The 115343-nt window shown below is 70.9% G+C and carries 104 protein-coding genes, 2 tRNA genes and 2 pseudogenes (1 of these 108 running past the window's edge); 41 read left to right on the forward strand and 67 right to left on the reverse strand.

All coding sequences use genetic code 11. The features are described from left to right. Positions 1–10 precede the first annotated feature (10 nt). From E4P42_RS11640 to E4P42_RS11650, 3 genes and pseudogenes are all read right to left on the reverse strand, one after another. Positions 11–589 (reverse strand): hypothetical protein, encoded by a 579-nt coding sequence (locus tag E4P42_RS11640; protein ID WP_135126224.1) that lies wholly within the window; start codon positions 587–589, stop codon positions 11–13. A gap of 177 nt (positions 590–766) precedes the next feature. Then, positions 767–1837: pseudogene (locus E4P42_RS11645) on the reverse strand (Hsp70 family protein); the annotation flags it as partial. Positions 1838–1903: 66 nt separating this feature from the next. Beyond that, positions 1904–2977 carry a dihydrodipicolinate reductase gene (locus E4P42_RS11650; protein WP_135126226.1) on the reverse strand — a complete coding sequence of 358 codons (1074 nt, stop codon included), beginning with the start codon at positions 2975–2977 and terminating at the stop codon, positions 1904–1906. 82 nt (positions 2978–3059) lie between these two features. Here E4P42_RS11650 and E4P42_RS11655 point away from each other — a divergent pair, with 82 nt between their 5' ends. Then, positions 3060–3815, forward strand: a complete 756-nt coding sequence (locus tag E4P42_RS11655; RefSeq protein ID WP_135126227.1) for a 3-oxoacyl-ACP reductase family protein — start codon at positions 3060–3062, stop codon at positions 3813–3815. 60 nt (positions 3816–3875) lie between these two features. Here E4P42_RS11655 and E4P42_RS11660 read toward each other — a convergent pair whose 3' ends face one another. Next, a complete protein-coding gene (locus E4P42_RS11660) occupies positions 3876–4412 on the reverse strand; it encodes a hypothetical protein (RefSeq protein WP_135126228.1) in 537 nt (178 codons plus the stop codon). 156 nt (positions 4413–4568) lie between these two features. Between E4P42_RS11660 and E4P42_RS11665 the strand changes: the two genes are divergently transcribed. The 5 genes from E4P42_RS11665 to E4P42_RS11685 are packed head-to-tail and all read left to right on the forward strand — an operon-like array spanning position 4569 to position 10302. Then, the gene (locus E4P42_RS11665) at positions 4569–6098 is read left to right on the forward strand and encodes an ABC transporter substrate-binding protein (protein ID WP_167759462.1); all 1530 of its coding nucleotides are present in this window, start codon (positions 4569–4571) and stop codon (positions 6096–6098) included. After that, a complete protein-coding gene (locus E4P42_RS11670; RefSeq protein WP_135126229.1) occupies positions 6095–7063 on the forward strand; it encodes an ABC transporter permease in 969 nt (322 codons plus the stop codon). The genes E4P42_RS11665 and E4P42_RS11670 overlap by 4 nt, the downstream gene beginning before the upstream one ends. Beyond that, positions 7060–7938, forward strand: a complete 879-nt coding sequence (locus tag E4P42_RS11675; RefSeq protein WP_135126230.1) for an ABC transporter permease — start codon at positions 7060–7062, stop codon at positions 7936–7938. Before E4P42_RS11670 ends, E4P42_RS11675 begins: the two co-directional genes overlap by 4 nt. Then, positions 7935–9548 carry an ABC transporter ATP-binding protein gene (locus E4P42_RS11680; RefSeq protein ID WP_135126231.1) on the forward strand — a complete coding sequence of 538 codons (1614 nt, stop codon included), beginning with the start codon at positions 7935–7937 and terminating at the stop codon, positions 9546–9548. Before E4P42_RS11675 ends, E4P42_RS11680 begins: the two co-directional genes overlap by 4 nt. Before the next feature lie 13 nt (positions 9549–9561). Continuing rightward, positions 9562–10302: an SDR family NAD(P)-dependent oxidoreductase gene (locus tag E4P42_RS11685; protein ID WP_135126232.1), complete on the forward strand. Its 741-nt coding sequence runs from the start codon at positions 9562–9564 to the stop codon at positions 10300–10302. 9 nt (positions 10303–10311) lie between these two features. Here E4P42_RS11685 and E4P42_RS11690 read toward each other — a convergent pair whose 3' ends face one another. After that, on the reverse strand, positions 10312–11622 hold the full coding sequence (locus E4P42_RS11690; protein ID WP_135126233.1) for a DUF4185 domain-containing protein: 1311 nt from the start codon (positions 11620–11622) through the stop codon (positions 10312–10314). 387 nt (positions 11623–12009) lie between these two features. On the opposite strand from E4P42_RS11690, the gene E4P42_RS11695 reads away from it, so the two are divergent. After that, on the forward strand, positions 12010–12258 hold the full coding sequence (locus tag E4P42_RS11695) for a hypothetical protein (RefSeq protein ID WP_135123772.1): 249 nt from the start codon (positions 12010–12012) through the stop codon (positions 12256–12258). 52 nt (positions 12259–12310) lie between these two features. Here the strand turns inward: E4P42_RS11695 and E4P42_RS11700 are convergent, their stop codons facing one another. Next, complete coding sequence (locus E4P42_RS11700; RefSeq protein WP_245233987.1) at positions 12311–12646, reverse strand: hypothetical protein; 336 nt, start codon at positions 12644–12646, stop codon at positions 12311–12313. A 156-nt stretch (positions 12647–12802) separates the two neighbouring features. Between E4P42_RS11700 and E4P42_RS11705 the strand changes: the two genes are divergently transcribed. Both E4P42_RS11705 and E4P42_RS11710 read left to right on the forward strand, forming a co-directional pair. Beyond that, a complete protein-coding gene (locus E4P42_RS11705; RefSeq protein ID WP_135126235.1) occupies positions 12803–13366 on the forward strand; it encodes a CsbD family protein in 564 nt (187 codons plus the stop codon). Positions 13367–13383: 17 nt separating this feature from the next. Next, entirely contained in the window at positions 13384–14064 is a 681-nt protein-coding gene (locus tag E4P42_RS11710) for an IF2 family translation initiation factor (RefSeq protein ID WP_135126236.1), read from the forward strand. A gap of 7 nt (positions 14065–14071) precedes the next feature. On the opposite strand, the gene E4P42_RS11715 is transcribed toward E4P42_RS11710, so the two are convergent. Beyond that, entirely contained in the window at positions 14072–15649 is a 1578-nt protein-coding gene (locus tag E4P42_RS11715) for a serine/threonine-protein kinase (protein ID WP_135126237.1), read from the reverse strand. A 274-nt stretch (positions 15650–15923) separates the two neighbouring features. Here E4P42_RS11715 and E4P42_RS11720 point away from each other — a divergent pair, with 274 nt between their 5' ends. Then, a complete protein-coding gene (locus tag E4P42_RS11720) occupies positions 15924–18710 on the forward strand; it encodes an MMPL family RND transporter (RefSeq protein ID WP_245233992.1) in 2787 nt (928 codons plus the stop codon). A gap of 6 nt (positions 18711–18716) precedes the next feature. Here E4P42_RS11720 and E4P42_RS11725 read toward each other — a convergent pair whose 3' ends face one another. From E4P42_RS11725 to E4P42_RS11765, 9 genes are all read right to left on the reverse strand, one after another. Next, positions 18717–21107: a Tex family protein gene (locus E4P42_RS11725; RefSeq protein ID WP_135126239.1), complete on the reverse strand. Its 2391-nt coding sequence runs from the start codon at positions 21105–21107 to the stop codon at positions 18717–18719. Positions 21108–21176: 69 nt separating this feature from the next. Next, a complete protein-coding gene (locus E4P42_RS11730; protein ID WP_135126240.1) occupies positions 21177–21644 on the reverse strand; it encodes a hypothetical protein in 468 nt (155 codons plus the stop codon). 222 nt (positions 21645–21866) lie between these two features. Next, a tRNA-Ile gene (locus E4P42_RS11735) sits at positions 21867–21940 on the reverse strand. A gap of 57 nt (positions 21941–21997) precedes the next feature. Beyond that, on the reverse strand, positions 21998–22705 hold the full coding sequence (locus E4P42_RS11740) for a TIGR02206 family membrane protein (protein WP_135126241.1): 708 nt from the start codon (positions 22703–22705) through the stop codon (positions 21998–22000). Continuing rightward, positions 22702–23508 (reverse strand): carboxymuconolactone decarboxylase family protein, encoded by an 807-nt coding sequence (locus E4P42_RS11745; protein WP_135126342.1) that lies wholly within the window; start codon positions 23506–23508, stop codon positions 22702–22704. Before E4P42_RS11745 ends, E4P42_RS11740 begins: the two co-directional genes overlap by 4 nt. Before the next feature lie 52 nt (positions 23509–23560). Then, positions 23561–24931 (reverse strand): TldD/PmbA family protein, encoded by a 1371-nt coding sequence (locus tag E4P42_RS11750; protein WP_135126242.1) that lies wholly within the window; start codon positions 24929–24931, stop codon positions 23561–23563. A gap of 31 nt (positions 24932–24962) precedes the next feature. Next, on the reverse strand, positions 24963–26480 hold the full coding sequence (locus E4P42_RS11755; protein WP_135126243.1) for a TldD/PmbA family protein: 1518 nt from the start codon (positions 26478–26480) through the stop codon (positions 24963–24965). Between the two features lie 28 nt (positions 26481–26508). Beyond that, entirely contained in the window at positions 26509–27351 is an 843-nt protein-coding gene (locus E4P42_RS11760) for an energy-coupling factor transporter transmembrane protein EcfT (RefSeq protein ID WP_135126244.1), read from the reverse strand. Next, a complete protein-coding gene (locus E4P42_RS11765; protein WP_135126245.1) occupies positions 27348–29396 on the reverse strand; it encodes a DUF2232 domain-containing protein in 2049 nt (682 codons plus the stop codon). Before E4P42_RS11765 ends, E4P42_RS11760 begins: the two co-directional genes overlap by 4 nt. Before the next feature lie 90 nt (positions 29397–29486). Between E4P42_RS11765 and E4P42_RS11770 the strand changes: the two genes are divergently transcribed. Both E4P42_RS11770 and E4P42_RS11775 read left to right on the forward strand, forming a co-directional pair. Beyond that, positions 29487–29957 carry a MarR family winged helix-turn-helix transcriptional regulator gene (locus E4P42_RS11770; RefSeq protein ID WP_135126343.1) on the forward strand — a complete coding sequence of 157 codons (471 nt, stop codon included), beginning with the start codon at positions 29487–29489 and terminating at the stop codon, positions 29955–29957. Between the two features lie 22 nt (positions 29958–29979). Next, entirely contained in the window at positions 29980–31254 is a 1275-nt protein-coding gene (locus E4P42_RS11775) for an MFS transporter (protein ID WP_135126246.1), read from the forward strand. Positions 31255–31271: 17 nt separating this feature from the next. Here E4P42_RS11775 and E4P42_RS11780 read toward each other — a convergent pair whose 3' ends face one another. Next, positions 31272–32009 carry a VIT1/CCC1 transporter family protein gene (locus E4P42_RS11780; protein WP_135126247.1) on the reverse strand — a complete coding sequence of 246 codons (738 nt, stop codon included), beginning with the start codon at positions 32007–32009 and terminating at the stop codon, positions 31272–31274. 101 nt (positions 32010–32110) lie between these two features. On the opposite strand from E4P42_RS11780, the gene E4P42_RS11785 reads away from it, so the two are divergent. Beyond that, on the forward strand, positions 32111–34048 hold the full coding sequence (locus tag E4P42_RS11785) for an acyl-CoA dehydrogenase (protein ID WP_135126248.1): 1938 nt from the start codon (positions 32111–32113) through the stop codon (positions 34046–34048). Here E4P42_RS11785 and E4P42_RS11790 read toward each other — a convergent pair. Further along, entirely contained in the window at positions 34045–34515 is a 471-nt protein-coding gene (locus E4P42_RS11790) for an LppP/LprE family lipoprotein (RefSeq protein WP_135126344.1), read from the reverse strand. The genes E4P42_RS11785 and E4P42_RS11790 overlap by 4 nt on opposite strands. Positions 34516–34619: 104 nt before the next feature. Here E4P42_RS11790 and E4P42_RS11795 point away from each other — a divergent pair, with 104 nt between their 5' ends. Beyond that, positions 34620–34958: an LPXTG cell wall anchor domain-containing protein gene (locus tag E4P42_RS11795; protein WP_135126249.1), complete on the forward strand. Its 339-nt coding sequence runs from the start codon at positions 34620–34622 to the stop codon at positions 34956–34958. 16 nt (positions 34959–34974) lie between these two features. Here E4P42_RS11795 and E4P42_RS11800 read toward each other — a convergent pair. Further along, positions 34975–35050 (reverse strand) — tRNA-Asn (locus tag E4P42_RS11800). A 182-nt stretch (positions 35051–35232) separates the two neighbouring features. Between E4P42_RS11800 and E4P42_RS11805 the strand changes: the two genes are divergently transcribed. After that, positions 35233–35475 (forward strand): hypothetical protein, encoded by a 243-nt coding sequence (locus E4P42_RS11805; protein ID WP_135126250.1) that lies wholly within the window; start codon positions 35233–35235, stop codon positions 35473–35475. 49 nt (positions 35476–35524) lie between these two features. Here E4P42_RS11805 and E4P42_RS11810 read toward each other — a convergent pair whose 3' ends face one another. The 3 genes from E4P42_RS11810 to E4P42_RS11820 form a co-directional block, all read right to left on the reverse strand. Then, positions 35525–35812, reverse strand: a complete 288-nt coding sequence (locus E4P42_RS11810; protein ID WP_209305757.1) for a hypothetical protein — start codon at positions 35810–35812, stop codon at positions 35525–35527. A 79-nt stretch (positions 35813–35891) separates the two neighbouring features. After that, entirely contained in the window at positions 35892–37835 is a 1944-nt protein-coding gene (gene dnaG, locus E4P42_RS11815) for a DNA primase (protein ID WP_135126252.1), read from the reverse strand. Between the two features lie 5 nt (positions 37836–37840). Next, positions 37841–39115 carry a deoxyguanosinetriphosphate triphosphohydrolase gene (locus E4P42_RS11820; RefSeq protein WP_135126253.1) on the reverse strand — a complete coding sequence of 425 codons (1275 nt, stop codon included), beginning with the start codon at positions 39113–39115 and terminating at the stop codon, positions 37841–37843. A 74-nt stretch (positions 39116–39189) separates the two neighbouring features. On the opposite strand from E4P42_RS11820, the gene E4P42_RS11825 reads away from it, so the two are divergent. Beyond that, complete coding sequence (locus tag E4P42_RS11825) at positions 39190–41175, forward strand: TPM domain-containing protein (protein ID WP_135126254.1); 1986 nt, start codon at positions 39190–39192, stop codon at positions 41173–41175. Between the two features lie 6 nt (positions 41176–41181). Here E4P42_RS11825 and E4P42_RS11830 read toward each other — a convergent pair whose 3' ends face one another. Continuing rightward, the gene (locus tag E4P42_RS11830; protein ID WP_135126255.1) at positions 41182–42567 is read right to left on the reverse strand and encodes a glycine--tRNA ligase; all 1386 of its coding nucleotides are present in this window, start codon (positions 42565–42567) and stop codon (positions 41182–41184) included. Between the two features lie 139 nt (positions 42568–42706). On the opposite strand from E4P42_RS11830, the gene E4P42_RS11835 reads away from it, so the two are divergent. The 4 genes from E4P42_RS11835 to E4P42_RS11850 are packed head-to-tail and all read left to right on the forward strand — an operon-like array spanning position 42707 to position 44580. Further along, complete coding sequence (locus E4P42_RS11835; RefSeq protein WP_135126256.1) at positions 42707–43156, forward strand: ester cyclase; 450 nt, start codon at positions 42707–42709, stop codon at positions 43154–43156. Next, complete coding sequence (locus E4P42_RS11840) at positions 43153–43764, forward strand: TetR/AcrR family transcriptional regulator (RefSeq protein WP_135126257.1); 612 nt, start codon at positions 43153–43155, stop codon at positions 43762–43764. Before E4P42_RS11835 ends, E4P42_RS11840 begins: the two co-directional genes overlap by 4 nt. Positions 43765–43819: 55 nt before the next feature. Beyond that, a complete protein-coding gene (locus E4P42_RS11845) occupies positions 43820–44173 on the forward strand; it encodes a helix-turn-helix transcriptional regulator (RefSeq protein ID WP_135126258.1) in 354 nt (117 codons plus the stop codon). Beyond that, the gene (locus E4P42_RS11850; protein WP_135126259.1) at positions 44170–44580 is read left to right on the forward strand and encodes a Fur family transcriptional regulator; all 411 of its coding nucleotides are present in this window, start codon (positions 44170–44172) and stop codon (positions 44578–44580) included. The genes E4P42_RS11845 and E4P42_RS11850 overlap by 4 nt, the downstream gene beginning before the upstream one ends. On the opposite strand, the gene E4P42_RS11855 is transcribed toward E4P42_RS11850, so the two are convergent. The 3 genes from E4P42_RS11855 to recO are packed head-to-tail and all read right to left on the reverse strand — an operon-like array spanning position 44569 to position 46698. Further along, positions 44569–44994, reverse strand: a complete 426-nt coding sequence (locus E4P42_RS11855) for a hypothetical protein (RefSeq protein WP_135126260.1) — start codon at positions 44992–44994, stop codon at positions 44569–44571. The two genes, E4P42_RS11850 and E4P42_RS11855, sit on opposite strands and share 12 nt — an antisense overlap. A gap of 2 nt (positions 44995–44996) precedes the next feature. Then, entirely contained in the window at positions 44997–45893 is an 897-nt protein-coding gene (locus E4P42_RS11860; protein ID WP_135126261.1) for a decaprenyl diphosphate synthase, read from the reverse strand. Further along, positions 45868–46698, reverse strand: a complete 831-nt coding sequence (gene recO, locus E4P42_RS11865) for a DNA repair protein RecO (protein WP_135126262.1) — start codon at positions 46696–46698, stop codon at positions 45868–45870. Before recO ends, E4P42_RS11860 begins: the two co-directional genes overlap by 26 nt. Positions 46699–46761: 63 nt before the next feature. Between recO and E4P42_RS11870 the strand changes: the two genes are divergently transcribed. Further along, the gene (locus E4P42_RS11870; RefSeq protein ID WP_135126263.1) at positions 46762–48273 is read left to right on the forward strand and encodes an amidase; all 1512 of its coding nucleotides are present in this window, start codon (positions 46762–46764) and stop codon (positions 48271–48273) included. Here E4P42_RS11870 and era read toward each other — a convergent pair. From era to E4P42_RS11895, 5 genes are read right to left on the reverse strand one after another with little or no spacing between them, the layout of a single operon-like run. Continuing rightward, on the reverse strand, positions 48270–49169 hold the full coding sequence (gene era / locus E4P42_RS11875; RefSeq protein WP_135126264.1) for a GTPase Era: 900 nt from the start codon (positions 49167–49169) through the stop codon (positions 48270–48272). The two genes, E4P42_RS11870 and era, sit on opposite strands and share 4 nt — an antisense overlap. After that, on the reverse strand, positions 49166–49429 hold the full coding sequence (locus tag E4P42_RS11880; protein ID WP_371287023.1) for a cytidine deaminase: 264 nt from the start codon (positions 49427–49429) through the stop codon (positions 49166–49168). The genes era and E4P42_RS11880 overlap by 4 nt, the downstream gene beginning before the upstream one ends. A gap of 46 nt (positions 49430–49475) precedes the next feature. After that, a complete protein-coding gene (locus E4P42_RS11885; protein ID WP_135126266.1) occupies positions 49476–50783 on the reverse strand; it encodes a hemolysin family protein in 1308 nt (435 codons plus the stop codon). Between the two features lie 16 nt (positions 50784–50799). Next, positions 50800–51333, reverse strand: coding sequence for an rRNA maturation RNase YbeY (gene ybeY / locus E4P42_RS11890; RefSeq protein WP_135126267.1), 534 nt, complete (start codon positions 51331–51333; stop codon positions 50800–50802). 5 nt (positions 51334–51338) lie between these two features. Continuing rightward, positions 51339–52415: a PhoH family protein gene (locus E4P42_RS11895; RefSeq protein WP_371287020.1), complete on the reverse strand. Its 1077-nt coding sequence runs from the start codon at positions 52413–52415 to the stop codon at positions 51339–51341. Positions 52416–52531: 116 nt separating this feature from the next. Between E4P42_RS11895 and E4P42_RS11900 the strand changes: the two genes are divergently transcribed. Next, positions 52532–53134, forward strand: coding sequence for a DUF998 domain-containing protein (locus E4P42_RS11900; RefSeq protein ID WP_135126268.1), 603 nt, complete (start codon positions 52532–52534; stop codon positions 53132–53134). On the opposite strand, the gene E4P42_RS11905 is transcribed toward E4P42_RS11900, so the two are convergent. From E4P42_RS11905 to hrcA, 3 genes are read right to left on the reverse strand one after another with little or no spacing between them, the layout of a single operon-like run. Next, the gene (locus tag E4P42_RS11905) at positions 53115–53858 is read right to left on the reverse strand and encodes a 16S rRNA (uracil(1498)-N(3))-methyltransferase (RefSeq protein WP_135126269.1); all 744 of its coding nucleotides are present in this window, start codon (positions 53856–53858) and stop codon (positions 53115–53117) included. The genes E4P42_RS11900 and E4P42_RS11905 overlap by 20 nt on opposite strands. Position 53859: 1 nt before the next feature. Further along, entirely contained in the window at positions 53860–55020 is a 1161-nt protein-coding gene (gene dnaJ, locus E4P42_RS11910) for a molecular chaperone DnaJ (RefSeq protein WP_135126270.1), read from the reverse strand. 37 nt (positions 55021–55057) lie between these two features. Next, positions 55058–56089: a heat-inducible transcriptional repressor HrcA gene (gene hrcA / locus E4P42_RS11915; protein ID WP_135126271.1), complete on the reverse strand. Its 1032-nt coding sequence runs from the start codon at positions 56087–56089 to the stop codon at positions 55058–55060. Between the two features lie 166 nt (positions 56090–56255). Here hrcA and E4P42_RS11920 point away from each other — a divergent pair, with 166 nt between their 5' ends. Next, positions 56256–56570: a type II toxin-antitoxin system VapB family antitoxin gene (locus tag E4P42_RS11920; RefSeq protein ID WP_135126272.1), complete on the forward strand. Its 315-nt coding sequence runs from the start codon at positions 56256–56258 to the stop codon at positions 56568–56570. Between the two features lie 24 nt (positions 56571–56594). On the opposite strand, the gene E4P42_RS11925 is transcribed toward E4P42_RS11920, so the two are convergent. Genes E4P42_RS11925 through E4P42_RS11960 form a run of 8 tightly spaced genes read right to left on the reverse strand, consistent with a single transcriptional unit; the run spans position 56595 to position 76231 of the window. Continuing rightward, a complete protein-coding gene (locus E4P42_RS11925) occupies positions 56595–56804 on the reverse strand; it encodes an MbtH family protein (RefSeq protein WP_135126273.1) in 210 nt (69 codons plus the stop codon). Next, positions 56782–58110, reverse strand: coding sequence for an NADPH-dependent L-lysine N(6)-monooxygenase MbtG (gene mbtG / locus E4P42_RS11930; protein ID WP_135126274.1), 1329 nt, complete (start codon positions 58108–58110; stop codon positions 56782–56784). Before mbtG ends, E4P42_RS11925 begins: the two co-directional genes overlap by 23 nt. Then, a complete protein-coding gene (locus E4P42_RS11935) occupies positions 58107–62597 on the reverse strand; it encodes an amino acid adenylation domain-containing protein (protein WP_305801107.1) in 4491 nt (1496 codons plus the stop codon). Before E4P42_RS11935 ends, mbtG begins: the two co-directional genes overlap by 4 nt. Further along, complete coding sequence (locus tag E4P42_RS11940) at positions 62594–67759, reverse strand: non-ribosomal peptide synthetase (protein ID WP_135126275.1); 5166 nt, start codon at positions 67757–67759, stop codon at positions 62594–62596. Before E4P42_RS11940 ends, E4P42_RS11935 begins: the two co-directional genes overlap by 4 nt. Beyond that, positions 67752–70688: a mycobactin polyketide synthase MbtD gene (gene mbtD / locus E4P42_RS11945; RefSeq protein WP_135126276.1), complete on the reverse strand. Its 2937-nt coding sequence runs from the start codon at positions 70686–70688 to the stop codon at positions 67752–67754. The genes E4P42_RS11940 and mbtD overlap by 8 nt, the downstream gene beginning before the upstream one ends. Beyond that, positions 70688–72019 carry a polyketide synthase gene (locus tag E4P42_RS11950; protein ID WP_135126277.1) on the reverse strand — a complete coding sequence of 444 codons (1332 nt, stop codon included), beginning with the start codon at positions 72017–72019 and terminating at the stop codon, positions 70688–70690. The genes mbtD and E4P42_RS11950 overlap by 1 nt, the downstream gene beginning before the upstream one ends. Continuing rightward, entirely contained in the window at positions 72009–72758 is a 750-nt protein-coding gene (locus tag E4P42_RS11955; RefSeq protein ID WP_245233990.1) for a thioesterase II family protein, read from the reverse strand. The genes E4P42_RS11950 and E4P42_RS11955 overlap by 11 nt, the downstream gene beginning before the upstream one ends. Continuing rightward, complete coding sequence (locus tag E4P42_RS11960; protein ID WP_135126278.1) at positions 72755–76231, reverse strand: non-ribosomal peptide synthetase; 3477 nt, start codon at positions 76229–76231, stop codon at positions 72755–72757. Before E4P42_RS11960 ends, E4P42_RS11955 begins: the two co-directional genes overlap by 4 nt. A gap of 114 nt (positions 76232–76345) precedes the next feature. On the opposite strand from E4P42_RS11960, the gene E4P42_RS11965 reads away from it, so the two are divergent. Continuing rightward, entirely contained in the window at positions 76346–77986 is a 1641-nt protein-coding gene (locus E4P42_RS11965; RefSeq protein ID WP_245233994.1) for an AMP-binding protein, read from the forward strand. On the opposite strand, the gene E4P42_RS11970 is transcribed toward E4P42_RS11965, so the two are convergent. From E4P42_RS11970 to E4P42_RS11985, 4 genes are all read right to left on the reverse strand, one after another. Continuing rightward, positions 77983–79371, reverse strand: a complete 1389-nt coding sequence (locus E4P42_RS11970) for a cytochrome P450 (protein WP_135126280.1) — start codon at positions 79369–79371, stop codon at positions 77983–77985. The genes E4P42_RS11965 and E4P42_RS11970 overlap by 4 nt on opposite strands. A 54-nt stretch (positions 79372–79425) precedes the next feature. Next, positions 79426–80730, reverse strand: coding sequence for a salicylate synthase (locus tag E4P42_RS11975; RefSeq protein WP_135126348.1), 1305 nt, complete (start codon positions 80728–80730; stop codon positions 79426–79428). A 171-nt stretch (positions 80731–80901) separates the two neighbouring features. Next, a complete protein-coding gene (gene hemW, locus E4P42_RS11980) occupies positions 80902–82080 on the reverse strand; it encodes a radical SAM family heme chaperone HemW (protein WP_135126281.1) in 1179 nt (392 codons plus the stop codon). 20 nt (positions 82081–82100) lie between these two features. Further along, positions 82101–82367, reverse strand: a complete 267-nt coding sequence (locus E4P42_RS11985) for a YdeI/OmpD-associated family protein (RefSeq protein ID WP_135126282.1) — start codon at positions 82365–82367, stop codon at positions 82101–82103. 168 nt (positions 82368–82535) lie between these two features. Between E4P42_RS11985 and E4P42_RS27680 the strand changes: the two genes are divergently transcribed. The 9 genes and pseudogenes from E4P42_RS27680 to E4P42_RS12025 all read left to right on the forward strand — a co-directional run bounded on the left by E4P42_RS27680 (position 82536) and on the right by E4P42_RS12025 (position 90024). Further along, a complete protein-coding gene (locus tag E4P42_RS27680) occupies positions 82536–82601 on the forward strand; it encodes an Ms4527A family Cys-rich leader peptide (protein WP_371287024.1) in 66 nt (21 codons plus the stop codon). Positions 82602–82727: 126 nt separating this feature from the next. Next, positions 82728–84419, forward strand: coding sequence for a nitrite/sulfite reductase (locus E4P42_RS11990; protein WP_135126283.1), 1692 nt, complete (start codon positions 82728–82730; stop codon positions 84417–84419). Positions 84420–84447: 28 nt separating this feature from the next. After that, complete coding sequence (locus tag E4P42_RS11995; RefSeq protein ID WP_209305760.1) at positions 84448–85152, forward strand: phosphoadenylyl-sulfate reductase; 705 nt, start codon at positions 84448–84450, stop codon at positions 85150–85152. 7 nt (positions 85153–85159) lie between these two features. Continuing rightward, on the forward strand, positions 85160–85864 hold the full coding sequence (locus E4P42_RS12000; RefSeq protein WP_167759461.1) for a sirohydrochlorin chelatase: 705 nt from the start codon (positions 85160–85162) through the stop codon (positions 85862–85864). 120 nt (positions 85865–85984) lie between these two features. Then, positions 85985–86461, forward strand: a complete 477-nt coding sequence (locus tag E4P42_RS12005) for a sterol desaturase family protein (protein ID WP_245233991.1) — start codon at positions 85985–85987, stop codon at positions 86459–86461. A 143-nt stretch (positions 86462–86604) separates the two neighbouring features. Next, complete coding sequence (locus E4P42_RS12010) at positions 86605–87468, forward strand: ABC transporter permease (RefSeq protein ID WP_135126285.1); 864 nt, start codon at positions 86605–86607, stop codon at positions 87466–87468. Then, positions 87465–88493, forward strand: a complete 1029-nt coding sequence (locus tag E4P42_RS12015; RefSeq protein WP_135126286.1) for a glycine betaine ABC transporter substrate-binding protein — start codon at positions 87465–87467, stop codon at positions 88491–88493. Before E4P42_RS12010 ends, E4P42_RS12015 begins: the two co-directional genes overlap by 4 nt. Then, positions 88477–89256: an ABC transporter ATP-binding protein gene (locus tag E4P42_RS12020; protein WP_135126287.1), complete on the forward strand. Its 780-nt coding sequence runs from the start codon at positions 88477–88479 to the stop codon at positions 89254–89256. Before E4P42_RS12015 ends, E4P42_RS12020 begins: the two co-directional genes overlap by 17 nt. Positions 89257–89430: 174 nt before the next feature. Beyond that, positions 89431–90024, forward strand: a pseudogene (locus E4P42_RS12025) (rhodanese-like domain-containing protein). Here the strand turns inward: E4P42_RS12025 and E4P42_RS12030 are convergent. The 5 genes from E4P42_RS12030 to E4P42_RS12050 all read right to left on the reverse strand — a co-directional run bounded on the left by E4P42_RS12030 (position 90021) and on the right by E4P42_RS12050 (position 94334). Then, a complete protein-coding gene (locus E4P42_RS12030) occupies positions 90021–91076 on the reverse strand; it encodes a sulfate/molybdate ABC transporter ATP-binding protein (RefSeq protein ID WP_135126288.1) in 1056 nt (351 codons plus the stop codon). The pseudogene E4P42_RS12025 and the gene E4P42_RS12030 sit on opposite strands and share 4 nt — an antisense overlap. A gap of 21 nt (positions 91077–91097) precedes the next feature. Beyond that, the gene (cysW, locus tag E4P42_RS12035; RefSeq protein WP_135126289.1) at positions 91098–91910 is read right to left on the reverse strand and encodes a sulfate ABC transporter permease subunit CysW; all 813 of its coding nucleotides are present in this window, start codon (positions 91908–91910) and stop codon (positions 91098–91100) included. Continuing rightward, positions 91907–92791, reverse strand: a complete 885-nt coding sequence (cysT, locus tag E4P42_RS12040) for a sulfate ABC transporter permease subunit CysT (RefSeq protein ID WP_135126290.1) — start codon at positions 92789–92791, stop codon at positions 91907–91909. Before cysT ends, cysW begins: the two co-directional genes overlap by 4 nt. After that, the gene (locus E4P42_RS12045) at positions 92788–93807 is read right to left on the reverse strand and encodes a sulfate ABC transporter substrate-binding protein (RefSeq protein ID WP_135126291.1); all 1020 of its coding nucleotides are present in this window, start codon (positions 93805–93807) and stop codon (positions 92788–92790) included. The genes cysT and E4P42_RS12045 overlap by 4 nt, the downstream gene beginning before the upstream one ends. Positions 93808–94142: 335 nt before the next feature. Continuing rightward, positions 94143–94334 (reverse strand): hypothetical protein, encoded by a 192-nt coding sequence (locus E4P42_RS12050; protein ID WP_135126292.1) that lies wholly within the window; start codon positions 94332–94334, stop codon positions 94143–94145. A 32-nt stretch (positions 94335–94366) separates the two neighbouring features. Between E4P42_RS12050 and E4P42_RS12055 the strand changes: the two genes are divergently transcribed. The 3 genes from E4P42_RS12055 (at position 94367) to E4P42_RS12065 (ending at position 98036) form a co-directional block, all read left to right on the forward strand. Then, complete coding sequence (locus E4P42_RS12055; protein WP_209305761.1) at positions 94367–95623, forward strand: FAD-dependent oxidoreductase; 1257 nt, start codon at positions 94367–94369, stop codon at positions 95621–95623. A 33-nt stretch (positions 95624–95656) separates the two neighbouring features. Continuing rightward, positions 95657–97681, forward strand: coding sequence for a glycoside hydrolase family 15 protein (locus tag E4P42_RS12060; RefSeq protein WP_135126294.1), 2025 nt, complete (start codon positions 95657–95659; stop codon positions 97679–97681). A 97-nt stretch (positions 97682–97778) separates the two neighbouring features. Next, positions 97779–98036: an ANTAR domain-containing protein gene (locus tag E4P42_RS12065; RefSeq protein WP_135126295.1), complete on the forward strand. Its 258-nt coding sequence runs from the start codon at positions 97779–97781 to the stop codon at positions 98034–98036. An 18-nt stretch (positions 98037–98054) separates the two neighbouring features. On the opposite strand, the gene E4P42_RS12070 is transcribed toward E4P42_RS12065, so the two are convergent. Genes E4P42_RS12070 through lepA form a run of 3 tightly spaced genes read right to left on the reverse strand, consistent with a single transcriptional unit; the run spans position 98055 to position 101516 of the window. Continuing rightward, positions 98055–98732: a sensor domain-containing protein gene (locus E4P42_RS12070; protein ID WP_135126350.1), complete on the reverse strand. Its 678-nt coding sequence runs from the start codon at positions 98730–98732 to the stop codon at positions 98055–98057. Positions 98733–98761: 29 nt separating this feature from the next. Then, complete coding sequence (locus E4P42_RS12075; protein ID WP_135126296.1) at positions 98762–99499, reverse strand: sensor domain-containing protein; 738 nt, start codon at positions 99497–99499, stop codon at positions 98762–98764. 43 nt (positions 99500–99542) lie between these two features. Next, a complete protein-coding gene (lepA, locus tag E4P42_RS12080; protein WP_371287021.1) occupies positions 99543–101516 on the reverse strand; it encodes a translation elongation factor 4 in 1974 nt (657 codons plus the stop codon). On the opposite strand from lepA, the gene E4P42_RS12085 reads away from it, so the two are divergent. Together E4P42_RS12085 and E4P42_RS12090 are read left to right on the forward strand one after the other, a co-directional pair. Further along, on the forward strand, positions 101503–102141 hold the full coding sequence (locus E4P42_RS12085) for a type II toxin-antitoxin system PemK/MazF family toxin (RefSeq protein WP_167759463.1): 639 nt from the start codon (positions 101503–101505) through the stop codon (positions 102139–102141). The two genes, lepA and E4P42_RS12085, sit on opposite strands and share 14 nt — an antisense overlap. A gap of 43 nt (positions 102142–102184) precedes the next feature. Next, a complete protein-coding gene (locus E4P42_RS12090; protein WP_135126299.1) occupies positions 102185–102604 on the forward strand; it encodes a lipoprotein LpqH in 420 nt (139 codons plus the stop codon). Between the two features lie 53 nt (positions 102605–102657). Here E4P42_RS12090 and E4P42_RS12095 read toward each other — a convergent pair whose 3' ends face one another. Next, positions 102658–103263 (reverse strand): GNAT family N-acetyltransferase, encoded by a 606-nt coding sequence (locus tag E4P42_RS12095; protein WP_135126300.1) that lies wholly within the window; start codon positions 103261–103263, stop codon positions 102658–102660. Positions 103264–103291: 28 nt separating this feature from the next. Then, positions 103292–103720, reverse strand: a complete 429-nt coding sequence (locus E4P42_RS12100) for a CBS domain-containing protein (RefSeq protein WP_135126301.1) — start codon at positions 103718–103720, stop codon at positions 103292–103294. A 127-nt stretch (positions 103721–103847) separates the two neighbouring features. On the opposite strand from E4P42_RS12100, the gene E4P42_RS12105 reads away from it, so the two are divergent. Then, complete coding sequence (locus tag E4P42_RS12105; protein WP_135126302.1) at positions 103848–104705, forward strand: ribonuclease Z; 858 nt, start codon at positions 103848–103850, stop codon at positions 104703–104705. On the opposite strand, the gene E4P42_RS12110 is transcribed toward E4P42_RS12105, so the two are convergent. From E4P42_RS12110 to E4P42_RS12120, 3 genes are read right to left on the reverse strand one after another with little or no spacing between them, the layout of a single operon-like run. Next, positions 104689–105528: a transglutaminase family protein gene (locus tag E4P42_RS12110; RefSeq protein WP_135126303.1), complete on the reverse strand. Its 840-nt coding sequence runs from the start codon at positions 105526–105528 to the stop codon at positions 104689–104691. The genes E4P42_RS12105 and E4P42_RS12110 overlap by 17 nt on opposite strands. Then, a complete protein-coding gene (locus E4P42_RS12115) occupies positions 105529–106503 on the reverse strand; it encodes an alpha-E domain-containing protein (RefSeq protein WP_135126304.1) in 975 nt (324 codons plus the stop codon). Between the two features lie 15 nt (positions 106504–106518). Continuing rightward, positions 106519–108147 (reverse strand): circularly permuted type 2 ATP-grasp protein, encoded by a 1629-nt coding sequence (locus tag E4P42_RS12120; RefSeq protein ID WP_135126351.1) that lies wholly within the window; start codon positions 108145–108147, stop codon positions 106519–106521. A 175-nt stretch (positions 108148–108322) separates the two neighbouring features. Here E4P42_RS12120 and rpsT point away from each other — a divergent pair, with 175 nt between their 5' ends. After that, positions 108323–108583, forward strand: coding sequence for a 30S ribosomal protein S20 (rpsT, locus tag E4P42_RS12125; protein WP_135126305.1), 261 nt, complete (start codon positions 108323–108325; stop codon positions 108581–108583). Positions 108584–108597: 14 nt separating this feature from the next. Here the strand turns inward: rpsT and holA are convergent, their stop codons facing one another. The 4 genes from holA to E4P42_RS12145 all read right to left on the reverse strand — a co-directional run bounded on the left by holA (position 108598) and on the right by E4P42_RS12145 (position 112425). Further along, positions 108598–109560, reverse strand: coding sequence for a DNA polymerase III subunit delta (holA, locus tag E4P42_RS12130; RefSeq protein WP_135126306.1), 963 nt, complete (start codon positions 109558–109560; stop codon positions 108598–108600). 12 nt (positions 109561–109572) lie between these two features. Then, the gene (locus E4P42_RS12135; protein ID WP_135126307.1) at positions 109573–111117 is read right to left on the reverse strand and encodes a ComEC/Rec2 family competence protein; all 1545 of its coding nucleotides are present in this window, start codon (positions 111115–111117) and stop codon (positions 109573–109575) included. Then, positions 111114–111926: a ComEA family DNA-binding protein gene (locus tag E4P42_RS12140; protein WP_135126308.1), complete on the reverse strand. Its 813-nt coding sequence runs from the start codon at positions 111924–111926 to the stop codon at positions 111114–111116. The genes E4P42_RS12135 and E4P42_RS12140 overlap by 4 nt, the downstream gene beginning before the upstream one ends. 94 nt (positions 111927–112020) lie before the next feature. Further along, entirely contained in the window at positions 112021–112425 is a 405-nt protein-coding gene (locus E4P42_RS12145) for a RidA family protein (protein ID WP_135126309.1), read from the reverse strand. Between the two features lie 81 nt (positions 112426–112506). Between E4P42_RS12145 and E4P42_RS12150 the strand changes: the two genes are divergently transcribed. Then, positions 112507–113559, forward strand: coding sequence for a dihydrodipicolinate reductase (locus E4P42_RS12150; protein WP_135126310.1), 1053 nt, complete (start codon positions 112507–112509; stop codon positions 113557–113559). A 71-nt stretch (positions 113560–113630) separates the two neighbouring features. On the opposite strand, the gene E4P42_RS12155 is transcribed toward E4P42_RS12150, so the two are convergent. The 4 genes from E4P42_RS12155 to E4P42_RS12170 all read right to left on the reverse strand — a co-directional run. After that, complete coding sequence (locus tag E4P42_RS12155; RefSeq protein ID WP_135126311.1) at positions 113631–114248, reverse strand: maleylpyruvate isomerase family mycothiol-dependent enzyme; 618 nt, start codon at positions 114246–114248, stop codon at positions 113631–113633. Further along, the gene (locus E4P42_RS12160) at positions 114245–114715 is read right to left on the reverse strand and encodes an SRPBCC family protein (protein ID WP_135126312.1); all 471 of its coding nucleotides are present in this window, start codon (positions 114713–114715) and stop codon (positions 114245–114247) included. The genes E4P42_RS12155 and E4P42_RS12160 overlap by 4 nt, the downstream gene beginning before the upstream one ends. Continuing rightward, on the reverse strand, positions 114712–115032 hold the full coding sequence (locus E4P42_RS12165) for a helix-turn-helix transcriptional regulator (protein WP_135126313.1): 321 nt from the start codon (positions 115030–115032) through the stop codon (positions 114712–114714). Before E4P42_RS12165 ends, E4P42_RS12160 begins: the two co-directional genes overlap by 4 nt. Before the next feature lie 95 nt (positions 115033–115127). Next, positions 115128–115343 carry the 3' portion of a DegV family protein gene (locus tag E4P42_RS12170; protein WP_135126314.1) on the reverse strand. It continues 621 nt past the right edge of the window, so the window shows 216 of its 837 coding nt (coding positions 622–837); its start codon lies beyond the right edge, outside the window; its stop codon occupies positions 115128–115130.

A 115343-nucleotide genomic window follows, 5' to 3' on the forward strand; every position in this document is an offset into this window, starting at 1 on the left:
TCAACCTCACCTACCAGGGCAAGGCTTCCTTCGTCGAGAAGGACGAGACCGCGCACAAGGCGGTCATCGACGCCCGCGGCAAGGACCAGCGCGGCAACGGCACGGCCGCCGCGGTCATCACGGCCAACCTCAAGGAGGAGGGGTCCGTCACGCGGGTCGACGTCCTGACCGACCTCAACATCACCGGCCGGCCGGCCCAGTTCGGCCGCGGCGTGATGACCGACGTCGGCAACAAGCTGCTCGGCCAGTTCGCCGACAAGCTGGCCGCCCAGCTCGGCGCCGGCGAGGCTGCTGCGGCCCCGGCCCCGGCCCCGGCCCCGGCCCCGGCCCCGGCCCCGGCCGAGAACACCGCCGAGACGCCGGTGAAGAAGGCGGCCGCGGTCGCCGCCGGCGCCGCCGAGGAGGTCGCCGCCTCCGCCGAGCAGGTGCCCGGGGACGGCGCTCCGGCCAAGACGACCCGCAAGGCGGCGACGGCGGCGAAGAAGACCGCCGCGGCCGCCACGGACAAGGCCTCCGCCACGGACAAGGCCTCCGCCACCGAGAAGGCGTCCGCCACCGAGAAGACGCCGACGCCGGCCGCGCCCGACACCGCCCCGGCTGCCTCGGCTCCCGCTGGTCAGCCCATGTCGGTCTCCGGCCAGCCCGCACCCAGCGCCCCCGCTGCCCCGGAGACCACGCCCTCGGGGCGGCACCAGGCGGCCGAGCCCGAGCCGATCGACCTGCTGGAGGTGGCCGGCGGAGCGGCGATGGCCCGCTACGCCGTGCCGGCGGCCGGTGCCGCGGCGGCCAGCGCCGTGTGGTCGTCGTCGGGCCCCCGGGCCGCGGTGAGCCCGCCGCCGATCGCGGCCGCCAGCTCGGGCTGCGGCAGCGTGACCACGGGCACCCGGAAGTGCTCCGACAGCGTGGTGGTGACGATGGGGATCCGCGCCCCGCCACCGACGGTCGCGACAGCCGCGAGGTCGCTGTGCCGGACACCGTTGCGCTGCAACATCTCTTGCAGCACAGCGACGGCACCGGCGAGCGGTTCGCGCACGATCTCGTCGAGTTCGGTGCGCGTGAGCCGCACCTCACCGCGGTGGCCGGGCAGGTCGGCGGTCAGCGTCGCCACCGTCGCCGTGGACAGCTGCTCCTTGGCGGCGCGGCACTGGGCGCGCAGCCGGGTCAGCGACCCGATCGCCGAGGTGCCGGTCAGATCCACCGCTCCCGCCGCGCCCAGCCCGCCGATCACGTGGGTGAGCAGCGCCTGGTCGATCGAGTCGCCGGACAGGTCGGTGTGCCGCACGGTCGGGGCGATCGGCCGGTAGCCGTCCGCCGCGTCGGCCAACGTGAGGCTGGTGCCGGTCCCGCCGACATCGCACAGCGCGACGACCCCGCGAGTAGGGAGACCGGGTTCGTCCTGCAGTGCGGTCAGGGCCGCCGACGCATCCGGAGTCAGCGGCGCGTCCTGCAGCTCGGGCACCTCGGCCAGCGCACCGCGCAGCGCCTCGACCGCAGCGGGTGGCCAGTGGGCCGGGTACGTGACACCGACCGGACCGGCCGGCGGGCGACCGCGGGTCACCGCGTGGAGCAGGGCTCGCAGCGCGTCGGCGGCCAGCGTCGCACCGCGGTGGCTGGAGCCGTCGGCGGCCAGGATGCCGATCGGGTCACCGACGCGGTCGACGAAGCCGGTGAGGATCAGCCCGGGTTCGTCGAGGCGCGGGTTCTCGGTGGGCACCCCCACCTCCGGCGGGCGATGGCCGAACAGTGTGAGCACCGGGGTCCGCCGCAGCGCGGTGCGCCCGACCACCACGGCCGCCAGGGCGCTGGCGCCGATCGACAACCCGATTACGTCCGACATCCGTTCCCGTCTTCGGCAGAGGACCACATCCAGTTATCCATCGTCCGACGGTGGGCGCGGCGTTACTCAGCGGATTGTGCCGGCGCCCGCGATCAGTGGTAAATCCAGCGCGGTCACCCAGCCCGGGCGCAGGTCGTTGACCGCGGGCACCGCGTTGAGCGCGCGCATCCCGGTGGCCAGGCAACCGGCCGCGGCGGCGTCGCGCCCCGACCCGTCGGTGAAGCGGAACGCCGTCTCCTGGAACACACTCGGAATGCCCTCGATGTCGACGCGGTAGACGTCGTTCTCGGTGCCCGACGGCCACTCCGGCGCGGCGTCGTTGCCGATGCGGTTGACATGTTCGAGTTGGATGCGGGTCTCGCCCTGATAGATGCCGTTGATCGTGAACCGCACCGCGGCGACATGCCCCGCCGCGATGACGCCCTTGGCACTGGGGCGGTCGGTCGGCGTGACCCATTTGTCGTAGGTGGTGGTGATCTCGTCGAGCATGATGCCTGCGGCGTGGGCGATCATCGGCACCGTGGCGCCCCAGGCGAACACCAGGATGTCGGGGGTCTCGAGCAGCGCCCGGTGCTCCGGGGGCCGTCCGATGCCCATCTCGTCCTCGTAGTCGCCGGTGTAGTTCGTGTAGTCGAGCAGCTCGGAGGCGCGGACGCGTTTCACCTCCGAACACACCCCCATCAGCGTCATCGGGAACAGGTCGTTGGCGAAGCCCGGGTCGATGCCGGTGGTCAGGCACGACGACTCGCCGAGTTCGCACGCCTCGGTGATCGGCTGGATCCAACCCGGCGGGTTGAGGTGCATGGTCGGCCAGACCCACGGCGTCATCGCCGTGGAGCAGACGTCGATACCGGCCCGCAGGAACCGGGCGATCAGCGCGATGTTGTCCTGCGCGTGCGCGGCGGTGGGCCCGTAGTGCACCAGCGCATCCGGCTTCAGCGCGATCAGCGCGTCGACGTCGTCGGTCGCGGTGACGCCCAGCGTGCGGCCGAGCCCGCAGATCTCCCCCGCGTCGCGGCCCACCTTGTCCGGGTTGGACACGCCGACGCCGACGAGCTCGAACAGCGGGTGCCGGTCGATCTCGGCGATCACCATCTTGCCGACGAAGCCGGTGCCCCACACCACGATCCGCTTGGACATGCATTGCCTTTCGTTGGCCCCCGGCGCTCACCCTATGTGTCGGCGCGACATTCCCGGGCGGCGTCGCTTAGGTTCTGCAGACATGACTTCTGCGGTGGACGGCCCGCTGGCCGGACGACGGGCGCTGGTGACGGGCGGATCGCGTGGGATCGGCGCGGAGATCGTGCGCAGGCTGGCCCGCGACGGGGCCGCGGTGGCGTTCACGTACGGATCCTCGGTGGACGAGGCCGACAAGGTGGTGGTCGACGTGTCCCGCGCCGGCGGCCGGGTGCTGCCGATCCGGGCGGACAGCGCCGATCCCGGGCAGATCGCCTCGGCGGTGCAGGAGACGGTGACGCGGCTGGGCGGCCTCGACATCCTGGTCAACAACGCCGGCGTCGCGCACCTCGGCCCCGTCGAGTCTTTTCCGCTCGAGCAGTTCGACCGCCTGGTGGCGGTCAATGTGCGCGGGGTGTTCGTGGCGATCCAGTGCGCGGTCCCCCACCTGGGCGAGGGCGGGCGCATCATCACCATCGGCAGTGTCAACGCCGACCGGGCGCCGGTGGCGGGTCTGTCGGTGTACGCGATGACCAAGGCCGCCGTCGCCGGTATGACGCGCGCGCTGGCGCGCGAACTCGGGCCGCGCGGGATCACCGTCAACACCGTGCAGCCCGGCCCGATCGCCACCGACATGAACTCGGCCGAGGGCGAATTCGCCGAAGCAGCAACGAAGCTGATCGCGGTCGGACACTACGGGCACACCGGCGACATCGCGGCCGCGGTCAGCTACCTGGCCGGTGCGGAGGCCGGGTACGTCACCGGCGCCACCCTCGACGTCGACGGCGGCTTCAAGGCCTGACGAAGGTCGGAAACAGCGCCCCCCTGACGGAGGTGGGAAACAGCGCCCCCCTGACGGAGGTCAGAAACAACGCCTGAGCCCGCCCGGCTCGCAGATCAACGGGTAGCGGTCGAGCGGGATGTCCAGCGGCTTGGCGAACGTGAGCGTGAACGGCGTCTTGATCATGCTGGCCGGTAGTTGGCCATCGCAGCCGGGCGGGTGGGTGGTGGTGCGGGTGCCGGTCATGGTCTCGGAGTTGAACTCGTAGCTTTCGTTGACCACCAGGTAGTCGCCGTCGGAGCACTTGATTCCTTCGCGCACCGTCGTGTTGGCCGCCCACACCCCGTTGGCCAGGCGGGCGTCGATGCTGGGCGCCGCCGATGGCGACACGGCGATCGACAAATGGCAACCGACCGGAAGGTACAGGTGTTCGCGCAGGTCGCCGACCACGGGAACGCAGATCGGGTACACCCGCCAGGTGGCGGTCGTGCCGTCGGGCTGGGCGTAGGTGTAGAAGCCCTCGAGCACCTTCTGCTCGGCCTGCGCCGGGTGCGCGAGCCCGACCGCGGCGCCGATCGCGAGGACGACGGCGGCGAGAATCCGAGAGACGGTCAACATCCGGCAGGTCTTCCCTTCCAGCGGCGAACACTCGTCGGCCAGCGGTGGCTCGAGTATGTCAGCCTCCTTTGCCCGACGTCCCGGGGTTCGGCGTTTGCGACCGCGTCCGCGGGGGGTAACAAGCCTCAGAAGTGCCCGTCTGATCTTGGAGTGGCCGTGACGCGACGCAGTGTGGTCCTCGCCGCGGTCGTCGCGCTGGTGCTGGGTCTGGCGGGCTGCTCCACCGGCGAGCGGGTCGACCTCGGCGACGCCGCGGCCGGCAACCTCATCGCGGCGATCGCCGGGGAGCCCGATCAGCTCGACCCCCACAAGACCAGCGCCTACTTCTCGTTCGAGGTGCTCGAGAACGTCTTCGACACGCTGGTCGAGCCCGACGCGAAACTCGAGATGCGGCCGGCGCTGGCCGAGCGGTGGGAGACGAGCCCCGACCAGCTGGTGTGGACGTTCCACCTGCGCCGCGGCGTCACCTTCCACGACGGCACCCCGTTCACCGCGGATGACGTCGTCTACTCCTACCGCCGCATCATCGACGAGCAGCTGACCAACGTGGACAAGTTCAGTCCGGTCACCGATGTGGTCGCCGTCGACCCGGCCACGGTGCGGATCACCGTGAAGCAGCCGACGCCGAACCTGCTCACCAATCTCGGCGGCTTCAAGGGCATGTCGATCGTGTCGCGGGCCAACGTCGAGAGCGGGCGCATCGGCACCCATCCCGTCGGCACCGGTCCGTTCTCGTTCGCCGGCGCTCGCAGCGGGGACTCGATCGTGCTGACGGCCAATCCGTCGTACTGGGGCGGCCCGCCGCAGGTCTCCGGCGTGACGTTCCGCTTCATCTCCGAACCGACCACCGCGCTGTCGGCGTTGCAGGCCGGGGAGATCGACTGGACCGACTCGATCCCGCCGCAGCGCGTCGCCCAGCTGCGCGACGACGAGTCGCTGCGGCTGGCCGTCACGCCGAGCAACGACTACTGGTACCTGGCGCTCAACGAGGCGCGCCGGCCGTGGAATGACGTGCGGGTGCGCCAGGCGATCGCGTATGCCATCGAGCGCGACGCCATCGTGACCGCGACCAGCTACGGCACCGCCGCGCGCAACCAGCTGGCGATTCCGGAGGGTAACCCGTGGTACACGCCGTACGACCGGTACTCCTACGACGTCGAGAAGGCGAAAAGCCTGCTGGCCGAGGCGAATGCGGCCCCGCAGCGCCTCGACATGCTGGTCACCAGCGAGTATCCGGAGACCGTGACCGCCGCGCAGATCATCGCCGACAACCTGGCCCCACTGGGCATCACCGTCGACATCCGCACCGTCGACTTCGCCACCTGGCTCGACGAGCAGAACAACGGCAACTTCGACATGCTGATGATGGGCTGGCTGGGCAACATCGACCCGGACGACTTCTACTACGCCCAGCACCACACTGACGGCACGAGCAACGCCCAGAAGTTCTCCGACCCGGAGGTGGACCGCCTGCTCGACGCCGGGCGGGTGGAGACCGACCGGCAGGCCCGCGAGGACATCTACGCCCGGGCAGCCACCCGTATCGCCGATCAGGTCAGCTACATCTACCTCTACAACCCGTCGGTGATCCAGGCCTGGACGCCGGCGCTGTCGGGGTACGAGGCCCGCCGCGACGGCGCGGTCCGGTTCCGCGGCGCGGTCCTCGGAGGTGACGAGTCGTCGTGAGCGCGTTCGTGAGCCACCCCGTGGTGCGCTTTTTGGCCCGCCGGGTGGCGTACTCGCTGGTCGTGCTGGTCGGGGTCCTGATCGTGGTGTTCGCGCTCATGCAGCTGGTGCCGGGCGATCCGGTGCGCATCGCGCTGGGCACCCGCTACACCCCCGAGGCCTACGAGGCGCTGCGGTCGGCGAGCGGCCTGGACCGCCCGGTCATCGTGCAGTTCTTCAGTTATCTGGGCAATGCGCTCACCGGCGACCTCGGCGTGAGTTTCCGCAACGGTGACCCGGTGACCACCACGCTGCTCGAACGGCTGCCCGCCACCGTGTCGCTCGGGCTGGTCGGCATCGTGATCGCGCTGCTGATCGCGGTGCCCGCCGGGGTGTGGGCGGCGCTGCGCGAAGGCCGGGTGAGCGACGGGATCGTCCGCATCACCAGCCAGTTCGGCGTCTCGGTGCCCGACTTCTGGCTGGGCATCCTGCTGATCGCGCTGTTCTCCACCACGCTGGGGTGGCTGCCGACGTCGGGGTACCGGCCACTGTTCGACGATCCGGGCGGCTGGTTGCGCCACATCATCCTGCCGGGGCTGACCGTCGGGCTGGTCGCGGCGGCGATCATGACCCGTTACATCCGGTCCGCGGTGCTGGAGGTCGCCTCGACGGGCTATGTGCGCACCGCCCGCTCGAAGGGCCTGTCACCGCGGGTGGTGACGCTGCGCCACACCGTGCGCAACGCGCTGATCCCGGTGCTGACCATCACCGGTATCCAGCTCGCCACCATCCTCGGCGGGGTCATCGTCGTCGAGGTGGTGTTCGCGTGGCCGGGTCTGGGCCGGCTCGTCTACAACGCCGTCGCCGCTCGCGACTACCCTCTGATCCAGGGGGCGGTGCTGCTGATGGCCGCGCTGTTCCTGCTCATCAACCTGATCGTGGACGTGCTGTACGCGGTCGTCGACCCGCGGATCCGGCTGTCATGACCGCGCCCGGGGAACAGACCCGCGTCGCGTCGTGGCGGCTGCTGCTGGGCAACCCGGTGACGCTGGTCAGTGCGGCGGTGCTGGCGGTCGTGCTGGTGGTGGCGCTGTTCGCCACGTGGCTGATCCCTTACGGGGTCAATGACATCGACGTTCCCAACGCGCTGCAGCCGCCGAGCGGAGCGCACTGGTTCGGCACCGACGAACTGGGCCGCGACGTGTTCTCCCGCGTGCTGGTCGCGGTGCAGGCGTCGCTGCGGGTGGCGGTGGTCAGCGTGGCGTTCGCGGTGGTGGTCGGCGTGACGGTCGGAGTGCTGGCGGGGTACCGCGGCGGTTGGCAGGACACCGTGCTGATGCGCATCGTCGACGTGATGTTCGCGTTCCCGGTGCTGCTGCTGGCGCTGGCGATCGTGGCGATCCTGGGGCCCGGGGTGACGACGACGATGCTGGCGATCGGCATCGTGTTCACCCCGATCTTCGCGCGGGTGGCGCGCGCCAGCACGCTGTCGGTGCGCGTCGAACCCTATGTGGCGGTGTCCCGCACGATGGGCACCGGACACGGCTACATCCTCATCCGCCATGTGCTGCCGAACATCTCGGGCCCACTGATCGTGCAGACGTCGCTGTCGCTGGCGTTCGCGATCCTGTCGGAGGCCGCGCTGTCGTTTCTGGGCCTGGGCATCCAGCCGCCGCAGCCGTCGCTGGGTCGGATGATCTTCGACTCGCAGGGTTTCGTGACGCTGGCGTGGTGGATGGCGGTGTTCCCCGGCGCGGCGATCTTCGTCATCGTGCTGGCGTTCAACCTGCTCGGCGACGGCCTGCGCGATGTGCTCGATCCCAAGCAGCGCACGCTGATCGAGGCGAGGAGGCGGCGGTGAGCGCGCCCGTGCTCGACGTGAATGATCTGCGGGTGCGCATCGGCCGCCGCGAGATCGTGCGGGGCATCTCGTTCGCCGTCGAGCGGGAGCAGACGATCGGCATCGTCGGCGAATCCGGGTCGGGCAAGTCGATGACGGTGCTGGCCGCGACCGGCCTGCTGGACGCCCCGGGCGCGACGGTCAGCGGGTCGAGCCGGCTGGGCGGCGATCCGCCGACCGAACTGATCGGGACGCCCGCCCGCACGTTGCGCGCGGTGCACGGCGGACGCATCGGCTTCGTGTTCCAGGATCCCGGCACGTCGCTCAACCCGCTCTTGACGCTGGAGCGGCAGATCACCGAATCCCTGGAAGCGCACCGCGGGATGACCCGCAGACAGGCGCGCGAGCGGGCCCTGGATCTGCTGACCGCGGTCGGGCTGCCCGATCCGCAGCGCCGCCTGGAGTCCTACCCGCATCAGCTCTCGGGCGGGCAGCGGCAGCGGGTGATGATCGCGATCGCGCTGGCGTGTGACCCCGAACTGCTCATCGCCGACGAACCGACCACCGCGCTGGACGTGACGACTCAAGCGCAGATCATCGAGCTGGTCCGCGATCTGCAGCGGGATTTCGGTGCGGCGGTGGTGTGGATCAGCCACGACCTCGGCGTGATCGGGCAGGTCGCCGACGCGGTCACGGTGCTGCGGCACGGCGAGGCGGTGGAGCAGGCGCCGATCCTCGACGTCTTCGACCGTCCCCGCCACGAGTACACCCGCGAACTGCTCGCGGCCCGCCCGCTGGTGGGCGGTGACGGTCCCCCGCCGGCCGCTCCCGACGCACCCGTACTGCTCGACGTCGCCGGGCTCGACGTGCGCTTCGACGTCTCGGGGCCCGCCGGGCGGTCGGAAGTTCATGCGGTGCGGGACCTTTCGTTCTCGATCCGGCGTGGCAGCACGCTGGGTCTGGTCGGGGAATCCGGTTCGGGCAAGTCGACGGTCGCGGCTGCGCTGACCGGCCTGGTCATCCCGCGCGCCGGGTCGGCGACGCTGGACGGCGCGGACGTGCTCGGCGTGCGCGGTGCCGAGGAGAAGGCGTTGCGCCGCCGGATCAGCCTGGTGTTCCAGGATCCGTTCTCGTCGTTGAACTCTCGCAATCGCGTGGGCACCACGGTCGCCGAACCGCTGCGGGTGCACAAGCTGGTCGACGGCCGGGCCGCGCGGGCGGCACGCGTCGCCGAACTGCTCGACCTGGTCGGGCTGCCCGCGGATTTCGCGTCGCGCTATCCGCACGAACTGTCGGGCGGGCAGCGCCAGCGGGTCAGCATCGCCCGTGCGCTGGCCACCGAACCGGATCTGCTGATCCTCGACGAATCGACGGCCTCACTGGATGTCTCGGTGCAGTCGAAGGTGCTCGACCTGTTGGCGCAGTTGCAGCGGGACCTCGGCCTGACGTACCTGTTCATCGGCCACGATCTGGCGGTCATTCAGCGGATGAGCCATGACGTGCTGGTGATGCGTGACGGCGCGGCCGTGGAGCACCGGCCGGCCACCGACCTGTTCGCCGCGCCGGAGCAGGACTACACGCGGACGCTGCTGGCAGCGGTGCCGCCGGCCCGGCCGCGCGCACGGGCATGAGACAGTCGGTGCCATGACACAGCTGAATGGCAAGGTGGCGTTGGTGACCGGCGCGTCGTCGGGGTTGGGTGCGGCCACGGCGAAGCTGTTCGCCGAGCGCGGCGCGACGGTGTTCGGCATCGCCCGTGACGCCGACCGGATGGCCGGGGTGTTCGCCGACGTCCCCGGTGGGCACTATGAGGCCGTCGACATCACCTCAGCGCAGGCCTGCCGCGACGCCGTGGCCGCCTGTGTCGAGCGGTTCGGCCGCATCGACGTCCTCGCCAATGTCGCGGGCTACCACCAGATGCGGCATACCCCGACCATGTCGGACGACGACTGGGACCGCGACCTGGCGGTGAATCTCAACGGGCCGTTCTATCTGTGCCGCGCCGCGTTGCCACACCTGCTCGAGACCGGCGGCAACATCGTCAACGTCGCCTCGGTCGCCGGCGTCGAAGGTGAGGTGTACTCGGCGGGCTACTGCGCGGCCAAACACGGCCTGGTCGGTCTCACCCGGGCGCTGGCCGTCGAGTTCACCGCGGATCGCCTGCGCGTCAACGTGATCTGCCCGGGTGGGATGGTGACCCCGCAGACCACGGAGTTCGCCGCCCCGGAGGGTGCGGACTGGAATCTCATCATGCGCATCGCCGCGCCCCGCGGGATGATGGACGTCGCCGACGTCGCGAAGACCATCGCGTTCCTGGCCAGTGACGATGCGGCGGCCGTGCACGGCGCGGTCTACCTGGTGGACAACGGGGCGACGGCGGGGTGAGCCGGCGCCTCAGCCGAGCGTGGTGTGCATGAGCATCGTGCTGTAGTCCGACCAGCGGGACAGCGTGAAGTAGAGGTCCTCACCGGTCGACCACGGGTGGATGTAGGGGGCGTAGATGCCGCCGGGGAACGCCGCCGACGTCACCACGGTCTTCGCCGAACTCCACGGCCCCTCCGGCTTGTCCGCGGTGCGCATCACGACGTTGCTCACCGTGTTGGTGTAGAGCATGACGAACTTGCCGAGGTGCTCGTTCCAGGCGACCGACATCTCGCTGCCCGGCGCCCACACCACCTGGATCGCCAGGAACGGGAACCCGCGCAGCCAACCGAACGGGGTGTAGTACTCGTAGGCGGATTTGTCGGCGACCGCGGTCTCGCTCACGCGCGACAGGAAGGGCATGCCGCCGCGTCCCGCGCCGGTGCCGTAGGCGTAGACGTACCCGTTGTGGCGGAGGTAGGCGCCCATCTGGAAGTTCTGGTCGCCCCAGACGAACGGCACCCCGGGCACGGTGTTGAACCAGCTCGGCCGGATGCTCGTCGTCGGTACCGTCCACGTCTCGCCGTTGTCGTCGGAGACCGCGACGGCGGAGAAGTTCGTCGACCACTGCCCGGGCGCACCCCACTGGCTGACCGACATGAAGTTGACGTACTGCCGGGTGCCGACCGAGATACCCGCGGTGGGGATGACGGTGACCTCGGTGGCCGCCAATTTGAGGCTGGCGATCACCTGCCGCGAGAAGTTGGGCCGTTCGGCGGTGACCGGGGAGCCGCCGTAGCGGTCGCCGGGGCGGGGGTTCGGGATCGCCATCCCGTCCGCGAGGTTCTGGTCGGCGGTGCGGAACAGCGTGTTCTTGCGCCACTCCTGGTCGGGCAGGCTGCAGTTGCCGAAGGTGTCGCCGAACGCGACGAGCACCTGGCGGTTGCTGCCCGATCCGCCGTTGTCCCACATGATGCCGAGGTCGGCGCCGGAGATGCCGAACCGCTGGTAGGAGTCGGATGCGGGGCCGGCGATGGTGTCGACGATGCGGGCGGTCTCGGCGGCCGGCGCGGCAGCGGCCCGCGCCTGGGTTTCCGGGGCGACGGCCGCGTCAGACTGGGCGGCCTGCTCGGGGGTGGTCTTCGGCGCCGGTTTGCGGCCGATCGGCAGGTGCAGGATCGGGAACTTCGGCATCGTGAGGCCGGGGTCGGCGCTGCGCGCGGACGGCGCGGCGGTGGTCACCGAACAGGGGTCGGCGGTGGCAGGCGCGCTGGTGAGCACCGGCACGGTCACCGACACCGCGACCGCCGACGCCACCGCGGTCAGTCGGCGAAGAGCCGGCATGGGTCACCTCTCGAACACACGGCACCTGGTACTCGAGTGACAGTAGTGACTGCCGTGGCGGAGAAGTCTTTCGCCAAGCGAACCGAAACGCCTTCGTGACCGGTCCGAGATCGTTGCCTCCAGCCGCTGACGGCCGCGTCAACGCAGCACCGCCGCGGGCGCGTCGTGGTGGTTGGTTTGCGAAGTCAACTACTTCAGGAATCACCGAGACTGCGGTGAGATCACCGATTCCGCGCTTTTCATGATCTGACAGCAGTCTCGGCGAGCAGTTCCTGCCACCCGCCGGTCAATCACTGCCAGCGGGATGAACGCCGTTGACCTGCGGGTTGTGCAGGTCAGACCGGCCAGGAACTCCTCCCGACCGAACGGATACGAAGAGGCAGTGACATGAACAAGTTCGGATTCGCCACCATCATCGCCGGCGCCGCCACCGCAGCCTTCCTGGGCCTGGCCGCCCCCGCGCAGGCCGCCCCCGCCGGGCCCGGCAACGCCGCCGACACCATCAGCTCGCTGGACGACCGCGGCTACGAGGTCCGCGTCACCCAGCAGGGCATGACCAAGCCGCTCGACGAGTCCAGCATCGTGTCGGTCCGCTACGACAACGACGACCGCGTCGTCTACGTCACCACCCGCTGACCCACGACATAACAAGGGCGCCCCACGTGGGGCGCCCTTTTCCGTTGCCGCGCTAGCTGGCGGCGCGGTGCACTTCGACGTGCGGGGTGTGGTGTGTGCGCTCGATCTGCCGGTCCACCTCGTCGCGGGCGGCGGCGATCGCGGCCTGCAGGCGGGCATCGCGGACAGCCGCGTCACCGATCGCGGCGACGGCATCGGCGACGGCGTCGATGGCCTGCCAGGTCTGCACGCTGAGCGGTGTGACGGGTTGCAGGTGGGAGCCGCGCTCGCCGGTACGAACGGCCTCGTCGAGCCAGTGCTCGAAGTTGTCGCGCACGATGTCGTCGGCGAAATCGTTCGTATACACGTTCGCTAAACCTTCCCAACGCAAGCTGTTGTGGCTGTTCACAGCTTCCGGGTTGATCTTACCCCGATTTGCAAGATCAAAAACGCGGGTATACGCAACTGTTGCCCTCCCCCGCGGAGTGGTCCAGGCCACAACAAGGTGTCGATGCCGGGCGATGGGGAATCACCTCCATCAAGGAACACCGACCGAGGGGAATTGATGACTGAGAACCAATCCGGCGAGGCCCGAAAAGGCCTCATCGACTCCGTGAAGGGCAAGGCCAAAGAGGTCGTCGGCGCCGTCACCGGCAACGACTCGCTGACCGCGGAGGGCCAGCTGGAGCAGACCCAGGCCAAGCAGCGCAAGGCCGCCAACGCCGCGGAGGCCGTCGCCGACGCCGAGGCCGAACAGGCCCGGCAGGAGGTCGCCGAGGCCCGACGCGAGGCCGCGCAGGAGCGCACGGCCGCCAACGCCGAGGCCGCCGCGAAGGAGAGCGCCGCCCGCGCCGATGCGGCCGCCCAGCAGCGGCAGGCCGAGCAGGCAGCCGCGCAGCGTGCCGCCCGCGACACCGCACAGGCCGAGCGTGAGGCGCAGCAGGAGATCGCGAAGGCCGAGGCCGAGGAACGCGCTGAGGTGCGCGCCGCCGCCGACGACGTCGCCGCGGCTGCCGAGGAGCGCAACGAGTCCGCGCAGATGGCGGCCGCCGCGCGGCGTGAGGCCGACCGCATCCGCGAAGAGGCCGATGAGTTGACCACCGACGCCGACGTCCCCGATCAGCGATAGATCACGAGGAGCCACCGATGAGAATCACCGATGTCCCATTCGCGCTTCTGCGCTTCCAGTACCAGATCGCCCGGATCCCGCTGCAGGTGATCGAAGACCGGGTGGTCGCCCGGCTCGACGCCGAGGCACCCGCCCGGTTGTTCTACGAGCGCTCGCTGGGGATGCTCGACGTGGCGGTCGGCGGCGCACTCGCCGCCCCCGACGTGGAGCAGCGCGGCGCGGCGCTGATCGAGCGCAGCGATGCGCTGCGCCGGGCGGCCCAGCTCGATGCCGTGGCCGCCGAGACCGCCGAGCAGGCCGACGCGGAGCTGAAGGCGACCCGCCAGGACGCCCAGCGTGAGCAGCAGCAGGCACGCGAGGACAAGAAGCGTGAGGTCGCGCAGGCCCGTAACGAGGCCGCCGACAAGAAGCAGGCCGCGGCCACCAACGCGCAGAAGCGCGCCGCCGCGGCCAAGGAGCAGGCCGACGAGGTGGCCGCCCGCCGGGTGAAGTCCGCCGAGGACGCGCGCCGCCAGGAGGAAATCAAGATCAAGGCCGACGAGCGCAGCGTGGAAGCGGTCGCGGAGAAGAAGCTGGACGACGCCGCCGAGCAGGCCGCCGACGCGGCCGCGACCCGGGCCACGGCCAACCGGGTCGAGGATCTCGCCGAGACCGAGAAGGAGAAGCGCCAGCAGGAGCGCGCCGCCGAGCGGAGCTGACCGCCGGCTAACCGCCGTAGTACTGCAGCACCCGCTCGTTGGTTTCGACCCGACCGTCGCTCACGATGCTGAGCCGGTCGGGTCGAACTTCGTATCGGGCCCCGCCGGACGGGTCGACGACGTCGAAACCCCCGCCGGACGGGGTGGCGCCGTCGAGCTGGATGGTGGCGCCGTCGCTGAGCCGTTCACCGCGGTAGTAGTAGTCGCCGTCACCGGCCTCGCACACGATCGCCAGCGACTGGGCCGTGCGCACCATGGCCGCAGGCGCATTCCCCTCGTCGCAGCGCGCGTAGTGCCCCACGAACCCCTGACCGTCGGCACCCGACACCCCCGTCGGCGTGGTCGTCGAGGTGGAGGTCGACGGTGTGGTGCTGGTCGAGGACGTCGTCGTCGGCGTGGTCGTGGTCGTCGTGGTGGTCTCCGACGACGTCGTCGGCAGGCTCTCGTCGTACGGGGTCGTGGTCGGGGTCAGCGGTGACCGGGCCGTCGACGAGGTGTCCTGACCGCCGAACGCCAGGATCGCGGCCAGCGCGGCCGCCACACCGAACAGCACGATGATCGCCGCGATCAACATCACCTGCGCACTGTTCTTCCGGGCCGGCGGCTTGCGTGCGGGCGGAGGCGGCGGCGCTGACGGCGGGTAGGGACTCAACCCCGTCGCCACCGGATCGGCATACATCGAGGTGAACTGGCGGGTACTCGGCGGCACGGGCGCAGGCGCGGCGATCGCGCCGGCCGGTGCGGCGGGCAGCGTCGCCGCGGCGGTGGCCGCCTTCGCCAGCTCACCGGCCGTCGGATACCGGTCGGCGGGTTGTTTGGCCATTCCCCGCGTGATGACGTCGTCGAACGCACGGCTGATACCGCGGCGCATGATGCTGGGCCGCGGCGGCGGCGCGAACATGTGCGCACTCATCAGCTGCTGCAGGTCGCGGGTCTCGAACGGCGGCCGGCCGGTCAGGCATTCGTAGAGCAGGCAGGTCAGCGAGTACACGTCGGCCGGCGGGCCGACGACGCCGTCGCCGAACCGTTCCGGCGCCATGTACGCCGACGAGCCGACGATCATGCCCGTCGAGGTGACGCCGGGGTCTCCCCCGGTGTGGGCGATGCCGAAGTCGACGAGGTAGGCGAAGTCGTCGGGATTGAGCAGGACGTTCTCGGGTTTGATGTCGCGGTGCACCAGGCCGTCGGCGTGCGCCGCATCGAGCGCGGCGGCCACCTGCCCGATGATCGACGCCGCGCGCCGGGCGTCGAGCGGGCCGTCGGTGCGCAGCACGTCCTTCAGGCTGGCGCCCTCCACCAGGCGCATGTCGATGTAGAGGACGCCGCCGATGTCGCCGAAGTCGTGCACGGGGATGACGTGCGGTTCCTGTAGCCGGGCCGCTACCCGCGACTCACGCCGGAAGCGCTCCTGGAACGTCGGATCGGCGGCCACCTCGGCGCGCAGCAGCTTGAGCGCCACCATTCGGCCCTTGGCCGTGTCGTAGGCGCGGTACACCTCGCCCATGCCCCCGACCCCGATCAACGACCGGAGTTCATAGGGGCCGAAGCGGGTGCCCAGACGCGAGCGACCGTGCGGCGTGGCCATGAGAACAGTTCCTTTCAGTCGGTCCCGACGGTACCGGCCGCCGCGTCCGACCCCGCAACGGCGAACTCTGTGTTCCCGGTAACGCCACACTGCAACGGTCGGGGACATCACACCGCGGACGTAGCCCCCTGCGCGAGGGCGCCATCTGCTATCACTACTGCGGAGACCACGCCGCAGGGAGGATTGCACCAGGGTGCCTGACGCGCGCGTTGTCGACGGCCGCCGCCCCGCTCCCTCGACCGGGCATTCGCGGCGCTCCGGGCCGGCGAAGTGGATCCGCCGGCTGGCCGTCCCGATCATCTTGGCGTGGATCCTGCTGGTCGCGGTGCTGTCGTTGACGGTGCCGCAGCTCGAGGTCGTCAGCCAACTGCGTTCGGTGTCGATGGCGCCCGAGGAAGCGCCGTCGGTGATCGCGATGACGCGCGCCGGGGAGGCGTTCGACGAGTTCGAGTCCGACAGCTCGGTGATGATCGTGCTGGAGGGTGAGCAGCCGCTCGGCGATGACGCGCACCTCTTCTACAACGACATGGTCGACCGGCTGGAAGCCGATACCACCCACGTCGAGCACATCCAGGACTTCTGGGGCGACCCGCTGACCGAGGCCGGCGCGCAGAGCAACGACGGCAAGGCCGCCTACGTGCAGGTCTATCTCGCCGGCAACCAGGGCGAGGCGCTGGCCAACGAATCGGTGAAGGCCGTCCAGGACATCGTGAACGGCCTGTCTCCCCCGCCGGGCGTCACGGCTTATGTGACCGGTGGGTCTGCGCTGGCCGCCGACCAGCAGATCGCCGGCGACCGCAGCGTCCGGGTGATCGAGATGGTGACGTTCGTCGTCATCATCGTCGTGCTGCTGATCGTGTACCGGTCGATCACCACGGTCCTGCTGGTGCTGGGCATGGTGCTGATCGGGCTGACCGCGGCGCGCGGCGTGGTGGCGTTCCTGGGCTACCACGAACTGATCGGACTCTCGACGTTCGCCACCACCCTGCTGGTCGCGCTGGCGATCGCCGCCGCCACCGATTACGCGATCTTCCTCATCGGGCGCTATCAGGAGGCGCGCAGTGCGGGCGAGGACCGGGAGGCCGCGTACTACACGATGTTCCACGGCACCGCGCATGTGGTGCTCGGCTCGGGTCTGACGATCGCCGGCGCCACGTTCTGCCTGACCTTCACGCGGCTGCCCTACTTCCAGTCGCTCGGCATCCCGCTGGCGGTCGGGATGACCGTCGCGGTGCTGGTCGCGCTGACGCTCGGACCGGCGATCGTCACCGTCGCCACCCGCTTCGGCCTGCTCGAGCCCAAACGCGCGATGCGCATCCGCGGGTGGCGCAAGCTCGGCGCGGCGGTGGTCCGGTGGCCGGGTCCGATCCTGCTGGCGACGATCGCGCTGTCGCTGATCGGGCTGCTCGCCCTGCCCGGCTACAAGACCAACTACAACGACCGCAACTACCTGCCCGACGACCTGCCGGCGATGGCGGGGCTCGCGGCGGCCGAACGGCACTTCTCGGCGGCCCGCATGAATCCGGAGTTGCTGCTCGTCGAAACCGACCACGACCTGCGCAACGCGGCCGACTTCCTGGTGATCGACAAGATCGCCAAGGCGGTGTTCCGGGTCGAGGGCATCGGCAGCGTGCAGGCGATCACCCGGCCGCAGGGCAAGCCGATCGAATACAGCACGATTCCCGCGCAGATGAGCCTCGGCGGGGTCATGCAGACGATGAACCGCAGCTACCTGCAGGACCGCATGGACGACATGCTGGTGCAGGCCGACGAGATGCAGAACACCATCAACACGATGAACAAGATGATCGGGTTGATGGAGGAGATGAGCGCCACCACGCACAGCATGGTGGGCAAGACCAGGGACATGGTCGTCGACGTCACCGAATTGCGGGACCACATCGCCGATTTCGACGATTTCTTCCGCCCGATCCGCAACTACTTCTACTGGGAACCGCACTGCTACAACATCCCGGTCTGCTGGTCGATGCGGTCGATCTTCGATTCGCTCGACGGCATGAACATGATGACCGACACGCTGCAGGACATGGTTCCGGACCTGGAGCGGCTCGACGCATTGATGCCCGAACTGCTGGCGCTGATGCCCGAGACCGTCGAGACCATGAAGACCATGCGGTCGATGATGCTGACCATGCACGCCACCCAGGCCGGGCAGCTCGCCCAGCAGGAGGCGATGGACACCAATTCGACGGCCATGGCGGATGCGTTCAACGACGCCATGAACGACGACACGTTCTACCTACCGCCGGAGATCTTCGACAACGCCGACTTCAAGCGCGGGATGGAGAGCTTCATCTCCCCCGATGGGCGCGCGGTGCGATTCATTATCAGCCACGAGGGCGATCCGCTCACCGTCGAGGGCATCGACCGCATCGACGCGATCAAAACCGCCGCCAGGGAAGCCATCAAGGGCACGCCGCTGGAGGGCTCGCGGATCTACGTCGGGGGCACCGCGTCGGCGTTCAAGGACATGCAGGAAGGCAACAACTGGGACCTGCTGATCGCCGGGATCTCCGCGCTCTCACTGATCTTCATCATCATGCTGATCCTCACCCGCAGCCTGGTGGCGGCGGCGGTGATCGTCGGCACCGTGGTGCTGTCGCTGGGCGCGTCGTTCGGGCTGTCGGTGCTGGTGTGGCAGCACCTCGTCGGCATCGAACTGCACTTCATGGTGATGGCGATGGCGGTGATCATCCTGCTGGCCGTCGGCGCGGACTACAACCTGCTGCTGGTCGCGCGCCTGCGCGAGGAGATCTCGGCCGGTATCAACACCGGGATCATCCGCGCGATGGGCGGCACCGGATCGGTGGTGACGGCAGCAGGTCTTGTGTTCGCGTTCACGATGATGTCGATGGTGGTCAGCGAGCTGACCGTGGCGGCCCAGATCGGGACCACCATCGGGCTGGGCCTGATCTTCGACACCCTGGTGATCCGCGCGTTCATGACGCCGTCGATCGCCGCGCTGCTCGGCCGCTGGTTCTGGTGGCCGCAGCACGTGCGTCGCAGGCCCGCCCTGTCGGGGGCGCTGCGCCGCCGCTGACCGCCGCTACCGGCCGAAGCCGGCGTCGCGCAGCGCCTGCGCCATGGAGCCCGACGGCTGGCTGCTCTCCCGGCGACGACTATTGTTGTCGCGCCGCGGGTTTCGCCGATCCTGCTGACCCCGCCGGTCCTGCTGGCCGCGGCGGTCCTGCTGGCCGCGCGGGGCGGCGCCACGGGGGGCGGGCTTGTCCTGCTTGTCCCGGCCCCGCTGCGGCGTGTCGTTCAGGCGCAGGCTCAGCCCGATGCGCTGCCGGTCGACGTCGACGTCGACGACCTTGACCCGCACCACCTGACCGGACCGCACCACCTCGTGCGGATCGGAGACGTAGCGGTCGGCCATCGCCGACACGTGCACGAGACCGTCCTGGTGCACGCCCACGTCGACGAAGGCGCCGAACGCCGCCACGTTGGTGACGACGCCTTCCAGCACCATCCCGACCTTCAGGTCGGCGACCTTCTCCACACCGGCGGCGAACGTGGCGGTGGAGAACGCCGGGCGCGGGTCGCGGCCGGGCTTCTCCAGTTCGGCGAGGATGTCGGTGACGGTGGGGATACCGAACCGGTCGTCGGCGAAATCCGCAGGCTTCAACGATTTGAGTTGCCGTGCGTCACCGATCAATTCGGCCAGCGTGACGCCCGAGCGGTCGAGGATGCGGCGCACCACCGGGTACGCCTCCGGGTGCACGCCCGAGGCGTCGAGTGGATCGTCACCGCCGGTGATGCGCAGGAAGCCCGCACACTGTTCGAACGCCTTGGGCCCGAGCCGTGGCACGTCGAGCAGTGAGCGGCGGTTGCGGAAGGGCCCGGTCTGTTCGCGGTGGGCGACGATCGCCTCGGCCAGCGTGTCGGTGACGCCCGAGACCCGGGCCAGCAGCGGCACCGAGGCGGTGTTCAGGTCGACCCCGACGGCGTTCACGGCGTCCTCCACCACCGCGTCGAGGCTGCGCGCCAACGTGCCGGGTGTGACGTCGTGCTGGTACTGACCGACCCCGATCGACTTCGGTTCGATCTTCACCAGTTCGGCGAGCGGGTCCTGCAGGCGGCGGGCGATCGACACCGCACCGCGCAGTGTCACGTCGAGTTGCGGCAGTTCGTGGGCCGCGTAGGCCGATGCCGAGTACACCGACGCGCCGGCCTCGCTGACCATGGCCTTGGCCGGCGCCGTGGCGCCGCTGGCCGCGATGTCGGCAATCAGCTCGCCGGCCAGCGCATCGGTTTCGCGCGACGCGGTGCCGTTGCCGACGGCGATGAGTTCGACGCCGTGGCGGGCGACCAGCGCGGCGAGCGTGGCCTTGGCCTGATCCCACTGCTTCTGCGGCTGGTGCGGGAAGATTGCGCAGGTGTCGACCACCTTGCCGGTGCCGTCGACGACGGCGACCTTCACGCCGGTGCGGAAACCGGGATCCAGGCCGAGGGTGGTCCGGGTGCCGGCGGGCGCGGCGAGCAGCAGGTCCTTGAGGTTACGGGCGAACACCGCGACGGCGTCTTCTTCGGCGCGCTGGCGCAGCCGCATGCGGGCGGCGACCGCGGCGGACACCATCAGCCGCACCCGCCAGGCCAGCCGCACGGTGGTGGCCAGCCAGGCGGTGGCCGGGGCGGCCGAGGCCATGTCGACTCCGAGGGTCTGGGCCACCATGGCGAGGTAGACCTCGTCCTCGCCGCCGTCGAAGTTCAGCGTGAGCACCTCTTCCTTCTCGCCGCGCATGACGGCCAGGACGCGGTGCGAGGGCATGTTCTCCAGTGGTTCGGAGAATTCGAAGTAGTCCCGGAACTTCTGCGCAGCAGGCGTTTTGGCCACCTCGTCGGAGCGCGGCCCGGTGCGCAGCGTGCCGTCGGCCCAGAACTTCTCGCGGACGGCGCCGACCAGGTCGGCGTCCTCGGCGACGCGTTCGATGAGGATGTGGCGGGCGCCCTCCAGGGCGGCCGCGGCGTCGGCCACGGCGTCGTTGAGGAATTCCGCGGCGATCTGTTCGGGGACCACGGTCGGGTCGGCGAGCAGCCGGTCGGCCAGTGGCTCCAAGCCGGCCTCGCGGGCGATCTGCGCCTTGGTGCGGCGCTTGGGTTTGTAGGGCAGATAGATGTCTTCGACGCGGGACTTCGTGTCGGCGGTCAGCAGCGCGGTCCGCAGCTCGTCGGTGAGCTTGCCCTGCTCCTCGATCGAGGCCAGGACGGCGGCGCGGCGTTCGTCGAGCTCCCGCAGGTAGCTCAGCCGTTCCTCGAGGGTGCGCAACTGGGCGTCGTCGAGGCTGCCGGTGACTTCCTTGCGGTAGCGCGCGATGAACGGCACCGTCGCTCCCTCATCGAGCAGCCGCACGGCGGCGGCCACCTGCGGTTCGCCGACGGCGAGTTCCTGCGCGAGGCGGGCGTTGACGGTCCTGACGGTCGGGCTCGAGGTCACGCGGGCACCCTACCGAAGGGCGCGGACAACGCCCGGCGCGACGGCGCGGCGCGTCGCGACGGCGGACCGTCAGGCGTGCACGGAGGTCCGGTGCCGCACACCCGCAATCGCGGCGGGGGTGGCGGCCGGCTTGCTCCGCCGCAGCCGGCGATCGGCCTCGTCGAAGCGCCGCTCCAGCACCCGGTAGTCCCGCTTGGACAGGGTGCGGCTGCGCTGAGCGAGCACGTCGAGCTGCTGCCAGCTCAGGCCGTCGAGGTCACCGTCGGTGTCGTGGGTGCCGATCACGACGGCGCCGTGCAGCAGTGGCACGTTCCTGGCGGTGAATTTCGTGGTGGCCAGCAGCAGCTCGGTGGCGCTGCGGTTGACCCGTCGCTGGCAGCCCTTCGGAGCGCGGGCGAACCAGAAGTCGAATTGCCGGTCGGCGCTGGACAGGTTTTCCAGTCCGTGATCGGCGACGAGTGCGGTGATATCGGCTTTGCTGTAGGCGCGCGTCTCGTAAACGACGCCGGTGGGGCTGGCATAGAGCACTGTGTTCATGGCGGTGTCCTCTTCGACGGTTCTCCTTGTCCCTGAGGAGCGGAAGCTCCCCGAAAGGAGGTTTGCCGTGATACTGCTGTGATAAACGTGAAAATTGTGACGTATGTGATTTAGTGCATTTGCGACCGCGAGCTGAAGCAGGAACGGTGCGGCTTGAGTGTCGGCTGCGGAGGGGCCGGTTGCGCTGGCCACTGGTAGCTGTTGCCCGCAAGGCTCTTCGTGTGGGGCGGGCGGGGCTCGAACCCGCGACCAATGGATTATGAGTCCACGGCTCTAACCGACTGAGCTACCGCCCCCGGCGCGTCAACGCGGGGGATATCGTCCCACGGGGCCGCGGGCCGCGCGAACAGCCCTCACGCATCCTTCGCACGCACCGCCGGCCCCCGGACCCACGGCAGCGTCATCAGCACCCACACGAGCACGATCAGCGCCGTCGCCGTGAAGATGTACACCGGCCACGGGCCCAGCACGTCGAGCAGGCTCGCGGTGACGGGTTTGCCGTTGAGAAACCCGTAATTCGTGCCGGCGATCCGGTTGAACAGAAACGTCACCACCGCCCAGATCGCGGTCACGATCACCACCAGTCGCAGACTGCCCCATCCCGGGCGCATCCCCCGCCCCCACGTCAGGTAGATCGCCGCCCACACCACGAGCAGATGGATCGCCCAGAACGCGAGGAACGTGTAGTGCGGGAAGTCCGGCCCCATCAGCACCGGCGAGATCAACGCCTGCGCGCTCAGCACCAGTCCCCAGTAGTAGGTCAGCGCGGACGCCCAGGGCCGCTGCGACCACAGCGCACACGCCGCCGCCACCGTCGCCAGATCGGTCAACCGCAGCGGCACCGACCGCTCGACCGTCGGCGGCACGAGCGAGTAGAGCAGCACCGACGCATAGACGACCGCCGTCAGCGCACCGACGATCCGCCCGAACCGCCGGGACTGCGCCTCGGTCTGTCTGCGCCCCAGCCACACCGCGAATACCGCGCCCACCACGAACACGGCGATGGCGCCCCAGTACGACGGCCCGTACGGTTCGAACTGCCGCGCCAGGACGCCGGTCACATCGCCTCGGCGAAGACCGTCTGCCCGTCGTCGTCGATCCGGTAGCGCTCCGTGCCGGACTGCACGCGCGGTGCGTCGGCGCCCAGCGCGACGGCGATCTTGTTGGTGGCGTTGCGCATGACGTCCAGTGTCAACTCCACCGCCTGCGCCTCGGAGAAGCACTTGCGCACCCCGCGGGCCACGTCGGTGGAGATCGCCGACGGCGTCCACACCAGCGCGTCGACGTAGCGCAGCGCCGCCTTGTGCTGCTTGGTCAGCCGCTCGGACGATTCGTAGTCTGCGATGTCGGCGTACAGCGATTCATCACCCCCGGCGTCGAGCGCATTCTCCTCGCGCAGCGACTTGCACAGCCGGCAGTTGTGCGCGATCGCCCCGCGCAGCCGCACCACCTCGGTGGTCACCGGATCGAGCTTGCGCAGCCGCGCCACCTCCGGCACGAACTGCCCCAGCAGCGCCTGCGCCGGGTCGGTCTCGTGGTCCCATGCCACCGCGGCGCCGTTGACCGGCGCGCCCAGCCCGATCGCCTCGAATCCGGCCGCCACGCGGGGCACGAAGTCGGCCACGAAGATCGCCGCGGCCACCCGGAACGCGTTGTCCTCGAGCGCTTTTGCGAACTGCCTGCGTTGGTTGTCGCCGATCCCGGTCACGTCGGTGGCGAACTGCTCGGCGAACGCCGCCACCACCGACTCGCAGTCCGACTTGTCCTCGAACAGGTCGACCTCGATCGGCAGCGGCACCACCCGCAACGCCCGACCGCACGTCAACCGGATCACCGCGTCGAGGCGCTGATCCCCCGACGACATCGCGACCAGACCGGACAGTTGCGCGAAGACCGCATCGACGGGCACGTTGGCATTATTGCGCCTGACTGACCGAGGACATGTGAAAGTCGGGGATCCGAAGTGTCGGCATGGCCGCGCGCGTCGCCCAGTCCCCCCACTCCCGGGGCAGCGTCACCTCGCTGACGCCCGCCTCCGTCGCCCGCCGCAACAGATCCAGCGGGCTCTCGTTGAAGCGGAAGTTGTTCACCGCCGCGGTCACCTCGCCGTCCTCGATCAGGTACACGCCGTCGCGGGTCAGCCCGGTCAGCAACAGCACCGTCGGGTCGACCTCGCGGATGTACCACAGCGTCGACAGCAGCAGCCCCCGCTCCGTGCCGGCGATCATGTCGGCCAGCTCGGCCGTTCCACCGGTCATCAGCAGGTTGCCGGCCGGCACCGCGACCGGCGCACCGAACTCCGCGGCCGCCGCCCGCGGATAGGCCAGCGCATTGACCACACCGTCGCGCAGCCAGTCCACCCGCCCGATGTCCATCCCGTTGTCGAACACCGATATCCGCTCCGACGACGTCGACGCCGCCACGAACGGCGTACACGCCAGCCCCGGCGCCGCCGGATCCGAATACAAGGTCAGCGGCAGTTCGGTCAGCTTCTCGCCCACCCGCGTCCCGCCGGGCGCCGACAGCGCCGTGCGGCCCTCCTGCGCGCCCCGGCCGTCCATCGCCCACGCCAGGTAGATCATCATGTCGGCCACCGTCGACGGCGGCATCAGCGTCTCGTACCGCCCGGCGGGCAACTCGACGGTGCGCGCCGACCAGTCCAGCCGCATCGCCAGATCCTCGAGCAGGCAGTCTGTGGGCACGTTGACGAAGTCCGGTGTGCTGATCCCCGCCCACGCGCTGGCACCGCCGCGTTTGGCGTTGATCTCCACCGACCCGGTCGGCTGGGTGTACCGCCGGCGCAGGCCGGTCGAGGTGGCCACGAACGTCGTTTCCAGCTCGTGGCGGGCGAACCCGTACAGCGTGTCCTCGCCGCGGAACCCGCGCGCGAGGCTGCCCGCCACCGCGGCGAACACCTCGGCACCGGTGGTGGGCACCGGCAGCTCCCAATCCCCCGGCGCCGCGACGCCGGGCAGCGGCGGTGCGGTGTCGCGCGCCTCGGGCGCGGCCAGCGCCGCCTCCTGCGACGCGGCCACCAGCGCGGGGATCGCGGCCGGCTCCACCTCGCTGGACCGCACCGAACCGACATGGGCGCGTTGGCCTTTGCGCACGATCGAGATGACCGTCGTGCTGCGGCTGATCGACTCACCGTTGGTGGTCATCGAGTTGCCCGCCCACCGCAGCGCGGCATCGGCGCGGTCGGTCACCAACACCATGGTCTCGTCGGCGGTTCCGCGCCGCGCGGCCTCGGCCAGCACCGCGTCGACGACGTCCTGTGCGGCGATCACCGGCTCAAGCCGATCGCCCTCTTCGCTGCGCTCATCGGGCAGCCTCCTCGCGGGTGTTGAGCACGTTGATCCCCCGGAACAGCGCCGACGGGCAGCCGTGACTGACCGCGGCGACCTGGCCCGGCTGCGCCTTCCCGCAGTTGAACGCCCCACCCAGGCGCCACGTCGACGGCCCGCCGACCGCCTCCAGCGCACCCCAGAAATCGGTGGTGGTCGCCTGATACGCGACATCGCGCACCTGCCCGTCCAACCGGCCGTCGCGGATGCGGAAGAACCGCTGCCCGGTGAACTGGAAGTTGTACCGCTGCATGTCGATCGACCAGCTCTTGTCGCCGACGATGTAGAGGCCGTCGGCGACCCGGCCGATCAGATCGTCGGTGCTGACGTCCTCGGCGGCGGGCTGCAGCGATACGTTGGCCATCCGCTGGATCGGCACGTGGTGCGGCGAATCGGCGTACGAACACCCGTTGGACCGCGCCACCCCGAGCCGCGGCGCGAACACCCGGTCGAGCTGATAGCCGACGAAGACGCCGTCACGCACCAGGTCCCAGCTCTGCGCGCGGACCCCCTCGTCGTCGAATCCGATTGACGCCAAACCGTAGTCGACCGTCCGGTCGGCGGTGACGTTCATCACCGGCGACCCGTAGCGCATGGCGCCGAGCTTGTCGGGCGTGGCGAACGACGTGCCGGCGTAGGCCGCCTCGTAGCCGATCGCGCGGTCGTATTCGGTGGCGTGGCCGATCGACTCGTGAATGGTCAGCCACAGGTTGGACGGGTCGATCACCAGATCCGTGGGGCCCGCGGTCACGCTGGGCGCCTTGACCTTCTCGGCGAGCAGCGACGGCAGCACGGCGAGCTCGTCGGTCCAGTTCCATATCTCGTCGCCGGCGACCACCTCCCAGCCGCGCGCGGTGGGCGGCGCCAGCGTGCGCATCGTCTCGAACGTGCCCGCCGCCGAGTCGACGGCCACCGCGTCCAGCATCGGCAGCACCCGCACCCGCTGCTGGGTGATCGAGGATCCGAAGCTGTCGGCGTAGAACGTCTGCTCCTTGGCGGTGTGCAGGCCGGCCGACACGTGGTCGACCCCGTCGGCCGCCAGCAGCCGGCCCGAGTACTCGCCCAGCACGGCGATCTTCTCCGCCGCGGGCACCGCGAACGGGTCGATGCCGTAGTCCGACACCCACGTCACGTCGCGGTACACCGGTTCGGGCGCCAGCTCGATACGCTCGGCGTTGAGCGGGACCAGCGTGGTCGCCACCGCCACCGCCCGCCGCGCGGTGTCGGCCGCCACTCCCGCATCGAGTTCGGCGTGTGAGGCGAACCCCCATGTGCCGTCGACGATGACCCGCACCGCCAGCCCGATCTCCCGGTCGAGGACCGCGGTCTCGAGCTCACCGTCGCGCAGCTGGACGAGTTCGGTGGTGAGCGCGTGGATCCTCAGGTCGGCGTAGCTGGCCCCGGCCGCCAGCGCCGCGGACACCGCGGCGTCGGCGAGCTGATGACGGGGCAGCGCGAGGAAGTCGGCATCAACGTGTCGGGGCGCTGTCACGGCATCCACCGTAACGGCGGCCGGGCGATCAGGTCGGCGCGGAACTGGTCGGCAGGACCGTCAGCTCCAGCCCCAGCGCCGCCCCGCACACCACGACGATGATCGCCAGCGCGATCCAGTCGCGGGCCTTGGGCCCGGCGGGCGCGGCCGAGATCTGCCCGGTGCCACCGCGGGCGGTGATCGCGTCACCCATCTCGTCGGCGCGGCGCAGCGCGACCGTGATGGCCGCGGCGAGCATGTCGACGATCTCGATCAGCCACCGCTTGCGGCGGGCTTTGCGGCTGCTCAGGTGCTGGCGCGGACGGAGCCGGCGGGCCGCATACAGCGTGGTGAACTCGTCCATCAGCATCGGGAAGGCGCGCAGCGCCAAGGCGATCGCCACCGCCCAGTCGTCGACCGGAATTCGCAGCGCCCGCAGCGGCCTGCCGAGTTTCGCGACGGCGGGCGCGATCTCGGCGACGTTGGTGGTCCACGACACCATCGCGCCCAGACCCAGCAGCACGATGGACAGCGCCGTGATGCGCAGGAAGTTGAACAGCCCGCCCAGGCCGACCTGGATGGACCCGAGGTCGACGACCGGGTCGCCCCCGCCGAACGTCGCGGTCAGGCCGCCGAGGAACAGCAGCACCCACAGCCAGCGCGGGATCGAGGGCAGCGCGCCGCGCGGGATGTGCGCCAGCCGCGCGGCCACCAGTACCAGCACCGCGACCGCGAGGATCGGCGCCCAGCCGGGATAGAAGGTGAGCAGCACACCGATCCCGGCGACGGCGATCAGCTTCGTGCCCGCCCACAGATCGTGCACGACCGAGCGTCCGGGCACCGGGCGCAGCAGCACCACCGGCCGGCGCTGCCGGCGTTCGGGCGCGGTCATGTCCGCTCCCCGGCCGTGGTCGGGGCGGGGGCGAGCGCGCCGCCGCGCAGGTGCAGAGTGCGCGGGCACAGGTCCTCGAGCCCGGAGAAGTCGTGGGAGATCACCACCACGGTCAGGCCGGCGGTGCGGCGCAGGTCGGCGAGCAGGCGCAAAAGGCCGCGGGCGCTGGCGGCGTCGAGCCCGGCCAGCGGTTCGTCGAGGATCAGCGCCCGGGGCGCGCGGGCCAGCAGCCCGGCGAGCACCACCCGGCGCATCTGCCCGCCGCTGAGTTGATCGATGCGCCGGGCGGCCAGCGCCTCGTCGAGCCCGACCATGCCCAGCGCGGAGACCACGCGGCCGGTGTCGCGCCGGGAGAACCCGGCGGCCGAGGCGATCTCCTCGCCGACGGTGCTGCGCATCAGCTGCAGCCGCGCGGCCTGGAAGGACAGGGCGACCGCACCGACCTGGTCGGACACCGGCCGGCCGTCGAGCAGCGCGCTGCCGGTGGTCGGCACCGTCAGCCCGGCCATGATCCAGGCCAGCGTCGACTTCCCGGAGCCGTTGAGGCCGTGAATCAGCACGCCGTCGCCCTCGGGCACCACGACGTCGATGTCGCGCAGCGCGGATTTGGCCCACGGGGTGCCGCTGCCGTACTCGTGGCCGACGCCGGCGAGTTCGAGCACCGGCGTGGCGCTGGTGGGCGCGGCGTGCACGGTGCCTGCGGGCGCGGCCGACGTTTCCACCATGTCGGTGTTGTCGCTGGCGCCGCCGTTGCCGGTCAGGTTGATGGTCCGGTCGGCGACCCGGGCCTCGTCGTTGTAGTGGGTGATGTGCACGAGCGACATATCGTGGTGCTGGGTGAGCCCGGACAGCACGTCCATCAACCCGTCGCGGCCCTGCTGGTCGACCATGCTGGTGACCTCGTCGGCGATCAGCAGGGCGGGTTCGCGCGCCAGCGCGGCCGCCACGGCCAGGCGCTGCAGTTCACCGCCGGACAGTCCGCCGGTGTCGCGTTCGGCCATCCCGTCCAGGCCGACCTCGCCGAGCAGCTTCGGCACGTCGGTCTGCGCGCCCGGTGGTAGGCCCCACACGACATCGTCGGCGACCCGGGTCCCGAGCACCTGGCTCTCCGGATGCTGCATGACGACCGCGGTGCCGCCGAGGCGGCCCAGTCCGACCGCACCGGGGCGATGAATGGTGCCCGACGTGGGCTCGCGACCGGCCAGCATCAGCATCAGCGTGGTCTTGCCGGACCCGTTGGCGCCGGTGATCGCGACATGTTCGCCGGGGTGGACCGACAGCGACATCGGGCCCAGCGCGTCGTGATCGGCGCCGGGGTAACGGAAGCGGACCTCACGCAGCTCGGTCGGCACCGGGGCGACGGCGCCGGGTTCGGGCACGGTCTCGAGCTTGTGGACGTCGGGGATCCCGACGAGTCGGCTGAGCACCCGCGACAACGCCCACCAGCCCACCAGCGTGACGAACGTGATGCTCAGGACGCCCGCGCCGCCGATCAGCAGCGGCCAGTAGTCGAGCGCGGTGGCGAAGTCGCGTTTGAGCCGGTCGGCGGCGCCCTCCATGTCCGGGATGCGGGCCAGGATCGCGGCGATTCCGTTGACGTTGGCGGTGATCGAATCGAAGATCAGCGTGCGCAACCGCGAGAGCACGGCCAGGGCGAGCACGGCGGCGGCGCCGAACACGGTGCCCGCCACCACCGCGGTGAGCAGCACCGTCGGGGTGCCGCGACCGCGGCGTTTGATGATGCCGGTCAGCCCGCCGATGTAGGCGCAGTCGATGACCGTCATCATTCCGCCCATCCCGGCGATGAGGAAGGCGATGGTGGCGCCGGCGACGGTGGCGGCGAGCAGCACCCGCAACCGGTAGCGGTAGGCCAGCAGGCCCATCGGGACAGTGCCGAGCAGCGACAGCGCGCCGGCGAACGGCACGACCACGGCGATGATCGCGGTGGCCGCGCACAGCGCGGCCATCACCGAGGCCTGTGCGAGCTCACCGGGTTGCAACGATCCGGCGCGTCGAGGCGGGCTCGCCGTCCGGATCGCGGTCATCACCCGATTCTGCCAGCCGGAATCCACGGGCCCGCACGGCCCGCGGTGATGATCGACACCTGTCGACCCGCTCGACTGTATAGGGTGCCTATGTATCATGGTGTGGTGACCTCACCTGCCACGGAGAACACCACGGTGGCGGCCGACGAGCATCTGGGCGCCGACCTGCTGGCGGTCGTCGCACGCCTCAACCGGCTGGCGACTCAGCGTACGCGGCTGCCGCTGCCGTTCGCCCAGGCCCGGCTGCTGTCGACCATCGACGACCAGGGCGAGGCCCGGATCTCGGATCTGGCCGCGCTCGACCACTGCTCGCAACCCACCATGACCACGCAGGTGCGCCGGCTCGAGGAAGCCGGACTGGTCACCCGGACCCCCGACCCGCACGATGCGCGGGCGGTGCGGATCCGCATCACCGATACGGGCAGACAGATGCTCACCCAGGCCCGGATCGACCGCGGTGCGGCGATCAACCCGCGCCTGGAGCAACTGAGCCCCGAGGACCGCGAGACGCTCGCCGCCGCCGTCGACGTCATCAAGCGGTTGCTCGCTTCGACCGACTGAACCAGACAGGAGTCGCCCACCGATGTGGCGTCAACCGAAAGCCGTCTGGGCCGTCGCCTTCGCGTCCGTCGTGGCGTTCATGGGCATCGGCCTGGTCGACCCCATCCTCAAACCCATCGCCGACAACCTCGACGCCACCCCATCGCAGGTGTCGCTGCTGTTCACCAGTTACATGGCGGTGATGGGCGTGGCGATGCTCATCACCGGCGTCGTCGCCAGCCGCATCGGACCCAAGCGCACGCTGCTGATCGGCCTGGCCGTGATCATCGTCGGCGCCGGCCTGGCCGGGATGAGCGCCACGGTCATGGAGATCGTCGGCTGGCGGGCGCTGTGGGGGCTGGGCAACGCGCTGTTCATCGCGACCGCGTTGGCCACGATCGTCAACTCCGCGCGCGGCTCGGTCGCGCAGGCGATCATCCTCTACGAGGCGGCGCTGGGTCTCGGCATCGCCGTGGGTCCGCTCGTCGGCGGTGTCCTCGGTGAGATCTCTTGGCGCGGGCCGTTCTTCGGGGTGTCGGCGCTGATGGCGCTGGCGCTGGTGGTCACCGCGTTCCTGTTGCCGTCGACCCCGCCGGCGGCCCGGGCCACCACGCTGGCCGACCCGTTCCGCGCGCTGCGCCACCGCGGACTGCTCGGCGTGTCGATCACCGCGCTGCTGTACAACTTCGGGTTCTTCACGCTGCTGGCGTTCACGCCGTTCCCGCTCGACATGGGCGCCCGCCAGATCGGGCTCATCTTCTTCGGCTGGGGGGTGGCGCTGGCGTTCACCTCGGTGGTCGTCGCCCCGCGCCTGCAACACCGTTTCGGCACCGTGCCGACGCTGATCGTCAACCTGCTGGCGATGACCGCGACGCTGGTCGCGATGGCACTGGGCACCGACAGCAAGGCCGTGCTGGCGACGTGCGTGGTGGTGGCGGGGTTGTTCATCGGTGTCAACAACACGCTGATCACCGAGACGGTCATGAAAGCCGCGCCGGCGGGCAGGAGCGCCGGGGGCACCTCCCACCCGAAGGGTAGGGGGCCGACCCGGGGAATGGAACCCGTGGAACGGGGGGTGGCCTCGGCCGCGTACAGCTTCATGCGATTCGGCGGCGCGGCGGTCGCGCCGTGGCTGGCCGGTGTGCTCGGTGAGCAGGTCAACGTGCACCTGCCGTACTGGGTGGGGGCCGCGGCCGTGCTGGCCGGAGCCGTGGTGCTCACCGCGACCCGCAGGCATCTGGCCGGGATCGACGCCGAGGAGGACGAGGTCTCCGAGCTCAGCGACCAGGCACAGGCGGTCACGCTGGGGAGCGACTGACCCTGCGCCACACCGGCTCAGGTGACGGTGGTGCCGATCAGCAGGCCGACGACATAGGTGGCGGCGATCGCGACCGCCCCGAACAGCAGCTGGCGGCCCGCCGCCCACGCCACCGGCTTGCGGGTGAACCGGGCGGCGGTGCCGCCGGCGATGAGCAGGCCCACACCGCCGCAGAGCAGGCCCGCCCACAGTGAGTCGAAGCCCAGGAGATACGGGATCAGCGGCACGATCGCGCCGATCGCGAACATCACGAACGACGACCCCGCGGCCACCCACGGCGACGGTTTCTCCTCCGGGTGCACCCCGAGTTCCTGGACGAGATGGAAGTTCACCGCGCGGTTCTCGTCGCGGTGGATCTCCTCGGCGGCGGTGGTCGCGGTGTCGTTCGACATGCCCATCTCGACGAGCATGTCGACCAGTTCGGCGCGTTCGGCCGCGGGGTGCTTGCGGAACGACCGGCGCTCCTGCTTCACCTCGGAGTCGATCTGCTCGTTGGCGGTGGTGACCGAGGTGTACTCGCCGAGCGCCATCGAGAACGCCCCGGCCAGCAGGCCCGCCACACCGCTGAGCACCACGGCCTGCGCGTTCGCTCCGGCCGCCACGCCCGCGATCAGCGCGGTGTTGCTGACCAAGCCGTCCATCGCGCCGAACGTGGCGGCACGCAGCCAGCCGCCGGTGACGTCGGCGTGCTGGTGGCCGACGGTGTGCGGCAGGCCGGTCGGGGAGGTCGGGCGGGGCCGCTCGGGTGTGCTCATGGGAGGTATTGAACGCCTCGCCGGAAATGACGATCCGATGAGGATGACCTCGGTTTGCCACATCACAGTTTCGCGGAGTGGATAGCGGGTTACCGTCAGGTATGACCACCACTGCTGAGCATCTGCGGAACACGCTCGACGGTCGCTGGCGCGACGTGAAGAACGCCATGCGGGACAAGCTCTCCCACGAGGTCTTCAAACCGCACTACACCCCCAACACCGTCATCGCGCGGACGAAGGTGAACGAGCAGCTGCGGATCATGGCGGCCGACGGCGCCGCCGAGGACGGATTCCGCAAGGAGCACGGCGGCAACGGCGACGTGGGCGCCGCGGTCACCCAGATCGAGATGCTCGCGATGAGCGATCTGTCGCTGATGGTGAAGGCCGGCGTGCAGTGGGGCCTGTTCGGCGGTGCGGTGGAGAACCTGGGCACCGAACGCCACCACGAGCGCTACGTCAAACGCATCATCGACTGCGACCTGCTCGGGTGTTTCGCGATGACCGAGACCGGCCACGGCAGCGACGTGCAGTCGCTGGAGACCACCGCGACCTATGATCCGGCGACCCAGGAGTTCGTCATCGACTCCCCCACGCCGACGGCCCGCAAGGACTACATCGGCGGCGCCGCCCAGACCGCCCGCATGGCAGCGGTTTTCGCACAGCTCATCACCCACGAGGGCGGTGAACCCGTCAACCACGGCGTGCACTGCCTGCTGGTGCCGATCCGCGACGAGGACGGCAACGACATGCCGGGCGTCACGACGTCGGACTGCGACTACAAGGGCGGGCTGCCCGGCGTCGACAACGGCCGCATCGTGTTCGACAACGTGCGGGTGCCGCGGGAGAACCTGCTCAACCGCTACGGCGACGTCGCCGAGGACGGCACGTACAGTTCGCCGATCGAGAACCCGAACCGGCGGTTCTTCACCATGCTGGGCACGCTGATCCGCGGCCGGGTCACCGTGGGCGGCAGCGGTGCCGCGGCGGCGCGCGTCGCGCTGGACATCGCGACACGGTATGCCCTGCAGCGCAAGCAGTTCGAGGCGCCCGACGGCGGCGAGGTGGTCATCATGGACTACCTCGTGCACCAGCGGCGGCTGCTGCCGCTGATCGCGCGGTCCTACGCGCTGCAGTTCGCGCAGAACGAGTTGGTGGCCAAGTGCCATGAACTGCAGACCGCCGAAGACCCCGACGCCGAGGAGCAGCGCGAGCTCGAGGCCCGTGCCGCCGGGCTCAAGGCCGCCAACACCTGGCACGCCAGCCGGGCGATCCAGGAGGCGCGCGAGGCGTGCGGCGGGGCCGGCTATCTGGCGGAGAACCGGCTGATCGGGCTGCGCGGCGACATCGATGTGTTCACCACGTTCGAGGGCGACAACCACGTGCTGACCCAGCTGGTGGCCAAGGAGCTGCTCACCGCGTACGCCGACGACGTCAAGGGCATGAGCCCGGTGGAGTGGGTGCGCTTCGCCGCCAACACCGTCGGCACGCGGGTGATGAAACGCACTGCGGCCGAGACGATCATGCAGACCATCCTTGACACCCGACAGGACAACGAGGAGGAGGGCAGCCTCTTCAACCGCGGCACCCAGGTGCAGATGTTCACCGACCGCGAGGAGTACATGCTGTCCTCGGTGGCGCGGCGGCTGCAGGGCAAGGCCAAGGAGATGTCGGCGTTCGACGCGTTCAACTCCGTGCAGGACCACGTGCTGCACACCGCGCAGGCCCACATCGACCGCATCGTGCTCGAGGCGTTCGTCGCCGGCATCGACGCGTGCGAGGACGACGAGGCCAAGCGGATCCTCGGCATGGTGTGCGACCTGTACGCGCTGTCGGTGATCGAGGACGACAAGGCGTGGTTCATCGAGCACCGTTTCCTGTCCACCGAGCGCGCCAAGGCGGTCACCCGCGGCATCAATGAACGGTGCCGCTCGCTGCGGCCGTACGCCGAGACGCTGGTCGACGGGTTCGGCATCCCCGAGCAGCTGCGCTACGCGGCGATGATGGACCCGAACGAGCTGCTGAGCCCCGAGCCGGCCTAGGCGCCGGGGATCGGGTCGAGCGCCTCGACCCTGCCGTCCGGCCCGATCCCGAAACGCACCGTGCCGATCCCGGTCGGGCAGCACGGCGGCTCGTCGGCCTGACGCCACTGGTACTGGACGGTGACGCTGGTCTCACCGCCCGGGGCCAGCACGGTGGTGTAGGGGCGCGGCTGCGGCGTGGCGGTGCCGAGCGGGGTGTTGCGATCGAAGAACAGCACGTGCTGTGCGCTGTCGGGCTGCGCGGCGCTCGGGCCGATCTGCACCCAGTACAGCCGGCAGTCGGTGGTGTGGCCACGCGCCACCTCCGTCCAGGTGGCGCCGGGTGTGGCGGGCGGCGTGTCGGCGATCTCCCGCTGCACGGTGTCCGGGTCGGGACCGTCGCTGGGGGTGCAGGTGTCCGGCTTGGGCGGCGCCGCGCCCGGCGGGCTCCACCCGCAGCCGGCAGCGGCCAAGGCCGCCGCGGTCATCGCGATCACCGGGGTCAGCCGCATGCGAACGAGACTACGCATCAAGCCCGCCGAGGCGATCTCCTAGTCTGACCCAGTCACACTCCCCGACCTAAGGAGATCCGATGGCGTGGTTCCTGGCGATGCAAGGAACGCCCACCAAGCTCGGCCAGTCGCTCGTCTACGAGCTGCAGGAGAGCGCCGACCGCCAGAGGATCGCCGAGGAGATGTCCAGCGCCGCGACGCTCGACCGGGTCGTCCCGGTGCCCGCGGTGTTCGGCGCGCAGCGCCAGGAGGTGACGATCTACGTGCGCCCCGCGGCCTGGGGGGTGTGGGCGTTCTACGAGCTGTCCGAGGAGGAGCGGCGCCAGATGATGGCGGCCAATCCGCTTGTCACCGCGCTGGCGCAGGCGGCCAAGCAACAGCAGGGCGGAAGGGCGCAGGGCCAGCCACCGCTGCGCTGACTGCGGTCTGGCCTTCTGGCTCCCCCGGCTGGACTCGAACCAGCAACCCTTCGGTTAACAGCCGAATGCTCTGCCAATTGAGCTACAGGGGACTGCGGTGTCCGCGTGGAGCTTTCCGTGCGGACCGGAGGATGACTCTAGCGTACCGACCGTCGGGATCGCCAACGCGCTCCCATGTCGACTCCTCGCGCGAGCGCTCGTCGGCCCGGCCCGGCGCGCACTGTCCGACATGAGGCAGGATGGAAGTCACGCACCGTCTAGTGGGAGGGGCTCCGTGATCGGGTACGTCGCCGTCATGGCCGTCGGGTATGTCTTGGGCAGCAAGGCCGGTCGGCGCCGCTACGAGCAGATTGCGGGCACCTACCGAGCTGTGACCGCCAGCCCGGCCGCGCGCGCCGTGATCGAGACCTCACGGCGAAAGATCGCCGAACGGGTGTCGCCGGATCCGCAGCTGGTCACTCTGACGCCGATCGACGAGCAGACCTCGGTGCTGCGCCCGGAGGCCCGCACCGACTGAAAACGGACCCGCCGGTGGCGGGTCCGTTGACGGGTGGAGCGTGCGGCGGTTAGCCGATGCCCTGGCTGATCGTGGTGCCGGGCATCAGGGGGCCGGTGCTGATGCCCCAGCCGCCGTTGCCGTTGAGCGCGACGCCCGGGGTCGAGACGCCGACCGGCGTGCCGTTGGAGTAGGACAGGCAGTGGCCGTCGTCCTTGTTGCCGAACCACGCCAGGCACGCGGGGGCGGCCGTGCTGTCGGCGGCAGGGGTGCTCTGCAGCGCGGATGCGGCGAGCGGAGCGGCCACGGCGGCGGCCGCAAACGCGCCGGCGATGACGTAGCGACGAACTCGGTTCATGGATGCCACCTTGTGTTGCCTTTCTCAGCCGTCCCCCGACGGGTCGTCAGACCGGTACACCATAACGTGTCGCGACGGTTCAAGCAGTCAAGTCGTCGCCGCTGGCCTGTTCGAGCAGGCTGCGGCGGTAGGCCTCCATCGCGACCAGGTCACCGAACAACGCGTGGTATTCGTCACCCTGCTCCACCGGCGACATCCGCTGCAGCTTCGACTTCACCTCGGCGATCTGCCGGCCCACCCACACCTCCTGCAACCGGGCCAGTACCCCGCCGATGTAGCGGGGCAACTTGTCGTCGTCCTCCACGCGGATCGCTTCGGCGCTGAGCTCGTTGACCAGGCCGGCGGCGGCCGGGGTGGCGGTGTGCTCACGCACCGACTCGATCCACTGGGCGCCGGAGAGCCCGGCGGACGCGCCACCGGCCGTTTCGATCGCCGTGCGCACCGCGCGGTAGCCGGGGTGGGTGAAGCTGTCGAGGGTCAGCGCGTCGAACACCGGGCCGGCCAGCGCGGGGTACTGCAGCGCCGACTTGAGCGCCTCGCGCTGCGGCCACAGCGTGGGGTCGGCCGGATCGGGCCGCACCGCGGGCTCCGGCGCGCGCCGCGGCTGACTCGCCACCGCCTGGTCGCCGTTGCGCCGGCGGCCGCGGTCGGGCATCCCCCGTTTGGTCGCCTCCTCGCGCACCCGGGTGAGCACCTGCGCCTCGTCGCTCCACCCGGTCCAGCCCGCGAGCCGGCGCGCGTACTCGTCGCGCAGCGCGTAGTCGCGGATCCGGGCCACCAGCGGCACGCACCGCCGCAGCGCGTCGACCTGGGCCTGCGGATCGTTGTCGAGCACGTCGCCGTCGGGGATCAGGCTGCGGATCGCGAATTCGAACATCGGGATGCGCCGCGCGACCAGGTCGCGCAGCGCGTTGTCGCCGCTTGTCAGGCGTAGGTCGCAGGGGTCCATCCCGTCGGAGGCGATCGCCACGAACGACTTGCCCGCCACCTGCTGGTCACCGTCGAACGCCTTGAGCGCGGCGGCCTGCCCGGCGGCGTCGCCGTCGAATACGAAGATCAGCTCGCCGCGGTACCAGTTGTCGTCCATCATCAGCCGGCGCAGCAACGCGAGGTGGGTGTCGCCGAACGCGGTGCCGCAGGAGGCGACGGCGGTGGTCTCGCCGGCCAGGTGCATCGCCATCACGTCGGTGTAGCCCTCGACGACCACGGCGCGGTGCGCCTTGGCGATGTCGCGTTTGGCCAGATCCAGCCCGAACAGCACCGACGACTTCTTGTACAGCACCGTCTCGGGGGTGTTGACGTACTTCGCCTCCATCGGGTCGTCGTCGAAGATCCGGCGCGCCCCGAACCCGATCACCTCTCCCCCGGCCGCGCGGATCGGCCACAGCAGCCGCCGGTGGAATCGGTCCATCGGGCCGCGCCGTCCCTCGCGCGACAGCCCCGCCGCCTCGAGTTCCTTGAACTCGAATCCCTTGCGTAGCAGGTGTTTGGTCAGTTGGTCCCAGCCCGACGGCGCGTATCCGCAGCCGAAGCGGGCGGCGGCCGTGGCGTCGAAGTTGCGGTCGATGAGGTACTGCCGGGCGGGCGCCGCCTCCTCGGACGCCAACGCCTGAGCGTAGAACTCCTGGGCGGCGGCGTTGGCGGCCAGCAGCCGGCTGCGGCTGCCGCGGTCGCGCTGCACCGCGGTGCTCGTCGTGCCGGTGTAGGTGACGGTGTAGCCGATCCGGTCGGCGAGCAGTTCCACCGCCTCGACGAAGCTGACGTGTTCGATCTTCTGGACGAAGGCGTAGACGTCGCCGCCCTCGCCGCAGCCGAAGCAGTGGAAGTGGCCGTGGTTGGGGCGGACGTGGAACGACGGCGACTTCTCGTCGTGGAACGGGCACAGGCCCTTCAGCGAATCGGCGCCCGCGCGGCGCAACTGCACGTAATCGCCGACGACGTCCTCGATGCGGACCCGTTCGCGGATGGCCGCGATATCGCGATCCGGGATCCTGCCCCGCCCCCGAGTCGCTTCGCCCGCCACCTGAGTCAGTCTAGTGGCCGGGGCGAGCGCGCCTCGTGCACTCGCTCCAACCGCCCCTCGGTGTAGGAGGCGATCTGATCGACCACCACGCGCAGCCGGGACCCGTCGTCGTCGGCGGCGACGAAGTCGGCCGCGAACTGCGGATCGAGGCTGCCCGGCGCCTGCGCCCACAGGATCAGCGCGACCTCGTGGATGCGGGTCCGCTGGTCGGCCTGGATGCCCAGGTGCCGGTGGTCGGACATGATGAACTGCAGCGCCAGCGTCTTGAGCACCGCCACCTCGGCACGCACCAGGGTCGGCACCGCGAGGTCGGTGTCGAACCGCCGCAGCGGGCCGGGCCCGGCGACCGCACGGGTCTCGGTCACCGCCGCCGAGACGAATCGCCCGACCAGCTCGCTGGTCAGCCGTTTCAGCGCGACCGACGCCGCCAGCGTGCCGTCGAACTTGCCGACCGCGGCCACCACCGGAACCTGCGAGAGCCGCTCCGCGGCGGCCAGCAGATCGTCGGGGGTCAGGGTGTCGAACGACCGGGCGCCGAGGTGGGCCAGCGACGCGGCGGCGTCCGCATCGGCCAGTACCCGCAGGTCGATGCGCCCGGAGATCACGCCGTCCTCGACGTCGTGCACCGAGTAGGCGACGTCGTCGGCCCAGTCCATCACCTGGGCCTCCAGACACGGCCGTTCGGCCGGCGCGCCCACGCGGACCCAGTCGGCCGCGGCCATGTCGTCGTCGAAGAATCCGAACTTGCGGCGCTCGCCGTACCGCGGCCACGGATACTTCGTGACCGCGTCCAGCGCCGCCCGGGTGAGGTTGAGCCCCGCGCTGCGGCCTTCGGCGTCAAGCACTTTCGGTTCGAGGCGGGTGAGGATGCGGAAGTTTTGGGCGTTGCCCTCGAAGCCGCCGAAGATCGTGGTGATCTCGTCGAGCGCGCGTTCGCCGTTGTGCCCGTACGGCGGGTGGCCGATGTCATGCGCCAGGCCAGCGAGGTCCACCAGGTCGGGATCGCAGCCCAGCCCGACCGCCATCCCGCGGCCGATCTGCGCGACCTCCAGCGAGTGCGTCAGCCGGGTGCGCGGCGTCTCCCCCTCGCGCGGCCCGACCACCTGCGTCTTGTCGGCGAGGCGGCGCAGCGCCGCGCAGTGCAGCACCCGGGCCCGGTCCCTGGCGAAGTCGGTGCGGTGTTCGCTCTGGGTGCCCGGGAGACCGGCACCCTTGGGCGGTTCGGCCACCAGGCGCTGGCGGTCGAACTCGTCGTAGATGTCGGGCTCTTGTGGGCTCACCGAGGCACAGTCTGCCAGGGCACGCCGTCGTCAACCTCGTCGCTGGGCATTGACCGCGCACTACATTGACGGACATGCGCGTTACCCGTCTTCTCGGCCTGTTCGCCGCGATCCTCGCCACCGCGGCGCTGGTGGCGCCGCCGGCGGCCGCCGAACCTCCGCTGCGCCTGCCGACCTACCTCACCGACGAGGCGAACGCGCTGAGCCCGTCGGGTCAGAGCCAGGTGCAGTCGGCAATCGACCGCCTCTACAACGAGCGCCGCGTCCGGTTGTGGGTGGTCTACGTGCGGACCTTCGACGGCCAGGACGCGACGGCGTGGGCGCAGACCACCTATGCGCGCAGCGATCTGGGCGATCAGGACGCGATCCTGGCGGTGGCGACCGTGGACCGGGCGTACGCGTTGCTGGCGGGCCCCGGCGCGCGGGGTGACGCGGACATCGACGCGGTACGCCGCAACGACGTCGAACCCCTGTTGCGCACCGGCGACTGGGCCGGCGCGGCGGTGGCCGCGGCCAACGGGCTGGCCGCCGAGAGCGGGCCGATGCACTGGGTGCCGCTGCTGGCCATCCTGGCGGTGATCGCGCTGGGCCTGGTGATGCTGGTGGTGTGGCAGCGCCGCCGCCGGCGCAAGCGCCGCGAAGCCGAGTTCGCCGCCGCCCAACGGCTCGACCCGGCGGACCCCGACGCGCTGGCCACCGTGCCGCTCGACGCGCTCGACGACCTGTCCAGGTCGATCGTCGTCGACACCGACAACGCCGTGCGCACCAGCGAGAGCGAGTTGTCGCTGGCCGTCGAGGAGTTCGGCGACCGCGACACCGCCGCCTTCAGCCGCGCGGTGGCCAACGCGAAAGCCGCGCTGGCGCAGGCGTTCAACACCCGCCACGCCCTCGACGACGCGGTGCCCGAGAGCCCGCTGCAGCGCCGCGACATGCTGACCCGGGTGATCGTTGCCGCGGCGCGGGCCGACCGGGAACTCGAGGCGCAGCGGGAGGCCTTCGCCCGGCTGCGCGACCTGGTGATCAACGCGCCCAGCCGGCTCGACACGATGACCCAGCAGATGGTCGACCTGACCGCACGGCTGGCGCCCGCCGAGCAGACCCTGGCCGGGCTGCACACCCAGTTCGCCGAAACCGCGCTGGAGTCGGTGTCCGACAACATCGACCAGGCCCGGCAGCGGCTGGAATTCGCCGACCAGAACATCACCGCGGCGCGCAATCTCGTGTCGCGGCCGGCCGATCGACAGACCGGGCTGGTCGATGCCATCCACGCCGCCGAGGCCGCCCTCACCCAGGCGCGCACACTGCTCGATGCGGTGGACAGCGCCGCCACCGACATCAACCGCGCGGTCGCCGGACTACCGGCGGCGATCGCCGACACGCAGAACGGCATCGACCAGGCCGCCGCACAGTTGGCGCAGGGCAACCTCGCAACGGCCACCGCGTTGAGCGCCGCCCGCGACGCCGCCGTACAAGCGGTGTCGCATGCGCAGACGGCGGGCAGCGCCGATCCGCTCGGTAGCTTCACCCGCCTCAACCAGGTCGACGCCGACCTGGACCGGTTGCTGGCCGAGGTCGCCGAGGAGCGCGAGACGACCGCCCGGCTCACCCGCTCCTACGATCAGGCGCTGTTCACCGCACAGTCGCGGGTGCGCGCGGTGTCGGACTACATCGACACCCGCCGCGGCATCGTCGGCCCGGAAGCGCGCACCCGGCTGGCCGAGGCGGTGCGCCAACTGCAGGCGGCGCAGGACAAGCGCGCCACCCATCTCGGCGAGGCCATCGCCCACGCCAACGGCGCCGCGATGCTGGCCGGGCAGGCGCAGTCGCTGGCCAACGCGGATGTCGCTGCGGCGCAACGCCAATTCACCGGACCCTATGGCGGGGGCGGCGGCGGCAACATGGGCGCGATGATCGGCGGCATCCTCATCGGCAACGTGCTCTCCGGCGGGATGCGCGGCGGGTTCGGAGGTGGCTTCGGCGGATTCGGCGGTGGCTTCGGCGGCGGGGGCGGCTTCGGCGGCGGCGGTGGCGGGCTGAGCGGCGGCGGCGGCCGCTTCTAGGGGAAGTCAGCAGCCCTTCAGTCGCACCGCCAGGTAGTCGCTCACCTCGGACAGCGCGACGCGGTCCTGGGTCATCGCATCGCGTTCGCGCACCGTCACCGCATGGTCTTCGAGCGAGTCGAAGTCGACGGTGATGCAGAACGGCGTGCCGATCTCGTCCTGGCGGCGGTAGCGCCGGCCGATGGCGCCCGCGTCGTCGAAGTCGACGTTCCAGTTCCTGCGCAATTCGGCGGCCAGGTCGCGGGCCTTCGGCGACAGGTCGGCGTGCCGGGACAGCGGCAACACCGCCGCCTTCACCGGGGCGAGCCTCGGGTCGAGGCGCAGCACCGTACGCTTGTCCACCCCGCCCTTGGCGTTGGGCGCCTCGTCCTCGGTGTAGGCATCGATGAGGAATGCCATCAGCGACCGGGTCAGCCCGGCTGCCGGCTCGATGACATACGGCGTGTAGCGGGTCTCGCTGGCCTGGTCGTAGAACGACAGGTCGACACCGGAGTGCTTGGCGTGCGTGGACAGGTCGAAGTCGGTGCGGTTGGCCACACCCTCGAGCTCACCCCACGGGTTGCCTTGGAAGCCGAACCTGTACTCGATGTCGACGGTGCGGTCCGAGTAGTGCGACAGCTTGTCCTTCGGGTGCTCGTAGAGCCGCAGGTTGTCCCGGTCGATGCCGAGGTCGACGTACCACTGCAGACGGGTGTCGATCCAGTACTGATGCCACTCGGGTGCGGTCGACGGCTCGACGAAGAACTCCATCTCCATCTGTTCGAACTCGCGGGTGCGGAAGATGAAGTTGCCGGGAGTGATCTCGTTGCGGAAGCTCTTGCCGATCTGGCCGATGCCGAACGGCGGCTTGCGCCGCGCCGTGGTGACCACGTTGGCGAAGTTGACGAAAATGCCCTGCGCGGTCTCGGGCCGCAGATAGTGCAGCCCCTCCTCGGTCTCGATCGGGCCGAGGTAGGTCTTGAGCATCATGTTGAAGTCGCGCGGTTCGGTCCACTGGCCTTTGGTGCCGCAATCGGGGCAGACGATCTCGTCCATCGGCACCGCATCCGGATCCTCCAGACCCTTCTTGGCGGCGTACGCCTCCTGCATGTGGTCCTGCCGGTGGCGTTTGTGGCAGTTCAGGCATTCGACCAGCGGGTCGTTGAACACCTCGACGTGGCCGGAGGCCACCCACACCTGGCGCGGCAGAATGATCGCGCTGTCGAGGCCGACCACATCGTCGCGTCCGGTGACCACCGACCGCCACCACTGCCGCTTGATGTTCTCCTTCAGCTCGACGCCGAGTGGCCCGTAGTCCCAGGCGGATTTGGTGCCGCCGTAGATCTCGCCGGACTGGAAGACCAGCCCACGGCGCTTGGCGAGGTTTGCAACGGTGTCGATGATCGAGGCCACGGTCGTCAAGCGTAGCGACCGGTCCCCGACCGCCTGGCAGTCGTCTGAGAGGCACTCCGCGGAGTACGACGAGTGTATTGACATGAGATTTTCGTCTCATTAAAGTTCTGATGTATCACCGGTCGTCCGAGGAGATGTCATGCCCCTCACCCGCGAACAGATGGACCGCATGCTCGACGAACACTTTGCGTACGAGGCGAATGACGATGTGGAGGGAGTCCTGGCGACGCTCACGCCGGACGTGCGCCACGACATCGTCGGCTACCCGCCGGGGCCGGGCCTCGGCCCGGAGGCCGCCCGGCAGTTCTACGAGGGGTTGTTCGACGACCTCGCCGACAGCAGCGTGGAGACGGTTCGGCGGCTCTATGGCGAGAACTTCATGGTCGACGAGTCCGTGTGGCGCGGGCGTGCGCCGGGCCGGCCGTTCGGCCTCGAGGGCCGCAACCGCCCGCTGCAGTTTCGCCTTCTGCACATCCTCGAGTTCGCCGACGACGGCCGGATCAGCCGGGAGAACGTGTGGCTCGACCTGGCCGCCATCCAGCAGCAGCTCACCCCGGGCGAGTGCGACGACGTGGCACTGCCGACGTGACCGACCCCGACACTCAGGGGCGCCGGAATCAGCGGACGCGCACGCGCAAGGACCTGCTCCACGCCGCTGCCCGCCTGATGAAGCAGGGGCGCAGACCATCACTCGAGGACGTCGCGGAAGAGGCCCTGGTGTCACGGGCGACCGCGTACCGGTACTTCCCGTCGGTGGACGCGCTGCTCCGGGAAGCGGCGATCGACGTGGCGATGCCCGGGCCGGAGGAGGTGCTGGCGGCCGACGACGAGGTGGACCCGGTCGCCCGGCTGCAACGGGTCGGCGACGCGATGCACAGTTTCATCCTCGCCAACGAGACGGCTGTGCGGATGATGGTGGCGTACGCGATCGAGAATCACGGTCGCCAGGACGGTGACGGCGATCCACCGCGGCGCCAGAACCGGCGACTGCCGATGATCGAGGCCGCACTCGAGCCCGCGCACCGGGAGTTCCGCCCCACCACCCTGTCGACCCTCGTGCACGCGCTCGCACTCGTCATCGGGCCCGAAGCGATGATCGTCTGCAAGGACGTGCTGCAGCTCGACGATGCCGAGACGCAGGTGATTCAGCACTTCGCCATCCGGGCGCTCGTCGAAGCCGCCCGTAAGGAGCCGTGACGACGCCGCGAAACCCTTTGACATGCGTATCGCTGCATGTATTGTTGGCGTCATAATGAAAACCGTTTCCACCATACCGTCGGATCACACGCACAGCTCCGAACCGCCGCCGGAGTTGCCGCCCCGCGCCGTCCTCGACACGGCGGGGGAACTGCTGCGCGCGCTCGCGGCGCCGGTCCGCATCGCGATCGTGCTGCAACTGCGGCACTCCGCGCGCTGCGTGCACGAGCTCGTCGACGCGCTGGGCGTACCGCAGCCGCTGGTCAGCCAGCACCTGCGCATCCTCAAGCAGGCCGGTGTGGTGGCCAGTGAACGGTCCGGCCGCGAGGTGCTCTACCGCCTCGTCGACGCCCATCTCGCCCACATCGTCACCGATGCGGTGGCCCATGCCGAGGAGGACGTCCGATGAGCCCGGCCCCGGTCCGCGCCACGCGCCAGCGCGCCGCCATCGCCGAATTGCTCAACGAACTCGACGACTTCCGCTCCGCGCAGGACCTCCACGAGGCATTGCGCCACCGCGGCGAGGGCATCGGGTTGACGACGGTCTACCGGGCGCTGCAGTCGATGGCGGAGGCCGGCCTGGTCGACACGCTGCGCACCGACACCGGCGAGTCGGTCTACCGGCGCTGCTCTGACGACCACCACCATCACCTGGTGTGCCGGCTGTGCCGCGCCACCGTCGAGATCCAGGGCGGTCAGGTCGAGCAGTGGGCCGCCGACATCGCCCGGGAACACGGCTTCTCCGACGTCAGCCACACCATCGAGATCTTCGGGGTGTGCGGCGCCTGCGCGGACGGTACGCCGTCAGACGACTAGCGCGCGGCGGATGTCGGCGCCGGCGCTGAGCACCAGCAGGATCAGCGTGCGCAGCGCCTCGTCGGACAGCCCGGCGGCCGGGAAGTTGTAGCGCAGCAGCACATCGGCGGCCTTCTTCGAGTTCCGCTTCGCGCCGGCCGCGATCTCCTTGGGCGCGCTCTTGGCGGCCAGCGAGACCGTGCCCAGCATCGTGGCGTGCGCGTGATCGGCGACCGCCGCGCGCAGCTTGGCGTCCAGCGGCAGGTCCCAGGCCAGGATCTGGGTCAGCGACACCAGTTCGAGCTCGTCGCTGATGGTCACCACCCGCAGGGAGGCGATGGTGCCGTCGTGCCGCACGGTCACCGCGCCGTCGTCCTCGCGGGTCACCGACGTGACGTCGGTGAGCACCGCGGCCAGCCGCTCCTGGAGGGTCACTCTCAAGCCCGGCCGAAGCGACGGTTGCGGCTGACGTACTCCTCGCAGGCGGCCCACAGGTCGCGGCGGTCGTAGTCCGGCCACAGCTTGTCCTGGAACACGTACTCGGCGTAGGCGGCCTGCCACAGCAGGAAGTTGCTCGCCCGCTGCTCCCCCGACGTGCGGATGAACAGGTCGACGTCCGGGATGTCGGCACGGTGCAGATGCTTGGCGAAGGCCGCCTCGCTGATGCGGTTCGGTTTGATCTTGCCGTCGACGGCCTGCTGCGCGAGTTCGCGTGCCGCCTCGACGATCTCGGTACGGCCACCGTAGTTCACGCAGTAATTGATGGTGATGACGTCGTTACCGACGGTCATCTGCTCGGCGATGTCGAACTCCTTGATGACGCTGCTCCACATCCGGGGCCGCGAACCCACCCAGCGCATCCGCACGCCCATGTCGTTGAGGTTCTCCCGGCGGCGGCGCACCACCTCGCGGTTGAAGCCCATCAGGAAGCGCACCTCTTCGGTGCTGCGCTTCCAGTTCTCCGTGGAGAAGGCGTACACGGTCAGGTGTTTGATGCCGATCTCGATGGCGCCGCAGGTGATGTCGATGAGCACGGCCTCGCCCATCTTGTGCCCCTCGGTCCGGCCCAGGCCCCGCTGCGTGGCCCACCGGCCGTTGCCGTCCATCACCACCGCGACGTGGTTGGGCACCTGCCCCGCCGGGATCTTCGGCGCCGCGGCCTTACTCGTGTGCTGCGGCGGGCGGGCGAACCGGCCGTTGGTGTTGGGTGGCAGGTCGGGGAACACCACCGGCCACGTCGACTTGTCGGGAAACTGCGGATAGTCGTCCGGGGGTGCGTCGAGCTGCGGATATTGCGCTTTCGTGCGTTCAGCTCCCCGCCGCGAGCTGGTCACCCGGTTCGTCACCACGGTGCACATCCTGCCCCAACCGCGCGATGCGGTGGTCAGCGACTGTGCGATCGATCCGGTGCACGCGCTCCACCAGCGGCAATGTCCGCAGCTGCCGTTCGAGGTGCCACTGCAGGTGTGCGGCGACCAGTCCGCTGGCCTGGCTGCGGTGCGCCGCCTGCGACGCCTCGGCGGCCGCCCAGTCACCGTCATGCAGCGCCGACATCAGGTCCAGGACCGCCTGGGGCGGCGTCGCGGAACCCGACGGCCGGCAGTGCACGCACACGCTGCCGCCGGCGGCGACGTGGAATGCCCGGTGCGGGCCAGGGGTGGCGCAGCGCGCACATTCGGTGAGCGCCGGCGCCCAGCCCGCGATTCCCATTGCGCGCAACAGATATGCGTCGAGGACCAGTTCGCGCGGGCGGGCGCCGTCGGCGACCGCCCGCAACGCGCCGACGGTCAGCCGGTGCAGTGCGGGCATCGGGGCGCGTTCCTCACCGGCGAGACGTTCGGCGGTCTCGAGCACCGCGCAGGCGCAGGTGTAACGGCCGTAGTCGCTCACGATGTCGGAGGCGAACGCGTCGATCGCCTGCACCTGGGTCACGATGTCGAGATTGCGGCCGGGATGCAGTTGCACGTCGATGTGGGCGAACGGTTCGAGGCGGGCGCCGAACTTGCTGCGGGTACGGCGCACCCCCTTGGCGACCGCGCGGACCAGCCCGTGATCGCGGGTCAGCAGGGTGACGATCCGGTCGGCCTCGCCCAGCTTGTGTTGGCGCAGCACGACGGCGCGGTCCCGGTACAGCCGCATCCGTCCAGTGTGGCATCACGGTCGGACAGACGGCGGTTGGCGGCGCCGATAGGGTTGTGACCAATGGCTGACCCGTCCGCTCCCCGCACCCGCCGCACCACCTTCCCGACCCTGACCGACCAGCTCTATCAACTGGCCAGCGGGACGGTGACGTCCGACGATCTGACGCGCCGCTCGCTGCGCGCGATCTCGGCCAGTCAGCCCACGCTCAACGCGTTTCGCGTCGTGCTCACCGAGCGGGCCCTCGCCGACGCGGCCGAGGCCGACCGCCGCCGCGCGGCCGGTGAGCAGGCCCCGCTGCTGGGCATCCCGATCGCGGTCAAGGACGACGTGGACGTCGCCGGCGTGCCGACCCGGTTCGGCACCCAGGGCACGGTGCGGCCGGCCACCGCCGACGCGGAGGTGGTGCGACGGCTGCGCGCGGCCGGCGCGGTGATCGTCGGCAAGACCAACACCTGCGAGCTCGGCCAGTGGCCGTTCACCAGCGGACCGGCGTTCGGCCACACCCGCAACCCGTGGTCGCGGGAGCACACTCCCGGCGGGTCGTCCGGCGGCAGCGCCGCCGCGGTGGCGGCCGGGTTGGTGACGGCCGCGATCGGCTCCGACGGTGCGGGCAGCGTGCGCATCCCGGCGGCGTGGACCCATCTGGTCGGCATCAAACCGCAGCGCGGACGGATCTCGACGTGGCCGCTGCCCGAGGCGTTCAACGGCATCACCGTCAACGGCGTGCTGGCGCGCACGGTCACCGACGCGGCGCTGGTGCTCGACGCCGCCTCCGGCAACGCCGACGGCGATCTGCACCGCCCGGCACCGGTGCGCATGGCGGACTACGTCGCCGCCGCACCGGGACCCCTGCGCATCGGATTGTCGACACGCTTCCCGTTCACCGGCTTCCGCGCCACCCTGCATCCCGACATCCGCACCGCGCTGCAGGCGGTGGCCGCCCGACTCGAAGACCTCGGCCACACCGTGCGGCCGGCCGACCCCGACTACACCATCGGCATGTCCTGGAACTTTCTGTCCCGCTCCACGTCCGGGCTGCTCGACTGGGGTGAGCGCTTCCGCTACGACGTCGACCTCGACAAGCGCACCAGGGCCAACATGCGGATGGGCCGCCTGCTGTCGGAGAACGTGCTGCGCAAGGCGAGGGCGCGGGAGGCCGCCGAGCAGCGGCGGCTCGGCTGGACGTTCAACCTGTGCGACGTCGTGCTCGCCCCGACCACCGCCCAGCCCGCGCCGCCGGTGCAGGAAATCGACGAACTCGGCGGGCTGGCCACCGACCGCACGATGATCAAGGCGTGCCCGGTGACCTGGCCGTGGAACCTGGTGGGCTGGCCGTCGATCAACGTGCCCGCCGGCTTCACCGCCGACGGCCTGCCGATCGGGGTGCAGCTGATGGGCCCGGCCGACAGTGAGCCGCTGCTGATCTCGCTGGCCGCCGAACTGGAGGCGGTCAGCGGGTGGGCGGCCCGCCAGCCCGAGGTGTGGTGGGAGACACCGCAGGTGCCCCCGCCGGCCACCCCGCCGGTCGAGGACCACACCGACGAGGCGGTCCAGCTGCGGGAGTCGGCCTAGAAGCCCAAGCGGCCCAGCTGCTTGGGATCGCGCTGCCAGTTCTTGGCGATCTTGACACGCAGGTCGAGGTAGACCTTCGTGCCGAGCAGCTTCTCGATCTGGGTGCGCGCGGCGGTGCCGACCTCCCGCAGCCGCGCGCCGCCCTTGCCGATCACGATGCCCTTCTGGCTCTCGCGCTCGACGAACAGGTTGGCGTGGATGTCAATCAGATCGTCGCGGCCCTCGCGCGGGCTGACCTCCTCGATGACCACGGCCAGCGAGTGCGGCAATTCGTCGCGCACACCCTCCAGCGCGGCCTCGCGGATCAGCTCGGCCATCAGTGTCTCCTCGGGCTCGTCGGTGAGCTCGCCGTCGGGGTAGAACGCCGGGCCGGGCGGCAACTGGGCGGCCAGCACGCCGGTCAGCACGTCGAGGTTGTCGGCCGCGGTCGCCGACACCGGCACGATCTCCGCATCGGGGCCGACCATTTCGCTGACCGCGATCAGCTGCGCGGCGACGCGGTCCTTGGCCACCTTGTCGATCTTGGTGACGATCGCGACCAGCGTGGTCCGCGGTGCCACGGCGCGGATCTGCTCATGGATCCACCGGTCCCCCGGGCCGATCTTCTCGTCTGCGGGGATACACAGCCCGATGACGTCGACCTCGGAGTAGGTGTCCTTGACCAGATCGTTGAGGCGTTGCCCCAGCAGCGTGCGCGGCCGGTGCAGGCCGGGGGTGTCGACCAGGATGATCTGGAAGTCCTCGCGGTGCACGATGCCGCGGATCGTGTGCCGGGTGGTCTGCGGCCGGTTCGAGGTGATCGCCACCTTGGCGCCGACCAGCGCGTTGGTCAGCGTCGACTTGCCGGTGTTCGGCCGGCCGACGAAACACACGAAGCCGGAACGGAATTCGGTCACACGACCGTCCCCGAGCGGTCGGTGACGATCACCGCGGCGTCGGCGGACAACTCCCGCACCGCGGCCACCCCGGCGTCGTCGGCGGACCCGCCGACCAGCACCGCGGCCTCGAGGCCGGCCGCGCCGCTGGACACGGCGGCGGCCACCGCCGCCTGCAGCGCGGTCAGCGACAGCGCGGACAGGCCGACGGGCGCGCCGGCATAGGTGCGGCCGTCGAGGTCGCGCACCGCGGCGCCGCTGCCGGCCTCGGCCCTGGCCATCGCACCGCGGGCCAGCGTCACCAGCTTCGCGTCCTCGGCATCGAGTTCAGTCACCGGGCTCCTCGTCGGGGTCGTCGTTCGGGTCGGGTTCGGTCGGGCTGACCAGCACGGTGCCGATGCGCACCCGGCCGCGGTGGTCGGGGCCGCCCTCGGCGCGCAGGCGCAGGCCGTCCCAGGTCACCTCCGCACCGGGCAGCGGCACCCGGCCGAGTTCGAGCGCGACCAGCCCACCCACGGTGTCGACGTCGAGGTCTTCGCCGAACTCCCGGTCGTAGAGCTCGCCGAGGTCCTCGATCGGCAGCCGCGCCGACACCCGAAACTCGCGGTTGCCGAGGTCTTCGATCGGGGCGACCTCGTCGGTGTCGTACTCGTCGGCGATCTCACCGACGATCTCCTCGAGCACGTCCTCGATGGTGACCAGCCCGGCGATCGCGCCGTACTCGTCGACCAGCAGCGCCATGTGGTAGCGGTCGCGCTGCATCTCCTTGAGCAGCCCGTCGAGCGGTTTGGAGTCGGGGACGAACACCGCGGGCCGCATCACCTGCGCGACCGTGGTGTCCCGGCCGCCGTTGACCGAGTAGTACGTCTGCTGGACAAGGTCTTTGAGATACACCACGCCGACGACGTCGTCGACGTTCTCGCCGATCACCGGGATGCGGGAGTGCCCGCTGCGCACGGCCAATGAAGTGGCCTGACCTGCTGTTTTATCGGATTCGATCCACACCATCTCGGTCCGCGGCACCATCACCTCGCGGGCGGTGGTGTCGCCGAGCTCGAACACCGACTCGATCATCCGGCGTTCGTCGGCGGCCACCACCCCGCGCTGCTGGGCCAGGTCGACGACCTCTCGCAATTCGATCTCCGAGGAGAACGGCCCGTTGCGGAAGCCGCGGCCGGGGGTCAGCGCGTTGCCGAGCAGCACCAGCAACCGGCTGATCGGCAGCAGCAGCACCGAGATGGCCTGCAGCGGCAGCGCGGTGTACAGCGCGATCGAATACGCGTGCTGCCTGCCGAGGGTGCGTGGGCCGACGCCGACGGCGACGAAGCTGGCCACGACCATGATCCCGGCCGCCGCGGCCAGGCCCCAGCTGACGCCGAGGTGCCCGTCGAGATACGCCGCCAGCAGCACGGTCGCGGTGACCTCGCAGGCGATCCGCAGCAGCACGATGAGGTTGATGAACCGCGGCCGCTCGTTCATCACCCGCGAGAGGCGCACGGCGCCCGGTCGTTCGTCGCGGACCAGCTCCTCGACCCGGGCCATGGACACGGTGCTCAGCGCGGCGTCGATCGCGGCGAACAGCCCGCCGACGGCCACCAGCACGATCGCACCGACGAGTTGGGGTAACCCGGTCACGCGTTCTCGCCGTCCCTCATTCGTCGAAGTACCGCGACTTGTCGAGCAGGCGGCGGTCCCGTTCGAGTTGGCGGTCCTGGTGGTAGGCCTCGACCTGTTCGGCCACCCAGCCCTCGAGGAGTTCGCGTTGCAGCGCGAACATCTCCTTCTCCTCGTCGGGTTCGGCGTGGTCGTAGCCGAGCAGGTGCAGCACCCCGTGCACGGTCAGCAGGGCGAGCTCGTGACCGAGCGAATGTCCGGCCGTCTCGGCCTGTTTGGCCGCGAACTCCGGGCACAGCACGATGTCGCCGAGCATGGCCGGGCCGGGCTCCGGCGCGTCGGGACGGCCGCCCGGTTCCAGCTCGTCCATCGGGAAGCTCATGACGTCGGTCGGACCGGGCAGGTCCATCCACCGCATGTGCAGGTCGGCCATCGACGACGTGTCGAGCAGCACCATCGACAGCTCCGCGGCCGGGTTGACGTCCATCTTCTCGATGACGAATTGGGCGACGCTGATCAGCTCCTCTTCGGAGACGTCGATGCCCGATTCGTTGGACACCTCGATGCTCATCGGCCCTACCGCCGCTGCGACCGGGTGCCGGCGGACCGCCGTTGCGCCCGGTTGAGCTGGGTTGGCTCGTCGTGCCTGGCGTAGGCATCGACGATCTCGGATACCAGCCGGTGGCGCACCACGTCGGCGCTGGTCAGCTCGGCGAAGTGGATGTCATCGATGCCATCGAGTATTCGCATCGCCGCTCGTAGACCCGACTCCGCGTTCCCTGGTAGATCCATCTGCGTGATGTCACCGGTGACCACGATTTTCGAGCCGAACCCAAGCCTGGTCAGGAACATCTTCATCTGCTCGGCGGTGGTGTTCTGCGCCTCGTCGAGGATGATGAAGGCATCCGAGATCGTCCTGCCCCGCATGTATGCCAGCGGCGCCACCTCGATGACGCCCGCGCTCATCAGCTTGGGGATCAGCTCGGGATCCATCATGTCGTGCAGCGCGTCGTACAGCGGCCGCAGGTACGGATCGATCTTCTCGCTCAGCGTGCCGGGCAGGAAGCCGAGGCGCTCACCGGCTTCCACCGCCGGACGGGTCAGGATGATGCGGTTGACCTGTTTGGTCTGCAGCGCGCTCACGGCCTTGGCCATCGCCAGGTAGGTCTTGCCGGTGCCGGCCGGTCCGATCCCGAACACGATGGTGTGCTCGTCGATCGCGTCGACGTAGCGCTTCTGGTTGAGCGTCTTGGGCCGGATGGTCTTGCCGCGCCGCGACAGGATGTCGAGGGTGAGCACCTCGGCGGGTGACTCGTTGCCGGTGCCGGTGAGCATCGCGACGCTGTGCCGGATGGCGTCCGGGCTCAGCGCCTGCCCACCGGAGACGATGGCGATCAGTTCGGAGACCACCCGCTCGGCCAGCGCGACGTCCGCGGGCTCACCGGTCAGGGAGAGCGCGTTGCCGCGCACGTGCAGATCGGCGGCCAGCAACTGTTCGAGGGCGCGCAGGTTCTCGTCGGCGGAGCCGAGCAGGCTCATGACGAGGTCGGGCGGAACATTGATGCTGCTGCGTACCTGGGAGTCCGCCGCGGCGGCGGCCGGTCTGGATCCGTCGGATCCGGTCGAGTCAGCGGTCGTTTCGCGGGGCGTCACGTGGGGCTTTCTGCCTGCTTCCTGGGTCGTCACCGGCGCGGTCGCCGGTGTTGTCGCTGGTCGTCAGTCTACCGCCGGGTACCACACCGCCCCAATGGTTAACCTGTCGAGCACCGATGACCGCCGCACTGCCCGCCCGCCCCGTCGCCGCGGCCGCCGCCTGGATCGCCGGCGCGGCGGCCTACCTGGTGGCCGAAGCGGTCACCGCCGCGCAGCGCCCGGCCTACAGCTACCTCGACGACTACATCAGCGACCTCGGGGTGCCGGGGCAGCCGCTGGCCGCGCTGATGAACACCGGGTTCGCCGTGCAGGGTGCCATGTTCCTGCTGGGGGCGGTGCTGGCCACCGGCGGCAGGCACCGTGCGCTGGTGGCGTGCGCGGCGCTCAATGCGCTGGGCAACGTCCTGATCGCTGCCGTGCCCGCGGGCGCGGGCCCGCTGCACGTGGTCGGCGCGCTGCTGGCGATCGCCGGCGGCAACGCGGCCGCGCTGGCGGGGGCGTCGCTGTCCGGCCGCCGAACCTACCGCCGGGCCGCGCGGGCGCTCGGCGTCACCGGGCTGGTGTGCCTCGCGGTGCTCGGCACGTACGCGTGGGTGGATGTGCAGGTGGTGCCGGCACCCGTCTGGGAGCGGGCCGCGGTGTACCCGATCCTGGCCTGGCAGGTGTGTGCGGCCGCCGTGGTCCTCGCCGACCGCCGGGTCACTGCCAGCGCGGGGTGAGCGCCCCGATCGCGCCGAGCGCGACGGCGGCCGCGGTGGAGGTGCGCAGCACGGTCGGCCCGAGACGCGCCGCGACGGCGCCCGCCGCGGTCAGCGCCTCCAGCTCGTCGTCGGCGATCCCGCCCTCGGGTCCGACGATGAGCACCACCGTTTCCGTCTGCCGCACCGCCCCGGCGTCGAGCGGCCCGGCCGCGGATTCGTGCAGGGCCAGCACCGTCGCGCCGTGCGCCACCTCGGTGCCGACCCGGCGCACGAGGTCGTCGGTGGTGTCCACCCCCTCCACCGGCGGAATGTGGGGCCGGCGAGACTGGCGGGCGGCCGAGCGTGCCACCGCGCGCCAGCGGCGCAGCCCCTTGTCGAGTTTGGGGCCGTCCCAGCGGGCGACGCACCGCGCGGCGTGCCAGGCCACCACGGCGTCGGCGCCGGCCTCGGTGGCCAGTTCGACGGCCAGCTCGGAGCGATCGGACTTCGGGATGGCCTGCACCACGGTGACGCTCGGAGTCGGTGGTGCGACGATCCTGCGGTCCAGCACCCGCGCGGCGAGCCGGCCCTTGCCGACCTCCTCGACCACGCAGTGCCCGACCGCGCCGGCGCCGTCGCTCAGGTCGAGGTGCTCGCCGGCGCGGATGCGGCGCACGGTGGCGGCGTGGTGCCCCTCGTCGCCGTCGACCACCGCCAGGCCGCCGGCCTCGGGAAGCTCATCGACGTAGAAGAGCGCCCGCAAGTCAGCGGCCGGTGAACGTCTCGCGCAGCCGGCTGAACAGGCCGCCGGAGTGCGCCGACGACGCCGCGGCCGCCGTGGACCGCACCTCGGCGACGTCGCGGGTGCGGTGCTCCTTGAGCTGGCGCAGCAGGTCGATGTCGGTGTGGTCGAGTCGCGACGGCACCACCACGTCGACGTGGGCGTGCAGGTCACCCCGCACGCCGGACCGCAGATGCGGCATGCCGTGGCCGCGCAGCGTGGTGACCGCACCGGGCTGGGTCCCGGCCGGGATCGTGATCTCGGTCGGGCCGTCCAGGATGCCCTCGACGGTGACGGTGGTGCCCAGCGCCGCGTCGACCATCGGCACCGACACCGTGCAGTGCAGGTCGTCGCCGTCGCGGACGAACACGTCGTGCGGCTTCTCGTGCACCTCGACGTAGAGGTCGCCGGCGGGTCCGCCGCCGGGGCCCACCTCGCCCTGGGCGGCCAGCCGCACCCGCATGCCGTCGCCGACGCCCGCGGGGATCTTGACGCTGATCTCGCGGCGCGCCCGCACCCGGCCGTCGCCGCCGCAGCGGTGGCACGGATCGGGGATGACCTCGCCGACGCCGCCGCACACGGGGCAGGGCCGCGACGTCATCACCTGGCCGAGCAGGGACCGCTGGACGGTCTGGATCTCGCCGCGCCCACCGCAGGTGTCGCAGGTCTCGGGCGTCGAGTCGCCGTGGGTGCCCTTGCCGTGGCACAGGTCGCACAGCACGGCGGTGTCGACGGTCACCTGCTTGGTGACGCCGGTGGCGCACTCCTCGAGGTCGAGCCGCATCCGCAGCAGCGAGTCCGACCCGGGCCGCACCCGTCCGATGGGCCCGCGCGACGCGGCGCCGCCGCCGCCACCGAAGAACGCCTCGAACACGTCGCCAAGCCCACCGAAACCGGCGCCGAATCCATTCGCCGACGCCCCCGCACTCTCCAGCGGGTCCCCGCCGAGGTCGACGATGCGGCGCTTCTCCGGATCGGAGAGCACCTCGTAGGCGGCGCTGATCTCCTGGAACCGGGCTTGGGCCTGATCGTCGGGGTTGACGTCGGGATGCAGCTCACGAGCCAGCTTGCGATAGGCGCGTTTGATCTCCTGATCGCTCGCGCCCTTGCTCACCCCGAGCAGGCCGTAATAGTCGCGTGCCACGCCTGACCTTTCCCATGCCACTGACCGCGGGCGCGGTTCAGCGGCTTCCTAGAACTTCGCCGATGTAGAGAGCAACCGCAGCGACATTAGCGATAGTTCCCGGATAGTCCATTCGTGTGGGACCCACCACACCCATGCCGCCGTAGACCTTGCCCGAACTGCCGTATGCGGTGCTCACGACCGAGGTGCCGACCATCTGTTCGGCCTCGGTCTCGTGGCCGATGCGCACGGTGACCTTGCCGGCCTCCTGCTGCGCGGCCAGCAACCGCAACACCACGACCTGTTCCTCGAGCGCCTCGAGGACCGACCGCAGCGAGCCGCCGAAGTCGGCGGTGTTGCGGGTGAGGTTCGCGGTGCCGCCCAGCAGCAGCCGCTCCTCACTGTGTTCGACGAGCGTCTCCACCAGCACGGTGGCCGAGCGGCCGACCGCGTCGGACAGCCCGCCGTGCCCGTTGAGGTGGCTGGCCAGGTCGGAGACCGCCACCGAGGCCGCGGTGAGCTGCTTACCCTCCAGCGCCTGGCCGAGCAGGTCGCGCAGCGTCGACAGTTCGTGCTCGTCGATGGGGTCGCCGAGCTCGACGATGCGCTGGTCGACGCGGCCGGTGTCGGTGATGACCACGAGCAGCAGCCGCGCCGGGGTCAGCGCCACCACCTCGAGGTGGCGGACCGTCGAGGTCGACAGCGTCGGGTACTGCACGATCGCGACCTGGCGGGTCAGCTGCGCCAGCAACCGCACCGCGCGGCGCAGCACGTCGTCGAGGTCGACGCCGGATTCGAGGAACTTCAGGATCGCGGAGCGCTCGGAGTTCGACAGCGGCTTCACGTCGTCGATGCGGTCGACGAACTCGCGATACCCCTTCTCGGTGGGCACCCGGCCGGAGCTGGTGTGCGGCTGGGTGATGTAACCCTCGGCCTCCAGGACGGCCATGTCGTTGCGCACAGTCGCGCTGGACACCCCGAGGTTGTGCCGCTCGACGAGGGTCTTGGAGCCGATGGGCTCCTTCGTGGCCACGAAGTCGGCGACGATGGCGCGCAGCACCTCGAAGCGACGGTCGTCGGCACTACCCATGTGTTCACCTACCTCTTGCACCGGGTTCACGTTGGCGGTCCGCGACCAGTTTACGGCGGTCAGCGGCGTTGTTACGCGACGGAGCGCGGGAGGGATGGCTACCCGCAACATTGGGTGGGCTAACCTTCCCTGTGACGGGGGGCTCACAGCGAGCGAAGGCGCGCCGATGATCTTCAAAGGTGTCCGCGACGGCAAACCGTATCCGGACCATGGTCTGTCCTACCGCGAGTGGTCGCGGATCCCGCCTCGCCAGATCCGGCTCGACGAGATCGTCACCACCACCACGGTCCTGGCACTCGACCGGCTGCTGTCGGAGGACTCGACGTTCTACGGCGACCTGTTCCCGCACGCGGTGCGCTGGCAGGGCGTGATCTATCTCGAGGACGGGCTGCACCGCGCGGTGCGCTCGGCGCTACGGAACCGCACGGTGCTGCACGCTCGCCTGTTCGACATGGACGTGCCCTACGCTCAACAGGTCTAGCCCAGCAGGTCTGGGCCAGCAGCTCTAGGCGAGGGCGGCGCGCAGGCTCTTGGGCCGCATGTCGGTCCAGTTCTCCTCCACGTAGGCCAGGCAGTCCGCGCGGGTGCTCTCCCCGAACACCACCCGCCACCCGGCCGGGACGTCGGCGAACGTCGGCCACAGGCTGTGCTGCTCCTCGTCGTTGACCAGCACGTAGAAGGTGCCGTTCTCGTCATCGAATGGGTTGGTGCTCATCGCTTCTCCTGATCGTTCGGTGGGTGGCCGCGGCGAGGTCCGCGCCGAGCACGCGGTCCGACAGCAACCCGAGGCAACTGAGGTTGGGGAATCCGGGCCCCTGGTTGAGTCCCGCGAGGCCGGGCAGGAACAGCTTGGGCGCCAGCCCGGCGACGGACAGGTCGTGGCCGATCGACTCCTGCAGCGCGTCACCGGACAGCGGGCCGCCCAGGCCGAGCTCCAGCAGGTCGCGGGCGTCCTGGCCGAGCAGCGGCACGAACCACAGCGGGTCGGCGCCCTGCCCGTCGATCACGAGGTCGAAGCCGTGCACGGTCTCGAGCCGTTCCCCGGCCCGGTCGGTGTGCAGGGTGAGCCGGATGCGGCCGTCGCGCGGGACCGCGTGGGCCACGCGCCCGCGCAGGTGCCGGATGCGGTCGTCGGCCAGCAGCGCGTCCTGCACGCGAGCGGAGAACACGCCGCGGTCGGTGCGGAACATCGCGTCGCGGCGTTCGGCGAGGGTCAGGCTGTTCCACCCGGTGGGGTCGGAGAACAGCGTGTTCTCGAAGAATCCCTCGCCGCGGGTGAACAGCGTGACCTGCGGGGAGATCACCGTGATGGTGGAGACCCGGTGCCGGAACAGTTCGTTGAGCATCGACGCGGCGGTCTCGCCGCCGCCGATCATCGCGACGCGGTCGGCCACCAGCAGCTCGTGGGCGGCGGCGCGGTTCCAGAAGTCGGCGATCGAGAGCACCTGCGGGTTGCCCGGCAGGATCGACCGGCCCGCCTGTCCCGGTCCGGTGACCATCACCCCGTCGGCGGCGACGGTGGTGTCGGCGGTGTGCAGGGCCCAGCGCCGGCCATCGGGGCCGCCCTGCACCGAGATGCGCTGCACCTCCCCGGGCACGACGGTCATCCCGACGTTGTCGGCGACCCAGCGCAGGTACTGGCTCCAGCGGCGGTGCGTGGGCGCGGGACGGCCGCGGTCGATCCACTCGGCGAACTGCCCGGTCGCGATCAGGTAGGACTGCCAGCTGTAGCGGGTCATCCGCTCGTCGAGTTCGGCGTTGCGCCGGGGCGCCAGCGACGACCGGTACGGGAAGCCGACGTCCTTCTCCGGCCCGGTGCCCAGCCGGTGCGCGCCGTCGGTCCAGCCGCCGCCGGCCTGCCAGTTCGCGGCCACCTCGGCACGTTCGACGGCCACGACGTGCGGTGTGGGCAGGCCCATGTCGCGCAGGACCGCGGCCTTGGCCGCGACGGCGACCGCCTTGGCGCCGGCGCCGATGACGGCCAGCGTGCCGGCCTGCGTGCGGTTGTGTGTGCCGGTCACAGGGCACCTCCCAGTGCGTCGATGCTGCGGCGCCACAGGGCGCCGAGGTGGTCGATGTCCGCCGCGGTGGACAGCTCTTCGCTCCACCGCCAGCTGGTGATCAGCTGCGGCCCGTCGGCGGTGGCGTTGACCACCGCGATGACGTCGAAGGTGTAGCGCAGCGGCAGGAGCGGTTCGGGCGCCAGCGGCAGCAGGGCGTTGAGCGCCGGATCCGTCTCCAGTGCCCAGTGCCGGTCGGCCCGCGACGCGGTGTCGTTGGTCAGGTCGTAGCGGCCGATGTAGTTGAACTCGACCTGCGGATGCGGCGCACCGGCCAGTGCCGGGTCGCGGCGGTGATAGCGCAGCAGCCCGTAGTCCAGTCCGCGGTTCGGGACGGCGGCGATGTGGTCGGTCACCGACCGCAGCAGCGCGCGGGCGGCCGCCGGGTCCCGCTCGGCCGTGTCGACGCCCACCGCGGCACCCTCGGCACCCAGTCGCACGGGGAACACCGAGGTGAACCAGCCCACCGTGGCCGAGGTGTCGACGTCACCGTCGACCAGGGCGTCCTCGCGGCCGTGACCTTCCAGCGCGATCAGCGCGCCGCCGTCGGCGGACTCACCGCGCGCGGTGCGCCACTCGGTGAGCGTCAGGGTCAGCGCCGCGAGCAGCACGTCGCGCATCTCGGCGCCGGCCGCGTCGGCGCGGTCCAGCAGTCGGCGGGTGGCCGCGGTGTCGAGCGCGATGTCGCTGGTGCGCAACGACTTCCACGTGTCGATCGCGGGGTCGGGCAGCCGGCTGCCCAGGGCGGGGTCCGCGGCGCAGAGCTGCCGGTGCCAGTACCCGGACTGCGCCGCCACCTCGTCGCTGTCCGCGCGGTGGGCGAGCCGGCGCGTCCACTCCCGGTAGGTGGTGTATTCGCTTGTCAGGGCGGGGGTTTCGCCGGCGTCGAGGTCGGCGGCGATCTGGCTCAGGCCGGCGAGCATGACGTACCACGACACCACGTCGGTGGCGAGGTGGTGCACCGCCAGCAGCAGGGTGTGGTCACCGGGGAACCAGACCGCCTGCACCATCGCCCCGGTCGCGGGGTCGATGCGGTCCAGCGCGGCGCGGGATTCGGCGGCCAGTGCCTCGGCGGCCGGGCGGTCGACCCGGTGCAGGATGTCGGCCGCGCGCACCGCGCCGGGCGGGCGGGTGGTCAGCCGGTACCCGCCACCGGCGGTGTCGAGGACCGCCCGCAGCATGTCATGCCGGTCGAGCAGCGTCTGCAGCACCGTCTCGAGCCGTTCGGCGGTGAGGCCGGCCGGCAGCGCGATGAGCACGTTCTGAGTGAAGCGGCGGAAGTCGCCCGCCTCGTACAGCCACGACATGATCGGCGCGGGCGCCACCTCGCCGTAGCGGTCACCGGTGAGCGCGGCGGGCGCGGCGGCGCCGGTGTCGGCGTCGACGGCGGCCGCGAGTTCACGAATCGTGCTGCACTCCAGCATGAGCCGGGCGCGCATCTCGAGCCCGCGCCGGCGCGCGGCCTGCACCACCGACAGCGCGGCGATGCTGTCCAGTCCCATGGTCAGGAAGTCGGCGGTGACGTCGATCTGCCCGGTCTCGAGCACCTCGGCCAGCAGCGCGGCCAGCGCGTGTTCGGTCGGCGTCTCCGGGGCGGTCGACGGCTGTTCGGCGGCGTCGAGCGCGGCCAGCGCGTGCTCGTCGACCTTGCCGTGGCGGGTCAGCGGCAGGTCGTCGACCACCACGATGTGGTGCGGTACCAGGTAGCGGGGCAGCCTGCGGGTGAGCAGGGTCCGCAGTTCGGGGGCGTCGGGCGGGTTCTCGCCGGCCGCGACGTAGGCGGTCAGCCGTGGCCCGCCGGCGTGCCTGCGCACCGCGACGTGGGCCGCGCGGACCCCGGCATGGCCGAGCAGCACGGTGGCGACCTCGCCGGGCTCCACCCGGAAACCGCGGATCTTGACCTGGTCGTCGGTGCGGCCGAGGAACTGCAGGCCACCGTCGGGGCCGCGGCGCACCACATCGCCGGTGCGGTACATCCGGCGGCCGGGCAGTGCCGGGTCGGGGACGAACCGGGCGGCGGTCTCGCCGGGCCGCCCGAGGTAGCCGCGGGTCAGCTGGTCACCGGACAGGTAGAGCTCACCGGCCACGCCGTCGGGCACCGGCCGCAGCCAGGAGTCCAGGACGTGCGCGACGGTGGGTGCGGTCGGGTGGCCGATCGCCGGCTGCGCGTGGTCGGCGATGGCGGCGACGACGGCTTCGACGGTGGTCTCGGTGGGCCCGTAGCAGTTGTGCGCGGCCATGCCGGTGGCCGCACACCGCTCGCGGATCCACTCCCACAGCGGCGGGGTGACCGCTTCGCCGCCGAGCGCCAGCACGGCCAGCGGGACCGTCGAGAGCAGACCGGCGTCGCGCAGCTGGGCGAACATCGACGGGGTGGTGTCGATCATGTCGATGCCGATGCGGGCGATGGTCTCGACCAGCGCCTCGGCGTCGCGCTGCGTGTCGTCGCCGACGATGTGGACGCTGTGGCCGTCGAGCAGCGCGGCCAGCGGCTGCCAGGCGGCGTCGAACGTGAACGACCAGGCGTGCGCGACCCGCAGCGGCCGGCCGGCCCGCGCCGCCGCCGGTCGCAGGATCGCGGTGGCGTGGTCGTGTGCGTAGGCCAGCACGGCGCCGTGCGTGCCGACCACGCCTTTCGGCCGGCCCGTCGTGCCCGAGGTGAACACCACGTATGCGGCCTGTTCGGCGGTGACCTCCGCGGGCCGGAAGTCGGCGGGTGGTTCACCGGTGGCCGTGGCCATCAGCGCCTCGTCGACGACCAGCGGGTCGCCGGTCTGGGCCAGGATGTCGGCGATCCGCTCGTCGGGCATGCCGGGGTCGAGCGGCACGATCGCGCCGCCCGCCTTGAGGATCCCGAACATCGCGACGACGTACTGCGGTCCGCGGGGCAGCACGACCGCGACCGGCTGCTCGGCGCGCACCCCCCGCGCGCACAGCACCGCGGCCAGCCGGTCGGCGGCCTCGTCGAGTTCGCGATAGGTCAGCGTGCCGCCGTCCCAGCTCAGCGCCACCGATCCGAGCCGGTCACCGGCGGCTCGGGTGAATGCGGTGTGCACGCCACCCTCGACCTGAGGCGTGGCCGGTGTGCCGCTGTGGGTGCGTTGTGCCTCCTCGTCGAGCAGGATCCCGACCTCGCGCAGCGGGTCGTCCCAGTGCGAGATGATGCGTTGTGCGGTGGCGAGCACGCGCCCGCCCAGCTCCTCGGGCCGCATGAGGCCGAGCGCCCCGTCGAGCACCTCGATCAGCAGGGTGAGCGCTCCGTCGGTGAGGTGGGCGGCGATGGTGACCGGGAAGTGCGACAGGCTCTCCAGCGCCGCGGGCCGGAACGTCGCTGCGCCCGCGGCGAATTCGCCGCCGCCGACCACACCGCCCGGCGGGAAGTTCTCGTAGACCAGCAGCGTGTCGAACAGCTCGCCCACCCCGGCCAGCGTCCGGTATTCGGAGTGGGCAAGGTAGCTGTGGTCACGCAGCGCGGCCGCCTCGCGTTGCAGCGCAACGCATTGTCCGCCCACCGGTGCGGCCGGGTCGAGCCGCACCCGCAGCGGGACGGTGTTGATGAACAGCCCGACCATGCCTTCCACGCCGGCCAGTTCGCCGGGCCGGCCGGACACCGTCACCCCGAACGTGACGTCGCTGCGGTCGGTGAGCGCGGACAGGATCGTGGCCCAGGTCATCTGAACCACGGTGTTGAGCGTGACGCCGCGGGCCCGGGCGGCCTCGGCCAACCGGGCGGTGGTCTGCCGGTCGAGGGTGAGTTCGGTGCGCCGCGGGATGCCCGGTGCCGGTTCGGTGCCGGTCAGCGCGGGCGTGAGCAGAGTGGGTCCGTCGAGCCCGGCCAGATGTGCCCGCCACAGGTCACGGCTGGTCTGCGGGTCCCGGGCCGCCAGCCAGCCGATGTAGTCGCGGTAGGGCCGTGGCGCCGGCGGCAACGCGGCGAGGTCACCGCCCGCGCGGTACAGCGTGATCATCTCGCCGACGAACAGCGGCAGCGACCAGCCGTCGATGACGATGTGGTGGGCGACGACGACCAGCCGCCAGGTGCGGTCGGGCAGGTCGATCAGCAGGAAGCGAATCACGGGGCCGTGTTCGAGGTCGAACGGGCGGCGGCGTTCCTCCCGCTCCAGTGCGGCGGCCTCGTCGGCGTCCGCGGCGACCCGGCGCCATGGGACGTCGACCCGGCTGGGGATCACCTGCACCGGTCGGCTCAGCGTGCCGTGCACGAAGCTGGCCCGCAGATTGGGGTGGCGCACCAGCATTGCGGCCGCGCAGTCGTGCAGGAGCGCGGCGTCGAGGTCGCCGGTGATGTCGGCGGCCATCGCGATGACGTACGGGTCGGCGCCGTCGCGCGGCCCGGTCAGCGTGGCCATCGAGAACAGGCCCTGCTGCAGCGGGCTGAGCGCCATCACGTCCTCGATGGCGCCCGCCGCCCGGGTGTCGGTGCTCGTCACGCCCCGGCGTCCCGATCTGCCCACGCCGAGGCCAGCGCCGCCAACTCGTCGGGCGACAGCCCGGACGCGCTCATCGGGGCGTGGTGGGTGTCGGCGGTGGTGTCCCCGTCGCCCGCACCGTCCACGGCGGCGGCCAAGTCGCGCACCACGGGATGCTCGAACACCATGCGCGCCCGCAGCGCCAGCCCGGCGTCTTTGGCGCGGGCGGCCAGCTGCACGGCCAGGATGCTGTCACCGCCCAGGGTGAAGAAGTCGTCGTGGCGGCCGACCTCGGCGACCTCCAGCACGTCGGCGAGCATCGCCGCCAGCGCGCGTTCGGTGTCGGTGCTCGGCGGCTCGAACGGCAGGTCCTCCCGCGCCGGCGCCGCTGCCGCGGCGCCGCCGGACTCGACGAACTCCAGCATGCCGCCGTCGGTCCAGCGGGCCCGCTCCCCGGACCGGTAGAGCCGCGCGCCCGTTTGCCCCGCAACGGGACTCGGGACGAACCGGGTCGCGGTCAGGTCGGACCGGTGCCACTGGCCGCGGGCGGCCGGGCCGGCGTGGTACACGTCGCCGACGACACCGATCGGCGCGGGCGCGAGCGCGTCGTCGAGCACGAACACGCTGCCACCGCTCCACTCCTGCAGGCGGGTGCGTTCGCCGGGTGCGAGGATGTCGACCGCACGGACCCGCCGGTCGGGATCGTCGGCGAAGGCGCGCAGTACCCGGTTCAGCCAGCCGGCCAGCCGCTCGGCGGTGGTCCGCTCGTAGAGTTCGGGCCGGTAGATCACATGACCGCGGTAGGCGTCCTCGGTGGCATAGAAGTTCAGCGACAGATCCGCCTGCGCGACATCGAAATCCGGTTCGATCGCGGTGAACGTCGTCTCCCCCTGCGGTCCGCTGTCGATGACGCGGCCCTCGGGCAGCTGTTCGCGGACATGGACGACGACCTGGAACAGCGGGTTGCGGGCGAGGGTGCGCACCGGGGCGACCGCGTCGACCACCTGATCGAACGGCAGGTCCTGGTTGGCGTACGCCGACAGCGCCAGTTCCCGTGCCGCGCCGAGCAGTTCGCGCAGCGTCGGATTGGCCCGCAGATCGTTGCGGAGTACCACGAAGTTGACGAAGAAGCCGACCAGCTGGTCGAGTTCGGCCTCGGTGCGCCCGGCGACGGGGGTACCGATCGGCACGTCGGGCCCGGCGCCGGCCTTGTAGAGCACCACCGCCACGGCGGCCTGCAGCAGCATGAACTCGGTGATGCCGAGTTCGCGGCTCAGGTCGGCCAGGCGGGCACGGACGTCGGCGTCGATGCTGAACTCGACGGCCGCGCCGGCGCCCGTGGGTACCGGCGGACGTGGGAAGTCGGGCCGCAGCCCGGTCTCCTCGGGCAGGCCGGCCAGCTGCTCACGCCAGTACTCCCGTTGAGCGGCCGCGATTCCGCTGGCGTCGTCGAGCAGCGCGGCCTGCCAGGCGCCGTAGTCGGCGTACTGCAGCGGCAGCGGGGCCCATGCCGGGGCGTGTCCGTCGCGGCGGGCCCGGTAGGCGGTGATCACGTCGGCGAACAGCACCGTCGCCGACCAGTGATCGCCGGCGATGTGGTGCATGACGAACGACAGCGCGTGATTGTCGGGCGTGCTCAGCAGCGCCACCCGGATCGGCCAGTCCCGTTCCAGATCGAACACGTGCCGGCGTTCGGCGGCCAGTTCGTCCTGCAGCCACTGCTCGTCGGCGCCGCGGGCCCGGCGCACCGTCACCGGTGCGGCCGGTTCGACGATCTGGTACGGCACGCCGTCGATCTCGCGGTAGGTGGTGCGCAGGATCTCGTGCCGGTCGACGACGTCGTTGATCGCCGCGGCCAGCGCGTCGATGTCGCAGGGACCGTGCAGCCGCGCCGCGAACGGGATGTTGTTGATCGCGCTGGGTCCGTCGACGCGGTAGGTGAACCAGCTGCGCAGCTGCGATGCCGACAGCGGGGCGGGCCCGTCGTGGCCGACCGGGACCAGGCGCGGGCGCTGCTGTCCCCCTCCGGCGGCGACCTGGTCGATGTGCTCGGCCAGCCGGGCCACCGTGGCGAGTTCGAAGATCTCGCGCACCCCGATGTCCACGCCGACCCGCGACCGCACGGCGGCCACGAGTTTGGTGGCCAGCAGCGAGTGCCCGCCGAGTTCGAAGAACGAGTCGTCGGCACCGATCCGGTCGCGGCCGAGCAGTTCGGCGAACAGGCCGGCCACCTGACGCTCGGTGTCGGTGACCGGATCGCGGAACGCGGTGACCGACGCGATCTCGGGGTGGGGCAGCGCGGCCCGGTCGATCTTGCCGTGCGCGGTGATCGGGATCTCGTCGAGCACGACGTATCCCGCGGGGACCATGTACTCGGGTAGCGCGGCCGCCACCCGGGCGCGGATGCGGTCGAGGTCGATCTCCTCGGTCTCCGAGGCGGGCGTCAGGTAACCGACCAGGCTCTTGCCGAGTTGCGGGAGGTCGCTGACCACCACGACGGCCTGCCCGACGGCCGGATCGACCGAGATGGCGGCCGCCACGTCGCCCAGTTCGATGCGGAAGCCGCGGATCTTGACCTGTTCGTCGGCGCGCCCGACGAATTCGATGTCGCCGTCGGCGTTGCGCCGCGCCAGGTCGCCGGAGCGGTACAGCCGCCCGCCGGCGGTGAACGGGTCGGCCACGAACCGCTCCGCCGTCAGTCCGGGGCGGTGGTGGTAGCCGTGCGCGACGTGCGTTCCGCCGATGTAGATCTCGCCGATCACCCCGACCGGAACCGGCTGCAGGGCGTCGTCGAGCAGGTGGATCTGGGTGTTGATCTTCGGGGTGCCGATCGGCACGATCCGGGTGCCCTGGTTGCCCTCGACCTTGTAGCGGGTGCAGTTGATGACGGTCTCGGTGGGGCCGTAGAAGTTGTGCAGCAGCGCGTCGAAGGTGGCGTGGAACTTGTCGGCGACCTCACCGGGCAGCGCCTCGCCGCCGATCGGCACCCGCTGCAGCGTGCGCCACTCGTTGACGCCGGGCAGCGACAGGAACAGGCCCAGCAGCGACGGCACGAAATGCATCGAGGTGATGCCCTCGTCGTGCAGCAGCCGGGTCAGGTAGCCGATGTCGCGCAGCCCGTCGGGCTTCGGGATCACCAGCCGCGCGCCGCAGGCCAGCATGCCGAAGATCTCGGCGATCGACACGTCGAAGCTCGGCGAGGCCACCTGCAGCAGCCGGTCCTCGGCGCCGACCTGGTATTCGTCCTTGAACCACACGAAGTACTCGGCGACCGGGCGGTGCGGCACCGGGACACCCTTGGGCAGGCCGGTCGAGCCCGAGGTGTAGATCAGGTACGCGGTGTTCGACGGGCGCAGCGGGCGCACCCGGTCGGCATCGGTGGGGTCGTCGGCGCGCGCCCGGTCGAGGTCCGAAAGCGGTTCGCGAAGAACGAGTCTCGCATCGCAGTCACCGAGGATGAACGACAGCCGGTCCTCGGGATAGGTCGGGTCGACCGGCAGGTACACCGCGCCGGCCTTGAGTACGCCGAGCGCGGTGATGACGAGTTCCGGTGACTTGTCGAGCAGCACCGCCACCCGGTCCTCGGTGCCGATACCGGCCTCGATCAGGCGGTGCGCCACCCGGTTCGCCGACTCGTTGATCTCCCGGTAGCTGTAGTGCCTGCCCTCGTAGACCACCGCGGTGGCGTCCGGGGTGCGGGCCACCTGCGCGGCCACGAGATCCGGCAGCGTCGCCTCCGGGGTGGTGAACACCTCGCCGGCCGACACGTCGCGCAGCCACGCCGCATCCTCGGCGCCCATCACGTCGAGCCGCGACAGCGGGGTGTCGGGGTGGGTGAGCGCAGCGTCGAGCAGCACCGCGAAGTGTCTGCCCAGCTGCGCGGCCAGCGTGGCGTCGAGCACCTCGACGAGGTGCTCCACCTCGACCAGTGCGCCGCTGGAATCGAATTCGACCATGAAGCCCAGTGGCAGCTGGGTGAGATGGCTGCGCAGTTCGGCGCGCCGGCACGTCACCCCGGGCGGAGTGAAACCGCCGCCGTCGGGCTCCCGGAAGCCGAAGCTCACCCGGGTCATGCGTTCAGCGCCGTGGCGGCGATCGGGGTTGAGTTCGCGCACCACCCGGTCCAGGTTGACCCGCTGGTGGGCGAACGCGCCGAGCACGGTGTCGCGGGTCTGGGTGAGCAGGTCGCGGAAGGTCATCGCCGACCGCGGCCGCAGCCGCATCGCGACCGTGTTGCCGTGGTAGCCGATGGTGTCGTCGGTACCGGGGCCGCGGTTGAGCACCGGGGTGGCGACCAGGAAGTCGTCGGCGTGGGTGTAGCGGTGCACCAGGGTGCCGAACACCGCGAGCAGCACTGCGTACGGGGTGGCACCGGCGTCGCGGGCCAGATCGGCGACCCGCCGGGCGGTGTCGGCGGGCAGGTGCAGGCCGGTGCGCTGCGAGCGCCAACTGGTCGGCACCGCCGAGCCGTTCGGTCCGGGCAGCTCCAGCGGCTCCGGCGGGTCGGCCAGCACGGCGCGCCAGTAGGCCAGGTCGGCGTCGGTGGTGTCGGGTGCCGGTGCGGACGGTGCCGGCGCCGGCGCGAGCGCCGCCCCGGTGTAGGCGCGGGTGAGGTCGCCGAAGAACACCCGCCACGATGCGTCGTCCCACGCGATGTGATGGGCGACCAGCAGCATCACCAGTTCGTCGGCGGCGGTGCGCGCCACCGTGATCCGCAGCGGCGCGTCGGTGGCCAGGTCGAACGCGGTGGCGAACTCCCGCTGGGCGAGCACCTCGAGGCGCAGCTGCCGCGAGTCCTCGGGCAGGTCGGACAGGTCGTGGTCGGTGAACGCCGGCAGCAGGTCGTCGCGCACCCGCTGGCGCGGTTCGCCGTTCTCGTCGGCGTGATAGGTGGTGCGCAGCACCGGGTGACGGCGGGCCACGGCGGCCACCGCGCCGCGCAGCGCGGCCACGTCGACGTCACCGGTGATGCGGTAGGACACGCACACGTTGAGCAGCGCACCGCTGGGATCGGCGGCCTGCACGAACCACATCCGCCGTTGACCGTCGGTCAGTGCGTCGGGCGCGGGCACGGCGACCGGTGCGCCGTGGTCGGCCGTCAGGCCGCGCTCCTGCAGGCGCCGCCGCAGCAGTTCGGCGCGCTGCGCGTCGAAGCGGTTGCCGGTGTGGGTGGTGTCAGTCACTGGGGGTGTCCACTTTCGTGTCGTGCGCGGAGAGGTCGGCGATCAGCTCGGCGGCGGTGATGCCGCTCAGCAGCCGCGCCAGCTTGACGGTGGTCCCGGTGCTGCGCTGCAGCCGCTTTCGCAGGTCGAGCGCCAGGAGCGAGTCGACGCCGAGGTCGAACAGCGAGGTCTCGAGGTCCAGCATCGCGGCGTCGGGGGCGTTGAGCACCGCGGCGAGTTCGGTCCGGACGGCGTCGGCCGGGTCGGTGGCCGGGGCGCTGTCGCGTGGCGCCGCGGCGGGCGCCACGGCCTGCTGGGCACCGAAGAACACGCCGAGCCGCTCGGGATCGGCGGACAGGATCAGCGGGTCGACGCCGAAGTCGAACAGGCCCGCCTCGATCGCCGCGCGCGGCGCCATCGGCCGCAGCCCGGAGCGCCGCACCCGCTGGGTCTCCGCGGCGTCGATGATCCCGGGCCGTCCGTCGGCGGTGTCCCACAGGCCCCACCGCACCGACACGGCGCGCCGGCCCTCGGCCCGCAGCCGGTCGGCGGCGACGTCGAGCATCCGGTTGGCGGCGGCGTAGGCGGCGGTGCCGCTGCCGCCCCACACGCCGATCACCGACGAGCACAGCAGGATTCGCGCGTCCTCGCGGATCGGCCAGGTGTCGAGCAGGTGGGCCAGGCCGGTGACCTTCGCCGCGCAGGTGGCGGTGAACACGGTGCCGTCGAGCCGGTCCCGGGTCTGGAACGACGCGGCACCCGCGGCGTGGACGAGCAGTGAGGCACCGCCGCGGGTGTGCCCAGCGGCGGCGGCCAGCCCGGCCCGGTCGGTGAGGTCACACGGCACTGCCACGATGTCGGTGCCGAACCGGTCACGCAGGCCGGCCAGCGTGTCCGGATCGGCCCGGCGGCGGCTGAGCAGCACGATGCGGCGTGCGCCGCGTTCGGCGAGGTAGTGCGCGTACTGCAGGCCGATCGCGCCGGCCCCGCCGGTGATCACCACCTCGTCGAGCACACCGGAGTCCAGCGGCCATGCCGGTGCGGCCGGTACGGGATCGCCGATCGCGCGCCGGTACACCGTGCCGCCGCGCAGCGCGACCTCCCCCGCGCCCGCCAGCACGGCGTCGACGGCGGCGGTGGCGGACGCGGCGTCGAGGGTTCGCGCCGATACGTCGAGATGGCCGAACCCCTGGTCGGGATGCTCGAAGCCGAACGCGCGGTGCATCGCGGCCAGCGCGGCCTGTGCCGGCCGGGCCACCGGATCCGCGGGGACGACGCGTTCCCCGGCCACGGTGACGAGCCAGACCTGCCGGCATGCGGGCCCGACGAGCCCGGTGTAGTCGAGCAGCCCGTCGTCGAGGCCGTCGGCGATCCCGGCCGCGGCGTCGGCGACACCGGTCTGGTCGAGGGCGGGCGCGGCCACGACGACGATGTCGGCGTCGGTGGCCGCGGACCGCGACGCCGACGCATGGCCGTCGACCGCGGCGCGCAGCGCGGCGGTGAGCGCGTCGTCGGGGCCGACCACGGCGATGCGCTGCGGGGCGGTCGGCGCGCCGGGCAGCGGTGCGCCGTGCCAGGTCTCCGCGGCGACGGTGAGGCCGTCGGCGGGCGGCAGCGGGTCGGGGGCGGCCCACAGGTGGATCTTGCGCATCGGCGCCGGCGGGATGTCGGACAGCACCGGCGCGGTCGGGTCGTGCAGATCGCGCCAGCGGTAGCGGGGGTCGGTCAGCGCCGCGGCGGCGATGCCCGCGGCGAGCTGATCGGTCACCGGCACGCCGCGCCGGCCGGAGCCGACCAGCAGCGCAGGGGTGGCGCCCAGACCGTCGCCGATCGCGTGCAGCAGTGCGGGGTGGGTGGACAGTTCGACGAATGTGCCGACACCGCAGCGGATCGCCGCCGCGACGGCGCGGTCGAAGCGGACCGGCCGGCGCAGGTTCGCATACCAGTAGTCGGCGAATCCGGTGCCCGCCGTGACCACGTCGCCGGTCACCGCACCGATGAACTGCACGGGCGAATCGGTGAACGCGCCTCGCGGCAGCCGGTTCTCGACGTGCCGGCGCAGCGGGTCGAGCACGCTGGTGTGCACGGGGAAGTTCACGGTGATCTCGCGGGCGAAGCCGCCGCGCCCCTGCACCGCGGCCACCGCGGCGGTCACCGCGTCGCGGTCGCCGGACACCGCGACCGAGGCTTGCGCGTTGATCACCGACAGCTCCAGCCAGCCGGGGGTGGCGGCGATCAGGTTCTCCGCGTCGGCGGCGGTGATGCCCAGCGCTGCAACGGCATACGAGCCGGTCAGGTGGTCCACCACGCCGGCTCGGGCGGCGACCACCGCAACGGCTTCGGCCAGCGTGATCGTCTCGGCGAGGTAGGCGGCGGCGATCTCACCGAGGCTGTGCCCGATGGTGACGTCGGGCAGGATGCCGGCCTCCCGCCACACGGCGCCGAGCGCGACGGTGTGCACGAACTGCGCGCCCTGCACCTCGATCTCGCCGAAGGTGTCCGGGACGGCGTCGGTGGTCAGGTAGCGCAGCGGCGAGGTGAGCCCGGCGGCGTCGAATCCGGCCGCGGCGGCGTCGGCGGCGACCCGGTAGGCCGGCAGCAGACGGTAGGCGTCGGCGCCCATGGCGGGCCACTGGCTGCCCTGGCCGGGGCAGACGAATGCGGTGCGCGACTGAGCTCGTTCGGTCACCCGGGTGAGCAGCGGATGCTCGGCGCCTGCGGTGAGCGCGCGCAGACCGTCGGTCAGTTCATCGAGGTCGTGGGCGCGGACGACGGCGCGGTGGCGGCGGACCCGTCGGGTGCGGGCGAGGTGGGCGGCCAACTCGGCCACCGCGGGGCGGCGCCGCCGCAGGTGGTCGAGCAGCGCGGCGGCGTCCACGGCGAGGAGGTCCTCGGCATGGCCACTGAGCAGGACGGGAACCCGCCCGTCGGGCCACCGGAGCGCGGGCATCACGCGGCCCCGGCCCGGCGGTCGGGCTGGGAGTCGGGCACCGACACCACGACGTGGGTGTTGGTGCCGCTCATTCCGAACGCCGAGACCGCGGCGATCCGCCTGCCCTCGACGGCCGGCCACGGCGAAAGTTTGTCGGCCAGGCGCAGACCCTGACTGTCCCAGTCGATCTCGCGGCTGGGTTCGTCGGCGTGCAGGGTGGGTGGGATCGTCGCGTGTTGCGCGGCGAGCAGCACCTTGGCCAGCCCCAGCCCGCCCGCGGCGGCCTGGGTGTGGCCGATGTTTGACTTCACCGAGCCCAGCAGTGGGCCGCGGCCCGGTGCGGTGGCCCCGTAAGTGGCGGCCAGCGACTGCAGTTCGGTGCGGTCGCCGAGCCGGGTTCCGGTGCCGTGTCCCTCGACCAGGCCGACGTCCTCGGGCGCCACACCGGCACGGTCGATGGCCTTGCGGAACAGCCGGGCCTGCGCGGTGCCGCTCGGTGCGGTCAGGCCGACCGAGCGCCCGTCCTGGTTGACGCAGCTGGCGAGGACCTCACCGAGCACCCGATGGCCGTCGCGCCGCGCCGCCGAACGTCGCGAGAGCACGAACATCGCCGCACCCTCGGCCCACACCGTGCCGCTGGCGTGGGCGCTGTAGGGCCGGCAGTGCCCGTCGTCGCTGAGCGCGTGCTGTTTGGCGAACTCGACGAAGTAGCCCGGTGTGCCCATCACCGCCACGCCGCCGGTGAGCGCGAGGTCGCAGTCCCCGGCGCGCAGCGCCGCCACCGCGGAGTGGAAGGCGGCCAGCGCCGAGGAGCAGGAGGTGTCGACGGTCAGCGCGGGCCCGGCGAGGTCGAGTGTGTAGGCGATGCGCCCGGAGATCACCCCGAGCGACGTACCGGTGATGAGATGACCGCTGTGGGTGGAGAAATCGCTCATCGGCGGCCCGTACTCCAGCGCCGACGCGCCGACGTAGCAGCCGACGTCGTGGCCGGCGAGCTCGTCGGGGTTGATGCCGGCGTTCTCGCAGGCCCGCCACGCCAGGCGCAACGCGACCCGCTGCTGCGGGTCCATCGCGACGGCCTCACGGGGTGAGATGCCGAAGAACTCGGGGTCGAACGCCGCGGCGTCGTCGAGGAATCCGCCGATGTTGTGGATCCGGGTGAACCCGTCGCGCCGCGATCCGTCGAACAGCTCGCGCAGCGCCCAGCCGCGGTCGGTCGGGAAGGGACCGAGCGCTTCTCGCTGGTCGCACAGCAGCGACCAGAAGCTCTCGGTGTCGTCGACGCCGCCGGGCGCCTCGACCGCCATGCCGACGATCACCACGGGATCGTCGATCGGGTCAGCGACCATCGGCGCTCACCAGGTCGACCACCGCGTCGGTGTGGTCGTTGACGTAGAAGTGGCCGCCGTCGAACAGCGTCAGGTCGTAGCGGCCGCGGGTGTGATCGGCCCAGCGCCGCAGCAGGTCTTCGGCGATGCGGTGGTCGCGGGTGCCGCCGACGGCGTGGATGTGGGCGTCGATGCGCACGCCGGCCTCGCACGCATACCGGTTGAAGGCCCGGTAATCGGCGCGCACCGCGGGCAGCAGCAGGTCGATGAAGTCGGGGTCGGCGAGCAGCCGGGGGTCGGTGCCGCCCAGCGAGACGATGTCGGCGAGCATCTCGCGGTCGTCGGTGGGTACCCGCGGCAACCCCGCGATCGTCGACGGGGCCTGGCTGGCCGACGCCCACAGCCGGGTCACCGGGAGACCGTCCGCCTCGGCGAGGCGGGCGAATTCGAAGGCCACCAGCGCCCCCAGGCAGTGGCCGAACAGCCGCAGCGGGCCGACCCGGTCCCACGGCCCGGCGTCGAACAGCTCGCGGGCCAGCTCGGCGACCGTGTCGGCGGCCGGATGTGCGAGCCGCTCGGCGCGCTGCGGGTACTGCACGACATAGGTCTCGACGCCGCGCCCCGACAGCGCGGTGGCCAGCGGCCGGTAGGCCGCCGCGGCGCCGCCGGCGTGCGGGAACACCACCGTCGCGCCGCCCGGTTCGCCGGGGAAGCGTTTGATCCACGGCGCGAACGCCGTCGCGGTGCGGTCCCCGGTCACGGCGCGGAGGACGTGTCGAGGGCGGACATCACGTCGACGTTCTCCATGTCGGAGACCTCGAGGTACAGCTCGGCCACCTGCGTCAGCCGGGTGCTGCCCGACTCGCGGGAGGTGAGCAGCTCGGCCAGTGCCGCGACGGTGCGGGTGGCGAAGACGTCGGCGACCATGACCGTCGGCGTGGCCAGCCACTCCCGGATGCGGGCGACCGTCGTGGTCGCGAGCACCGAATCACCGCCCAGGGCGAAGAAGTCGTCGTCGGCGCCGATGGCGTCGGTGCCCAGCAGTTCGGCGACGATGTGGGCCAGCGCGGACTCGAGCGGGGTGGCCGGGGCGCGGCGCGGGGCGGCGACGTCGCCCGCGGTGAGCGCATCGGCGAGCAGCGCCGCCACGGCCCGCCGGTCGATCTTGCCGCCGACGGTGAACGGGATCCGGTCGACCAGGACGAGGCGACGCGGAACCATCTGCGGCGGAACGAGTTCGGCGACCGCACGCAGGATGTCGGCTTCGGTGAGGCCGGGACGGTCGGTGCGCACCGCGGCGGTGAGTTGTTCGGAGCCGTCGCCGGCGGCGGACACCACCGCGGCCACCGCCGCGAAAACCCCCGCCACCCGCTGCAGCGCGGCCTCGACGTCGCCGAGTTCGATGCGGTATCCGCTGACCTTGATGCGGTGGTCGGCGCGGCCGACGAATTCCAGTGTGCCGTCGGGCCAGTACCGGGCCAGGTCCCCGGTGCGGTACCAGGTGCGGCCGTCGTGCACGACGAACCGTTCGGCGGTCAGATCGGGGCGGCCGCGGTAGCCGCGGGCGATGCCGCGGCCCGACACCCACAGTTCGCCGGGTACCCAGTCCGGGCAGTCGGCCCCGGCCGAATTGACGACGCGGCAGGCGATGTTGGTGAACGGCGTGCCGTAGGGCACCGCGGTCCACTGCGCCGGCGGGTCGGCGACCTCGCAGATCGTGGCGTGCACGGCGGTCTCGGTGGCGCCGCCCAGACCGGCGAACCGTACCCGCGGCGCCTCGGTGCGCAGGCGCCGGGCCATGGCGGGGCTGACCCAGTCACCGCCGGTGGGCACCACCCGCACCGACGACAGGCGGCCGTGCCCGACCTCCAACAGCATCTCCAGCCAGCCCGGCAGGAAGTTGAGCACCGTGACACCGTGGGCGTCGATGAGCGTCGCCCACTGATCGGGTTCGCGCCGGTGCGCCTCGTCGACGACGACGATCGCGCCGCCCGCGGTCAGCGTGCCGAACACGTCGAGCACCGACATGTCGCATTCGAGCGTGGACAGCGCCAGGCAGCGGTCCTGCGGTCCGATCCCGAAGTGGCCGTTGAGGAATTCGATCGAGTTCATCGCCGCGTCGTGGGTCACCTCGACGCCCTTGGGTTCGCCGGTCGACCCCGAGGTGAACAGGACGTAGGCCAGCGCGGCGGGGTCGGTGATCACCGGGGCGAAGTCGGTCTCGCGGGCACCGACGCGCAGTGCCTCCGTGATGGTCAGCGCGGGCAGCCAGGTCGGCGGCTCGTCGCCGCACACCAGTGCCATGCGGACCTCGCCGGTGGTCAGGATGCGCTGCGCGCGTTCGGCCGGCTGGTCGACGCCGACCGGCACGTACACCGCCCCGGCGGCGAGGATGGCGAGCATCGCGATGACCTGCTCGGCGTGTTTGGGTCCCATGATCGCGACGGTGTCGCCGCGACGGATGCCGGCCACGTGCAGGGCGGCGGCCACGGCGCGGACCCGGTCGCGCAGTTCGGCGTAGGTCAGGTCGCCGGCCGAGCTGATCACCGCGGGTGCGTCGGGGTGGCGGTCGGCGGCGGCGAAGAAGCCGTCCTGCAACGCGTTTCCGCTCCGGGGCGCGGTGGTGGAGTTGACCGCGTCGCGCACGGCGCGCTGGGTGTCGGACAGCAGCGGGACATCGGCGGTGTCCCAGGCCTGTTCGTCGGCGGCGAGCCGGTGCAGTTCGTCGACGTGGCGGGCGAACATCGCATCGACGACACCGGGCCGGAACGCGTCCTCGCGGACGTCCCAGTTGATCAGCACGCCGCCGTCGAACTCGGTGACCTGGGCGTCGAGCAGCACCTGCGGACCCTGGGAGTTGATCCACACCGGTGTGCCGAACGAGGCGGTGACGTCGGCGGCGAACAGTTCGCCGAGGCCCAGCGCGCTGGTGAACACCACGGGCGCGAGCGTCTGGGTGCCGCGGTGGCGGCCGAGGTCGCGCAGCACCGACAGCCCCGGGTAGGACGCGTGGGCGGCGGCGGCCCGGAACGTGTCCTGCAGGGCGTGCGCGCGGGCGGTCGCGGTGTCGGCGCCGTCGAGGTCGACGTCGAGCAGGAGCGAGGAGGTGAAGTCACCGACCAGCCGGTCGACGTCGGGGTGGCGTTGTTCGCGGCCGAACAGCGGCACGTTGAGCAGGAAGCGGCGTTCGGCCGACCAGCCGGCCAGCGCCTCGGAGAACGAGGCGGCCACGGCCATCGCGGGGGTGACGCCCCGGCGGCGCGCGGCGGCGTAGAGCGCGTCGCGGGTCTGTGGGTCGAGCCAGTGGTGCCTGCGGGTGGTGTGGTGGGGGTCGGCCTGCTCGCCGGCCGGGGTGAGCGGCAGCCGGGGCGGGTCGGGCATCTCCGGGATGCGCTCGGCCCACCAGGCGCGATCGGCGGCCGACGCGGCGGTGGGGGCGGCCTGCCGGTATTCGCGGTAGGTGTAGCCCAACGGCGGCAGCGCGCTGCCCTGGTAGAAGGCCGCGAGGTCGGCCATCAGGGTGCGGTAGCTCATCGCGTCGGCGGCCTGCATGTCGAGGTCGACGTGCAGCCGGCTGCGGTCACCGGGCAGCAGGGACAGCGTCAGCTCGAAGACCTGACCGAGCAGCTGCTGATGGGATTTGGTGCGCCGGACGGCGGCCAGTTCCCGCTCCACCTCGTCGTCGGCCAGCCCGCGCAGATCGCGGACGTCGACCGGGTAGCCGTGCGGTGCGGCGCCGATGCGCTGCGTCCCGTCGGGCAGGAATTCCACCCGCAGCATGGGGTGGCGTTCGGCCAGCGCCGTCGCCGCGGCCCGCAACCGGTCGGGATCGATTGCCGCGCCGTCGAATTCGACGTAAAGGTGGGCCGACACCCCGCCCAGCTGCTGATCGCCCTCCCGGCCGACCCACAGCGCATGTTGCATCGGCGCGAGCGGGAAAGGCGCGCCGGCAAGCCAATCCGGTTCGGCCGGGGCGGCTTCCTCGGCCACCTCACCCGGCGCGGAGGATGTCAGCAACGCCACCCACGCGGCCACCGACGGATTCGCGGCCAGATCGGCGAACGAGACGTCGACACCGGCCCGGCGCCACCGCCCGGCCAGCGACATCATCCGTATCGAGTCCAGGCCCTGGCCGATCAGGTCGGCGTCGGGGTCGACGGCGCCGGCGTCGACGCCGAGGAGCTCGGCGACCTCCGCCAGGACGGTCTGCGCATCGGCAGTAACATCACCCACAACGCCCTCCCGAGGATTAGCAAAGGCTGCCCTAATTTTTCGAAGGCTACCCTATATTTCCATGGCGAAGCACACGTACCCCGAGGGAGCCCGTCGGTGACTCCGACCACACCGCTGCACACTGAATCCGCAGCTCAATCCGCATCGCTGCCGGGTTTCGTCCCGTTCCCCACCGACCGCGCGCAGGCGTACCGCGCTGCCGGGTACTGGGCCGGCCGACGCCTCGATTCCGTGCTGCGCGACGCCGCGCAGCGCTGGCCCGCGCGCACCGCCGTCGTCGACGCCACCGGCAGCGCCACCTATCACGAGCTCGACCGGTCCGCCGACCGCGCCGCCGCCGGCTTCGCCGCCCTGGGGATGGCGCCGGGCCAGCGGGTGCTGCTGCAGATGCCCAACGGCCGCGCCTTCGCCGTCGCACTGTTCGGGCTGCTGCGCGCCGGGGTCGTCCCGGTCATGTGCCTGCCTGGTCACCGGCTGGCCGAGATGAGCCACTTCGCCCGGGTCGGCGATGCGGTGGGCCTGGTGATCGCCGATTCAGCGGGCGGGTTCGACTACCGGGCCATGGCCGCCGACCTGGTGCGCGACCATCCCGCGGTGCGGCACGTGGTGGTCGACGGCGACCCCGGGGAGTTCGTCTCACTGGCCGACGTCTGTGCCGCATCCGGTCCGGCGCCGGCGCTGCAGGCCGATCCGGGCACCCCCGCGGTGCTGCTGGTGTCCGGCGGCACCACCGGCTTCCCGAAGCTGATCCCGCGGACCCACGACGACTACGTCTACAACGCCACCGCCAGCGCCGAGCTGTGCGCGCTGACCGGTGACGACGTCTACCTGGTGGCGCTGCCCGCCGCGCACAACTTTCCGCTGGCCTGCCCCGGCATCCTCGGCGCGCTGTCGGTGGGCGCGACCGTGGTGTTCACCGCAGATCCGAGCCCGGAAGCCGCGTTCGCCGCGATCGACCGGCACCGGGTCACGGTGGTCGCGCTGGTGCCCGCCCTGGCCAAACTGTGGGCGCAGGCCTGTGAATGGGAGCCGCTGCGGCCGACCTCGCTGCGGCTGCTGCAGGTCGGCGGCGCGAAACTCGGCGCAGAGGACGCCCGCCTGGTCCGCGGCGCGCTGACCGCCGGGGTGCAGCAGGTCTTCGGCATGGCCGAGGGGCTGCTGAACTACACCCGCATCGGTGATCCCGACGAGGTGGTCGACACCACCCAGGGCAGGCCGCTGTCGGACGACGACGAACTGCGGGTGGTCGACGAGGCCGGCCGCGACGTGCCGGACGGCGAGGAGGGTGAGCTGCTGGTCCGCGGGCCCTACACGCTCAACGGCTACTTCAACGCGCCCGAGGTCAACGAGCGGTCCTTCTCCCCCGACGGGTTCTACCGCACCGGTGACCGGGTGCGGCGGTACGCCGACGGTGCGCGCGCCGGATACCTCGAGGTGACCGGCCGGGTGAAGGACGTGATCCACCGCGGCGGCGAGACGGTCTCCGCGCTCGACCTCGAGGAGCACCTGCTCACCCACCCGTCGATCTGGTCGGCCGCCGCGGTCGCGCTGCCCGACGAGTATCTCGGCGAGAAGATCTGCGCCGCCGTGGTGTTCGCGGGCCCGTCGATCACGCTCGCCGAGCTGCACGCCTTTCTCGACGGGCGCGGGGTGTCCGCGCACGCGCGTCCCGACGTGCTGGTGCCGATGCCGTCGCTGCCGACCACCGCGGTCGGCAAGATCGACAAGAAGGCGATCGTCGCGCAGCTCGCTTAGGTGCTGCGCAGCCGGACGCGGCCCAGCACCGGCTCGGCGGCCACGGTCGTGAACGGCACCGCCATCGGGAACTCCTCGCCGAGCGATTCGATGTCGTAGCGGCGGAGCAGGGTGGCCAGGGCAAGTGTCGCCTCGAGCATGGCGAAGTGATCGCCGATGCAGCTGCGCGCTCCCGCGCCGAACGGCAGGTACTGCCAGCGGCTCCGGCCGGCCGAGCGGTCCGGCGCGAAGCGGTCGGGGTCGAACTCCGCCGGGTTGTCCCACAGTGCCGGATCCCGATGCAGGGCATATATTCCCACGACGATGATCGAACCCGCTTCGACCCGGTGGCCGTCGACCTCGATGTCGCGCACCACCATGCGGCCGGTGGTCGACGCCGGCGGGCACAGCCGCAGCGACTCGTGCAGCACCTGGACGGTGTAGGGCAGATGCGGCACGTCGTCCGGAGTCAGTTCCCGGTCACCGACGGCGGCGGCCTCGGCCCGCACCCGATCGGCCATGTCGCGGTGGCGGCCCATCGCCCACAGCGCGTAGGCCAGCGTCGTCGCGGTGGTGTCGTGGCCGGCGAGCATGAACACCAGCAGTTCGTCGGCGATCTCGTCGTCGGTGAGCGCGCGTCCGGTCTGCGGGTCGGTGGCGTCGAGCAGCGCGCGGACCAGCGGAGCGTCCCTGGTGTCGTCGGCGCGGCAGGCCCGCAGCGGACCCGCGGCCATCGCGTGCAGGGTCCGGCTCGCGGCCCGGGCCCGGCGCCGGGCCGGGGTGGGCAGCCAGCGCGGCGCCCGGACCGGCCGCGCGCCACGGTCGGCGGCGTAGGTCAGCGCGGTGCGCAGCGCCTCCCCCACCTCGTCCGCGTGCGCGTCGAGGTCCTCACCCAGCACGGACCGTCCGAGCGCGCGCAGGGTGAGCAGCCGCGACTCGTGGTCGAGGTCGACCAGCGCGGCGTCGCCCCAGCGGCCGCCGACCATCTCCGCGGCCTGGGCCATGTGCCCGCCGAACACCCGCACCGCCTTCTTGGTGAACAGCGGCTGCAACAGCCGCCGCCGCGGCGCCCACGGTTCGTTGGGCAGTACGAACAGGTTCGCCCCCAGCACGCCGCGCACCTCCTGGTGCACCCGCATGCGGTCGGTGGCCGACCGGTCGGCCGTCAGCACGTCATGAGCGCCCTGCGGGGAGGTCACCACGACGACCGGCGGAGTGAGCCACCGCGGGCCCACCTTCAGCCGGGTGACCGGGCCGCCCGCATCGCGCAACTGCTCGACGCCGGTGTGGAAGGCCCGGATCGCCTGAAGCTGTCGCCGAAACGGCAGCGGATTGACCGGCACGGGCGGAAGCTCGTCGAGCGACCGGGCGGTCCCGGCGGCGGAGACCTCGGCGGCGTGCGTCATGGGTCAAGATCACCACGACGGACGTCGGGCGGGCCTCACCCGAACGAATGAGATCTACCGCTGCGGCACCAGGTGCGGCGCCAGGGTGGTGAGCTTCTCGCAGGTCTCCTCGAACTCCCGCTCCGGTGTGGACGCCGCGATGATGCCGGCGCCGGCGCGCAACCACGTCCGGCCGTCGGCCTCGTAGGCCGCGCGCAGCGTGAGTGCGGCGTCCATCGCCCCGTCGGCCGAGAACATCACGACTGCACCGGAATACAGCCCCCGGCCGGCGTCGTCGAGCCGCAGGATCGCCTCGACGCTCTCCGCCTTCGGGATGCCCGAGGCGGTGACGGCGGGAAACAGCGCCTCCAGCGCGTCCATCCGGTCCTTGGCCGCCTGCAGTCGACCCGTCACGGTGGACCCCAGGTGCTGCACGCTGCCGCGTTCACGGATCGTCATGAAGTCCGACACCATCGCGCTGCCGGGTTCGGCCACCTCACCGATCTCCTCGAGCGACAGGCGAACCGAGATCGCATGTTCGACAATCTCTTTGGGGTTGGATTCGAGGTCGGCCCGGGCGGCTCGGTCGAGGTCGGCGCCCCGCCCCAGGGCCCGCGTCCCGGCCAGCGGCTCGGTCACCACGGTGCCGTCGTGACGCACCGCCGCCACGAGTTCGGGGCTGTAGCCGAGTGCCCGCACCCCGCCCAGATGCAACAGGAACGACCGCGCCGGCGTGTTGTGGTGGCGGCCGAGGCGGTAGGTGGCCGGGAAGTCGACGGTGAACGGCACGTCGAAGCGGCGCGAGAGGATGACCTTCTGGTAGCGGCCGTCGCTGATCTCGCCGATCGCGGCAGCCACCCGGTTGCGGTAGTCGTGGAGGTCCTCCCGCACGTCGACCGGGCTGGGTGTCGGCAGGGCGCCGATACCCGTGCGCAGCACTCGCTGCACCGTCGCGAGATGGCGGTCCTCGGCGCCGATCAGGCAGATGCCGGAGTCGTTGACGATGAATTGCGTACGCGCCCACATCAACCGCGCCAGCGGCGTCCCCGGCCGCAACCGTTCGGCGAGGCCGAAACGGTAGGTCCCGAATTCGAAGGCCACCCAGCCGAAGAGCCGATCGGTCTCCAGCAGCAGCCGGTCGATCACCTCGCCGAGCACCGCACCCGGCCGGCCGGACCAGGGCTGCCGCTGGACCACCGAATCCGCTACGACGCGCAGTTCGTCGGAGTCGAGTTCCACGACCGCGCGCGGGCCGCAGGCCAGCATCCACTCGCCGTCGCGTTCGTAAACGACGTAGTCCTCGCCGTCGTGCTCAGGGATGGCCCGGGCGAGTTCGGCGACGACGTCGACCGGCGCCATGCCGCGCGGCAAGGAGAACATGAGCGACTCGGTGTTGTGGCTGCTCGTCTCGACTGACACGGGAAGTAAATGTAGCCTAACCTTTCCCGCAACGGCAGCCCACGCACTTTGCCAGGGCCACCGGCAGCGAGCGCACGGTTGTGGTACGCAAACGAGTAAGGGCGTCGACAACCGTGCAGTCGGCGACGACGCTCAGTCGTCGAGCAGCGTGCGCACCACACCGTCGGCGAGCAGCCTGCCGCGGTCGGTCAGGACGAGTCGCTCACCCTCGACGCGCGCGAGCCCCTCGGCCACCACGGCGTCGACCCGCACCCGTTCGGGAGCGGTGAGCACGGCCAACGGCAGACCGGAGCGCAGCCGTAGCCGCAGCATCACGTCCTCGAGGTGCCTGGCGGCGTCATCGAGCACCTCGAAATCCGCGACCGGCAGCGCCCCCGAGGCCAGAGTTTCGGCATACGCGTTGGGATGCTTGACATTCCACCATCGGGTGTCGCCGAGGAAGCCGTGGGAGCCCGGGCCGGCGCCCCACCACTGTCCGCCGTCCCAGTAGCCGAGGTTGTGCCGGCACTCGCCGCCGGGGCGCGCCCAGTTCGACACCTCGTACCAGTCGAACCCCGCCTGCGCGAGGTGCCCGTCGAGCAGTTCGTACCGGGCGGCCAGCACGTCGTCGTCAGGCGCCGCGATCTGACCACGCCGCACCCGCCGGGCCAGCGCGGTGCCGTCCTCCACCACCAGCGCATACGCCGACACGTGGTCCACCCCCGCCTCGATCACCGCCTCGACCGAGCGCCGCAGATCGTCGTCGGTCTCCCCGGGCGTGCCGTAGATCAGGTCGAGGTTGACGTGACCGAACCCGGCCGCGCGGGCCTCCCCCGCCGCCGCGAGCGCCCGGCCGGGCGAATGAACCCGGTCCAGTACGGCCAGCACATGGCGGGCGATCGACTGCATGCCCAGCGACACCCGGGTGTATCCGGCCGCCAGCAGCGCGTCGAACAGTTCCGGGCCCGAGGACTCCGGGTTGGCCTCGGTGGTCACCTCCGCGCCGGGCGCCAGCGTGAAGTGCTCCCGCACCGCGTCCAGCACCGCGGCCAGCCGGGCGCCGCCCAGCAGCGACGGTGTGCCGCCGCCGACGAACACCGTGTCCACGGGCGGCGGCGTCCCGAGGGCGTGCGCGGCCAGCACCAGCTCCGCTCGCAGCGCGGTGAGCCAGCTGTCGGGGTTCGCGCCGCCGAGTTCGGCCGGGGTGTAGGTGTTGAAGTCGCAGTAGCCGCACCGCGTCGCACAGAACGGCACGTGAACATAGATGCCGAACGGCCCGCCGGGTGTCGCGGCGAGGGCGGGTGCGCGCACGGGCGCGGTTCGGACGGTCACCCCGTCCATGGTCCCAGGTTCTACCGCCCGGTGCGCTCGCGGTGCTTACACCCCGGCCAGCAGCACGGCCGGCGCTTTCCCTCCTCGAGCTCCTCCTGGGTGCGGCGGATGCGGCGCTCCCGGGTCTTCTGCTGTTTGGCGTCCTCGACCCAGCAGATGAACTCGTTGCGGGCCAGCGGCGTGATGTCCTCCCACTTGGCCAGCACCTCGGGGTTGCCGATCAGCGCGGCGCGCAGATCGTCCGGCAGCTCGTGCACGACCCCACCCGGCACCGCCTTCACAGCCATGGGAGCGAGCTTAGATGGCGCATCGGCGCGGCCGGTGCCGTACTGACTCCCGCGCCGGACCCGCCGAGTTCCGCGCACGATGAGCGCAACTATCGCCCCATTAGGGCGTGCGGGCCCGACCATGGCACAATTGAGGCCGTGACCGCTGCCCTCATCCTGCGCACCCGCGTGCGACTGGTGGCTCGGCGGCACGTCGACTTCAAGCGCGTGTGTAGCTGCTGTTGTCTCCCTTGATGCGTGCGATCTAGGACCCAGCCCACCGAAAGACCTTCAGCTGGCCGCCGGATCTGCGCCGCCGGACAGCCCTCCGGTGATTCAGCGCGTTCCCAACGCCGGCTCCCAGAGGAGCCAGACACCACCATGACCGAGACGACCACGGCGAAGTCCCGCCCCGCCAAGCCTGTGAAGCGCCCCCGCGGCGAGGGACAGTGGGCGCTGGGCTACCGCGAACCCCTCAACGCCAACGAGCAGTTCAAGAAGGACGACGACGCGCTCAACGTGCGCTCGCGGATCCTCGACATCTACTCCAAACAGGGCTTCGCCAGCATCGACAAGCAGGACCTGCGCGGCCGCATGCGCTGGATGGGTCTCTACACCCAGCGCAAGCAGGGCTACGACGGCACGTGGACCGGCGACGAGAACACCGACATGCTCGAGGACTCGTACTTCATGATGCGGGTCCGCTGTGACGGCGGCGCCCTGAGCACCGCCGCGCTGCGCACCCTCGGCGAGATCTCCACCGAGTACGCCCGCGACACCGCCGACATCTCCGACCGCGAGAACGTCCAGTACCACTGGATCCGCATCGAGGACGTCCCGGCGATCTGGGACAAGCTGGCCGCCGTCGGCCTGCAGACCACCGAGGCCTGCGGCGACTGCCCCCGCGTGGTCCTCGGCTCCCCGCTGGCCGGTGAGTCCCTCGATGAGGTGCTCGACCCGACGTGGGCGGTCGACGAGATCGTGCGCCGCTACATCGGCAACCCGGAGCTGTCGAACCTGCCGCGCAAATTCAAGACCGCGATCTCCGGTCTGCAGGACGTGGCCCACGAGGTCAACGACGTCGCGTTCATCGGTGTCGTGCATCCCGAGCACGGGCCCGGGCTGGACCTGTGGGTCGGCGGCGGACTGTCGACCAACCCCATGCTGGCCCAGCGGGTCGGGGTGTGGGTGCCGCTCGAGGAGGTCCCCGACGTCTGGGAGGCCGTCACCTCGATCTTCCGCGACTACGGCTACCGCCGGCTGCGGTCCAAGGCGCGGCTGAAGTTCCTGATCAAGGACTGGGGCGTCGAGAAGTTCCGCGAAGTCCTCGAGACCGAGTACCTCAAGCGGCCGCTGATCGACGGACCGGCACCCGAGCCGGTCAAGCATCCGATCGACCACGTCGGCATCCAGCGGCTCAAGAACGGGCACAACGCCGTCGGCGTCGCCCCGATCGCCGGTCGCGTGTCGGGCACCATCCTGTCGCAGGTGGCCGATCTGGCCGAGGCGGCCGGATCGGACCGGGTGCGGTTCACCCCGTATCAGAAGCTCGTGATCCTCGACGTGCCCGACGACAAGCTCGACGCGCTGGTCGCCGGCCTCGACGCGCTGGGGCTGCCGTCGCGGCCGTCGCACTGGCGCAAGAACCTGATGGCGTGCACGGGCATCGAGTACTGCAAGCTGTCGTTCGCCGAGACCCGCAAGCGTTCGCAGGTGCTGGTACCCGAGCTGGAGAAGCGGCTCGACGACATCAACGCCCAGCTCGATGTGCCGATCACCATCAACATCAACGGCTGCCCGAACTCCTGCGCCCGTATCCAGGTCGCCGACATCGGGTTCAAGGGCCAGATGGTCGACGACGGCGACGGTCCGGTCGAGGGCTTCCAGGTGCACCTTGGCGGCAGCCTGGGCCTGGACAGCGGATTCGGCCGCAAACTGCGTCAGCACAAGGTGCTCTCCACCGAACTCGGCGACTACATCGACCGGGTGGTTCGCAACTTCGTGAAACAACGCGAGCAGGGTGAGCGTTTCGCTACGTGGGCCCTACGAGCGGACGAGGCGGATTTGCGATGAGCGCTTGCGCGAAGAGCGGAGTACAGCGATGAGTGTGATGACGGATATCGACCTGCAGCAGTTGGCGGAGCGTGGCGCGGCCGAACTGGGCCCCGACGCCTCGGCCGAGGATCTGCTGCGCTGGACCGACGAGCATTTCGGCGGTGATTACGTCGTCGCGTCGAACATGCAGGACGCGGTGCTGGTCGACCTGGCCGCCAAGGTGCGTCCCGGTGTGGACGTGCTGTTCCTCGACACCGGCTACCACTTCGCCGAGACCATCGGCACCCGCGACGCCGTCGAATCGGTCTACGACATCACCGTCGTCAACGTCACCCCGGAGAAGACGGTCGCCGAACAGGATGTGCTGTTCGGCAAGGACCTGTTCGCCCGCGAACCCAATGAGTGCTGCCGGATGCGCAAGGTGGAACCGCTGAGCAAGGCGCTGCGCGGCTACTCGGCCTGGGTGACCGGCATCCGCCGCGTGGAGGCGCCGACCCGCGCCAACGCGCCGCTGATCAGCTGGGACAAGGCATTCGGGCTGGTGAAGATCAACCCGATCGCGGCGTGGTCCGATGAGGAGATGCAGGCCTACATCGACGCCAACGGCATCCTGGTCAACCCGCTGGTCGATGAGGGCTACCCGTCGATCGGGTGCGCGCCGTGCACGGCCAAGCCGGTCCTGGGCGCCGACCCGCGCAGTGGGCGCTGGCAGGGTCTGGCCAAGACCGAATGCGGCCTGCACGCATCCTGAGGCGACCGTGACCCTGATCCTGACCGCCCACGGCAGCGTCGATCCGCGGTCGGCCGCGGTGACCCGGGCTGTGGCCGGCCGGATTCGGCGGTTGCGCCCGTGGCTGCACGTCGAGGCCGCATTCCTCGAGAAGACCGCTCCGAGCCTGGCCGACGTGCTGGCCCGCACCTCCGACGACCCGGTGGTGGTGCCGTTCCTGCTGGCCGACGCCTATCACGCCCGCAGCGACATCCCCGCGGTGATCGAGGCGTCGAACCGCCCCGTCCGGCAGGCCGGTGTGCTGGGTGAGGACCCGGCGCTGCTGGCGGTCGCCCGGCACCGGCTCGCCGAGGCCGGGGTCTCCCCCGACGACGAGGAGCTCGGCGTGCTCGTGGTGGCGGTCGGCTCGTCGCGGGCGGCGGCCAACGCCCGCACCGCGACGGTGGCGTCGGCCCTGTCGGCCGGCACCCGTTGGGTGGGCGCCGACACCGGCTTCGCGACCGGGCCGTACGCGAACCTGGCCGGCGCCGCCGAAGGGCTCCGCGCCCGCGGCGCCCGCCGCGTGGTGCTCGCCCCGTGGTTCCTCGCCCACGGCCGCATCACCGACAGGGTCGCTGAATTCGCTGCGGCACAGGGCTTCCGGTTGGCCGAGCCGCTGGGCTCACACAACCTGGTGGCCGCCACGGTGCTCGACCGCTTCGACGCGGCGACCGCCGCGCTGGCCGCCGCGTAGTCAGCTCAAGTAGGCCGCACCCGGAATCGCCGAGCCGTCCCGGGGCCCGACGGCTGTCGTCTCAACCGCTCCCGTGTTACTGCGCGTCCGCGCACGCCTGCCTCGCGGCCTGCACGCATAGTGGTGGTGCTCGCCGCCGCCCGGTTGTTCTGGGCGGCGCACAGCATGCACCGTTCGAGCCGGCACTTCACCATGTCGACCGCGGTGCGACTGCCGTGGCTGATCCCGGGCAAGTTCCTGACGTCAGTGGTCTACGTGCCGATGGCGGTGCTCGGCGTCCCGGTGTGGCTGATCTTCCTCGGGCAGGCCGTCGTGCTGCTCCTCCAGTTCCCGCCGCACACCGAACGCATCGGAACCTTGCCTCGCGCAATCGAGTTCGTGGTCAACGCGCCGTCGCACCACCGCGTGCGCTACGGGCTCACCCACGACATCGACACCTACAACCCGGTCAAGGTGAACTACCGCGAGTTCGCAGCGATGGTGCGCGACGTCTGGCGGGCCGAGACCTGGCGCGGCCGGCTCGGCTACCTGCTGGCCCCGCCCGGTGGCGCGAACCGCCACACGTCGCACCACCCGTCGATCAGCCGGAAGCCTTAAGTTCGCGCTGAGTCCAGCCCTCCCGGCAACCTCCGACAACCGGTACTACTACCGGAATGCCCGCCGCACCGCGTGTCGACTTCTGTTGTCGCTGAACCGCTTCTCCAAGTCCGCGTTCAGCCACACAGAAATGAGTCCGCACCGTGTCGGTATATCTCGACCTCACCCATGACGAGCCCAGGGTGGGGACACCGGTCCCCGTCTCACCGAGCGGAGTCTGGCGCGGGCGGTTGACCCGAGCGGCCCTGCCGGTGCTGTCACTCGTCGTGTTCTTCGCCGTCTGGCAGCTTGCCGCCGCCAGCGGCATCTGGAACCAGACCTTCGTTCCGTATCCGCGCACCGTGTGGCAGGCCTTCCTCGACATCTCCGGCACGCACGACGGGGTCCGCGGATACGCGGGCTTCCTGCTGTGGGAGCACCTCTACATGACGTTGCGGCGGGTGCTGGCCGGCGTCGTCATCGGCGTGCTCCTCGGGGTGGCCCTCGGCCTGGTGATGGGTTCGGTGGGTTGGGTTCGCAGCGTCCTCGAACCCTGGCTGACGTTCCTGCGCGCGTTACCGCCGCTGGCCTACTTCTTCCTGCTGGTGATCTGGCTGGGCATCGACGAGGCGCCCAAGATCACTCTGCTGGCGCTCGCGGCGCTGCCGCCGGCCGCGGTCGCCACCACCGCGGCCGTGGTCGCCGCACCGGTCGGCCTGCAGGAGGCCGCCCGCGCCCTCGGCGCCTCCCGCCGCGAGGTGATCCGCGACGTGGTGGTCCCGTCGGCGCTGCCGGAGACCTTCACGGGCATCAGGCTCGCGGTCGGCATGGCTTACTCGTCGGTGGTGGCCGCGGAACTGTTCAACGGCATCCCCGGAATCGGTGGATTGGTCAAGGACGCAAGCAATTACAACAACACTCCCGTCGTGCTCGTCGGCATCTTCGCCATCGGTGGCTCCGGCCTGATCATCGACGGACTTCTACGCGCGGTGGAGCGCCGCGCTGTTCCGTGGAGAGGAAAGATATGAATGCCAGAACGCTGCTCGCGGCGCTGATCGTCACGACGACGACGCTCACCGGGTGCGCAGTCGAGCAGTCGGGTCAGCAGCCCGACAAGCCCACGATCCGCGTGGGCTACCAGACCTTCCCGAGTGGCGACCTGATCGTCAAGAACAACCGCTGGCTCGAAGAGGCGTTGCCCGAGTACAACATCAAGTGGACGAAGTTCGACTCCGGCGCCGATGTCAACACGGCGTTCATCGCCAAGGAACTCGACTTCGGCGCGCTGGGTTCCAGCCCCGTCGCCCGCGGACTGTCCGAGCCGCTCAACATCCCCTACCAGGTCGCCTTCGTGCTCGACGTGGCCGGGGACAACGAGGCGCTGGTGGCGCGCGACGGCACCGGAATCGACACGATCGGCCGGCTGCGGGGTAAGCGCGTCGCCACGCCGTTCGCGTCGACGGCCCACTACAGCCTGCTGGCGGCGCTGTCCCAGAACGGACTGTCGCCCGCCGACGTCGCGCTGGTCGACCTGCAGCCGCAGGCGATCCTGGCGGCGTGGGAGCGCGGTGACATCGACGCCGCCTACACGTGGCTGCCTACGCTGGACCAGCTGCGCACGAGCGGCAAAGACCTGGTTACCAGCCGACAGCTCGCCGAGAGCGGCAAGCCGACGCTGGACCTGGGCGTGGTCTCCGACGAGTTCGCCGCCGCTCACCCCGAGGTCGTCGACATCTGGCGTCAGCAGGAGTCTCGGGCACTCACCCTGATCCGCGACGATCCCGCTGCTGCCGCCAAGGCCGTCGCCGCCGAGATCGGGCTGTCCCCTGCCGAAACGGAAGGCCAGATCGCCCAGGGCGTCTTCCTGACGCCCGGTGAGGTCGCCTCCGCCGAATGGCTGGGCACTGACGGCAAGCCGGGCAACATCGCGGTCAACCTGCACAGCGCCTCGCAGTTCCTCGCCGACCAGAAGCAGATCCCGGCGGCCTCACCCCTGCAGACCTTCCAGGACGCGATCTACACCAAGGGGCTACCCGATGTCCTCGGCCAGTGACGCCGCGATCCGCATCACCGCGGTATCGCACCGCTACGGCACCGGCCGTAACGAGGTCACGGCACTGGGCCCGCTCGACCTGACCATCGAACCCGGCACCTTCCTCGTGCTGGTCGGCGCATCGGGATGCGGTAAGAGCACGCTGCTGCGGCTGCTCGCCGGCTTCGAGTCGCCCAGCGAGGGCTCGGTGGCCGTGTCCGGATCGCCCCCGGCGCCCGGCGTCACCGCGGGCGTGGTGTTCCAGCAACCGCGGCTGTTCCCGTGGCGCACGGTCGGCGGCAACGTCGACCTCGCGCTGAAGTACGCCGAAGTGCCCCGTGACCGTCGCACCGCGCGACGCGAAGAACTGCTCAGCCGCGTGGGACTGGAGGGCACCGCCGGCCGCAAGGTCTGGGAGATCAGCGGCGGCCAGCAGCAGCGTGTCGCGATCGCCCGGGCGTTGGCGGCCGAGACCCCACTGTTCCTGCTCGACGAACCGTTCGCGGCACTGGACGCGCTGACCCGGGAACGCCTGCAGGAGGACGTTCGTCGGGTCAGCGCCGAATCCGGTCGCACCACCGTGTTCGTCACCCACAGCGCCGACGAGGCCGCCTTTCTCGGGTCGCGCATCGTGGTGCTGACGCGGCGGCCGGGCCAGATCGCCATGGACCTGTCCGTCGATCTCCCGCGCACCGGCGTGGACGCCGACGACATCCGCCGATCGACCGAGTACACCGAGCTCAGGGCCGAGGTCGGGCGCGCCGTCCGAGCCGCCGCGGCGTGAAAGACTCACGCTGACTTCAGCTCTGGTGTGCGATCCCCGCCCGACCTAGCGTCCGAGTGACCCCACGTCTGCTCTTCGAGATTGGCGCACCATGTCCGAGATCACCGCTGTCCCAGATTCTTCACCACAGCCTCCGACGCCGGCCAACGGCCACTTCTGACGAGAGACGCAGCCATGACCACAACAGCCCGTCCGGTAGATACCCACGAGCTGCGGCTGCGCCTCGAGTCACCGGCGCCGCCGCTGGTTGTGGATGTGCGCACCGCGGCGGAGTTCGAGACCGCGCACATCCCCGGCTCGCACAACGTGCCCCTCGACGTCATCGCATCCCGCCGGGACGACCTGCTCGACCGAGTCGGCGACGATGTGGTTTTCGTGTGCCACTCGGGAGCCCGGGCAGCGCGCGCCGAACACCTGCTGCGCGCCGACCCGTCGGCGCCGCGGTAGGTGCTGCTTGGCGGCGTCGCCGAGTGGGAGAACAACGGGTTCGCGCTGGACCGCGGTCGGCAGCGGTGGGACCTCGAGCGTCAGGTGCGGCTCGTCGCCGGCTCGATCGTGCTGTCATCGATCGTCGGATCCGTTGCGGTCCCGAAACTCAAGTGGGTCGCCGCCGGGATCGGCGGCGGCCTGACGTTTGCGGCGGTGAGCAACACCTGCGCGATGGCCGATGCCCTGTCGAAGCTCCCCTACAACCGGCCATCCCGACCGGACGCCGATGCGCTCATCGCGCTGCTCCACAGCCGGCGGCGTAGCGCACCCAGCTCCTAACCGGTCGTGACCGACTCGTCGGCGGCAGCAGAGTCCGACGTCGGCACGGTGGACCCGCCTGGAAGCGTCGGCACCCGGGTGGCCCGCACGTACACGACGTCGCCTTCGCGCAGCCCCAGCGCCTCGGCGTCACCGCGGGTGATCTGCGCGGTGAACGGCGCCCGCGTGTGCGCGTTGCTCAACTCCAGACGCACCTCGAACCCCAGCACGACCACCCGGTCGATGGTCGCCTCCACCACATCGGTGGCCCGCGCCGAGTCACGCTCGTGCAGCGGCAGATTCGGGTTTCTGCCCACACGGATGTCGTGCGGGCGCACCAGAACGCCGTTGAGCGAGGACACCGCACCCAGAAACGACATGACGAACGCGTTGGCCGGGGTGTCGTAGACCTCGGTCGGTGACCCGACCTGCTCGATGCGGCCCTTGTTGAGCACCGCGATGCGGTCGGCGACGTCGAGCGCCTCGGCTTGGTCGTGGGTGACCAGCACCGTGGTGACGTGCACCTCGTCGTGCAGGCGGCGCAGCCACGCCCGCAGGTCCTCGCGCACCTTGGCGTCCAGGGCGCCGAACGGCTCGTCGAGCAGCAGGACCTGCGGGTCCACCGCCAGCGCGCGCGCCAGCGCCATGCGCTGCCGCTGACCACCGGAGAGCTGATTCGGGTAGCGGTTCTGGAACCCGGCGAGGCCCACGACCTCGAGCAGGTTGTCCACCTTCTCCTTGACCTCGGCCTTCGGCCGCTTGCGGATCTTCAGCCCGAACGCCACGTTGTCGCGGACCGTGAGGTGCTTGAACGCCGCGTAATGCTGGAAGACGAAGCCGATGCCGCGTCGCTGCGGCGGCACGTGCGTGACATCGCGGCCGTTGATGGTGATCGTGCCGGTGTCGGGTTGATCCAGTCCGGCGATGGCCCGCAGCAGCGTCGACTTGCCGGAGCCGCTGGGCCCGAGCAGCGCGGTCAGGGAGCCGGCCGGCACCACGAAGTCGACGTTGTCGAGCGCCGCGAAATCTCCGTAGTGCTTGTTGGCGCCTTCGATTGTGATCGCGTTGGTCATGGTGAATCGTCTCCTTGACGACTATTTGGCGGCCCGCGCCCGGCGGGCGTCGAGGATGACTTGGGCGATGAGCACCAGCACGGCGACCGCCATCAGCACCGTCGAGATGGCGTATGCCCCGTACTCATTGCCCCGGAAGTACCGGTCGGACACCAGCAGGGTCATGGTCTGCGACTGACCGGGCAGGTTGGACGACACCATGATCACTGCGCCGTACTCGCCGAGGGTGCGCGCGACGGTCAACACGACACCGTAGGTCAGTCCCCACCGGATCGACGGCAGGGTGATCCGCCAGAACGTCTGCCACCACTGCGCACCCAGTGTCGAGGAGGCCTCCTCCTGGTCGGTGCCGATCTCGTGCAGCACCGGCTCGACCTCGCGGATGACGAACGGCACGGTGACGAAGATGCTGGCGAGCACGATGCCCGGGAAGCTGAAGATGATCTTCAGGCCGGCGTCGTTCTCGACGAACCCGAACAGCCCGGCTGAGCCCCACAGCAGGATCAACGCCACACCGACGACCACGGGCGATACCGCGAACGGCAGGTCGATGACGGCCTGCAGGAGGCTCTTCCCACGAAATCTGTTGCGCGCCAGTACCAGTGCAGTCGGCACCCCGAACACCACGTTGAGGGGCACCACGATCGCGACCACCAGCAGCGACAGCTGCAGCGCCGACACCGCGGCCGGCGTGGTGATCGACGAGAAGAACGCCCCGATCCCGGGTGAGAACGTGCGCCACAGGATCAGTGCGACGGGCACCACCACCAACACGGCCAAATAGGCCAGCGCCACGAAGCGGACGACCGCGCGCGTCACGGGTGACAACGTCATCGCGCCAGCTCCTCGCGCTTGGCCGCCCGCGACCCGATGGCCCGCAGGATGAACAGCACCACGAACGAGATGGCGAGCAGGGCAATCGAGATGGCCGCCGCGCCGACCCGGTCGTCGTTCTCGATCAGGGTCCTGATCCACTGGGAGGACACCTCGGTCTCGCCGGGGATCGCGCCGCCGATGAGCACCACGGACCCGAACTCGCCGATCGCCCGGGAGAACGCGAGCCCGGCGCCCGACAGCAGCGACGGCAGCAGCGCGGGCAGGATCACCTTGGTGAGGATGGTGACGTTGTTGGCGCCCAGCGAGGCCGCCGCCTCCTCCACCTCACGGTCGAGCTCGATCAGCACGGGCTGCACGGAACGGACGACGAACGGCAGCGTGACGAACAGCAGCGCGACGCCGACACCCCAGGCCGTGTGGTGCAGGTGAATTCCGACCGGACTGCTCGGACCGTAGAGCGCCAGCATCACCAGGCTCGCCACGATGGTGGGCAGCGCGAACGGCAGGTCGATCAGCGCGTCGACCAACCGCTTGCCCGGAAACTCGTCGCGGGCGAGCACCCACGCGACCAGCAGGCCGAACACCGCGTTGACCAGGGTCACGCCGATGGAGATCGTCAGCGTCACACGGAAGGAGGCCAGTGCGGCCGGTGAGGTGACCGCCGCCCAGAACGCCTCCGCGCCGCCGCTCACCGACTGCCACAGGATCGCGGCGAGCGGAAGCAGAACGATCAGCGACAGCCACAGGGTGGCGGCGCCCACTCGCAGGGACGCGTTGCCGTACCGCCGGCCGAAGACCCCCCGGGGGCGGCCCGACCCCCGGTCACCGGAGAGCTCGGGCCGAACCGCCTCGGGATTCGGGTCGACCGCTGTGGTCATCCGGTCGCCTGCTGGTAGATCTTGGTGATCGTGCCGGTGTCCTTGTTGAACAGCTCGCTGTCGACCTCCTGCCACCCACCGAGGTCGTTGATGGTCCACAACTTCTGCGGCGCGGGGAACTTCTCGGCGAACTCGGCGAGCACGGCCGGGTCGACGGGCCGGAAGCCGGCCTCCGCCCACAGCCGCTGCGCCTCCGGCGTGTACTGGAAATTGATGAAATCCGTGGCCTTGTCCCGGTACTGGCTGCCGTTGACCACCGCGACCGGGTTCTCGATCTTGAAGGTCTGCGGCGGGTTGACGTACTCGAGGTCGAAGTTGAGCGCCTCGTTCTCGTAGGCCAGCAGCACGTCACCGCTGCCCTGCTGGAACACGTCGGTGGCTTCCCGGCCGGAACCCGGGCGCAGCTTGACGTGCTCGGTGACGAGCTTGGTGACGAAGTCGATGCCCGCCTGCGGATCTTGTCCGCCGTTGCTGGCGTAGGCGTACGGGGCGAGCAGGTTCCACTTCGCCGAACCGCTGCTCAGCGGGCTCGGGGTGATCACCTCCACGCCGGGCTTGAGCAGGTCGTTCCAGTCCCGGATGTTCTTGGGATTGCCGGGGCGCACCGCGAAACTGACCACCGAACCGAACGGGATGCCGTTGTTCGGCGCGGCGTTCCAGTTCTCGTCGACCTTGCCGGCCTTGACGAGTCGGGTGATGTCGGGCTCGACCGAGAAGTTGACGATGTCGGCGGGCTTGCCCGATTCCACCGCGCGGGACTGGTCGCCCGACGCGCCGTAGGAGCCGGTGACCGCGACCCCTCTGCCCTCTTCGGTGGCAGCGAACGCGGGCGCCACCTTGGACCAGCCGGGTTCGGGTACCGCGAAGGCGACCAGCGTGAGGGTGGTCTCGGCCGAGCCGCCGTCCTCACCAGCGACGTCGCTGGCACCGCCGCCGCACGCGGTGAGCAGGGTGGCCGTGGTGGCGAGCGCCGCGGCCGCCCGCCAGCGCTTCGAATTCCTGACTGTCGTGAACATCGATGACCTTTCTTGCCGGATGACGAGTGAGCGAACCCGTCACGACGGCAAGGGGATGAATCGATGTCACGACACCTGAGCAGTCGTCACCGATCCCAACACCGCGGACGGGAGGGATTCAGCGACAACAGCGAACGACGACAGCAGCGCACGAACGCACCACAACGGGAGCCAAGTGGCTCACGCTGTCACCGTGCGCTGACTGCATGGCGCGAACAATAGCAGAGCAGCCGGCGACGGCAATCCGGGTGCTCAGCGGGTCAGGAGCCAGGTGACGATCACCAGCAGCACCAGCACCACCAGGATCAGCGTCACCCGCGAGCGCGGCATACCGGTCACGGCCGGTCCTGCTCGTGGCGCACCCGGCGCAGGACCTTGACGCTCTGCCCGAGGCCACCGTCGAGCACCACCGCCGCCGCGTAGGCCAGCAGCAACACCACCGGCATCACGACGGCGGTCTGGGCCAGGAAGCCGAGGCCGGTCAGCCACAACTCGACGCCGTCCCACCAACTCAGAAATGCCTCCACCGCGCCAGCCTATGCGATGCGATGATGGGGCGATGCCGGCCGTGGTGGAGCAGACGGGGTGCATCGTGGCGGGCGGCGGCCCGGCCGGAATCATGCTGGGCCTGCTGCTCGCCCGCGCCGGTGTCGCCGTCACCGTCCTGGAGAAGCACGCCGACTTCCTGCGCGACTTCCGCGGTGACACCGTCCACGCCAGCACCCTGCGCATGCTCGACGAACTCGGGCTCGGCGACGCGTTCGGCCGGGTGCCGCACCGCGTGATCGAATCGATCAACGCCACGGTGCAGGACACCCCGGTCAGCGTCGACCTGCGCCGAATTCCCGGTCCGCACAAACACATCGCGCTGGTGCCGCAGTGGGATTTCCTCGAGCTGCTGGCCACCGCCGCGGCGGCCGAACCGACCTTCACGCTGCTGCGCAGCAGCGAGGTGCTCACTGCGCTGCGTGACGGCCACCGCGTCACCGGGGTGAGCTACCGCGACGCCGCGGGCGAACGGCGCGACCTGCACGCCCGGCTGACCGTGGCGTGCGACGGGCGCGGGTCCACGCTGCGGGCGGCGATGGGCATGGTGCCGCGCACCTTCGGCGCACCGATGGACGTGTGGTGGTTCCGGTTGCCGCGCGACGAGAACGACCCGCAGGGCCTGGCCGGCGTCTTCGGGACCGGGCACGCCGCGGTCGCGATCGACCGGGGCGACTACTTCCAGATGGCCTACATCATCCCCAAGGGCAGCGATGCGGCGCTGCGCGCCCAGGGCATCGACCGGCTGCGGCGCGGCGTCGTGGCGCTGCTGCCGTTCGTGGCCGACCGCATCGGGCTGCTGACGTCGTTCGACGACGTCCGGCTGCTCGACGTGCAGGTCAACCGGCTGCGCCGCTGGTACGCCGACGGGCTGCTGTGCATCGGCGACGCCGCGCACGCGATGTCCCCGGTCGGGGGGGTCGGCATCAACCTCGCCATCGCCGACGCGGTCGCCGCGGCCACCCTGCTCGCCGGACCCCTGCGCACCGGCCGGGTGTCCACACGGGACCTCGCCAAGGTCCAGGCCCGCCGCTGGCTGCCGACGGCGCTGGTGCAGAGCGCCCAGCGGGTGGTGCAGTCACGGATCATCGCCACCGCCGTCGGCGCGGACGGACCCGCGCAGGCCCCACGCGGGGTGCGGGTGGTCAACCGCGTCCCCGCACTGCGCACCCTGCTCGGCGCGGGGGTCGCCATCGGGCCGTTCCCGCAGCGCATTCCCGCATTCGCCCGGCGATCACCCAGCAACGCGCCGACACGGCCGCACGAGTAGACGCCGGGCAGGTCGGCAGTCGATGATGTCGGCATGGTTCTGCAACACACCGAGCCCGCCGACGGAGCCGCGCCGCCGGCTGCGGTGAATCACCTGCTGCCCGATACGCCGCTGACGGTGACCGCGCCGGTGCCGTACTCGGCGACCGGTGGGCTGCGGAACCCGTTCCCGCCGATCGCCGATTACGGTTTCCTGTCCGACTGTGAGAACACCTGCCTGATCTCCTCGTCGGGTTCGGTGGAGTGGATGTGCGTGCCGCGCCCCGACTCCCCCAGCGTGTTCGGCGCGATCCTGGACCGCGGCGCCGGCCACTTCCGGCTGGGCCCGTACGGCGTCACCGTGCCCGCCGCACGGCGTTACCTGCCGGGCAGCCTGATCCTCGAAACCACGTGGCAGACCCACACCGGCTGGCTGATCGTGCGCGACGCGCTGGTGATGGGTCCGTGGCATGACCTGGAGCGGCGGTCGCGCACCCACCGCCGCACGCCGATGGACTGGGATGCCGAGCACATCCTGCTGCGCACGGTGCGCTGCGTCAGCGGCACCGTCGAGCTGGTGATGAACTGTGAGCCGTCGTTCGACTACCACCGGGTCAGCGCGGAGTGGGAGTACTCGGGCCCGGCCTACGGCGAGGCGATCGCCCGGGCCAACCGTGACCCCGACTCCCATCCCACCCTGCGGCTGACGACCAACCTGCGCATCGGCCTGGAAGGCCGCGAGGCCCGGGCCCGCACCCGGCTCAAGGAGGGCGACAACATCTTCGTTGCGCTGAGCTGGTCGAAACATCCGGCGCCGCAGAACTACGAACAGGCCGCCGACAAGATGTGGCAGACCAGCGAGGCGTGGCGTCAGTGGATCAACGTCGGCGACTTCCCCGACCACCCGTGGCGGGCCTATCTGCAGCGCAGCGCGCTGACGCTGAAGGGCCTGACCTACTCCCCGACCGGGGCGCTGCTCGCCGCGAGCACCACGTCACTCCCGGAAACCCCTCAGGGTGAACGGAACTGGGATTACCGCTATGCCTGGGTGCGCGACTCGACCTTCGCCCTGTGGGGTCTGTACACGCTCGGGCTGGACCGCGAGGCCGACGACTTCTTCGCGTTCATCGCCGACGTGTCCGGCGCCAACAACGGTGAGCGCCACCCGCTTCAGGTGATGTACGGCGTCGGCGGGGAGCGCAGCCTGGTCGAGGAGGAGCTGCGCCACCTGTCCGGGTACGACGGCGCGCGCCCGGTCCGCATCGGCAACGGCGCCTACAACCAGATGCAGCACGACATCTGGGGCACCATGCTCGATTCGGTGTATCTGCACACCAAATCTCGTGAGCAGATCCCCGAGGCGCTGTGGCCGGTGCTCAAGAATCAGGTCGAAGAGGCGATCAAGCACTGGCGCGAACCGGATCGCGGCATCTGGGAGGTGCGCGGCGAACCGCAGCACTTCACCTCCTCGAAGGTGATGTGCTGGGTGGCGCTCGACCGCGGCTCCAAACTCGCCGAGTTGGAGGGCGAGAAGAGCTACGCCCAGCAGTGGCGCGCGATCGCCGATGAGATCAAGGCCGACATCCTGGCCAACGGCGTCGACGACCGCGGCGTGTTCACCCAGCGGTACGGCGATGACGCCCTGGACGCCTCCCTGCTGCTGGTGCCGCTGGTGCGGTTCCTGCCGCCCGACGATCCTCGGGTGCGGGCGACCGTGCTCGCCATCGCCGACGAGCTCACCGAGGACGGTCTGGTGCTGCGCTACCGCGTCGAGGAGACCGACGACGGTTTGGCCGGCGAGGAGGGCACGTTCACGATCTGCTCGTTCTGGCTGGTGTCCGCACTCGTCGAGATCGGCGAGGTGGGCCGGGCCAAGCGGCTGTGTGAACGACTGCTGTCCTTCGCCAGCCCGCTGCACCTGTACGCCGAGGAGATCGAGCCGCGCACCGGCCGCCACCTCGGCAACTTCCCGCAGGCATTCACCCACCTGGCCCTGATCAACGCGGTCGTGCACGTCATCCGCGCCGAGGAGGAGGCCGACAGCTCCGGGGTGTTCGTCCCGGCCAACGCGCCGATGTAGCAACCGTTCAGCCAATAGTCAGCATCAGCGTGTACTGATGTGTGGTCATCGCAGCAGCGGTTGCCGCACGATCGTGCTGCGACCTTGAGGAGGCAGCATGGACCACCGCAACACCGACGCATCGTCGCGCCGGGTCATCGACATCGCGATCGGCATTCTGGTGGGCCTGCGCGGCTGCACCGAACGCCAGGCGTTCGATGAGCTCGTCGCGGTGGTGAAGCAGACCGGGCTCGGTATCGGCGCGGTCGCGACCGGGCTGGTGGCGCTGGCCGGCGGGTCGTCGTCCGCCCAGGACGCCGAGGTCTTCACCGCGTGGGGCGAGCTGATCCGCGGTGCCCGGCGCGTTCCCGCCTGACCGCGGCGCCGGGGGCGCTCAGCGCTTCGCCGCGTTGACCGCCATCTCGGTCGCCATGGTCGCGGCCTCGTCGCGGATCGTGTAGCCGCACGCCCACGTTTCGGCGGTCAGGTTCGACACGACCGCCAGCGCGTGCTGGCAGGCCCAGCCCGCGGCGTCGCGCTGCACCGACATTTGAGTGAGCAGGGGGCCGTGGGCGATCACCGGCTCCATCTGCCAGACGAACGTACCCATCCCGTCGTCGACGGTGATGTCGCCGGCCGTGCACTCGTCCCACATCGCCTGCGAGAACTCGAAGAAGCCCCGAGCTTCGTCGGCCGACGGGTAGAGCACCGCGGTCTGCTCGACCCAGTGCGCGTTGTCGTCGTCGGGTTCTCGGGCCACCTGGTCGCGCATCGCCGTCCACCCGCTGTCGGCGTAGACCGGTTCCTCCGCGCCGTAGATCGCGCCGAGGCAGGCGGGATCGGAGACGTCGCTGGAGTGGTCGGTCATCTCGGTCAGATCGCTGGTGATCGTCATCTGCGACGCGCCCATGATGTCGTTCAGTTCGCCGATCGACAGCAGCACATCGTCGAGTTGCGCCTCGCTCAGTGCCGGTGCGTCGGCGGGGATCCCGCTCGTCTGCCGCACCGCCCGCCCCGACACCGTGCTCACACATCCCGACAGCAGCACCGCCACCGCCGCGAGGGCCAGCATCGACTTCACCGGCACATTGTGGCCCACGGTCAGCCCGTCAGCTTGGCGAGCATGACGCCGGCGACGTCGAACGCGTCGCGGGCACCCGCCCCTTTGGCGCCGGCCACGTCGGTGATCTCCACGTCGACGATGCTGTCGGCGGCCACGCCGAGCGCCCGCTGGATCGTCAGGCCGCCCGCACCGTCACGTTCCGGGCCGATCGCGTGCACGACGACCGCCGACACCACCCGGGGATCGACCACCACATCGGAGATCCGACTCTGCTCGACCGCGCCGGCGTGCTGCAGGACCAGCGTCCGCCCGTCGCACTGGCGCCACGTCTCGGCGGCGGCGGCGAAGAACGCCTGCGCGTCGGCCGGCGACGCCAGCTGCACCACCCCGAAGAATCCGCTGAGCACGGGGCCGTCCACCCCGCCGCCGGCCCATGACCGGCTGGCCACCGAACGCACCGGGCTCGCGCCGTAGACCGCCTGCTGCAGCCGGTAGGTCGCGCTCACGCATTCGACCGGCGTCGCCTGGGCGCGGTCGACGCCGCGCAGCAGCGTGTCCGCGCCGCCTTCCACGAGTTGACCCATCAACCCCGTCGGCGGGACGCCGAGTGCGGCGCTGAGCTCCTCGGCGGTGGGCAGCACGGTGTCGAGCTCGCGAGCGGGCGCCGGGGCGGCGGGCGCGGCCTTGTCGACCGCCACACCACTGACCGTGGCGCCGCAACCGGCCGCGGCCAGGCACGCGGCCGCCAGCACCGACGCCACCCGAGTCGACCGCATGGTTTTCTCTAGCACGCCGACGGCGGGCGTGCGAGGCTTCGGCCTACTTCTTCGGCTTGTCCCCGGCGGCGTCGGTGGACAACGCCGCGACGAACGCCTCCTGCGGGACGTCGACCCGGCCGATCGTCTTCATCCGCTTCTTGCCTTCCTTCTGCTTCTCCAGCAGCTTGCGCTTACGGGTGATGTCACCGCCGTAGCACTTGGACAGCACGTCCTTGCGGATGGCGCGGATGTTCTCGCGGGCGATGATCTTCGACCCGATCGCGGCCTGCACCGGCACCTCGAACTGCTGGCGCGGGATAAGCTCCTTGAGCTTGGTGGTCATCTTGTTGCCGTAGGCGCTGGCACTGTCCTTGTGGACGATGGCGCTGAACGCGTCGACAGCCTCACCCTGCAGCAGGATGTCGACCTTGACCAGCGAGGACTCCTGCTCACCAGCCTCCTCGTAGTCGAGGCTGGCATAGCCGCGGGTGCGGGACTTGAGCGAGTCGAAGAAGTCGAAGATGATCTCGCCGAGCGGCATCGTGTAGCGCAGCTCGACCCGCTCCGGCGACAGATAGTCCATGCCGCCGAGCTCGCCGCGCCGCGACTGGCACAGCTCCATGATCGTGCCGATGAACTCGCTCGGCGCGATGATCGTGGTCTTCACCACCGGTTCGAACACGGTGCGCACCTTGCCCTCCGGCCAGTCCGACGGGTTGGTGACGACGTTCTCGGTCCCGTCGTCCTGCACCACGCGGTAGACGACGTTGGGTGAGGTGGAGATCAGGTCGAGGTCGAATTCCCGCTCGAGGCGTTCGCGGGTGATCTCCATGTGCAGCAGGCCGAGGAAGCCGCACCGGAACCCGAAGCCCAGCGCCACCGACGTCTCGGGTTCGTAGGTCAGCGCGGCATCGTTGAGCTGCAGTTTGTCCAGGGCATCACGCAGCACCGGGTAGTCGGAGCCGTCGACCGGATAGAGCCCCGAGTACACCATCGGCCGGGGTTCCCGGTAGCCGGTGAGCGCCTCCTCGGCGCCCTTGCGCGCCGTGGTGACGGTGTCACCGACCTTGGACTGGCGGACGTCCTTCACGCCGGTGATGAGGTAGCCCACCTCGCCCACCCCCAGCCCTTCGGACGCTTTGGGCTCCGGGGAGACGATGCCGACCTCGAGCAGCTCGTGGGTGGCGCCGGTCGACATCATCTTGATCCGCTCGCGCGGCACGATCTTGCCGTCGACGACACGGACGTAGGTGACCACGCCGCGGTAGATGTCGTAGACCGAGTCGAAGATCATCGCCCGGGTCGGGGCGTCGGCGTCGCCAGTCGGGGCCGGCACCTGCCGGACCACCTCGTCGAGCAGTTCGGCCACCCCGGCACCGGTCTTGCCCGACACCCGCAGCACGTCGGACGGTTCGCAGCCGATGATGTGGGCCAGCTCGCCGGCGTAGCGGTCCGGGTCGGCAGCCGGCAGGTCGATCTTGTTGAGCACCGGGATGATCGTCAGGTCGCGGTCCAGCGCCAGGTAAAGGTTGGCCAGCGTCTGGGCCTCGATGCCCTGCGCGGCGTCGACCAGGAGCACCGCACCCTCACAGGCCTCCAGGGCGCGCGACACCTCGTAGGTGAAGTCGACGTGGCCAGGGGTGTCGATCAGGTGCAACACATACTTGTCTTCGGGTGCCTGGCCACCGGAAACCGTCCAGGGCAGCCGCACGTTCTGCGCCTTGATCGTGATGCCGCGTTCGCGCTCGATGTCCATCCGGTCGAGGTACTGCGCACGCATCTCGCGATCGGAGACGACGCCGGTGAGCTGCAGCATCCGGTCGGCCAGCGTCGACTTGCCGTGGTCGATGTGGGCGATGATGCAGAAGTTCCGAATCTGCGCCGGCGCGGTGAAGGTCTGGTCGGCGAAGCTGCTAATTGGGTTTCTCCTGGTGAACGGGGTCACTGCGCGTGTGGTGCGCGCCCTCAAGGGTATCGAGCCGCAGGCGTCGCAGCACAATCGCGCCCGCCCAACCTCACCTATGCTCGAAACCATGCCTCCGCAGTGGAAATCCTTCCAGCGGTTCGCGGGGACCGTCACCAAGAACTTCGTGCTCAACGAAGCACCGAAGCTGATCCGCCAGCTGCAGCAGTCGGAGAACCGGCCGCGCACCGTGCAGCAGGGCATCCAGCAGGGCCTCAAGATGGGCCTCGGCGCCGGGCTCAGCGCCCTGGCCGGCGCCGCCGGCCCCGCCGCGCCCGAGATCACCGCCGGCCGGCCGGTCACGCGCAACAGCGTCCCCACCGCGCACCGCGCCCGCAAGCTGGTGTACGCCCCCGATCTCGACGGCCGCGCCGATCCCGGGGAGGTCGTGTGGACGTGGGTGGTCTACGAGGACGACCCGACCCGCGGTAAGGACCGGCCGGTGCTGGTGGTCGGCCGGGACCGCCGCACACTGCTCGGCCTCATGCTGTCGAGCCAGGACCACCACCACGACGACCCGGACTGGGTCGCGATCGGCACCGGCGCCTGGGATTACGAGGGTCGCGCCAGCTGGGTGCGCCTCGACCGGGTGCTCGACGTTCCCGAGGAGGGCATCCGCCGCGAGGGCGCGATCCTCGACCGCGACCGCTTCGAGCTCGTCGCCGCGCGCCTGCGCGCCGAGTACTCCTGGAGCTAGCCGGCCCCGGTTTGTCCCGGATGTGACCTGGCAACACGTCAGTATGGACGCGCGTTGGGTCGCCGTCATCATGGTCGCCACGGTCCTGACCGGCTGCGGCGCAGACGGCGAACGGCCGGGGGCGGTCGAGCGGCGGGCGCGGATCACCGTCGGAGACCACACCGTCACGACCACCTCGTTTCACTGCACGCAGTCGGGATGGTCATGGCTGTTCGACGCCGGCGACGGCGGCGGCACCGTCGATGCGGCGCTCCGGCCCACCGAGGACGGCGCCGAGGCGCAGTGGGTCAAGGTTCGCGACCTCGGCGGCTTCACCGGCAGCTACTGGACGGGCGGCGTCGGCGATGCCACCGCCTCGGTCGACGGCACCACCTTCACCGTCGCCGGGACGCTTTACGGCGCCGCGTCGCCCGAGCAGAACGTCCCGAGCTCCGAGCGGTTCGAGCTCGTGGCGGAGTGCTGACTCACCGTGGCTGCCGCCACCCCAGTCTCACCGTGGCTGCCGCCACCCCAGCCTCATCGTGGCTGCCGCCACATCGGCCACATCGAGGGGCCGCCGTCCGGCAGCCGGATCTCCCCGGTGACCTCGAAACCGAACCGCTGGTAGTACGGGATGTTGTCCGGATTGCTGGACTCCAGGTAGGCCGGCGCATACTCCGCATCCACGCGGTCGAGCCGCGAGCGCATCAGCGTGTGCCCGAATCCGCCACCGCGCACGGTCGGGTCACTACCGATGACCGCGAGGTACCAGTGCGGCTCCTCGGGGTGATGCTCCTTCATGAGTTCGGTCAGCTGCTGACCGCGGGCCGACCGGCCGCCCATCGCGAGGATGAAGCTCGGCAGCATCAGCAGTTCCTCGCGCCGGCTGTGCTTCCAGCGACCGGGGGCATCCCACAGCGCGGCCGCGCCGGTCTGCCCGTCGCGACCGGCGACCTCCGCACCGCCGCCGGCCAGGAAGTGGTGGCGGATCATCGCCGCGAACATCCGCGGCAGCGCCTTGGCGCGGCGGGCCTCGTCGGGCACCATCCAGGCCATCACCGGGTCGTGCTGGAAGGCGCGGCCCAGCGTGCGGGCCATCGCGCGGACATCGGAACGCCGGGCCGGGGTGACGTCGATCGCCATGCGCGCCACCCTAACGCCGCAGCCGGGCTCAACCGCGGGTGATGTAGGCCTGCAACTGCTCCTGCTCGGTCTGCAGCTGATCCATCCGCGTCTTGACGACATCACCGATGCTGACGATGCCGGCGAGCCGGCCGCCGTCGAGCACCGGCACATGACGAACGCGGTTGGTGGTCATCACCGCCGACAGATCGTCGACGGGATCCTCGGGGGTGCACGTCACCACGACACTGGTCATGATCTCCGATACCGGCCGGCGCAACAGCTCGGCGCCGCGCTCGTGCAATCGGCGGACGACGTCGCGTTCGGACACCATGCCGACCATGCCGTCGGGTCCGACCACCACCATGGCGCCGATGTTGTGAACGGCCAGCTCGGCCAGCAGTGCGGTGACCGTCGTCGTCTCGGTGATCGTGGCCACCGCCGACCCCTTGCTGCGCAGTACGTCCGCGATCCGCATCGCCGCCTCCGCCCCTGTGATCCCGCTCACTCCAGGCTAGGTGGTGTCCGGCGCCGACGGAACAGATTCACCGTCGATTCACCGCATACGCCCGCGGCCGCTCACGCCGGAGAGTGACGATAGGCCCATGATCGAGGTGACACTGCTCGGCACCGGCAGCCCGATACCCGACCCCCGCCGCGCCGGCCCGTCGACACTGGTCCGCGCCGGCGGTCACACCGTGCTGATCGACTGCGGACGGGGGGTGCAACAACGGATGGCCGCCACCGGCGCCGCCGCCAACGGGATCTCGGCGCTGCTGCTGACACACCTGCACAGCGACCACATCGCCGACCTCGGCGACCTGCTGATCACCCGGTGGGTGACCACGTTCACCGAACAGGTACCGCTGCCGATCATCGGCCCGCCCGGCACCGCCGACGTCGTCGAGGCGACGCTGACGGCGTTCGGCCACGACATCGGCTACCGCATCGCCCACCACGCCGACCTGACCGCACCGCCGCAGGTCGACGTGCACGAGGTCACCGACGGCGTCGTGTGGGACCGCGACGACGTCCGGATCACCGCGACGCCCACCGACCACCGTCCCGTCGCGCCGACCGTCGGGTTCCGCATCGACCACGCCGGCGCCTCAGTGGTGCTGGCCGGCGATACCGTGCCGTGCGACACCCTCGACGCGCTCGCGGCGGGCGCGGGTGCGCTGGTGCACACCGTGATTCGCCACGATCTGATCGAAGCGCTGCCGCAGCAGCGGATCCGCGACATCTGCGACTACCACTCGTCGGTCGAGCAGGCCGCCGCCACCGCCGAACGCGCCGGCGTCGGGATCCTGATCCTCACCCACTACGTGCCCGCGATCGCCCCGGGCCAGGAGGAGGAGTGGCGGGCGCTGGCGGCCTCGGTGTTCGGCCGCCAGATCGAACTCGGCGACGATCTGCACCGCGTCGAGGTGCACCCGGGGGTGTGCGTCAAGCCAGGCGCGTGATCTCCACGACCACGTCGAGGTCGGTCGACCCCTCGCCGGAGTAGATGCCCTTGAGCGGGCTGACGTCGGCGTAGTCGCGGCCGACGCCGACGCTGACGTACTGCTCGCTGATGGTCCTGTCGTTGGTGGGGTCGTAGTTCCACCAGCCGCCGGTCCAGGCCTGCACCCATGCGTGGCTCTGGCCCTCGACGGTGTCCCCGATCCCCGCCTCAGGGTTCGGATGCAGGTAGCCCGACACGTAGCGGGACGGAATCCCCATGCAGCGCAACAGGATCAGGGACAGGTGTGCAAAATCCTGGCAGACGCCCTTGCCCTCGCGCAGCGCATCCACGCCCGAGGAGTGCACGCCCGTGGTACCCGGCACGTAGGCCAGTTCGCTGTGCACCCAGTTCGCCGCAGCGGTGACGGCCTCGTAGGGGTCGTGGTACTTGGCGATCCGCTCCCCGACCCGCGCGATGCGCTTGCTGTGCGGTGTGTAGACGGTCGGGGAGAGCACCTCGTCGAACCGGTCGAGCACCGCCTCGGAGCGCATGTCCTCCCACCCGGGCTTCTCCTCGGGATGCTCGTCGACCTCGGTCTCCACCACCGACGACGCCGTCACCTCGAGTTCGGTGTGCGGGGCGTGCAGGTCGAACGCCGTCACCGCGGTGCCCCAGTAGTCGAGGTAGCGGTACTGGCGGGTCGCCGGCACGGTCTCCACCCGGTTGAGGATCACGTTCTGCCGGCTGTCCGACCGCGGGGTCAGGCGCGCCTCGTTGAACGATGCGGTGACCGGCGATCGGTATGCGTAGCCCGTGGCATGCACCACCCGCGTCCGCCACATCTAGAGTTCCCCTTCCTCGATGACCAGCGCGTTGCGGCCGGCGTCGGTCCACGCCACCCACGGCGCCGCGTAGAAGAATTGCAGCGCCAGCGCACCGCCCACGTCGCTGCAGGTCTGCTGCAGCCCGGCCAGCCGGGTCTCCAGCGATTCGAGCAGGGCGCCGGGCTCCAGGAACTCCAGTTCGCTGCGCGCCCGGCCGAGCAGACGCTGCGCCTCGGCGGTGGTGCCGAGCCGGTTGTGCGGGCGGTTGAGCAGTTCGTCGAGGCTGTGCTCGGCCAGCCGCAGCGAGTAGTAGATCGACCGCGGGAAGAGCCGGTCGAGCAGCATGAACTCGACCACCCGCCCGGCGTCGAGCACGCCGCGGTAGGTGCGCAGGTAGGTGTCGTGCGCGCCGGCCGAGCGCAGCAACGTCACCCACGCCGGCGAGGACGCGCTGTCGCCGACGCGGGACAGCAGCAGCCGCACCGTCATGTCGACGCGCTCGATCGCGCGGCCGAGCACCATGAACCGGTATCCGTCGTCGCGGCTGAGCGTCGAGTCGGCCAGCCCGGCGAACATCGCGGCGCGGCCCTCGATGTAGGACAGGAACTCACCGGGCCCGAGCCGTTTGGCGGCGCGTTCGCGTTCGGCCAGCGCGTTGTAGGTGGTGTTCAGGCACTCCCAGATCTCGGTCGAGGTGACTTCCCTTGCGCCGCGGGCGTTCTCGCGCGCCGCGGAGACCGCGTCGACGATCGACGTGCCGCCGTGGCTGCCGCGGCTGAACGCCACCACGTCGGTCAGCGACCACACGTCCAGGGCGTGGTCGGGCGCCTCCATGCCCAGCACCCGCAGCAGCGTGCGCGACGCCCGGTCGGGGTCGACGCTGGAGTCCTCGAGCAGTTGGTGCACCGTCACGTCGAGGATGCGGGCGGTGTCGTCGGCCCGTTCGACGTAGCGTCCGATCCAGTACAGCGATTCGGCGTTGCGTGCCAGCATGGTTCGTTCACCGCCCTACTGTTGTTGTTGCTGCTGTTGATCGGTGGTCTGGGCGTCGTTCGCCTTGGCCGCCTTGGTGGATTTGGCCTGTTTGGGCAGGGAGCGCACCACCTCGGCGGCGCCCAGTTCGCGGTCGGCGACCGAGCTGCGCGAGGCCAGCACCCAGGTGTCCTTGGACCCGCCGCCCTGACTGGAGTTCACCACCAGCGACCCCTCGGGCAGCGCGACGCGGGTCAGGCCGCCGGGCAGCACCCACACGTCGTCGCCGTCGTTGACCGCGAACGGGCGCAGGTCGACGTGGCGGGGCGCGAGTTTGTCACCGATCTGCGTCGGCACCGTCGACAGCTGCATCACCGGCTGGGCGATCCAGCCGCGGGGATCGCTGCGGATCTTCTTGCAGATCGCGTTGAGTTCCTTGGCCGATGCGTCGGGCCCGAACACGATGCCGTAGCCGCCCGACCCCTCGACCGGTTTGATCACCAATTCCTCGATCCGGTCGAGCACCTCTTCGCGTTCCTCGTCGAGCCAGCAGCGGAACGTGTCGACGTTGGCCAGCAGCGGCTTCTCGCCGAGGTAGTACTCGATGATCGTCGGCACGTAGGTGTAGACGAGTTTGTCGTCGCCGACGCCGTTGCCGACGGCGCTCGAGATCACCACGTTGCCGGCGCGCGCGGCGTTGAGCAGGCCGGCCACACCGAGCACCGAGTCGGGCCGGAACTGCATCGGATCCAGGTAGGTGTCGTCGATGCGCCGGTAGATCACGTCGACCTGCCGTTCACCCTCCGTGGTGCGCATGTAGACGGTGTTGTCGCGGCAGAACAGGTCGCGGCCCTCGACGAGCTCCACACCCATCTGCCGCGCCAGCAGCGAGTGCTCGAAGTAGGCCGAGTTGTAGACGCCGGGGGTGAGCACGACGACGGTCGGGTCGGCCTCGTTGGACGCCGCCGCGTTGCGCAGCGCGCGCAGCAGGTGCGACGCGTAGTCGCCGACCGCGCGCACGCGGTGGGTGGCGAACAGTTTCGGGAACACCCGCGCCATGGTGCGGCGGTTCTCCATCACGTAGGAGACGCCCGATGGTGAGCGCAGGTTGTCCTCCAGGACCCGGAAGTTGCCCTGGTCGTCGCGGATCAGATCGATGCCGGCGACGTGGATGCGCACCCCGTTGGGCGGGACGATGCCGACGGCCTGGCGGTGGAAGTGCTCACACGAGGTGACCAGCCGGCGCGGGATCACCCCGTCGCGCAGGATGTTCTGCTCGCCGTAGATGTCGTCGAGGTACATCTCCAGCGCCCGCACCCGCTGCGCGATGCCGCGTTCGAGCCGTGTCCACTCCCCCGCGGAGATCACCCGCGGCACGAGGTCCAGCGGCAGCGGCCGCTCCTGGCCGGACAGCGAGAATGTGATGCCCTGGTTGATGAACGCCCGGTCGAGCGCCTCGGTGCGGGTGGCCAGTTCCTCGGCGTCGGACGGGGCGAGTTCGGCGAAAATACCCTTGTACGGGCCGCGCACGTTGCCCTGCGGATCGAACATCTCGTCGAACGCCCGGTCGTAACCGCCGACGCTGTCGTAGCCCTCGAAGATGCCCTCGGACCGTTTCGGTTTTCCGGTGCCTGTCCGCGAGGATCGTGGGGGTTCGGTCGGCACGGTGCGCAGGCTCACGTCACATACTTTGCCGCACGGGTGCCGTTTAAGCAGGTCGATGGGGCGCGCTTTGGGAGATCCGGGGCGGCGCTGGTAACCTGAACAGTCGCTGCCCGCCCCATTGGGCGCGGCCGAAGACTTCCGTTCATCATCCGAGATCTACGAAGGACAGCTTTACGTGGCCAACATCAAGTCGCAGGAAAAGCGCATCCGCACCAACGAGCGTCGTCGGCTGCGCAACCAGTCGGTGAAGTCCTCGCTGCGCACCGCGGTGCGCGGGTTCCGCGAGGCCGTGGACGCCGGCGACAAGGACAAGGCTTCCGAGCTGCTCGTCTCGACCAGCCGCAAGCTCGACAAGGCCGCCAGCAAGGGCGTCATCCACAAGAACCAGGCCGCCAACAAGAAGTCGGCCCTGGCCTTGGCGCTCAACAAGCTCTGAGCGTCCCCCTCGGGTCAGTCGGCGACCAGTTCGGCGACCCGGCGCACCGCTGATTCAAGGGCGTAGTCGGCATCTGCCGCTGCGCCCTTGACGTCTGCGTTGAGCGCCGCGACCACCCGCACGGCTTCGGCCACCGACGCCCGCGACCAGCGGCGCGCCTGCTTCTGCGCCTTCTGCACCCGCCACGGCGGCATCCCGAGGTCACCGGCCAACCGGTAGGGATCGCCCGAGAGCGGACCGACCCGCGCGATGGTGTGGACCGCCTCGGCCAGCGCATCGGCCAGCACCACCTGCGGCTCCCCGCGCAGCATCGCCCAGCGCAGCGCTTCGGCGGCGCCGGCGACATCCCCGGCGACGGCCTTGTCGGCGATGTCGAATCCCTTCACCTCCGCCTTGCCCGAGTGGTACCGGCGCACCGCCTCCGCATCGACCTGGCCACCGGTGTCGGCCACCAGCTGCGAGCACACCGAGGCCAGCTCGCGCAGGTCCGAACCGACCGCGTCGAGGACCGCGGTGACGGTGTCGTCGGACACCTTCGCCTTGTGCGCACGGAACTCGCGCCGCACGAAGTCGGCACGCTCCCCGGCCTTGGTGATCCGCGCGCAGGGGTGCACCTCTGCGCCCAGCCTCTTGAGCTGATCGGCCAGCGCCTTGGCGCGCCCGCCCCCGGAGTGCACCACCACGAGCATCGTGCCGGGCGGTAGGTCGGCCGCGGCGTCGGCGATCAGCGCGACCGCGTCCTTGCCGGCCTCGGCGGCGGCCTCGAGCACCACCACCCGCTCGTCGGCGAACAGCGACGGGCTGAGCAGCTCGGCCAGTTCACTGGTGCTGACCTCACCGGCGCGCAATCGGTCGACCGGGACGTCGACGGTGCCGGCCCGCTTGCGGGCCGCCTTGAGCACCGCGCCGACCGCACGCTCGACGAGCAGTTCCTCGTCCCCCAGCACCAGATGAAGGCCGCCGACCTGATCAGTCACCCGACGATGGTGTCATGTCGGCCCGACACCGCTGGCCGCGGCGTGGCCGGACAACCACCACGCCAGCAGGCACACCCCGGCAGCGGCCACCAGCCGGCGCGTCACCCGGAACCGCCACGCCACCACGGCCGCGATCCCGCCCGCGGTGACCACCGCGACACCCGCCCCGCCCGACGGCACGGCCACACTCGCACCGGGCAGTGCTGCCGCCGTGTCGGCCACCTGCAGCAGCCACCACAGTGGCGGTCCGGTGAACCGGATCAGCAACCCCGCCCCGGCCGGCCACAGCGGGCACAGCGCGGCCGCGGCCGTACCGATCACCGTGATCGGCGGGATGACCGGCGCCACCGCCACATTGGCCAGCACCGACACCACGCTGAGGCGCCCCGAGATGCCCGCCACCAGCGGGGCCGTCACCAGCTGCGCGGCGAGCGCGACGCTGACCGCGTCGGCGGCCGGTTTCGGCCAGCCCCGCCCGACCAGCCGCCGCGACCACACCGGCGCGATGACCACCAGCCCCGCCGTGGCCACCACCGACAGGGCGAAGCCGGCGTCAACGGCCAGTTCCGGGGCGGCGATCAACAGCAGCAGCACGCTGGCCGCCAACGCCGGGACGGCCTGCCTGCGGCGGTGCGCCACCATGGCCACCAGCGTGATCGCACCCATCACCGCCGCCCGCAGCACGCTTGCCGACGGCTGCACCACCACGACGAACGCGATCAGTGCCAGCCCCGCGAGCAGCACCGCGGCCCGCGGGCCGATCAACGCCGCACTCAGCAGCACCGCACCGCAGACGATCGTGACGTTCGCGCCGGACACCGCGGTGAGATGGGTCAGGCCCGCATCCCTGAACTCGTCGCTGACCGTGCCCGGCACCGTCGAGGTGTCCCCGAGCACCAGCGCGGGCAGCATGGCGGCCGGCTCGGCAGGCAGCGCCACGCGCGCCGCGTCGGCGAAACCGGTGCGCACGCCGTGCGCGATCCGCTGCACCGGTGCCGCGGCGCCCAGGACCGGGCGGTCGGCGGCCGACAGCACGGCCACGGTGAGGTCGCGCCGGTCCGGCCTGCCGATCTCGGCACGGAAGGCCGCCGGGCGGCCCGCGCTCACCTCGGCGTAACCACTCATCGAGGCGAACACCACGACCCGGCCGCGCATCGGCCGCCCGTCGACGGTGCGCAGCGTCGCACGGAACATCAGCCGTCCCCCACCCAGCGCACGCGGGCTGTCGCTGGGGGTGACGGCCACCGCGGCCGAGGTGCCGTAGTGGGCGGTGACCGGGTGGTGCTGCACCTGGTGGGTGCGGACGCCGACCGCGACCGTGAACGCCGCACCGACGACCGCGACCGCGATCAGCCCGGCGGCCGCGCGAGGCCACACCGCCCGCCACGGGGGTCGGCCGGCCGCCCACCACGCGGCCACCCCGGTGAGCAGCACGCCGGCGCACCCCGCGGCCACCGCCGCCGCGGTCTGCCAGTGAATCCCGGCCGCGGTGACCGCCCAGCCGGTCACCGCGGCGGGCACCAGGCGCAGGTCCGCAGGTGACGCGTCGTCGGTCACACATGGACCAGGTCGCGGAGTTTGGCCAGCCGCGCCGGGCCGATGCCGTCGACGTCGCCCAGTTGCTCGACACTGCTGAAGGCGCCGTTGGCGTCGCGCCACGCGACGATCGCGGCCGCGGTGACCGGTCCCACCCCGGGCAGCGTGTCGAGTTGCTCGAGAGTCGCGGTGTTGAGGTTGACCGGCCCGCCCGGCGCAGCCGACGGCGCGGGGCCGGCCTGCGCCGGGGCGTCGTCACCGGATCCGCCGCCGGCGGTGGAGCTGCCCATCGTGGGCGGCTGCCCGGGGGCGGGCGCGATGCCGACGATGATCTGCTCGCCGTCGGTGAGCCGGCGCGCCATGTTGAGGCCGAGCAGGTCGGCGCCCTCGAGCGCGCCGCCCGCGGCGTCGATGGCGTCGGCGATGCGCGCCCCCGCCGACAACGTCACCAGGCCGGGCCGGTGCACGAGCCCGACGACGCTGACCACCACGGCCTGCTCCCCGCCCGGTGCGGTGGAAGCGGTCGGCGCTGCCGACGACACCATCTCGACCTCGGGCAGGTTGGCCGACGCCACCGGCGGGGGCTGATCCCGCCAGACGGTGAACACCGTCACCAGCACCGCGATGACGCCCACCAGGCCCAGCCCGAAAACCCCCGCTCGGCCCGGATCGGCACGCACGGTGGCCAGCCAGCCCGGACCCGTCGCCGGCACCTCATCGGGCAGCCAGCGGGACAGCGCCGTGTCGGGCCGGGCGTCGTCGTGGTCGGGTTCTTCCTCCTGGGCGCCGAGCCGGCGTTGCAGCCGCTCGGCCGGCTCTTCGGTCCGCATGGGCCTGACGGTAGGCAGCGCCACCGTCGCGATCCGGCCCGACCGGGCAGCTCCGAGCCGCCCTGTGGATGAAGGCGCGGCTGTGGAGAACCGCTCAGCCGCCCCAGCCGTCGGCGCGCCAGCACGTCCAGTCGATCTCGACGCGCGCGCCGACCGCCAGCCCGGTGACGCCCACACACGTCCGCGAGGGCAGCCGGTCGGGAAACCATGCCGCGTAGGCGGTGTTGAACTCGGCGTACTCCGACCAGTCGGTCAGGAACGCCCGCACCGCGACGACGTCGGCGAGGCCGCCGCCGCACAGCGTGGTCACCGTCAGCAGGTTGCGCAGTACCCGGTCGGTCTGGACGGCGATGTCCGGGCTCACCACGTCACCGGTGGGATCGGTCGGCATCTGGCCGGTCACGTACAGGGTCTGACCCGCGGCGGTCGCGTGCGCGAACGGCGCCACCGCGGGCGGCACACCGTCGGCGGGGGTGAACGTGAACGACCGGATCGCCATCGGCCGATCGTAATTCGCGCCGCGGGTGCACACCGTGCGAATAGTGTCTACCAGCGAGCCCGCGAGCCCGAGGAGTCATCGATGACCACACCGCCCCGTCGGATCCGCGTGATCCAGTGGACCACCGGCAACATCGGCCGCCGGTCGCTGCACGCGATCATCGGACGCGACGACATGGAGTTGGTGGGGGTCTACGCCCACGGCGCGGACAAGGTGGGACGCGACGCCGCCGAACTGGCCGGATGGCCGGAACCCACCGGTGTCACGGCCACCAACGACGTCGATGCCCTGATCGCGCTGCGGCCCGACGCCTGCTGCTACAACCCGCTGTGGCCGAGCGTCGACGAGCTGACCAAGCTGCTCGAGGCCGGCATCAACGTCTGCTCGAGCGCGGCGTGGATCACCGGCGGCAAACAGTCACCGGAGGACCTGGACCGCATCCGGAAAGCCTGCGAGACCGGCAATTCCACGATCTTCGGCAGCGGCGCCCACCCCGGCATGACGAACATGGTGGGCATGGTCCTCTCCGGGGCGTGTGAGCGGGTCGACGAGATCCGCATCACCGAGTCCGTGGACTGCTCGACCTACGAGTCGGCGGGGACACAGTCGGCGATGGGGTTCGGGCAGGACCCGGACACGCCGGGACTGGCCGAGAGTGTGCGGCGCGAGAGCGAGGTGTTCGCCGAATCGGCGGCGATGATGGCCGACGCGATCGGCGCGACACTCGACCGCATGACCTTCGACGTCGAGTTCACCACGGCCACCGGCTCGACGGACCTGGGCTTCATGCAGATCCCGGCCGGCACGGTCGGCGGGGTGTACGGCTACCACCGGGGCTGGGTCGGTGAGCGCAACGTCGTCACCGTCGGATTCAACTGGACCATGGGCCATCACGTGACACCGCCCAAACCGCTCGAGCACGGCCACGTCGTCCAGGTGTTCGGCACCCCCAACATGCGCACGGTGCTGCACTGCCTGCCGCCCAAGGACTGGACCGAGCCGGGATTCATGGGCCTGGGCATGATCTACACCGCGATGCCGGTCACCAACGCCGTGCCCGCGGTGGTCGCGGCGCCGCCGGGCATCGTGACGCTCAAAGACCTGCCGCCGGTCACCGGCCGCTTCGTCGGATAGCGCGTGCGCCGGCACTACGGTTGTTGACGCACTTCGCGGGAGACCCCGTCAACAACCGTAGTCTCGGCGACTCAGAGCCGGCCCGCGAACGTCGCCGCGCCCGGCCCGTCGAGTTCGCCCAGCGCCGCCCGCCTGCCGGTCATCGTCATCAGTAGCGCCTCACCGGGACCGGTCACCTCGGGACCGCGGCCGTGCGCCCAGTCGACGTCGGTCGCCCGCAGGCGCAGGCCCCGGATGCGGCGCCCGGCCCCCAGCCGCGGATTGCCGGGAACCAGTCGCAACACGCGAATCAGCCTGTCGCCGGGGATCATTCGGGGCATACCGAGCGCCCGCCGGATGTCCTGATGGTGGATCGTGCCGTCGACGAAGCCGATCATGCCGCCGAAACCGGCGGTCAGCCCCGAGGGCGCCAGATGCCGGGAGAAGTAGTCGAACAGTTCCCCGGTGGACATCTTCGCGAACTCGTCGACACCGACCTGGTTGGCATTGACGACACGGCCCCTGGCGAATCGCGCCAGCAGACCGGGCACGCCGAGGTCGTCGTAGCTGACGATATGCGCGGCAACATCTTTGACCGTCCACCCGGTGCACAGGCTCGGGGTGTGCCACTGCTGCGGACTGAGCTCTGCCAGCAGCGCGGCCAGTTCGGTGCGCTCGGCGCGGGCCAGGTCCCTCAACGAGGCGGTCACGGCGTCTCACCGAACAGATCGCCGTAGCGGCGCAGGTACAGCGGCCAGCCGGCGTCACCGCCGACACCGTCGGCCACGGCTTGCCACCCGTCGCCGTGGCGGTCGATGTGGCGGTGCTCCAATGTGACCCGGGTGCTGCCGTCGGACTCGGCGGCGAACAGCACCTCCACCTCGCTGCACCGGTCCGGGTCGGTCTCGAGCTGCCAGGTGGGACCGATGTCCCAGGTGAACACGACCCGGCGCGGCGGTTCGCAGACCAGGACGCGCGCCCACCGGCACAGGCTGCCGTCGACGCCACGGTCGTAGATGTGGCCGCCGACGCGCGGTTCGAACACGGTCTCGGCGATCGGCACGCCGAGCAGGTTGTGTTCGCGGGGTTTGATGTCGCCGAAGCGTTCGGTGAACACCGCAAACGCCCGGTCCGGCGGGGCGGCGACGACGATCTCGTGGCGGACGGATGCGGTCACGGGGTGTCTCCTTCACGCTCGACGATGTCTTTGAAGCCGGCCAGCGCCTGTCCCCAGAACCGGTCGAGGTCGGCGCGCATGGCCGCCAGGCCGGTGTGGTCCAGCTGGTAGAGCCGCCGGGTTCCGTCGGCGCGGTCGCACACCAGTCCGGCCCGCTTGAGCACCTTGAGGTGCTGGGACACCGCGGGCCGGCTCACCGGTAGGTCGCGGGCCAGTTCCCCGACCGGCATCGGCCCGTGCGCGAGCCGTTCGACGATCGACCGCCGGGTGCGGTCGGCCATCGCCACCCACGGATCGGCCTCTTGGTAAGTCGGCACGAACGGTAAGTTACCACTTACCAATACGGGATGTCGAGACTACGGTTGTTGACGCAAAACGCGGGTCAAGAGGTCAACAACCGTAGTGCCGGCGCTCAGGTGACCAGGCTGACGCAGACGCCCACCGCGCCCGCACCGAGGTGCACCGACAGCACCGGACCCATGTCGCTGACGGTCAGCGCCTCGATCTGCGGCAGCCGTTCGGTCAGGGCGGCGCCCAGCGCGTCGGCCGCGTCGTGGTTGTCCACGTGGTGCACCGCCACGGCCGCCCGGGCGTCGCCGACCACCTCGGCCACCTGCTCGACCATCGC

The organism is Mycobacterium sp. PS03-16 (genome assembly GCF_004570325.1).
GTDB lineage: Bacteria > Actinomycetota > Actinomycetes > Mycobacteriales > Mycobacteriaceae > Mycobacterium.

Coding starts and splice junctions, on each gene's coding strand:
- E4P42_RS11650 (WP_135126226.1), bottom strand. CDS start 2,977: ATGTCCAAGCGGATCGTGGTGTGGGGCACCGGCTTCGTCGGCAAGATG.
- E4P42_RS11655 (WP_135126227.1), top strand. CDS start 3,060: ATGACTTCTGCGGTGGACGGCCCGCTGGCCGGACGACGGGCGCTGGTG.
- E4P42_RS11660 (WP_135126228.1), bottom strand. CDS start 4,412: ATGTTGACCGTCTCTCGGATTCTCGCCGCCGTCGTCCTCGCGATCGGC.
- E4P42_RS11675 (WP_135126230.1), top strand. CDS start 7,060: ATGACCGCGCCCGGGGAACAGACCCGCGTCGCGTCGTGGCGGCTGCTG.
- E4P42_RS11685 (WP_135126232.1), top strand. CDS start 9,562: ATGACACAGCTGAATGGCAAGGTGGCGTTGGTGACCGGCGCGTCGTCG.
- E4P42_RS11690 (WP_135126233.1), bottom strand. CDS start 11,622: ATGCCGGCTCTTCGCCGACTGACCGCGGTGGCGTCGGCGGTCGCGGTG.
- E4P42_RS11695 (WP_135123772.1), top strand. CDS start 12,010: ATGAACAAGTTCGGATTCGCCACCATCATCGCCGGCGCCGCCACCGCA.
- E4P42_RS11705 (WP_135126235.1), top strand. CDS start 12,803: ATGACTGAGAACCAATCCGGCGAGGCCCGAAAAGGCCTCATCGACTCC.
- E4P42_RS11710 (WP_135126236.1), top strand. CDS start 13,384: ATGAGAATCACCGATGTCCCATTCGCGCTTCTGCGCTTCCAGTACCAG.
- E4P42_RS11715 (WP_135126237.1), bottom strand. CDS start 15,649: ATGGCCACGCCGCACGGTCGCTCGCGTCTGGGCACCCGCTTCGGCCCC.
- E4P42_RS11730 (WP_135126240.1), bottom strand. CDS start 21,644: ATGAACACAGTGCTCTATGCCAGCCCCACCGGCGTCGTTTACGAGACG.
- E4P42_RS11745 (WP_135126342.1), bottom strand. CDS start 23,508: ATGTCGTCGGGGGATCAGCGCCTCGACGCGGTGATCCGGTTGACGTGC.
- E4P42_RS11760 (WP_135126244.1), bottom strand. CDS start 27,351: ATGACCGCGCCCGAACGCCGGCAGCGCCGGCCGGTGGTGCTGCTGCGC.
- E4P42_RS11765 (WP_135126245.1), bottom strand. CDS start 29,396: ATGACCGCGATCCGGACGGCGAGCCCGCCTCGACGCGCCGGATCGTTG.
- E4P42_RS11770 (WP_135126343.1), top strand. CDS start 29,487: ATGTATCATGGTGTGGTGACCTCACCTGCCACGGAGAACACCACGGTG.
- E4P42_RS11775 (WP_135126246.1), top strand. CDS start 29,980: ATGTGGCGTCAACCGAAAGCCGTCTGGGCCGTCGCCTTCGCGTCCGTC.
- E4P42_RS11780 (WP_135126247.1), bottom strand. CDS start 32,009: ATGAGCACACCCGAGCGGCCCCGCCCGACCTCCCCGACCGGCCTGCCG.
- E4P42_RS11785 (WP_135126248.1), top strand. CDS start 32,111: ATGACCACCACTGCTGAGCATCTGCGGAACACGCTCGACGGTCGCTGG.
- E4P42_RS11790 (WP_135126344.1), bottom strand. CDS start 34,515: ATGACCGCGGCGGCCTTGGCCGCTGCCGGCTGCGGGTGGAGCCCGCCG.
- E4P42_RS11795 (WP_135126249.1), top strand. CDS start 34,620: ATGGCGTGGTTCCTGGCGATGCAAGGAACGCCCACCAAGCTCGGCCAG.
- E4P42_RS11810 (WP_209305757.1), bottom strand. CDS start 35,812: ATGAACCGAGTTCGTCGCTACGTCATCGCCGGCGCGTTTGCGGCCGCC.
- E4P42_RS11825 (WP_135126254.1), top strand. CDS start 39,190: ATGCGCGTTACCCGTCTTCTCGGCCTGTTCGCCGCGATCCTCGCCACC.
- E4P42_RS11835 (WP_135126256.1), top strand. CDS start 42,707: ATGCCCCTCACCCGCGAACAGATGGACCGCATGCTCGACGAACACTTT.
- E4P42_RS11845 (WP_135126258.1), top strand. CDS start 43,820: ATGAAAACCGTTTCCACCATACCGTCGGATCACACGCACAGCTCCGAA.
- E4P42_RS11850 (WP_135126259.1), top strand. CDS start 44,170: ATGAGCCCGGCCCCGGTCCGCGCCACGCGCCAGCGCGCCGCCATCGCC.
- recO (WP_135126262.1), bottom strand. CDS start 46,698: ATGCGGCTGTACCGGGACCGCGCCGTCGTGCTGCGCCAACACAAGCTG.
- E4P42_RS11870 (WP_135126263.1), top strand. CDS start 46,762: ATGGCTGACCCGTCCGCTCCCCGCACCCGCCGCACCACCTTCCCGACC.
- E4P42_RS11880 (WP_371287023.1), bottom strand. CDS start 49,429: ATGGCCAGGGCCGAGGCCGGCAGCGGCGCCGCGGTGCGCGACCTCGAC.
- ybeY (WP_135126267.1), bottom strand. CDS start 51,333: ATGAGCATCGAGGTGTCCAACGAATCGGGCATCGACGTCTCCGAAGAG.
- E4P42_RS11900 (WP_135126268.1), top strand. CDS start 52,532: ATGACCGCCGCACTGCCCGCCCGCCCCGTCGCCGCGGCCGCCGCCTGG.
- hrcA (WP_135126271.1), bottom strand. CDS start 56,089: ATGGGTAGTGCCGACGACCGTCGCTTCGAGGTGCTGCGCGCCATCGTC.
- E4P42_RS11920 (WP_135126272.1), top strand. CDS start 56,256: ATGATCTTCAAAGGTGTCCGCGACGGCAAACCGTATCCGGACCATGGT.
- E4P42_RS11925 (WP_135126273.1), bottom strand. CDS start 56,804: ATGAGCACCAACCCATTCGATGACGAGAACGGCACCTTCTACGTGCTG.
- mbtD (WP_135126276.1), bottom strand. CDS start 70,688: ATGCCCGCGCTCCGGTGGCCCGACGGGCGGGTTCCCGTCCTGCTCAGT.
- E4P42_RS11950 (WP_135126277.1), bottom strand. CDS start 72,019: ATGGTCGCTGACCCGATCGACGATCCCGTGGTGATCGTCGGCATGGCG.
- E4P42_RS11970 (WP_135126280.1), bottom strand. CDS start 79,371: ATGACGCACGCCGCCGAGGTCTCCGCCGCCGGGACCGCCCGGTCGCTC.
- E4P42_RS11975 (WP_135126348.1), bottom strand. CDS start 80,730: ATGTTCTCCTTGCCGCGCGGCATGGCGCCGGTCGACGTCGTCGCCGAA.
- E4P42_RS11985 (WP_135126282.1), bottom strand. CDS start 82,367: ATGGCTGTGAAGGCGGTGCCGGGTGGGGTCGTGCACGAGCTGCCGGAC.
- E4P42_RS11990 (WP_135126283.1), top strand. CDS start 82,728: ATGACCGAGACGACCACGGCGAAGTCCCGCCCCGCCAAGCCTGTGAAG.
- E4P42_RS11995 (WP_209305760.1), top strand. CDS start 84,448: ATGAGTGTGATGACGGATATCGACCTGCAGCAGTTGGCGGAGCGTGGC.
- E4P42_RS12015 (WP_135126286.1), top strand. CDS start 87,465: ATGAATGCCAGAACGCTGCTCGCGGCGCTGATCGTCACGACGACGACG.
- E4P42_RS12020 (WP_135126287.1), top strand. CDS start 88,477: ATGTCCTCGGCCAGTGACGCCGCGATCCGCATCACCGCGGTATCGCAC.
- E4P42_RS12030 (WP_135126288.1), bottom strand. CDS start 91,076: ATGACCAACGCGATCACAATCGAAGGCGCCAACAAGCACTACGGAGAT.
- cysW (WP_135126289.1), bottom strand. CDS start 91,910: ATGACGTTGTCACCCGTGACGCGCGCGGTCGTCCGCTTCGTGGCGCTG.
- cysT (WP_135126290.1), bottom strand. CDS start 92,791: ATGACCACAGCGGTCGACCCGAATCCCGAGGCGGTTCGGCCCGAGCTC.
- E4P42_RS12045 (WP_135126291.1), bottom strand. CDS start 93,807: ATGTTCACGACAGTCAGGAATTCGAAGCGCTGGCGGGCGGCCGCGGCG.
- E4P42_RS12055 (WP_209305761.1), top strand. CDS start 94,367: ATGCCGGCCGTGGTGGAGCAGACGGGGTGCATCGTGGCGGGCGGCGGC.
- E4P42_RS12060 (WP_135126294.1), top strand. CDS start 95,657: ATGGTTCTGCAACACACCGAGCCCGCCGACGGAGCCGCGCCGCCGGCT.
- E4P42_RS12065 (WP_135126295.1), top strand. CDS start 97,779: ATGGACCACCGCAACACCGACGCATCGTCGCGCCGGGTCATCGACATC.
- E4P42_RS12070 (WP_135126350.1), bottom strand. CDS start 98,732: ATGCTGGCCCTCGCGGCGGTGGCGGTGCTGCTGTCGGGATGTGTGAGC.
- E4P42_RS12075 (WP_135126296.1), bottom strand. CDS start 99,499: ATGCGGTCGACTCGGGTGGCGTCGGTGCTGGCGGCCGCGTGCCTGGCC.
- E4P42_RS12085 (WP_167759463.1), top strand. CDS start 101,503: ATGCTCGAAACCATGCCTCCGCAGTGGAAATCCTTCCAGCGGTTCGCG.
- lepA (WP_371287021.1), bottom strand. CDS start 101,516: ATGGTTTCGAGCATAGGTGAGGTTGGGCGGGCGCGATTGTGCTGCGAC.
- E4P42_RS12090 (WP_135126299.1), top strand. CDS start 102,185: ATGGACGCGCGTTGGGTCGCCGTCATCATGGTCGCCACGGTCCTGACC.
- E4P42_RS12095 (WP_135126300.1), bottom strand. CDS start 103,263: ATGGCGATCGACGTCACCCCGGCCCGGCGTTCCGATGTCCGCGCGATG.
- E4P42_RS12100 (WP_135126301.1), bottom strand. CDS start 103,720: ATGCGGATCGCGGACGTACTGCGCAGCAAGGGGTCGGCGGTGGCCACG.
- E4P42_RS12105 (WP_135126302.1), top strand. CDS start 103,848: ATGATCGAGGTGACACTGCTCGGCACCGGCAGCCCGATACCCGACCCC.
- E4P42_RS12110 (WP_135126303.1), bottom strand. CDS start 105,528: ATGTGGCGGACGCGGGTGGTGCATGCCACGGGCTACGCATACCGATCG.
- E4P42_RS12115 (WP_135126304.1), bottom strand. CDS start 106,503: ATGCTGGCACGCAACGCCGAATCGCTGTACTGGATCGGACGCTACGTC.
- E4P42_RS12140 (WP_135126308.1), bottom strand. CDS start 111,926: ATGCGGACCGAAGAGCCGGCCGAGCGGCTGCAACGCCGGCTCGGCGCC.
- E4P42_RS12145 (WP_135126309.1), bottom strand. CDS start 112,425: ATGGCGATCCGGTCGTTCACGTTCACCCCCGCCGACGGTGTGCCGCCC.
- E4P42_RS12150 (WP_135126310.1), top strand. CDS start 112,507: ATGACCACACCGCCCCGTCGGATCCGCGTGATCCAGTGGACCACCGGC.